Raw genomic sequence first — 112,753 nt, 5'->3', positions numbered from 1 at the left:
GGCTGGCGCAGCCGGCCAGGGCCAGTACGCACAGGGCAATCGAGGGATATCTCATGGCGTTCATCCTGTGCGGCCTCTCAGAGATTTTCGTACAGCCACTTGGGCATGTAGTACTTGCGCTTGTTGAACACGCTGCCGATCAATCGCGCGCCGGCCTGGGTCAGGCGCTGGCTGGCGGCCTGGGCCACCTCCCAGCGGGTCTCCTCGGCGCACACGACCAGGATCACGCCGTCGACCAAGGTACCGATCACCAGGCTGTCGGCGCTGGCGTAGATGGCTTCGCCGTCGATCACCACGAAACGGTACTGGTTGCTCAGCTGGTTCAGCAGTACGCGCAATTGCTCGTGGTCGAGGCGGTCGCGGCCGCGCTTCCAGGTGCCCACCGGGAGCACGTCGAACGGCTGGTCGGACAGGCGCACGATGCAGTCCTGGGCCAGCGGCGGGGTGTCCTGGTTGAACAGCAGGTCGCTGTAGCCGCGCAGCTTGGCCAGGCCAAGCTGTTGGCTGAGGCCGCCGGGGCTGAGGCTGGCATCGATCAGCAGCACGTTGCCCGCACTCATGAGGGCCAGCTGGCTGGCGAAGGCCAGGGCGCTGGTGCTGGTGCCGCTGCCGGTGTTGGCCGCGGTCAGCAGCAGGGTGCGCTGGTCGAGGTCGAGCACGGTGGCGGTCAGGTTGGTCTCGCTTGGGGTAGCGATCGTCAGGCTTCTTGAGGATGAACCGTCCATCTCAGCTTGCTCCGTGGCCAGTGAAGACTTTGAACGGGGTCTTGAGCAGGATCTTCAGGTCCAGCATCAGGCTCTGTTCGTTGATGTAACTCAGGTCCAGCTCCACCCGTTGGTCGAAGTCGATGTTGCTGCGCCCGGAGATCTGCCACAGGCCGGTCATGCCCGGGTAGATCGACAGCCGCGCCAGGTGGTTGTCGTGGTAGCGGTAGGCGTTGAATGAAGTGGGGCGCGGGCCGACTAGGCGCATATCGCCGGTGACCACGTTGATCAGGTTGGGCAGCTCGTCCAGGCTGCTTCTGCGCAACCAGCCGCCGACCGAGGTGATGCGCGGATCCTTGTCGATCTTGAAGTCGATGGCATCGGCGCCGTGCTTGTTCAGGTGGCGCACCGAATCCTTCAACGCCTCGGCGTTCGCCACCATCGTGCGGAACTTGAACATGCCGAAGGCGCGGCCGCGGTAGCCGGTGCGCTTCTGCACGAAGAACACCGGGCCTGGACTGGACTGCTTGATCAGCAGCGCCAGCACCAGGAACAGCGGCGACAGCAGCAGCAGCAAGGTCAGCGCGGCCAGGCAGGACAGCACGCGGTTGGTGCGCGAAAGGGTCCAGGGGCGACCACCGACGCGGCCGGTGATCCAGCCGCGGCCCTGCATGTGGATGGCGGCATCAATGCGCTGCCGGTGCGCCGGGTCCATGCGTTTGTCCTGGTACAGCGCCTGCAGTTGCGCGCTCTTGGGTTGTCCTGTCATACCGCCCTCCGTTGATCTGGCTGCTCACCCGTGGGCGCCGCTTCGCTGGCGGCGGGCGAGTAGTAGCTCTTGAACCAGGCGACGAAGCGCCTGAGCCCCTCATCGAGGCCTATCTGTGGGGTGAATCCGGTGACCCTGGCCAGGGCGCTGGCATCGGCGCAGGTGGCCAGGACATCGCCTGGTTGCAGCGGCAGCAGTTCGATCACCGCGTTGCGCTGCAGGTGTTTCTCCAGCAGCGCCAGGTAGTCGAGCAGCTCCACCGGACGCTGCCCGCCGATGTTGTACAGCCGCCACGGCGCGTGGCTGCTGGCCGGATCCGGGGTTAGCGCATTCCACTGCGGGTCGGCGACCGGGGGCAGGGGGATCAGCCGCACCAGGCTCTCGACGATGTCGTCGATATAGGTGAAATCGCGCTGGTGGCGGCCATGGTTGAACAGCTGGATCGGCCTGCCCTCGCTGATCGCCCGGGCGAACTGCATCGGCGACATGTCCGGGCGGCCCCAGGGGCCATACACGGTAAAGAAGCGCAGGCCGCTGCAGGGAATGCCGTACAGGTGGCTGTAGCTGTGGGCCATGGCCTCGTTGGCCTTCTTGGTGGCGGCATACAGCGACAGCGGGTGGTCTACGGCGTCTTCGACCCGATACGGCGTTTGCTGATTGGCGCCGTACACCGAACTGGACGAGGCGTACAGCAGGTGCTGGACCGGATGCCGGCGGCAGCCTTCGAGCACGTTGAGGAAACCGGCCAGGTTGCTGTCCAGGTAAGCCTGCGGGTTCTGCAGCGAGTAGCGCACACCGGCCTGGGCGGCCAGGTGCACGACGACGTCCGGACGTTCGCTGGCGAACAGCCGGGCCATGCCGTCGCGGTCGCCCAGGTCCAGGCAGTGCAGCGGGAAATCGCCCGCTGTCTGGCGTACCCAGTGCACGCGGGCATGCTTGAGCGACGGCTCGTAGTAGTCGTTGAAGTTGTCCAGCCCCACCACCTGATGCCCCTCGAGCAACAGCTGGCGGCAGGTATGGGCGCCGATGAAACCGGCCGCGCCGGTGACCAGCACTTTCATGGCGCATCCGCCTGCGGGCTGACCTGGCGCAGGCCGATGCCGCTGTAGTGCAGGCCGTGGGCCGCCACCTGTTCAGGGTTGTACAGGTTGCGGCCATCGACGATCACCCGCGCGCGCAGCTTGCTGGCCAGCATCGAGAAGTCCACTACTCGGAAGTTTTTCCACTCGGTGCAGATCACCAGGGCGTCGGCGTCCTGCAAGGTGTCGTCGCGGGTGGCGCACAGTTGCAGGTCGTCGCGGTAGCCGTACAGGCGCCGGCATTCGTCCATGGCTTCGGGGTCATAGGCGCGCACCGTGGCGCCTTCGGCCCACAGCGCTTCCATCAGGTAGCGGCTGGGCGCTTCGCGCATGTCGTCGGTGTTGGGTTTGAAGGCAAGCCCCCACAGGGCGATGGACTTGCCCGCCAGGCCGTCGAGGCGCTGCTTGAGCTTGGCGAAGAGGATGCGCCGCTGCTGGTCGTTGACCTCGCTGACACTCTGCAGCAGGCGCAGCGGCATGCCGCTGTGCGCGGCGGTGTGCAGCAGGGCCTTGATGTCCTTGGGGAAGCACGAACCGCCAAAGCCGCAGCCGGGGTAGATGAAGTGGTAGCCGATGCGCGGGTCGGAACCGATGCCGCGGCGTACCGCCTCGATATCGGCGCCCAGGTGTTCGCTGAGGTTGGCCAGCTCGTTCATGAAGCTGATGCGGGTGGCGAGCATGGCGTTGGCGGCGTACTTGGTCAGTTCGGCGCTGCGGTTGTCCATGAACATCAGTTTTTCGTGGTTGCGGCAGAACGGCGCGTACAGTTCGGCCAGCTGGTCATGGGCGACCTCGTCGAGGGTACCGACGATGATGCGGTCCGGGCGCATGCAATCGGCCAGGGCGCTGCCTTCCTTGAGAAACTCGGGGTTGGACACCACGCGTACTTGCAACTGACCCTTGCCCAGGCGCTGCAACTCGTCGCGGGCCAGGGCCATGACCTGGTCGGCGGTGCCCACCGGCACGGTGGACTTGATGATCAGGGTATGGTCGGTTTCCATCAGCGCGGCGATCTGCCGGGTGACGTTGAGCACATGGGTCAGGTCGGCCGAACCGTCCTCGTCGGGCGGGGTGCCCACGGCGATGAAGATCAGCTCGGCATGGCTGACGGCGTCGCTGGCCTGGGTGCTGAACAGCAGGCGACCTTCCTTGATGTTGTCCTCGAGCAAGTCCGACAGGCCCGGCTCGCTGATCGGCGGCACACCCTGGCGTAACTGGTTGATCTTGTGGGTATCGACATCCACGCACAGTACCCGGTGACCTACGTCCGCCAGTGCTGCTGCCTGTACCAGTCCGACATAACCGGTGCCAAAAACGCTCACGTCCATGCGCGGTGCCTCGAATGGATGAGTAAGGGAGATGAAACAGTGGTGTGAATTGGGTATAGCTCAGCCCGGTGGAATTGCGTCAAAGCAATGGCATGTTTCGTCGCATTTACAGAGTCAAACGCAACGGGCCTTCTGCCACCAACCCGTTTCCAATCCGTGTGTTAGCGAACATAGCTAGTGGCAATTGGCCGTTCGGCGAGCCGATGAACGGTGCAATGCAGCGAAATAAGCGGGCTGCGGACGATAGAGATAATCAACAATAGCTTGCGGCCTGTGCCAGATTCCGGTGTCGGTATGTCGTCGGAAATTTGACTTTTTTGCGTTGTGGTTTGTTTCACAGGTGCTACGGTTTGAGAAGAATTCCATGACCGGAGTGGCCGAAACATGCGCGGATGGGTCAAGCTTTTGCTGCTGCTGGTTTACCTGGCCAGTTTTCATGGCTATTACCGTGAGCGCATAGAAGCCTTGGGTATTGGCGTGCCGCTGGTCCTTTACCTGGGTATGTTTGCGGTATTGGCAGTGGCGCTTGTGCTGACGGCGTTCACGCGTGCGGGGGGGCTGCGCTGGGCGCTGGCCCTGATGTTCACGGTCAGCGCGATCTTTCTCGACGCTTATAACCGCATCACCGATTCGTACCTGACCTATAGCGCCTTCGTGTCCATGGTCTACGCCGGCGGTTTCGTCCAGGAGGCGCTGCAGCAATATCATTACGCCATAACCCTCGCTGCGGCACGGGCGCTGCTGTTGCTGCTGGGCATCGGCCTGCATCCTGGGCCGACGCCGAAGTTGCCGCGCCTGTTGCCACCGTTGGCACCGCTGCTGGGGTTGCTGGCGCTGGTCGCCATCCTGTTTGTGCGGGCCGGCGAGGGCGCCCGCGGGCTGCCGGTGATGTACACGCCGCTGGCCTACCTGAGCCTGTTCACCTACGAGACCTTGCACGACCATGTCGGGCCACGTCAGCCCGTGACCCTTGCCCAATCAGGCCCGGCGATGGCGCGGGACATCGTGCTGCTGATCGACGAGAGCATCTCGGGCAACTACCTGGACCTGAACACCCCGGCCGGGGTCACCAGCCATCTGGCCCAGGCCCAACCCGGCGTGCAAATCGTCAATTTCGGTTACGCCGCGTCCATTGCCAACTGCAGCGCCGACACCAATGTCACCCTGCGCTATGGCGGCACCCGCGCCGACTACCTGCGCATCAACTCGACCCAGCCGTCGATCTGGCAGTACGCCAAGCGCGCGGGCCTGGAGACGGTCTACATCGACGGCCAGCGCACCGGCGGCAACCTGCAGAATCTGATGACCGAAACCGAGAAGCGCGATATCGACCAGTTCATCCAGTTCGACGACACCCCCGTGGTGCAGCGCGACATGGCGGCGCTGGAGCGGCTGGTGGCGCTGCTCAAGGATGGCAAGCCGCACCTGATCGTGGTGAACAAGGTCGGCGCCCACTTCCCGGTGCACGACAAATATCCAGACGACTTCCTCAAATACCAGCCCGCGTTGCCCCGGGGCCACTACGTCGATATTGCCGACACTGGCACCCGCGACGGTTTCGATGGCCGCCCGCAAGACTGGGTGCTGTACCGCAATGCCTACCAGAACACCGTGCTGTGGAGCGTCGGTGAGTTCTTCCGCCGGCTATTCGCCGAGGCCGACCTCAGCCAGGCCGTGGTGCTGTACACCTCCGACCATGGCCAGGACCTGCATGAACGCGGTAACCCGGGGCTGAACACTCATTGCGACAGCGACCCGGTGCCCGAGGAGGGCCTGGTGCCGCTGGTAGTGATCCAGGGGCAGGGCCTCAGGACACTGGATTGGGAAGGCAACCTGGCGGTGAACCGTAACGCCTCCAGCCACTACAACGTGTTCCCCACAATGCTCAAGCTGATGGGCTACGACGACAAGGCGGTCAGCGCGCTCTACGGGCAGTCGCTGGACATGCCGACCGACGACCCGTTCACCTTCAACGTGCGTTTCAATGCGCGGCTGGGGGCCAAGCCGGATTTCCGTCATATCGACCTGGGGCAGGTGGTCACGCCCGCCAGTGTCCTGGCGGGGCAACCGATGCCGGTAGGCAAGGCTGACTAGGATCAGAAGTCGATGCTGGCGGACACCTGCACGGTGCGTGGCGCACCCAGCCCCAGGCTGGTGAGCAGCGGCATGCCCCAGTAGGCCTTGTTGGTCACGTTCTCCACCGTGCCACGCAAGGTTACCGGGTGGTCGGCCACCTGCAGCCGGTAGCGGGCACCGACGTCGTAGATGGTGTAGCCGGGAATCGACTGGCTGTTGTCGCTGCTGATGTACTGTTTCGACACGGCGTTGGCGTTGGCGGTGAGGGTCAGGCCATCGAGCAGTGGGGTGTCCCACTCCACGCCCAGCTTGCCCTGCAGTTTCGGCTGGCCGGTAGCGGTCTTGCCTTCATCCGAACCGCTTGCCGCCTTGGTCACCTTGGGGTCAAGCCGAGCCACGCCGCCCATCAGGCGCACATCCGGCATCGGTGTACCGAAGAAGCTCCACTCGAGCCCGCGGTTGCGCTGTTCGCCGCCGAAGGAGAACACTCTGGTTACCGGGTCGGTGAAGCTGCTGGGGCGTTCGATCTGGTACAGGCTCAGGGTGTGGGCGAAGTCGCCGAGGTCGAGCTTGACGCCGACTTCCTTCTGCTTGGACTTGTAGGGGGCGAAGACCTCGCCGCGATTGGCCGTGTTGAACGGCGCGATGGCGCCCTTGCTCAGGCCCTCGATGTAGTTGGCGTACAGCGACACCTCGTCGGTGACCTTGACCAGCACTGCCGCCGCTGGGGTCGTGGCGCTCTCGTTGTATCGCGTGGTGTGCGCGCCGCTGCTGACGTCGAAGCTGTCGGTCAGCACCTGCTGGCGACGCACGCCCAAGGTGAGCTGCAGGCGCTCGTCGAGGAAGGATAGGGTGTCGGCCAGGCCGTAGCTGCTCAGGCGCGATTCGGTGTGGGAGATGGGGGGGTAGCTCCTGGCGGCCTCGGGGCCCCAGACCGGGTGGTAGATATTGTTGATCCACTCGGCGCCCGGGATGTCACGCCGACCATAGTCGCGTTGCTTATCCGAATAGTGCGTGGCGTTGAGCGACCACTGATGACCCACGCCGAAGGTGTCGAAATGGCCGCGCAGACCGGCTTCGCCCGAGGTCTTCTTCAGGTCGATCTTCAACTGGCCCATGCGCGTCTCCATGTCCCCGGCGGTGTTGAACACCTCGGCGAGCATGGTGCCACTGTAGGCATAGTCGGTCTTGCTGGTGCCTGCCGCGACATAGGCCATGAGGTTGTCGTTGAGGTCATATTCGCCGCGCACGATCACGCCCTTGTCGCGGGTCTGTACGAAACCCCAGTCCGGGTTGAGCAAGGTCTCGGACTTCGGCGGCCTGGGCACCGGCACGCCTGCGGCCAGGCCGATGCCGCGGTTCTGGCCCCTGACCCGGTCCTCGCTTTCGTACAGGTCGGCCGACAGGCGCGCGCGCTCGCCACGCCAGTCCAGGCCCAGGGCATTGAGCTCGGCCTTCATGCGCTGGTGGTCGGTGGCGGTATCGCCGTCGCGGTAGACGCTGTTGAAGCGCACGCCGAACTGTTGCTCCTCGCCGAAGCGACGGCCGACGTCCAGGTGCCCGCCGAACTGTGCGTCCGACATGTAGGTGCCGGTGATCCGTGTCAGCGGTTCGGCGCCCGCGCGCTTGGGCACCAGGTTGATGCTGCCGGCCACCGAACCGCCAGGCGGCATGCCGTTGAGCAGGGCGGACGGGCCCTTGAGCACCTCGATGCGCTCGAACATCTCCGGCGAGATCCGGTAGTAGGGCGCCATGCCGTACAGGCCGCCGATGCTCACGTCGCTGATGTTGGAGTTGAAGCCGCGGATCGAGTAGTTCTCGCTGTAGGTGCCCTTGAGGCCGTTGCTGAACACCGACGGGTCGGTCGCGGCGATCACGTCGGTGATGGTCTGGGCCTGGGTGTCCTCGATGTATTTCTCGGTGTAGCTGATGGTGCTGAACGGCGTCTCCATGAAGTCCTTGTTGCCCAGCAGCCCGACCCGGCCACCCGAGGCCACCTGGCCACCGGCGTAGACCGGCGGCAACGCACTGGGGGCGTCGCGGCTGCCTTCGACCATGGTTTCGGACAGTTCCAGGCTGCCGGTGGGCTGGCCGTGGTGGGGCTTTTCCACTTCCTCAGTCTGCGCCGCAGTTACGCCCATGGCGGTACCGCCCAAGCCGAGCAGCAAGGTCATATGCACAGCGGCGAAAGTGCGATTGAAGTCGAAGTGAGGCACAGCCGACTGCTGCGCCGGGCTGACACGTTGTTGCGACATGCTGGAGTCCTTTCGATTCGCAAGTGAGTGAAGGCATTCACTAGGATTCCGAATCAGAAGGGAAAAACCTCAATGCAAATGATATTCAATAAAATTTGTCACTGTTAAAACTGTTAGGTGCATGTGCATCGAGATGTAGCTAGCCTCTAGAAAATTCGGCTCGCCTCCGAGGAGCCCGCTATCGACTTGGCTCGATTATCCGGGAAGTTAAGAGATGACCAACGAACTGGTGAAGTGTGATTCGAACAACTCGACGTCTGGCGTCGAGCAAACCAGGGCGTTTACTCCGTTTGGGGCCAGCCAGTGGATCGATGGGCCGTTGTTGGCGTTCACCGGGCAACTATGGGACCGCAGTACAGACTTCTACTTGCTGGGGAATGGTCGGCGAGCCTACGATCCGAACCTCATGCGCTTCACCAGTCCGGATCAGCAGAGCCCTTTTGGCAAGGGGGGGATCAATACTTATGCCTATTGCTTGGGTGATCCGGTCAACCGCCTGGACCCAAGTGGTGAGGTCAGTCTCAAGAAAGCCGCCAAGATGGTTTTCCTGATCGCATCGACTGGCAAGGATGCCCTGACCGGCAAAGGTCCAGCAAAAATGATCAAGCGTGCCGCCAAGTGGGGGATGATCGCCGGGGAATTACTGCAAATGCCCCATGTTACTGTCGATGTGGGGCGAGGGTTGGCAGATTTTAGCGCTGGCATCGCTCTGGCGGTAACGGCCTATGGTCTGGGCAGCTTCTATTACAAGCGTTGGGTTGAAGACGATGCTGTCTTCTCTCCATTCGTAGGGCCGCTGCTGCTCGAAACTCCGGAAAAGTCCGAGTCGCCGATAGTGCGGATGGAGGGGGTCCGCCGCGAGCTGTTATTCGACTGAAAGCTGGAGTGGATGCAGCGTGCGAAAGCTCTGCGCCTCCTCCACCAACCAGTCATGTACCGCCCGCGCCCCAGGTTGGCTCAATCCGCCCGGTGGATACAGCAGCACATAACGCTTGTGGTTGGCAATCGGCACCCCGAACGGCACGATCAGCGCGCCGCGTTCCAGTTCGTCGTTGAGCAGGGTGCGCCGGGCGATGGCCACGCCGACCCCGGCGATGGCGGCCTCGATGGTCAGGTGGTTGCGGTTGAAGGTATGTCCGCGGCGTACGTCCAGCCCGCCGGCACCGATGCCGTCGAGGTAGAACTCCCACTCGGCGTATTCCGAGCTGCCGCGCCAGGCGGTGATGTCATGCAGCAGCGGGTAGTGGGCCAGGCCGGCCGGGCCGTGCAGGGGCGGGCGGCCGCGCAGCAGGGCAGGCGAGCACACCGGGAAGATCTGCTCGTCGAGCAGAGGCGTGGAGAGCATGCCCGGATAGCTGCCATCGTTGAGATCGATGGCCAGGTCGAAGTCTTCCGGGTGCAGCGCCTGGTTACTGTCCTCGGCCACCAGGCGCAGCTCAATGTCCGGATAGCGTTGCTGGAAACGCGGCAGGCGCGGGGTCAGCCACTTGGCCAGGAACGAGGGGATCGAGCGCAGGCGCAAGGTACCGCGGATCTCTCCGGCGTCCAGGCGCAGCAGCTCGGCCTCGATGCTGCCGTAGGCTTCGGCCACGGTCTGCGCCAGGCGCTGGCCTTCGGCGGACAACTCGACGCCGCGAGCACGGCGCAGGAACAGGCGAAAGCCCAGGCGCTCCTCGAGCTGGCGCATCTGCTGGCTGACTGCTCCGGGAGTGATGTGCAGCTCTTCGGCGCAGCGGGTGAACGACAGATGTCGCGCCGCACAGGAGAACACGTGCAGCCAGACGAACACCTGGCCATTGAGTGGGCCTTTCATTGTTTAGTCCTGCTAAAGGCTTGTGTAGGAAGTTTCGTTGGTCAAGCTGGCCTGAGCGCGGCAGTATCGCGCAACTTGGCAATACCGCTCAAATTTTCCGGAGAGCCGTGGCGTGTCGCAGATCGCCGTCACGGTCAGGCATTAGCATGGCTATCAGTGTTTTCGACCTTTTCAAGATTGGCATCGGCCCATCCAGCTCCCACACCGTCGGCCCCATGCGCGCCGCGGCGACCTTTGCCCAGGCTCTGCGCGAGCGCGGCTTGCTGGCCGAGGTTCGCCGGGTCGAGGTACGCCTTTATGGCTCGCTGTCGGCCACGGGGGTCGGGCACGCCACCGACCGTGCCTGCCTGTTGGGGCTGATGGGCCAGTGGCCGGACCGGATCGACCCGCACAGCATCGAGCCGCGTATCGACCAGCTGATGCAGGAGCACTGCCTGATGCTCGACGGCAGTCATCCGATCGACTTCCAGTACAGCCGCGACATGCGCCTGTTGGACGAGAGCCTGGCCTACCATCCCAATGCGATGACCCTGGCAAGCTTCGACGGGCAGGGCAGCCAGTTCAGCCAGACCTACTATTCGGTGGGCGGAGGCTTCATCGTCGAACAAGCTGAAATCGATGCGCCTTCGAGCGACGAAGGCCTGGTCGAGCTGCCTTACGAATTTTCCAGCGGTGCCGAACTGCTGGCCCTGTGCAAGGCCCACAATCTCAGCGTCAGCCAGCTGATGCTGGCCAACGAGTGCGCCTGGCGTCCGGAAAGCGAGGTCCGCGAAGGCCTGTTGAAGATCTGGGCGGCGATGGGCGAATGCGTCGACAACGGCCTGCGCAACGAAGGCATCCTGCCGGGTGGGCTCAAGGTCAAGCGCCGGGCGGCGCGCCTGCACCGCAGCCTGCAGGAGGTCGGCAAGCCGAACGTGATCGGCTCGACCCTCAGCGCCATGGAGTGGGTCAACCTGTTCGCCCTGGCGGTGAACGAAGAGAACGCCGCCGGCGGGCGCATGGTCACCGCGCCCACCAACGGTGCCGCCGGCATCATCCCGGCGGTGCTGCACTACTACATGAAGTTCAACCCCGGTGCCTGTGACGACGACGTGGTGGCGTTTCTTCTGGCGGCGGCCGCAGTGGGCATTTTGTGCAAGAAGAACGCTTCGATTTCCGGCGCCGAAGTCGGTTGCCAGGGTGAAGTGGGCTCGGCCTGCTCGATGGCTGCCGCAGGGCTCGCCGAGGTGCTTGGCGCGACCCCGCCGCAGCTGGAAAACGCTGCAGAGATTGCGCTGGAGCACAACCTCGGGCTGACCTGCGACCCCGTGGGTGGCCTGGTGCAGATCCCGTGCATCGAGCGCAATGCGATTGCCGCGGTGAAGGCCATCAACGCCGTGCAGATGGCCTTGCGTGGCGACGGCGAGCATTTCATCTCCCTCGACCGGGTGATCCGCACCATGCGCGATACCGGCGCGGACATGCACGCCAACTACAAGGAAACCTCCCGCGGCGGCCTGGCCGTCGCGTTCGTCGAGTGCTGAGAAACAGGCTCCCGCGAAGTGCCCCGCAAACCTGATTGAACCTGCAACACCTGCTGTACCTGCGACAAAAACAACTACAAGGCGATACCCATGACTGATGTACAAAGCACCACGAGCGTTCGTGCGGATTCGGCTGCCCCGGCTGCGGCCAGTGGCTCGACCACCTGGAACCGCCACGACACCACCTGGGCCCTGGGCCTGTATGGCACGGCGATCGGCGCCGGCACCCTGTTCCTGCCGATCAACGCCGGGGTCGGGGGCTTCTGGCCGTTGCTGATCCTGGCATTGCTGGCCTTCCCCATGACCTTCTTCGCCCACCGCGCCCTGACGCGCTTCGTGCTGTCCGGGCGCAAAGGCGGCAACGAGGACATCACCGAAGTGGTGGAGGAGCATTTCGGCGTGGGCGCCGGCAAGCTCATCACCTTGCTGTACTTCTTCGCCATCTTCCCGATCCTGCTGGTCTACAGCGTGGCATTGACCAATACCCTGACCAGCTTCTTCGAGCACCAACTGCACATCGGTGCGCCGCCCCGAGCACTGTTGGCGTTGCTGCTGATCTGCGGCTTGATGATCGTGGTGCGCTGCGGCCAGCAGATCATCGTCAAGGCCATGAGCGTGCTGGTGTATCCCTTCGTCGCCTCGTTGCTGCTGCTGGCGCTGAGCCTGATCCCCAACTGGAACGGCGCCTTCTTCGCCCAGGCCAACGAGGGCATCAGCGCCTCGAAGCTGCTGCTGACTCTATGGCTGGCGATTCCGGTGATGGTGTTCTCGTTCAACCATTCGCCGATCATCTCGGCCTTCGCCGTCGACCAGAAGCACCGCTATGGCAATGATGCCGACCGCAAGAGTGGCCGGACCCTGGCCACGGCCCATGTGATGATGGTGCTGACGGTGATGTTCTTCTGCTTCAGCTGCGTGCTGGCCCTGAGCCCGGCGGACCTGGCCGCGGCCAAGGCGCAGAACATCTCGATCCTGTCGTACCTGGCCAACCACTTCCAGACCCCGGTGATCGCCTTCGTCGCGCCACTGATCGCGCTGGTGGCTATCACCAAGTCCTTCCTCGGCCACTACATCGGAGCCAGCGAAGGCTTCCAGGGCATGATCGTCAAGAGCCTGCGCGGGCGCGGCAAGACATGGCCGGCCAAGCGCCTGGAGCGCGCCACCGCGTTGTTCATGCTGGTGACCTGCTGGGCGGTGGCCACCCTCAACCCAAGCATCCTCGGGCTGATCGAGAGCCTTGGTGGGCCGGTGATCGCCTGCCTGCTGTTCCTGATGCCGATGTACGCGGTACAGAAGGTGCCGGCGTTGCGCCAGTACTCGGGCAAGCTGTCGAATGTGTTCGTGGTGCTGATCGGCTTGATCACGCTGTCGGCGATCGCCTACAGCTTCATGGCCTGACCAATGAACGCGGGGCAAGCCCGCTCCCACGTGAAAGCGTGGGGAGGACTTGCCCCGCGGACCGCTCAGGTCAGACGCTTTCCAGGTGCCTGATCGCGGCCTTCAGGCGCTCCGCTGGTCGCGGTTGATCCTGGTGGGTGATGTCCGGCGCCTTGCGCACGCGGCCATGCTGGTCGACCCAATGGCCGTTGATGAAGTAGCGGTAGCTGGCAGTGCCGACATTCCAGCCCTGGTCGAGCAGACCCTGCAGGTGGAAGGTCTGGGCAATCTGGCTGAGCGGGCCGCTAGGGCTGCCATCCAGATGCAGGACGATCGACGGGCTACCCGCGGGCGCGAACGGCAGCTCGCTGTAGCCGCCCCACACCTTGGCGTGGAACACCTGAACCGGATGCGTGGTCTGGATGATGGAAGCCCTGCCGGTGACCTTCTTCTGCACGGTATTCACCAGCAGGTCGAGGGTCAGGATCGGTGCGCCGAGCAGCCCGTTGCTGACGTTCAGGCGGGTATGAAAAAGTCCGAAGGACATGCTGATTCTCCTTGTCTGCTCAGGCTTTCTTGGCGGCCTTGGCGGCCGGGCTTTTGGTCGAGGCAAGAGCTTGGTCCAGGGTTTTGCCCACGGCACCGCTGGCCAGATGCTTGAGTTGCGCGACATCACCGGTGGCGATCACTGCCTCCAGGGTGGCGTTGTGCAGTTCGGTGGTCAGGTCGACGTTCGCCAGCGTCTGGATGCGCTTGAGCTCCAGCACGACAGGTACGTTGTCCACTTCGATCCAGCGCTGGCCGTTGTTGTAGCGGTAGCTGGCCGTACCTTTCTGCCAGTCCTGGTCGAGCAGCGCACGCAGTTCGAACTGCTCCGGCGAGTTGGCGTGTGGTCCGCCATGGTTGCCACGTACCGTCAGCAGGATCTTGCCTTCGCTTGGCGGCTGCACGGTGAGGTAGCTGTAGGTGCCCCAGACATCCAGCGCCAGCTCCAGCGGTGGGTTGGTGGTCTGGGTGATCAGCGCGTGGCCGTTGACGCTGCGGTCTGGCGTGTAGACCAGCAGGTCGACTTGCAGGCGCGGGGCACCTGGCGCGTTGGTACCAATGAGGTAGGACACCGGGAAAAGACCTTCCGACGGTGCGAGCAGCGATTCAGACATGATTGCCTCCATTGCATTCGATGAATGACATACCGATAACCACGACTGGCGCAGGCGGGCGAAGAGGCGGAGGAAGTGGGAGACCGGGCGGGGAGAACAGGCTTGCCCGGTGCGAGCGGCTGTTGGCAGCCGGCTTGTGCAGCCATCCCTGGTACGCGGTGCCGCCTGCCTGGCAGCCCGCTTGAGTTAAGCAGGCCGGCCAGGCAGTGATGGCCTTTTTACAGTACGTCCGACGAGTGGTCGCGCATTGACCGAATGGTCACTTACTTCGCTTTCTGCTGCAGGGCCACGAAGCTGCGGCGCATGTCGCTGGCCCAGCCGTCGAGCACCGGCTTGACGTCGTTCAGGGTCAGCTGCGTGGTGTCGTTCTCCAGGTCCTTGCCACTGCCCTTGCGCACCACCTGGGCCAGCACGTTCTGGCTGGTGCCATCGAGGAAGGCCGCCTCCACGGCGATGTCCACGGCCTGGTCGCGGCCACCGGCGGCGGTGTTGACAGCCGCGGCGACCAAGGCGATGGGGATCACTTCATAGGGCTTGAGGCCCTCGGTGCTGGTGGAGACCGCGGTGATCGCCGGGCGCACAACGATGGTATTCGGCCCGGGCTCCTTGACCAGGGTGAGCACACTGCCGAGTTCGCGGCGCATCGCTTCGTTGAAGTAGCGGGTGATCTCTTGCAGGGTCTGCGCCGAGATCACGTTGGTCGGTTGCGGCTTGGGGTAGAACTGGCTCGGTTCGATGAACACCTTGGTGTACTGGCTGGCCTTCACGTCCGGGTCGATCCAGCGCATCACCGGCGCGCCGGAGACGCTTTCGGCCGGCTTCAGGCGGCTGTAGTCCTTGAGAAACCCGGAATAGTCCTTGGGGTCGACACGGTTGCTGGAGCAGGCAACCAGGGCCAGCAGAGCAGCGCACAGCAGGGTGGTGCGAGGCAGGTGCTTCATGATGACAAGGTCCATGAGGGAAGGGGCCAGAACAACGCTAGCAGGTGGTGGGCCGAAGGCCAGCGTTCGGGTGCCGACGATTGCCGTTTCCCACCGACCAACCTGATTGAGCTGACTATCCATTCATCACTGATAGTGGAAAAGTGTGCCCTTTACGGGTATGTTTCGGGTGCCGATCATGGATGTCTACAAGCGTAGGGAGTTTGCCCGCTGGCAAGCCAGGGAGTGCTTGCCGGACCACCTGCTCTGCCGGGCAGTTGCGGAAATGCGGAGCGGGCTGGTTGATGCAAGTCTTGGCGGTCTGTTGTTCAAGCAGCGTATTGCAGGCCTGTGCAGTGGTAAGCGGGGTGGTTATCGGATGCTCCTGACGGCTCGTATAGGCGATCGATATGTGTTCCTGCATGGATTCGCCAAAAGCGACCTGGCCAATGTCACGCCGGCCGAGCAAAAGGCCCTGCAGTTTACCGGCAAGGTTTTTCTGGAATTGTCACCCCGCGCTCTGGCCAAGGCATTGGGCTGCGGAGTATTGATGGAGGTCCATTGTGACCAGCAAACTCATTGAGTCATTGCGTGCCGACCTGTCGGCTCTGGAGCAGGCAGGCGCTGTCGGCAAGGTTACGCTGAGGGACTTCGAGGCGATCTGCCCGGCTCCGGTGCGAGCGTTCACTGCCCAGGACATCCGCCACCTGCGTGAAGCCCTTAACTTCAGCCAGCCGGTGTTCGCCCTGCACCTGCACACCAGCGCATCGACAGTACGCAAATGGGAGCAGGGCGAAACACGCCCGGCCGGGCCGGCCTTGAAGCTGCTGAATATCATTGCCGACAAGGGGCTGCAGGCCATCCTTTGACGGTGGGTCGTCAGCCCAGCGCCTCGCGCAAGCGATACCATAGCATCCCCAGTGCCAGCAGCGGCGAGCGCAGTGCCTTGCCGCCGGGGAAGGTCAGGTGCGGCACCGCGCGGAACACATCGAAGCCATGGCTTTGCTCGGTGGCAATGGCTTCGGCGAGCAGTTTCGCTGTCCAGTGGGTGACGTTCAAACCATGCCCGGAGTAGCCCTGGGCATAGAACACGTTGGGGTGTTGGCTGAGCCGGCCTACCTGGGGGAAGCGGTTGGCGGTGATGCCGATCATGCCGCCCCACTGGTAGTCCAGGCGCACCTCGGCCAGTTGCGGGAACACCTTGAGTACCTTGGGCCGCATGTAGGCGCCGATGTCCTTGGGGTCGCGCCCGGAATAGTGGCAGGCGCCACCGAACAGCAGGCGGTTGTCGGCGGTCAGGCGGTAGTAGTCCAGGCCCACTTTCTGGTCGCACAGCGCCATCTGCTGCGGGATCAGCGTACGCGCCAGGCCTTCAGGCAGTGGTTCGGTCGCCACCACGTAGCTGCCGGCCGGCAGCACCTTGCCACTCAAGCGTGGCTCCAGTTCGTCGAGGTGGGCGTTGCAGCCGAGTACCAGGCTCTGCGCGCGCACCTTGCCGCGGGCGGTGTGCAGGATCACCGTACTGCCATGTTCGATGCGCAGTACCGAGCTTTGCTCGAAGATGCGCACCCCCAGGCCATGAGCGGCGTGGGCTTCGCCCTGGACCAGGTCGAGCGGGTGCAGATGGCCCGAGCCCATGTCGACCAGGCCGCCGGCGTACAGGTCGCTGGCGACGATCTCGTGCATGCGCTCGGGGCCGACCAGGCGGGTCTCATGCGGGTAGCCCAGTGTGGCGAGGTCGCATTGCTCGTCCTCGAATGCGGCGAACTGGGCGGGGGTGTTGGCCAGCTCGCAGAACCCCCAGCGCAGGTCGCAGTCGATGCCATATTGCGCGATACGGCGGGCGACCAGGGCCACCGAATCGATCCCGGCCTGCTTGAGGTAGCGCACGCCGTCCTGGCCGACATGGCGGGCAAAGCCCGAGACGTCATGGCCGATGCCGCGGATCAGTTGCCCGCCGTTGCGCCCGCTGGCGCCCCAGCCAATACGGCGGGCCTCCAGCAGGATCACCGAGAGGCCGCGTTCGGCCAGTTCCAGGGCCGCGTTGACTCCGGTCAGGCCACCGCCGACCACGCAGACATCGGCCTGCAGGTCCTGGTCGAGCACGGGGTAGGTCGCCGCCTGGCGCGCCGAGGCGGCGTAGTAGGAGGCAGTGTGTTCAGTCATGTGAGGCATGGGTGTGCTCGGCTCAGCGGTTGGACTTGATCTTGCTCCAGGAGCGGGTCATCTGCCGCAGGATCGGCGGGCTCTGCATGGACGAGACATACAGTTTGTCCAGCACCTCCTGCGGCGGGTAGATCTCGGGGTTGTCGACCAGCGCCGGGTCCATGTCGGCCTTGGCGTCGGGGTTGGCGTTGGCATAGCCGACCGTGGCACTGACCTTGGCGATCACCTTGGGGTCGAGCAGGTAGTTGATGAAGGCCAGGGCCTGCTCGGGGTTCTTGGCGTCCTTGGGGATGGCCAGCAGGTCGAACCACAGGTTGCTGCCTTCCTTGGGAATGCTGTAGGCGACCTTGACGCCGTTGCCGGCCTCTTCGGCGCGGTGCGCGGCCTGCAGTACGTCGCCGGAGTAGCCGAAGGCGATGCAGACATCACCATTGGCCAAGTCCGAAACGTACTTGGAGGAATGGAAGTAGGTGATGTACGGGCGCAGCTCCAGCAGGCGGTCCTCGGCCTTCTTGTAGTCATCGGCCTTCTCGCTGCGCGGGTTCATGCCCAGGTAGTTGAGCATGGCGGGGTAGAGCTCGTCGGGCGAGTCCATGAACGCCACGCCGCACTGCTTGAGCTTCTTCAGGTTCTCGGCTTCGAACAGTACGGCCCAGGAGTCGATCCTGTCGATGCCCAGCACCGCCTTGACCTTGTCGACGTTGTAGCCGATGCCGTTGGTGCCCCAGAGGTACGGTACGGCGTACTGGTTGCCCGGGTCGTTCTGCTCCAGTTGCTTGAGCAGTTTCGGGTCCAGGTGCCGCCAGTTCGGCAGCTTGCTGCGGTCCAGCGGCAGGAACGCGCCGGCCTGAGCCTGGCGCGCGAGGAAATGGTTGGAGGGCACGACCACGTCGTAGCCGGTGCGCCCGGCCAGCAGCTTGCCCTCCAGGGTTTCGTTGGAGTCGAACACGTCATAGACCACCTTGATCCCGCTGCTGGCCTGGAAGTCGGCCAGGGTGGTGTCACCGATGTAGTCGGTCCAGTTGTAGACGCTCACCGTCGGCTGGGCCTGGACGGCCGCGCCGAACAGCAGGGCGAAGGTTGCGGGGATCAAAGCTTGCGGATGACGCATGTCGACACCTCGTTGGTCTTGTTCTTCGAGTTCGGTGGTGTAGGGGCTGCTTTGCAGCCCATCGCCGGCAAGCCGGCTCCCACAGGCATCTTGGTTCTGCCGTGGGATCTGGCCTGCCAGAAAGCGGATCAGACGCTCAACAGCAGGAACTCGCGCTCCCACGAACTGATCACGCGCTTGAAGTTTTCATGCTCGGCACGCTTGACCGCGACGTAGCCCTGGACGAACTGCTGGCCGAGGTACTGCTGCACCTTTTCGCAGTCTTCCATGTGCTGCAGCGCGTCCTCGATGGTGATCGGCAGGCGCAGGTTGCGCCGCTCATAGGCGCGGCCCTGTACCGGGGCGCTGGGTTCGAGTTTCTCGACCATGCCGATGTAACCGCACAGCAGGCTCGCGGCGATGGCCAGGTAGGGGTTGGCGTCGGCGCCCGGCAGGCGGTTCTCCACGCGCATCGCTTCGGGGCTCGACGTTGGCACGCGCAGGCCGGCGGTACGGTTTTCCTCACCCCATTCGACGTTCACCGGCGCCGAGGTGTCAGGCAGGAAGCGGCGGAACGAGTTGACGTTCGGCGCGAACATCGGCAACAGCTTGGGGATGTACTTCTGCAGGCCGCCGATATGATGCAGGAACAGCTCGCTCATGCTGCCGTCGTCATTGGCGAAGATCGGCTTGCCAGTGGCGATGTCGACCACGCTCTGGTGCAGGTGCATGGCGCTGCCCGGTTCATCGGTGATCGGCTTGGCCATGAAGGTGGCGGTGACGTTGTGCTTGAGCGCCGCCTCGCGCATCGTGCGCTTGAATACGGTGATCTGGTCGGCCAGGTCCAGGGCGTCGCCGTGGCGGAAGTTGATCTCCATCTGCGCCGGGCCGTCTTCATGGATCAGCGTGTCGAGGTCCAGGCCCTGGATTTCGCACCAGTCGTAGACGTCCTCGAACAGCGGGTCGAATTCGTTGGCGGCATCGATGGAAAACGACTGACGGCCACTTTCGGCGCGGCCCGAGCGGCCCAGCGGCACCTGCAGCGGCAGGTCCGGGTCCTCGCAGCGCTGGGTGAGGTAGAACTCCATCTCCGGCGCGACGATCGGCTGCCAGCCCTTGTCGGCGTACAGCTTGAGCACCTTCTTGAGTACGTTGCGCGGCGACAGCTCGATGGGGTTGCCTTGTTTGTCGAAGGTGTCGTGGATGACGATCGCGGTCGGTTCGATGGCCCAGGGGATCTGGTACACCGCCGTGGGGTCGGGGCGGCAGACCATGTCGATGTCGGCGGCGTCGAGCAGGCTGTAGTAGATGTCGTCGTCGACATAGTCGCCGGTGACGGTCTGCAGCAGCACGCTCTCGGGCAGGCGCATGCCGCGCTCGTGGAGGAACTTGGCGGTCGGGGCGATCTTGCCGCGGGCGATGCCGGTCAGGTCGCTGATCACGCATTCGACTTCGGTGATCCGGTGTTCTTTCAGCCAGGTGGACAGCTGATCGAAGGGGGCGTTCATACAAACCTCTTGGTTGGGTAGTTGTGGTGGGACGCAAGGCGTTCAGTGCCGAGGGGCACTTCCCACAGGTGACGCTGAGGACTATCTTGGTCGCTGCCCACCAAGGCGATCTATCCACTTTCTTCGGCAACGAATGCACCAAAAGAGTGCAACTAGGACAGCGCGTGACAACGCCAACCGCCTTGCAGGTCCAGGATTACCGCACCACCGATGTGACCGAACAGACCCGCGTCACCCCTGGCTGGCAGCAGCAATACCGGCAGATGTCGCCCGGGCATTTCAACGGCCAGCTGCGCTGGCTGGGCCTCGATGGCGTGGAGGTCTACGAGGAGCGCCTGAACACCCGGGTCGAGCAGTTCTTTCGCGCGCCCAGCGGCGCCCTGGCGTTCTGCTTCGACCGCAGTGAAAACAGCCTCTATTTGCTCAATGAAGACAGCCGCAATATCTGGATCACCCCGGAGAACTATCAGGAAGTGGCGGTGGTGTTCGAGCAGCCGTTTTTGGCCAGCCACGGCCTCGACCTGGAACGCCTGCGCGGTCTGTTCATGGTGCCGCTGACCTGCCAGCAGAACGCTTTGTTCGGCAACTGGCTTAGCGCCACGCTCACGCAACTGGGGCAGGCCGATTGCCCGCTGGAGGGCGGGGCGCTGGGCGAGCAGTTGCTGGAGGACTGCCTGTTCATCCTCGACAACGCCGGCCAGCGCCTGCAGGGCGAGGCGCTGGGGCGGCGCGACGAGGAGCGGGCGATCATGCGCCGGGTCAGCGAGTGGGCCGCCGACTGCCCCGACGAAACCCTAAACCTGCTGCAACTGGCCAAGGTCGCCGGGGTTTCCGTGCGTCAATTGCAGCAAGCCTTCAAGGGTTTCACCAACCTGCCACCGGCGCATTGGTTGCGCCTGCGTCGCCTGAACGGCGCGCGGCGCGATCTGCTGGCGGGTGACGCGACCGTGGCCGAAGTGGCGATGCGCTGGTCGTTCTGGCACCTGGGACGGTTTTCCGAAAGTTACCGGCAGCTGTTTCGCGAACTGCCGAGCGAAACGCTCAAGCGGCGGCGGGCAAGCTAGGGTCTGTAGCAAATGTGTCTGCGCGAAGGCCAGACAAGGCGAAACGGGGTGAGGAAGCGGAATGTACTGGCGTACATGACCGAGCCCCGCTTCAACGCAGTATGGGCGAGTGCAGATACATTTGGTGCAGAGCCTAGGACAGTGCGGCAAAGCTTGCTAGGGTCTGTATGAAAAGTCTTGAGACGAAGGTCAGGCAAGGCGAAAACAGCCGAGGAACGGTCGGAGTCGCGCTCGACTTTACGGGTTGTAAATGAGCATTCCGAGGCTGTTTTCAACGCAGCATCACCGAGTATCAAGGCTTTTCATACAGAGCCTAGTGTGCCTGCCGCAGTTTTTCGGAGGACCGGTATGGACACCGCGCAGACGCCCCGTTTCACCTACCAGAAAGTCCACCGCTACCTGAGCGCCTGGCTCGACGCCCGCGCACCGGAGCTGGCGCATCGGTTGCCCTCGCTGCGCGATGTTGCCCGGCACTTGAACGTCTCGCTGTCGTCCAGCAAACAGGCATTCGCCCTGCTCGAAGCCCAGGGGCGGATCCAGGCACGCCCCAAGGTCGGTTACTTCAGCGTGGCCGGGGCAGCCTCGTCGCGGCTGCCGCCTGCGCTCAGCCTGATCGACCGTCTGTATGCCAGCGCCCGGCAACCGGGGATGCTGGCCCTGAGCAGCGACTCACCGACCATGCTGGCGTCCCTGGAGGGACCGTTGCTGAGTGTCGAGCGCGAGTTGCTGCGCCAGCTGCCCCGTGCCGACGCACCACCATTCGCACCTTTTGGCGAACCGGCGCTGCGCGAGGCCCTGGCCCGCTGCTACAGCCGCGGCGTGGATGATCACTGGCAGGCCGACCAAGTGTTCGTCGGCGCCGATTGGCGCAGCGTGTTCGAGCTTGCGCTGCGCACACTGTTGCCACGGGGCGCCTGGGTACTGGTCGAGTCGCCTTGCTCCTGGCTGGTCCTGCGGCTGCTGCAGGCGGCGGGGATGCAGATCGTCGAGGCACCACTTGGCGCGGACGGTCGTTTCGATCTGCAGGCCGTGGCGCGAGTATTCAGCGAAAAGCCGATCAGGGCGGCGGTACTGTCCTCGACCGTCAACATACCCCAGGGCGGCGCGATGCCGATCCAGGATAAGCAGCATCTGTGCGCCTTGCTGGCCGAGCACCAGGCGTGGCTGATCGAAAACGACAGTTATGGCGCGCTGTGCGAGGCTGCGGCGGGCCAGCGATACCGTGACCATGCCGACCCGGAACGTTTGCTGGTGCTGGCCGGTTTCGACAAGTGCATCGGCGCGGAGGCACCGTTCGGTTACCTGTTGTGCCGTGGCGCGGCGTCGAGCCTGGCCCAAGCCTTTCTTGCCCAGGGTTTTCGCCTGCCGAGCTATCGGCAACAGGCCGTTGCCCGATTGCTGAGTACCGGAAGCCTGGCCCGGCACCAGGGCCAGCTGATCCGGCACCTGGCACGCAGCCGTCAGCGCATGGCGCAGTTGCTTGAGCGTCACGCCGCTGACTGCCTGCGCCTGACGATGCCCGTGGCGGGCGCCACGTTCTGGCTGCAGGCGGTGCGCCCGGTAGACATGCAGGCCGTGTGCAAGCAGTTGCTGGATCAGGGCGTGGTGATCGTGCCGGGGGCGTTGTTCAGCCAGGCCGGGTTCTGGCGCGACCATCTGCGGCTGAGCTTTACCGTCGATTGGCAGCTGGACATCGAAGCTGCGCTGGTCAAGTTGGCCCGGGCGATCCGTCAGGCACCTCAGCTGCCGTAGCAATGCTCGCGTTCAGGGAATTCACCCTGACGCACTTCATTGGCATAGCGGGCGCAGGCTAAGCGGATGACTGTCGCCACGTCGGCGTACTGCTTGACGAACTTCGCCTTGCGCGGCCCGCTCAGCCCGAGCAGATCCTCGGTGACCAGGATCTGGCCATCGCAGGCCGGGGAGGCGCCGATACCGATGCAAGGCTGCCGACTTTCTTCGCTGATACGTCGGGCCAGTGGCTCGGCCACGCCCTCGAGCAGCAGGCTGAAGGCGCCGGCGGCCAGGTTGGCGCGCGCATCGGCATGGATGGTGGCGGCGCTTTCCTCGGTCAGCCCTTGTGCCTTGTAGCCGCCCAGGACATTGACGAACTGCGGCATCAAGCCGACGTGGGCCATCACCGGAATACCCCGCTCGACCAGAAACGCCACCGTGGCGGCCAGTATGCGGTTGCTTTCCAGCTTCACCGCGTCGCATCCGGTTTCGGCCAGCACCCTGGCGCAGCTGCGCAGTGCCTGTTCAGGGGACTCCTGGTAACTGCCGAAAGGCATGTCGGCGATCACGCAGGCGTGCTGGGTGCAGTCGACCACGGCACGGGTGTGGCTGATGGTTTCGTCCAGCCGCATGGCCAAGGTTGAGCGCCGTCCATAGGCGACCATGGCGGTCGAGTCGCCCACCAGGATGAAGTCCATCAACGGGTCGATCAGGCGAGCGATCGGCGTGCTGTAGGCGGTGAGGGCGACGATCTTCTGCCGGCCCTTCATGGCGGCCAGTTCAGGGACGGTCAGGCGACGGGTGTCGGGTTGCAGGCTCATGGGTACCTCCGGTTCGCTAGGGAGGTGCTCGATTATTCGTGTATGGGAAGGGGATTCAAGATACAGGATCGGGCCGATTTGCAGCCCAGTTGCGCATGGCCAGGCGGCAACGTCAGGTGCGGGGCGGCTGGAGCCGCTCCCGCAGCGGTGGTATCGGGGCGCGGGGATCAGTTGCGATCCAGCCACACCGTCTGGGCATTGGTGAACTCGCGCACGCCGAAGTGTGACAGCTCACGGCCAAAGCCACTTTTCTTCACGCCACCGAACGCCACGCGGGGGTCGGATGCGCAGTAGCCGTTGATGAACACGCCGCCGGTGTCCAGCGCAGCGGTCATGCGCTCGGCCAAGGCATAGTCGGCGGTGTAGATGGTTGCCGCCAAGCCGAATTCGCTGTCGTTGGCCAGCGCCACGGCGTGGTCGGCGTCGCGGGCGCTGATGATCGCCGCCACCGGCCCGAACAGCTCCTGTTTGAACGCGGTCATGTCCGGGGTGACGTTGGCGAATACCGTCGGCTCGTAGAAGTTGGCCGCGCCCTCGACCTTTTTGCCCCCCAGCAGCAGGGTGGCGCCTTCGGCGAGGGTCGCCTGGACCTGGCCGTCGAGTTCATCGCGCAGGTCGTAGCGCGCCATCGGGCCGATGTAGGTGGCGTCGTCCAGCGGATTGCCGACGGTCAGCGCACGGGTGGCCTCGACGAACTTGTGGGTGAACGCCTCGACAATGCTTTCTTCTACAATCAGGCGCTTGGCCGCGGCGCAGACCTGGCCGGTGTTCTGGTAGCGGCCGATCACGGCGGCCTTCACCGCGGCATCGAGGTCGGCATCGGCCAGTACGATGAACGGATCGGAGCCGCCCAGCTCCAGCACGCACTTCTTCAGCGCCGCACCGGCTTGCGCGCCGATGGCCATGCCGGCGCGCACGCTGCCGGTCAGGGTGATGGCGGCGATGCGCGGGTCGTTGATGGCGCGGGTGACGCCCTCTGGGGTGACATTGAGCACTTCGAACACGCCCTCAGGCAGGCCGGCGCGTTTGAACAGGTCGGCCAGCAGGTAGGCGCTACCCATCACGTTGGGCGCGTGCTTGAGCACGTAGGTGTTGCCCGCCAGCAGCGCCGGCACCGCGCCGCGCAGCACCTGCCAGACTGGGAAGTTCCACGGCATCACGGCGAGGATCGGGCCAAGCGGGCGGTATTCGATACGGGCCTTTTCGATCTGGGTCGGCTCCGGCGCGAGCATGGCCGGGCCGTGTTCGGCGTACCACTGGCACAGGCCGACACACTTGCTGACTTCACCGCGGGCCTGGCTGATCGGCTTGCCGATCTCGCGGGCGATCATCTGCGCGAAGGCCTCGGCGTTGGCCTGCAGGGCCTGCCCGAGCGCGACCAGGTACTCGCTGCGCTGGCCCAGCGACACTTTGCGCCACTGGCTGTAGCCGGCCTTGGCGCGTTGCAGCGCCGCGTCCAGTGCGGCGTCGGTGTCGAAGGCGTAATGGCCGATCCGTTCGCCGCTGTAGGGGTCGACGGAGATGGCGTGGGTCAGGCTGCTGATCTCGCTCATGGCAGGGCTCTCATTGTTCTGATGGGGTGAGCGCAGACTAGTGGTGGCGCGCTTTAATGAAAACTGAATAATAATGAGCGAAACATTCACGTTTGGAGAATGACTGTGGATCTGGTGCAACTCGAGATGTTCAAGGCCGTGGCCGAGCACGGCAGCATCAGCGCCGCCGCCCAGCAGATCCATCGGGTGCCGTCGAACCTGACCACCCGTATCAAGCAGCTTGAGGAGGACCTGGGCGTCGAGCTGTTCATCCGTGAGAAGAGCCGCCTGCGCCTGTCGCCGGCCGGCTGGAACTTCCTCGAGTACACCCGGCGCATCCTCGATCTGGTACACGAGGCGCGGCTGACCGTGGCGGGGGAGGACCCCCAGGGCACTTTTGCCCTGGGTTCGCTGGAAAGCACCGCCGCGGTGCGCATCCCGGCCTTGCTGGCGGCCTACAACCAGCGCTACCCGAAGGTCGACCTGGATCTGTCCACCGGGCCGTCGGGGACCATGCTCGAAGGGGTGTTGTCCGGGCGCCTGGTGGCGGCTTTCGTCGATGGACCGGTGCTGCACCCGACGCTGGAAGGCATGCCGGTGTTCGAGGAAGAGATGATGGTCATCGCACCGCTCAACCACCCGCCCGTGACCCGTGCCCGGGACGTCAACGGCTCGAGCATCTACGCTTTTCGCGCCAACTGCTCGTACCGCCACCATTTCGAAAGCTGGTTCGTCCATGACCAGGCGGTGCCGGGCAAGATCCACGAGATGGAGTCGTACCATGGCATGCTCGCCTGTGTCAGCGCAGGCGCAGGCCTGGCGATGATGCCGCGCAGCATGCTCGAAAACATGCCGGGGTGCAGCACGGTCAGCGCCTGGCCGATGGCCGAGGATTTTCGCTACTTGAAGACCTGGCTAGTGTGGCGACGGGGGACGGTGTCGCGCAGCTTGAGCATGTTCATCAAGTTGCTGGAGGAGCGTCGTGAGCTGCCCTTGTCTTGAGGGCAACGCCTCGCGGACTAACGGTGCGTCAACGGGCGAACCCGAGCCCCGGAAAACCCTCCAAATTGTGTAGACCATCCCACCTGGGAGGAATGCACCATGCGCACTCACCATTACGGCCTTTGCGCCGCGCTGTTGCTGGCATTGGCCATGCCTTGGAACCTTGCAGCGGCCACCGACCTGAATACCCCCATCGATCCGCAGGGCGTGCAATTGCAGCCCCAGGAACAGAACGGCATCCGTTACCTGCAGGGCGGTATCGGCCAGGCTGAAGCCGATGCCCTGCGCCGCACACCCGGCTACGACCTGCACATCACCCTCTCGACCGGTGCCGAAGGCAAGTTCCAGAGTGGTGCCACGGTGGATATCCAATCAGCCCAGGGCCAGTCGGTACTGACATTGCAGGACGTCGGTCCGTTGATCTTCGTGCAATTGCCCCCAGGGCACTACCGCGTGGTCGGCAATGCCGAGGGCCAGACGGTGCAGCAGCAGGTGACGGTGGACGGCAAGGCGCCGGCGCGGGTTGATCTCAACTGGCGGTAAGTTTCCTGTCGCGGGGCGAGCGACGCACAGGCAGCGCCGATTGCTGGGTGAACACGAGGAAGCGGAATACGACTGAACCAATGGCGAGCACCCAATGTCCTTTAGCCAATAGTGGCAAATCACTTTCCACTATCAGTACATTCTGGCAATAATCAAAGAAGTATTACCGCTTGTAACCTTACATAGTCTGGGGTTGCCAATGCAGGAAGAACGAGGGGCGTAGCCTCCATTGACGCAGGGACGCGCATTTCGCGGCCCTGCCCGTGAAGACCATCAGGAGAAAGTCATTGATGAAAACCCGTCTCGCCACAACGTTGGCCGCTGCAGTGCTGGCGTTCGCCGGCGTTAACCTGGCCCAGGCTGCGCAGGTGTCCGCTGCCGTGGGTGCTACTGGCCAGGGCGACATGACCTACCGCATCGGCCTGTCCTTCGACTGGGACAAGAAATGGCTTGAAAGCGACACCGGTCATCTGACCGGATACTGGGATGCGGCCTACACCTACTGGGAAGGCGGCGAGGCCAGTGGGGCCCACTCGATGTCGATCAGCCCGGTGTTCGTCTATGAATTCAGTGGCTTTACCTACACCCCCTTCATCGAGGCGGGTATCGGCCTGGCGGCGTTCTCCAAGACCGACGTGGGCGACCAGCGCCTGGGCTCGTCGGTGAACTTCGAGGACAGGATCGGTTTCGGCCTGAAACTGCCGGCGGAGCAGAAGGTCGGCATCCGCGCCATGCACTACTCCAATGCCGGGCTGAAGCAGCCTAACGACGGGATCGAGTCGTACTCGCTGTTCTACAGCAAGGCGTTCTGAGTCCACGCAAGCTACCGATCGAGGGGCAGGTCTGCTCCCGCATTGCGGGAGTGGCCTTGCCCCTCGATGGCATTCAGCGCACCGCCTTGATCGCCAGCACATTACACAGCGGATGCTCCAGCACATGCGCCGTGGTGCCGCCGAGAAACGCCTGCAACGCATCGTGTCGGTGATTGCCCATGACGATCACATCTACCCGGTGCGCGGCGATGTATTGGGTGATCGCCTTGACTGCCGGCCCTTCGAGGAAGTGGCGGCGTTCGAGGTCGATCTGGTAGTGATCGCCCAGACGGTTGAATGCCGTGCGCTGGGCCGTGCGCACGCTGGTATCGAAGCCGGGCATGGTCACGGTACCGGCGCCGAAGTCGGCGATATGGGTCCTGGCCGCATCGCACACATGCAACAGGTGCAGTTCGGCGTTGCACTGCAGGGCCAGGGCGTGGGCGCTGCGGATTACCGCGTCGTCCAGGTGCTCGCCGGCGCCATGGCTGTTGAGATCGACAGCGGCGGCGATCTGTCGGGGCAGGGGCAGGCGGATGTCGCTGACCAGGTGCACCGCCACCGGGCTGTCCTTGAGCAGTTGCCAGTCCAGCGGGGTGACCAGCAGGCGCTTGAGGATGGGTTCGTGCTGCACGTCCTTGACCATCAGGTCGCAGCCCAGCCGCTCGACCTGCTCCAGCACGCTGCCCAGCGGATCACGGGTCAGCAGCAGTTCGGTAGAGACATCCAGGCCGGCATTGCGCAGTTGCTCGGCTTCGTCGGCCAGCCATTGGCGGTTGTCGTCGAGCAGGCGCTCGCGTTCGCGGCTGTCGCTCATCAGGCCGAAGGTGTCGACATCGTCGACGAAGACATTGAGGTCCAGCAGGGCCCCGCTGGACTCGGCCAGAGCCGCTGCGCGCTGCAAGGCAGGCGTATGGCGCATCTGCGGGCCGAGCATGACCAACAATCGCTTGAACTGGCTCATCTCACACCTCCACGTGTGGCAGCCCCCTGTTCAGTCTAGACCCGCCGCCGGTGAAGTCTGTTGGAGCGACGACGGGTCATGCCTCAGTGCGGCGCGCGCGGGATGGTCTTGAGCAGGTCTTCGGGGCTGATGTGCCCGACCACCTGGGCCACCGCGCTGCCTGGTGTCGGCAGGTCGATGATATGGCTCTTCATCTTGCCGATCACATGCATCTCGCAAGGCTTGCAGTCGAACTTCAGGGTAAGCACTTCATCGCCCTGGATCAGCTGCATCGGCGCCACCTTGGTGCGCACGCCGGTCACGCCCTTGGCCTGCTTGGGGCACAGGTTGAAGGAGAAGCGCAGGCAGTGCTTGGTGATCATCACCGGCACCTCGCCGTGTTCTTCATGAGCCTCGTAGGCCGCGTCGATCAACTGCACGCCGTGGCGGTGGTAGAAGTCGCGGGCCTTCTGGTTGTAGACGTTGGCCAGGAACGACAGGTGCGACTCGGGGTACACCGGCGGTGGCGTGGTCTCGGCCTTGCGCCCGCCACGCGGGTGGGCCTTGACCCGTGCTGCGGTCAGCGCCTCGATGGCCTCACGGCGCAGGGCCTTGAGCTGCGAGTTGGGAATGAAGAACGCCTGGGGCGCATCGAGCTCGATGGCATCGGCGTGGTACATCGTGGTGCCCAACTGGCCGAGCAGGTCGTGCAGCTGGTCGAGCGCCTGTTCCGGCTTGTTGGCGGCGCCGAACGGGCCGTCCAGGGCGACCTGCACGCTGACGCCTTCCTCGCTGCTGAGGGTCAGCATCAGGCGCTGCTCACGCAGTACGGCATGCCATTCGACACCCACCCGGCGCTCGGACGACGTGCGTTGCAGCGCCTGTTGCCAGTTGTGGTCGAGGTTGCGCGAAAGCGGATGGTTGGGGCGTAGCTTGTACAGGCCCTCGGGCATCTCGTTGGGCTCGACGCGGTAGCGGTAGCGCTTCTGGCCGTCCTCCTCGGATTCACTTTTCAGCTCGGCGATGTTGGCGCGGAAGCCCACCACCTCGCGTTTGACCAGTACATTGAGGCCGTCGCCGTTGGTCAGCGGCACCTCGGTGGTCACCAGCAGGTCGCGCTTGCCGACTTTCTCGACTACGCCCACCGGCAGGCCAGTGAAGGTTGGGGAGTCGAAGGCACCGATGTCGATCTTGCGGTCGCTGACGAAGTAGTCGGTGCTGCCGCGGTGGAAGGTCTTGTCCGGATCCGGCACGAAGAAGTGCTCGGTGCGGCCACTGGAGGCGCGAGCCAGTTCGGGGCGGTCCTCGAGGATGGCGTCGAGCTCTTTGCGGTAGTGGGCGGTGATGTTCTTCACATAGCCCATGTCCTTGTAACGGCCCTCGATCTTGAACGAGCGCACGCCGGCATCGACCAGGTCGCGCAGGTTGGCGGTCTGGTTGTTGTCCTTCATCGACAGCAGGTGCTTTTCGAAGGCTACCACGCGGCCCTGGTCGTCCTTGAGGGTGTATGGCAGGCGGCAGGCCTGGGAGCAGTCGCCGCGATTCGCACTGCGCCCGGTCTGGGCGTGGGAGATGTTGCATTGGCCGGAGAAAGCCACGCACAGCGCGCCATGGATGAAGAACTCGATGGCCGCGTCGGTCTCTGCTGCGATGCTGCGGATCTGTTGCAGGTTGAGCTCGCGGGCCAGCACCAGCTGGGAGAAGCCGGCCTGGTCGAGGAACTTGGCCCGCTCCAGGGTGCGGATATCTGTCTGGGTGCTGGCATGCAGCTCAATCGGCGGGATATCCAGCTCCATCACCCCCAGGTCCTGCACGATCAGCGCGTCGACACCGGCGTCGTACAGCTGGTGGATCAGCTTGCGTGCTGGCTCCAGTTCGTTGTCGTGGAGGATGGTATTGATGGTGGTGAACACGCGGGCATGGTAGCGCCGGGCGAACTCGACCAGCTCGGCGATTTCGCTGACCTCGTTGCAGGCGTTGTGGCGTGCGCCGAAGCTCGGGCCGCCGATGTAGATGGCGTCGGCGCCGTGCAGGATCGCCTCGCGGGCGATGCTCACGTCACGGGCAGGGCTGAGCAGTTCCAGGTGGTGCTTTGGAAGGGACATGTCGTTATAGGTTCGGGCTGTCACGGTAAGGCGGGCATTGTAGCGGTGAATCGGGGCGGGGGCATCCATAACCGATGAACTTGCCCAAACGGTGATAGAAGGCCTGGTATTTTTGTCAGTTATGTATGCGGCGCGGTGGTGTTAGCGTCGGGTCCAATATCTTTCTGCAAGAGGTTGTGAGATGACTTCCAGCCGTTTGGCCGTGATCGACCAGCAGCGATCAGTGCTGGGGAGCTCCAGCCTGCCCAGGGCTTATGCGCCGTATGGGGCCGTTTCCGATAAGCGCGGGGCTCTGTTGGCCTATTGCGGCCAGCCCCGCGATTCGTTGACGGGCCATTATCACCTGGGCAACGGGTATCGGACCTTCAATCCATTGCTGATGCGGTTCAACTCGCCTGATCGGTTGAGTCCGTTTGGGGCGGGGGGGATCAATGCTTTTGCGTACTGTCAGGGTGATCCGATCAACTTCCATGATTCCCGGGGTACTGAGAGGACTTTTGTCAGATCACTCCTGGCCACGGCGGCCTCTGCAGTAGGCACGGCTGGTGCGAACGAGGCACCCCATCATTTCAAACAGTTATGGGACATGTCCGTCTACTCGGGAAATCGGAAAATACTGATAGACAACCAGCTTGAAGGGCTGGCGGGTCAACCTGTGACATTCATGCAGAGGGCTACCCATGTTGTTGGAGCGCTGACTAGTACAACTTCAGCTGTTGTTGGATGGGGGGCAGGCCTATATCTAGGCGCCACGGAGGAGGGCGGTGGTCATTGGGCTACGGAGTTGGGCCTGCTTGGCGCGGTCGTCGGTGCCGCTTCGATTTCCAAGATTTCTGACATGCTCTCATCTAGCCAAGAGGTCAATTTTGGCGCCAAGGCAAAGGCGTTGCAGGTTGATATCAACGATATGTACCAAGAGAAAAGGGTGCGAGCTCAGACGTCACCTATGGGCCAGGTGGCAATTGGTGTTGGTGAGACGCTTAATGCGGCATTGCGCGATGGACCACAAGAAAGCAGCGTTTGATGAAGGACCGTCATCATAGGGCCGCGCCATAGGCGGCCCATGAGCAGATCTCAGCCCTTGGCCGCCATCGCCGTCACTTCCACACGCATCCCCTCGAACGCCAGCGAAGCCACGCCCACCGCCGCACGCACCGGCCACGGCTTTTTGAAGAACCGCTGGTACACCTCGTTGAACGCCGCCCGATCGGCCATGTCGGTCAGGTAGATGGTCAGGTGCAACACCCGGTCCATCGAGCTGCCGGCACGCTCCAGGGCAACTTTCAAAGCCTGCAGGGTGCACTCGCACTGGGTGGTGATATCGCCCAGCTCGAGGCTGCCGTCGGCCTGCACGGGAATCTGGGTGCTGACCAGGATGCCGTTGTATTCGGCAACGTCTGAGGAGATCGAGTCGGCGTCCGGGTCGGGGGTGTAGATGATGTCGCTGTGTGCCATGGGTTTTCGCCTTGCAACGGAAGGAAACCGCCAAGCCTACGCGAGCGTGCAGGGCAGGTCGAGGCAGGGCGGTCGGTCGAGGGCATTTGAAATACCTGGCCGGGACCGGCAGAATCGCGCCCCACCCGGCCACAGGCGTCGGGCCCTGGTCGTGAAAAGAGGCTTGCGTTGAACGAACACACATTGTCCATGCGCCTGGAGCGCGTGGCAGCCCATGTGCCGGCGGGTGCGCGACTGGCCGATATCGGCTCGGACCATGGCTACCTGCCGGTGGCGCTGGCGCGTCGGGGCGCGATTGTCGCGGCCGTGGCCGGTGAAGTGGCGCTGACGCCGTACCAGGCCGCGCAGCGCACCGTGCGCGACAACGGCCTGGAAGACCGCATCACCGTGCGCCATGCCAGTGGCCTGGCAGCCATCGAGCCACATGATGGCATCACCGCAGTCAGTATCTGCGGCATGGGTGGCGAGACCATTCGCGACATCCTCGAGGCCGGCAAGCAGCACCTGGGCGGACATGAGCGGTTGGTCCTGCAACCCAACGGCGGTGAACAGGCGCTGCGCCAGTGGCTGATGGACAATGGTTATCGGATCGTCTGCGAGGAAGTGCTGCGGGAAAACCGTTTCGACTATGAAGTCATCGTCGCCGAACGTGCCGAGTCGGTCAGCTACAGCGCCGAGCAGCTGTACTTCGGCCCGCTGCTGATGCAGGCACGCAGCCCGGCGTTCCTGTTCAAGTGGCAACGCATGCTGCGCCAGAAACACCAGACCCTGGCCAACTTCGCCCGGGCGCGCCAGCCGGTGCCCGAGGACAAGGTGCGCGACATTACCCGTCAGGCGCAGTGGATTACCCAGTTACTGGCGTGAAGCACCTCACTTTGGGTTGACCACGCCGGCTGGCACTTTCATCACCAGCGCGGCACCTAGCACGATGGCCACGGCCAGTACCTGCAAGGCCAGGCCAGGGCTGGCGGTGCTGTCGCGCATCCAGCCGATCAGGTAGGGCGCGGCGAACGAGGCGATACTGCCGAACGAGCTGATCATGGCGATACCGGCGGCCTGGGCGCCGCCCGCCAGGAAGGCCGGCGGCAGTTGCCAGAACATCGGCAGCGCCGCGCTGGCGCCCATACCCGCGACCACCAGCCCACTCATCACCAGCAAGGCGTTGTCCGGCGCCCATCCGGCCAGGGCGATGCCGGCGGCGGCCATCAGCAACGGCCCGCACAGGTGCCAGCGGCGTTCGCGGTGACGGTCGGACGAGCGTCCGCAGCCGAGCATGAACAGACAACCGGCCAGATAAGGGATGGCGCTGAGCAGGCCGACCTGGCCATCGCTGCCGATGCCGGCGCCGTGGATCAGGCTGGGCATCCAGAAGGCCAGGGTGTTGACTGCCAGCATCACCGCGAAATAGATCGCCACCAGCAACCAGACATGGGCGTCGCCCAGCAGCCCGCGCATCGAGTCGATCGGCTTGTGCCGTTCCTCGCGGGCCATTTCCTCGTGCATTGCATGCTTCTGATCGGCGGTGAGCCAAGCCACCTGCTCGAAGTTGTCCGGCAGGGCCTTGAGCACCATCAGCCCGAGCAGCACCACCGGCAGCCCCTCGATCAGGAACATCCACTGCCAGCCCCTCATGCCGCCCTGATCGTGAAACGCCTGCAGGATGCCGCCGGACAATGGCCCGCCGACCACTCCGGCCAAGGGCACGGCGATGGCGAACAACGCCGTGATCTGGGCGCGGCGCCGGGCTGGATACCAGCGATTGAGCACCACGAGGATGCCGGGGAAGAAACCGGCCTCGGCCACTCCCAGGAGAAAGCGCAAGGCATAGAAGCCGGCTGCCTCCTGCACCCACATCATGGCGGTGGACAACAGCCCCCAGGTCACCATCAGGGTGGCGATCCAGCGTCGCGGGCCGACCCGCTCCAGGGCCAGGTTGCTGGGCACGCCAAACAGCGCGTAGGCGATGAAGAACAGGCCGGCGCCCAGGCCGTAGACGGTATCGGAAAAGCCCAGGTCGGCGCTCATCTGCATCTTGGCGAAGCCGATGTTGATGCGGTCCAGGTGGGCGAACAGGTAGCACACCAGCAGCAGCGGCATCAGCCGCCAGGTGATGCGGGCGGACGTAGCATGTGCCGGCGCGGCGGCGGGGGTATCGAGCGTATTCATGGTCCGGGACGTTCTTGTTGTTGTCCCGGCAGATCATGCGGCGCCGCGTCAGGCGGGCAAATGCACTTTCAGCAAGATGGCTGGTATTTTTGCCATGGGGTTACAGCTGCGAGCAGTTGCCCATCTGGCGGTAGTCGACTTCGCGGGTCTGGCCCTGGTGGTCGACGTAGACCATGTGCGCGGTACCGACCTGGCAATCGGCGTCGTTGCTGGCCGGAGTAATCGAAATGACCTTGGCGATGTCCAGCGGCATGCCGTATTCGTAGGTGCTGGGGCTGTTGTCGGCAAAGGCGCCGAACGAGGCGAGGGTGGCGCTGAGGGCGAGCAGGGCAATCGAACGTTTCATGACAGGTACCTCATATTTTTGCGGATAGCTAATGATCCATTCATTTGTGTTTCACAATAAATGGGCTATCCCGTGATAGATTCCTGCCTTTCATGTATGAATGAGGGTGCCCGCCCATGGACATGCTGCATGCGATGCGAACCTTCGCCCGGGTAGTGGAGTGTGGCAGTTTCGCCGGGGCGGCCCAGGCCTTGGATATTTCCGCCGCGCAGGTGTCGCGGATCGTCGCCGAGCTCGAGAACCAGTTGCAGACCCGCCTGCTGCACCGCACCACCCGGCGCCTGCGCATGAGCGAGGCGGGCGAGCGCTTTCTCGAGCGCACCCGGCAGATCATGCTGCTTACCGAAGAGGCCGTGGACGAGGCCCGTGGGGCCCACCTCACGCCCCGTGGCCGCCTGCGCTTTCACTGCACCCATGGCCTGGGGCTGTTGATGATGCCGCTGGTGGCGCGCTACAACGCGACCTGCCCGGAAGTGGTAATGGAGCTGACCCTGTCGCAGCGCAACCCCGACCCGCTGGCCGAGGGGCACGACGTGGTGATCACCATCGGCCAGGGGCTGCCGGACTCGCAGCTGATCGCCATCCCGCTGGGCAGCATCCACAGCATCCTGTGCGCCTCCCCGGATTACCTTGCCCGCCACGGCGTACCCGAGCGCCCCGAGGACTTGCACGGGCACGTCTGCCTGCGCACCGTCGACCCGCTGTTCGAGGAGGACTGGTCGTTCGAAGGCCACCCCGACAATTGCGTGATCGTGCCTCAGGACACCTTCCTCACCAACGTCGCAGACGCCATGCTCAAGGCCACCGAACTGGGCATGGGGGTGGGCTTGCTGCCGTACTACTCGGCGAGCCAGGCCATGCAGGAAGGGCGCCTGTGCCGGTTGCTGGCGCCGCATCGGCTGCGCCAGCGCGAGATCTATGCGATCTATCCGTCACGGCATTACTTGGACGCCAAGGTGCGTACCTGGCTGGACTTTCTCAAGGAGCAGCTGCCGTTGTTGTTCGCCGAGCACCAGCGAGTGGTGGACGAGCCCCGGTACTGGCGCTGAAATCCGCGCGTTTCGCGGGTCACCGGCTGTCCTGATCCTCGGCGCTGCCACCAGAGGCCCCGGCGCCGCTGCCGGTGGCTTCCCCCGTGTTATTGGAGCCACCGGCAGCGCCGTCGGCAGCATCGGAATTAGTCCCGGTGTCACTGCTGTCATTGTCGTTGCTACTGCCCGGGGTATTTACGCTGCTGCCTTCACCGGCGGTCTTGCCTTGCTCGGAAGTGTGCTCTTTGTGCGTGCCGCTCCCGTTCATGTCGGTGGCCGCGAGGGCGAGGGGGGCGGTGCTGCCCAGCATCAGGGCCAGCAGCAAGGCGAGGGTACGTGGATTGACCATGATGAATCTCCTGTCGGATGACTGTCATGGTTGGGCTGCCACGATGGCTCCAAGGTGCCCGTCAAGCGACGGGCGGTCCTTGGCATCAGGCGTCAGTGGGCGTCAGGACGAGGCGCCTGTTGGCCGGGCATGGCATCCATCGCCTCCAGCGTCGGATGCTCCTGCGCCGCGTGCATCAGGTCCTCGGTCACCCGCAGTTCCGCGCCGGTTGGCGAGAAGGTCGCTGTGGGCGCGAACGGCGCCGGGTGCTCCGGTGCCGGGCGCTTGCCGCGACGCCATAAGAAGAAGCCGACCATGGCCAGGTTGATCACGGCGAAGGCCCAGAACAGGCCGACTTCGCCGTAGGCGGTCATCATCGGCGAAATGGCCAGCGGGGCCATGGCCGAGCCCAGCGAGTTGATCAGCAGCAGCCCCTGGATCATCGGCACCAACGCGTCGGCCGGGGCGCGGTCGGCGGCGCTGCTGACGGCCACCGGGTACAGCGCGAACACACCGCCACCGAGCAGGAACAGCAAGGCCGGCAGCAGCACGGTGTCGGCTGGCAGCAGCACGAACAGCAGCGACAGCACGGTGCACAGGGCGGCCAGGGCGATCAGCACGTCCTGGCGGTCCTTGCGGTCGGACCAGCGCCCGACTGGGTATTGCAACAGCATGGCGCCGAGGATCACCCAGGCCATCATGTCGCCGATCTCGCCAACGTCCAGGCCGATGCGTTGCAGGTACAGCGGTAGCAAGGCGTAGATCCCGGCGATGGCGACCCCCGAGCCGAAACAGCCGACCAGCCCGGTCGGCGCCACGCCCAGCAGCTGCCGGGGCTTGAGCGGCTCGACCTGATCCAGCAGCGGCGATACCCGTGGCAGGATCACGATCGGCAGCACCGACAGTGTGGCGAGCATGCCGGCGACCATGAACGGCGCGGTCTCGCCCCACCCGGTAACCTCGCCCAGGGCGGCCTGGGCGATCACCCCGGCGCCATAGAAGGCGATCATGTACAGCGCCAGCAGGCGCCCTCGGATCTTCGCGTCACCGGCCAGCAGCAGCCAGCTCTCGATCACCAGGAACACGCCGACCGCCGCCCAGCCGTTGATCAGCCGCAGCACGAACCACCAGGTGGTGTCGTAGAACAAGCCCTGGAGCAGGATGGTTGCGCCGATCAAGGCAGCGAAGCTGCTGTAGGCGCGGATGTGACCGATGCGCAGGATCAGCCGGTCGTTGAAGATCGCGCCCAGGGTCAGGCCGATGAAGTAGGCCGAGGACACCACGCCGATCATGGTCGCCGACTCGCCGGCGGCGCCAAGGCGCAGGGTGGTCAGGGAAGACAGCACGCCATTGCCCAGGGCAATGATGAACAGGCCGAGCAGGGGTGCCAGCGCCATCGCCAGCAAACGCACAGACATAGTTACCTCAAGGTTGGAAAGAGCTCAGATGCGCCTTTTCGGCTGCACGTGCCGAACAGCGACGTACAGTGCGGCCTGGGCGGGATGCGAGCTTGGCAAGAGTCAACCGCGGGGCCTGTTGGGTGAAGGCCGGGCGGGGCGGTTGAGCCTGTGGCACATGCGCGATGTGTGAGGCACGGACGCGGTCTTTGCGGGGGCTTGCCACCGGTTGGGGCGACGGGCGAAAAGGAGGCGGGATTTTAAGGCCTGTACAGGATTTGCCAAGAGGGAAAAGGCTGCGACGAGAGGCCGCAGGGGTCAGGCTGCCTTGCGCGCGATCAGCAGCAGCGATTGCGGCACCTGGCTCTGCGGATGTTGCGGCTCCTGCAGTTCGACCAGGTTGAAGCCCGCCAGCTCCAGTGCCTTCAGCCAGCTGCCGAGGGTGCGGAAGTACCATGGCATCGGGCGCCAGTCGCCGGCGAAGCCGACGAATGACTCCTCGCGCCAGCCATCCTGGTAGTAGCCGGCGGCTGCCGTCCAGGGGTGCAGGGTCTGGATCAGCAGCGTGCCGGCGGGCCGCAGCAGATCTCGCATGGCCGTAAGCAGGGGAATGATGTCTTGCTGCAGCAGGGCGAAGTTGGCGCAGATCAGGTCATGATCGTGGCCGATGTCCGGCACGCCTGCGATCACCTGTTCATAGCTGGCCAGGTGGACCTGCGCCGACCCTGCTTCCCGTGCGGCGGCGACCAGGGTCGCATCGCCATCTACCCCGACCGCATCGATGCCCCTTGCGGCCAGGGCACGGAGCAGCCAACCCTCACCGCAGCCCAGATCCAGCACCCGATCAGGCTGGCGACCGAGCACGGCCAGGAGTACCGCCTGGTCGGTGACCTGGCGGCGGGACTCGATGGCGCCGGAGCGTACGGCCTCGATCCAGGCCTGGGCGTTGTGGTGCCAACTGTCCAGCAGTGGGTCGGTGACCATGGTAGTGCTCGGGGCCTAGGGTGGCGGGTGGCTCTAGTATGGTGTTTTGCAAATACTAGTCTAGGCCAGTCTTGTGCGCGTGCCCCTTTGCTCTGCACACTGGCGCCTCTGGGAAGGAGCATGGCATGGCACTTGCTAAAGCGGATTTCACCACGCGCTTGCTGGTTGATGCGGGTATCGGCCCCGGCATGCGCGTGCTCGATGTCGGTTGCGGCAGTGGCGACGTGAGCTGGCTGCTGGCCGGCCTGGTAGGCGACGACGGCGCGGTGGTGGGTATCGACCGGGCGGCTGCTGCCCTGGAGATCGCGCGCCAGCGTGGAAGCCGCAAAGGGGCGGCGGTACCTGAGTTCGTGGCTGCCGAACTATGTGCGCTGCCCGCAACACTGGGGTTGTTTGACGCCATTGTCGGGCGACGGGTGTTGATGTACCAGGCGGACCCGGTGAAGGTGTTGCGCGCGTTGGTCCGACCCCTGCTACCTGGCGGGCTGATGATCTTCCAGGAGCACGATGGCAGCCTGGCCCCGGCCAGCCAGGCGTCATTCCCGTTGCACCACAAGGCCCAGCAATGGTTGAGGCGCATGCTTGCCCATGAGGGAGCGGACCTGCAGATCGGCTTCAACCTGCACCGTGTGTTCAGCGAGGCGGGGCTGATGGTCGAGGACCTGCGTGCCGAATGCCTGGTGCAGACGCCCGACAACGCGTATCCGCTGGGCGAGATCATCCGCGCTTGCCTGCCGCGGATCATCGCCCATGGCGTGGCCACGGCGCGCCAGGTGGGCATCGACACGCTGCAGGCGCGGTTGGATACCGAGCGTCGACAGTCGCAGGCTATCTACATCGGCGATGTGGCCTTCGGTATTTGCGCGCGCAAGCGTTCAATCATGTAGTGACCTTGCGTGAGGCGTCAGTGGCTGTTGAGTGGTACAGCTTTTGTAATAGTTTTGCGCTATCAGAAAATTCTGCTTCGATTGTAGGATCCTCGTCCCTAATTGTTATCAAGGTCCCTATGAGCACCTTCGCGGAGCCCCCCAGTCCCTGGCCGTCCCGGCCTTCCCTCCCTCGTCCTCGTGACGCATCCCCTGTGAGTACCCGCTAATGGAATGGCTAGCCGACCCCACGGCCTGGCTGGGCCTGTTGACGCTTATCGTCCTCGAGCTGGTGCTGGGTATCGACAACCTGGTGTTCATCGCCATCCTTGCCGACAAGCTGCCGCCGCACCAGCGCGACCGCGCACGGGTGATCGGCCTGTCGTTGGCGCTGATCATGCGTCTTGGCCTGCTGGCCAGCATCTCGTGGATGGTGACCCTAACCGCGCCGCTGATCGAGGTGTTCGGCAAGACCTTCTCCGGCCGTGACCTGATCATGCTGTTCGGTGGTGTGTTCCTGTTGTTCAAGGCCACCATGGAACTGCACGAACGCCTCGAGGGCCATGTTGCCCAAAGCGGCGCCGTGACCCGCCATGCCGCGTTCTGGCCGATCGTGGCGCAGATCGTCGTGCTGGATGCGGTGTTCTCACTGGATGCGGTGATCACGGCCGTGGGCATGGTCGAACATTTGTCGGTGATGATGATCGCGGTGATCTTCTCCATCGGCATCATGATCGTCGCCAGTAAACCGCTGACCCGTTTCGTCAACGCCCACCCAACAGTGATCATGCTGTGCCTGGGCTTCCTGATGATGATCGGCTTCAGCCTTACTGCCGAAGGCCTGGGCTTCCATATCCCCAAAGGCTACCTGTACGCGGCCATTGGCTTCTCGTTGCTGATCGAGCTGTTCAACCAGTTGGCCCGTGCCCGCCGCAAGCGCAGCGTGCAGCAGCACCGGCCGCTGCGTGAGCGTACCGCACATGCCGTGCTGCGCCTGATGGGCGGGCGCCGGGTGGCGGCTGACGAGGTGGGCGAGGAAATCGCCGACCTGGTCGAGGGGGGCGAAGAACAGGTGGTGTTCGACCGCCGTGAGCGGGTGATGATCAGTGGTGTGCTGAACCTGGCCGAGCGGCCGATCCGCACGGTGATGACGGCACGGGCCAAGGTCGATGCCATCGACCTGTCGCAGCCGGCCGAAACCATCACCCAGGCGCTGGTCAACTCGCCGTACTCGCGCCTGCCGCTGATCCGTGACGGTCGCATCGAGGAACCGCTGGGCTTCGTGCACAAGAAGGAGCTGCTCAAGGAACTGCTGTCCGGCAGCCAGCCCGACCTGGAAGCCCTGGCCCGTGCGCCGCTGAACCTGCTGGAGAGCTTCAGCATCCTTAACGCCTTGGAGCAGATGCGCGGGCAGTCGACGCACATCGCCTTCGTGGTCAACGAGTTCGGTGACTTTACCGGTGTGTTGACCATGACCGATATTCTCGAGTCGATTGCCGGCGAACTGCCGGACGCAAGCGAGGTGGAGGGGCCAGGTGTGATCGAGGAGGCGGACGGTTTTGTGGTCAGCGGTGCCTTGAACCTGGCCCAGGTCCAGGCGCGCACCGGCTTTGCCGCCCGTGCCACCGAGGACTACCAGACCCTGGCGGGCTTGGTGATGAGCTTGCTGGACCGCTTGCCGGTGGTGGGTGATCACCTGGCCTGGAATGGCTGGACCATGACCGTGGTGGCGGTGGAGGAGCGCCGGGTCCGCCAGGTACGCCTTACACCGAACGCCGACGCTGGCGCAGCAGGTGCTTGAAGCCCTCGAGCACCAGTACCAGCACTGCGGCCCAGATCGGCAGGTAGGTCAGCCACTGGTCGGGGCCGATGGTCTCGCCCAGTAGCAGGGCCACGCCTACCAGCAACACCGGCTCGACGTAGCTGAGCAGGCCGAACAGGCTGAACGGCAGCAGGCGGCTGGCCAGCACGTAGGCGATCAGGGCGCAGGCGCTGATCGCCCCGAGCAGTGGGATCAGGCCGTACAGGCCTGGATGCTCGGCCAGATCGGTTGCCGACAGCGGGCCCTGGATGACGAAGTACAAGGCCCAGGGTAGTAACAAGCACATGTCGCACCACAGGCCGCCCAGGTGGTCGGTGCGGCAACGCCGCCGCAGGACGAAGTAGATCGGGTAGCCAATCATCACCAGCAGGGTTTCCCAGGCAAAACTGCCGTGCTGGTACAGCTCGTGGCCAACCCCCAGCGCGGCAAAGCTCACCGCGACCTTCTGCAGGCGCGACAGGCGCTCGCCATAGACCACGCGCCCGGTCAGCACCATGGCCAGCGGCAACAGGAAGTAGCCCATCGATACCTCCAGGCTGCGCCCGTGCAGCGGCGCCCAGAGGAACAGCCACAACTGCACGCCCATCAACCACGAGGTGCCGACCATGCCGAGCAACAGCAGCGGCGTGCGACGCACCCGCCCGAGCAGCTCGCCGACTCGCTTCCAGTCCCTGGATGCCAGCATGAACAGCGTCAGGCAGGGCAGGGTCAGCAGGGTCCGCCAGCCGAAGATCTCCTCGCCGTCCAGGGGCTTGAGGAAGGAGGTATAGAAATACATCACGGCGAACAGACAGGACGCCATGACCGACGAAATAATGCCTTTTGACACGAATGCCTCGGAAAACGGGAAGTGAGCGGGTGGATCAGCCGCGCATGATCTCAGGGGTACCGCCTTGCGGCAACTGCGGGCTGCCCGGGCGGGCGGCCAGGGCCAGCAGCAGCTCGCTGGCGGGCATCGGGCGGGCGAACAGGTAACCCTGCTGGAAGTCCACGCCATGGCGCGCCAGGTAGTCGCGCTGCACCTCGGTTTCCACGCCCTCGGCGACGATGCCCAGGTCCAGCTTGGCCGACAGCTCGATGATGGTATCGAGAATGTGTTGCGACAGGGCGTCACCGCCGATCATCGCGACGAAGCTCTGGTCGATCTTCAGGTAGTCGACGTTGAACTGGCGCAGGTAATTGAGGCTGGATTGGCCGGTGCCGAAGTCGTCCAGGGCGATCATCACGCCCATGGCGTGCAATTTCTCGAACAGGTCAAGGGTGACCGGAGTCGGTTCGATCAGCTTGCGCTCGGTCAACTCCAGGGTCAGTACCACCCGCCCGGGCGGGAAGTGCTGGAGGAAGGTCTGGCAGTCGTCGAGCAGGCCCAGGTCGCGACAGTGGTCGGCGGTGATGTTGATGCCGATGTGAAAACCGTCCTCGAGCAACGCCGCATGCGGTGCCAGGGCCTGGGCCGTGTGCAGCATCAAGCCGCGGGTCATGGCGACGATCTGGCCGCTGTGCTCGGCGTAGGGGATGAACAGGTCGGGGCGCACCAGCCCTTCGCGGGGGTGCTGCCAGCGCATCAGCACCTCGACCCCGGCCCAACGGTAGTCGTCCTTGCGCACCACCGGCTGGAAGTACGGCAGGAACTCGCCGGCCTCCAATGCCCTGGACAGTTCGGCACGGGGCGAACTGGCGCGGCGGATCTGCCAGCGACAGGCGCTACCGGCCGCCGCCCCAAGCACCAGCAGCAGACTCAACAGCGCAGGATAGCGTGAACGCATCAGCTCGCCGGGCTTGTCGGGGCCAAAGCCGCCGTGCACGCTGAACGGGTAGTGTGTGGAAGAGAACGTCACCGGCGCGCTGGCTGCAACTGGCGGCGTGCCGGCCCGCACCCGGCCGTCGGCGCCCATCCAGTGGTTGCCGACCTGCACTTGCAACTGGCCGTCTTTACCGATCAGGCGCAGGGCCGTGAGCAGGTGGCGGCCATCGACCGTGGCGATCGCCCCCTTGTCGCCCTGGCTGGCGCGGTAGGCCAGCAGCGGTTGGCCTGGTGTGACGGAGTTGCCGTCCATCAGCCACAATTGACCGTCGGTGTAGTTGCTGGCGTCGACCGGTTCGTCGAAATCACCAAACAACGAGGTGCAATACAGGGTGTCACGATCGAACAGGTTGGTGGAGCGCACGAAAGCATTGCGCGTGACTTCTATGCGCAACGCCAATTGCGCCTGTTCGCAGGGCTGGCCGGCCTTGGGCAGCAGGTGGTGTGTCGTGCTGGACAAGCTGTCGAGTACCGCCTCTATATGGACCACCACTTCGCGAGCCGTGACACGACTGTCGGCATCCAGCTCCTGGTCGATCTGCCAGCGCATCACCACCAGCCCGCACAGTAGCGGCAAGACACCGATCAGCCAGGGCAGCAGCGCGCGCCAGCTCCAGCGAGCAGGGCGTTTGGTGGTCAAGGGCATGCGCAGGTGAACCTTCTGCGAGGTGGTAGGTGATGCAGAGAATAGCCGTTTGTCGGAGCAACCTGCGAACTAAAGCGCGACAAACAAATTTACGCAATGTAGAATCGGTTTACGAATACAACAATAAGGTTCTCCGCCTCCCGGGGAATCAAGCCCGCCGAGAATGGGTCCATATGACATACCATGGGTTCAAGCTGATCATTGGTGACTTCCTGGCCCGCAGCGTGCGCGGGATCCCGTGCTCACCACCACGCCATCTCCACATCGAAAGCCTGTAATCAACCGTTTTTCGCTGCAGATGAGGAAAAGAACATGGCAGATATCTTCGAAAACCCGATGGGCCTGGAAGGCTTCGAATTCATCGAGCTCGCCTCGCCGACCCCCGGCGTGCTGGAGCCGGTATTCCAGATTCTCGGTTTCACCAAGGTGGCTACCCACCGCTCCAAGGATGTGCACCTGTATCGCCAGGGTGGCATCAACCTGATCCTGAACAATGAGCCCAATAGCATTGCCTCGTACTTCGCTGCCGAGCATGGTCCATCGGTATGCGGCATGGCCTTCCGCGTTCGCAACGCTCATGAAGCCTACGCCCGAGCCCTGGAGTTGGGTGCCCAGCCGGTGGAAATCGAGACCGGCCCGATGGAACTGCGCCTGCCGGCGATCAAGGGTATTGGCGGCGCGCCCCTGTACCTGATCGACCGCTACGAAGAGGGCAGTTCGATCTACGACATCGACTTCAAGTTCATCGAAGGCGTGGATCGCAACCCGGTCGGTGCGGGCCTGAAGATCATCGACCACCTTACCCATAACGTCTATCGCGGGCGCATGGCCTACTGGGCCGGCTTCTACGAGAAACTGTTCAACTTCCGCGAAATCCGTTACTTCGACATCAAGGGCGAGTACACCGGCCTGACCTCCAAGGCCATGACCGCGCCGGACGGCATGATCCGCATCCCGCTCAACGAGGAATCGTCCAAAGGGGCGGGGCAGATCGAAGAGTTCCTGATGCAGTTCAACGGCGAGGGCATCCAGCATGTCGCCTTCCTCACCGACGACCTGCTCAAGACGTGGGATGCGCTGAAGGGCTTCGGCATGCGCTTCATGACCGCGCCGCCGCAGACCTACTACGAGATGCTCGAGGAGCGCCTGCCAGGGCATGGCGAGCCGGTCGACCAGCTGCAGGCCCGCGGCATCTTGCTGGACGGTGCCTCCGAGGCCGGCGACAAACGCCTGCTGCTGCAGATCTTCTCGGAGACCCTGCTGGGCCCGGTGTTCTTCGAGTTCATCCAGCGCAAGGGGGATGACGGCTTCGGTGAAGGCAACTTCAAGGCGCTGTTCGAGTCGATCGAGCGTGACCAGGTGCGTCGTGGCGTGTTGAGCGTCGAGTAATCGGTCGAGCACACACTCGCGGGGCAAGCCCGCTCCCGCGCCGGAAGGTGACGGGAGCGGGCTTGCCCCGCGCTGCGTTGTGGCGAACGTTTACTGCTGCCTGCTCAGGTAGCCGATCACCGCCTGGGCTACCTCGGTGCTGGAAGCCGGATTCTGTCCGGTGATCAAGCTGCCGTCCTCCACCACATAAGCCGCCCACGGGTCGTCTGCCTTGCTGTACTCGCCACCGCGAGCGACCAGTTCGTTCTCGGTGAGGAACGGCACCACCTTGTCCAGCTCAGCCAGTTTTTCCTCGGTATTGGAAAAGCCGGTAACCTTGCGCCCCTTGAGCAGCAAGCTGTTGTCGCTGAGCTTGATATTGAGCAGGCCCACCACCCCATGGCACACCGCGGCGACCGCGCCGCCGTGCTCATGGATGCGCCGTGCCAGCTCCTGCAATGGCTGATTGTCGGGAAAGTCCCACATCACCCCGTGGCCACCGGTGTAGTAGATCGCGCTGTACTGGTCGGCCTTGACCTGGCCAGGGCTCAAGGTGGCGCCAAGGCGGTTCATGAACGCTTTGTCGTTGTACCATTGCCAGTCCAGGTCAGGCGCCATCTGCAGGCTGTGCGGGTCGATCGGTACATAGCCGCCCGCCGGGCTGACATAGTCGACGGTAAAACCCGCTTTTTGCACTGCGTCGACAAAGTGCACGGCCTCGCCCAGCCACAATCCTGTGGCGCGCTTGATATCGGGATACTTGGCGGTATTGGTCAGCACGACCAGGAGCTTCTTGTTCATGTGCGCATGCCCGTCGAATCCATGGGAAAACGTTTGGCCAGCAAGATCAAAAGCCATTTGAGCATAGCCCCCGCCACGCAATGCGCCATGGGCACGGGCGCTGTGCTAGGCTGCTGCAAAAGTGGACGCACTACCGGGAGACGCCATGGAACAGGACACTTCCAGATTTATGCAAGCCGCCATCGACGAGGCCCGCAAGGGGCTCGAGGAAGGCGGCATTCCGATCGGCTCGGTACTGGTGCACGAGGGCAGGATCATCGGCCGTGGCCACAATCGCCGCGTGCAGCAGGGCAGCGCCATCCTGCATGGTGAAATGGATGCATTGGAAAATGCCGGCCGACAGCCGGCCCGGGTTTACCAGCAGGCCACCCTCTATACCACCTTGTCGCCCTGTGCCATGTGCAGTGGCGCAATCCTGCTGTATGGCATCAAGCATGTGATTATAGGCGAGAACTTCACTTTCATGGGCGAAGAACAGTTGCTCGGCGACCGGGGCGTGCGTCTGGAGGTGCATGACGATGAAACCTGCAAGGCGCTGATGCGCCAGTTCATCGAAGCCAACCCAGAACTGTGGAACGAAGATATTGGCCACTGACCTGACCGCCCGGGGCGCAGAGGTCCAGGTCATTCATCTGGCACCGCCATCATCCTCTCTGGTCGAGGAGGGCATGCCCATCGCCGGCTTTGACTGGAGCGCGACGCCGTTGGGGGCGTTGACCTCCTGGCCGCCCACCCTGCGCATCGCCGTCGACATGGTATTGATGTCACCGTTTCCCTGTGCGTTGGTCTGGGGGCCCGCCCTGACAGTCATACACAACGACGCCTACCAGGCCCTGCTGGGCGGCGTTGTCGACCATCAGGGACGTGCCTTCGACGCGCTCTGGGAGCATTCCTGGGAGAGCATGGGGGCAACCGTCTTCAAGGTGTTGCAGGGGCAGGGTAGTCTGATCGAGGACGCCCCATTGTCGGTGCATAGAGAGGGTAACGCTGCGACGGCGTGGGTCACTGGCTGCTTTTCGCCCATCCGCGACGATCAGGGTGTGGTTGCCGGGTTCCTCCACGCGCTGATCGAGACCACTGGCAGTGTCGGGGCCAGCCACGAATGGCGCGAGCTGGCGCAGTCGTTCGAAGCCCGCCTGACGCAGTACCTGGCCGATCCAGATCATACCTGGCAGTTGTCGCCTGATGTGATGCTGATGCTTGAGGCCGATCTAAGCGTACGCACAGCCAACCCTGCCTGGCATCGGCTTCTGGGCTGGGGGGAGGCAACGCAGTTGCAAGTGGCTCTGCCCGAGCTGTTCCATCCCGCGGACCGTACCGAAGCGCAGCTGGCGCTGATGGCGCTTGTACAGGGCCGCACCGCGCCGCCCTTCGAGGGGCGGGTTCGCCATAGCGACGGCCATTACTGCTGGTTCCGCTGGACTGGCAGCGCCAACCAGGCATTGCCGACACTGGTGGGGAGGGACATCACCGAGGACCGCAATGCGGTCCAGCGCCTGGCCGAGGCGGCGGTGCGTGACAGCCAGCGCATGGAGGGCGTTGTAAAGGTGGCGGGGGGGCTGGCGCACGAAATGAACAACGTATTGTCCGGCGTCGGCAGCAGCCTGGAACTGCTCGAACGACGCCTCGCCCAAGGGCGGATGGAGCGCGTGGACGATTATGTGCGGATGGCCCGCGAATGCGCCCAGCGAGCCATCGGCCTGACCCAGAACCTGCTGGCCTTTGCCCGTAGCCAACCCTTGTCACCCAACCCACTGAACATCAACCACCTGCTGCAGGACGCGGAGCCGATGCTGCGCCAGACCCTGGGCGCCGAGATGTGCCTGAACATGCAGCTGGATGTGGCGCCCTGGCCATTGCAGGTCGACCCGGATACGTTACGTAACGCCCTTTTGCATCTGTGCAGCAACGCCCGCGATGCCTGCCTGGGCAAGGGCAACCTGACGATCCGCACTGCCAACGAACGACTGGCGATGCCCAGCGAGGGGGAGGCAGCCTTGCCGCCGGGGGACTATGTCACGCTGCAGATCGAGGACGACGGCCAAGGCATGAGTCGCGAGGACCTGGCAAGGGTATTTGAACCGTTCTTCACCACCAAGTCCCTGGGGCAGGGGGTGGGCCTGGGGCTGCCCATGGTGCATGGCTTCGTGCAGCAGTCGGGCGGTCAGATGTGGATCGAGTCGACGATCGACCAAGGTGCCCGGGTCGTGATGATGTTTCCGCGCTACCAGGGGATGTTGCCGGAGAGACCTGCTCGGGATGTACTGCCGCGACAGGTCCGGGGTGAACGGTTGTTGCTGGTCGATGATGAAGAAAACCTGCGCGGCCTGATGAAGGAGGCGCTGGTCGATTGCGGCTTCGAGGTGTGTGATGTGCCCGATGCCAACAGCGCGCTGGGGCAGTTCAGGCATGCAGGGCCGTTTGATCTGGTGATCACCGATATCGGTCTGCCGGGGGGCTTCAGCGGCCGCCAGGTGGCCAAGGCGCTGCGCATGATCGAGCCCGAGCAGAAGATCCTGTTCATCACTGGCTTCACCGCCGATCCGGTGGAGCAGGCCCTGCTCGACCAGCCGGGCACGGCATTGATGTTCAAGCCGTTCTCGCTGCAGAAGCTGGTGGTGCAGATTCAGCACATGCTGCAGGCCTGAGGCCGGTGATCACAGCCCCTGCTGCAGGAAAGGGTCGTCCGGGTTCTGCCGTTCCAGCTCGGCGAGCAGTACCTGGACATTCTGCAGTTGGCCGGTTTCCTTCCAGTACTCGATCAGCAGTACCCGCACCCGGCGATTGGCCGGCTGGCGGTTGAGCACGGTCTCCAACTGCTTTTGCGCGGCATCGAGCTGTTCCAGCTGGTGCAGGGTGATGGCCAGAGTGTAGCGATAATCGTTGTTTTCCGGCTCCAGCTCGACAGCCCGCGAGAGGGCGAGCAGGGCGTATTCCTGCTGCTCATGGCGGGTCAGCCACAGGCCCAGTTCGTATTGCAGGAACGCGGAGTCCGGGCGTAGCGCCAGGGCCTTGGCGAGCACCTCGCGGGAGGCGTCGTGCTGGCCCTGTTGCTCCAGCAGGCGGACCTGGGTGGCCAGGGCGTCCAGGCCTTCAGGGGTGACGGCCAGGCTGCGCCGCAGGGCCCTGGAGGCTGCTTCGTAGGCTTGTTCATGCATGTATAGCCGGGCCAGGTGCAGCTGGGCGGCAGCGTCGTCGGGCTGTTGTTCCAGGGTCTGCTCGTACTGCTCCAGGGTATCCTGCAAGGGGCCGAAGTACAGGCCGATGGCGTCGGGGTCGAGACCTAGCAGGGCGTCCACCGCGGCGAAGCGCACGCTTTGCTCGTCATCTTCCAGCAATGGGCCCAGCACCAGGCTGCGCTGGGCGGCCGGCAGCAGCCGGCGGATGCTGGTGATGGCGGCGCGGCGTACCAATGGGTCGGCGTGCTCGAGGTCCTGGCTGGCCAGTTTCAACGCCTGTGGCGAGGGGTAGTTGGGTAGTTCGGCATGCAGCGCGGCGCGGCGGATGGGCGGCAGGTCGTCACGCTGCAACTGCTGGTACAGCACGCGCGCGGCGCCCGGCAGGCCATCGTGTGCCTGGCGCAGGGCCTTGGCGTAGCTGTGGGGCGGCAGGCTGGGCGGTGCGGGTTGGCGGTCACGCCACAGGTAACCGATCGACGCGGGCAGCACGAGTAACAGCAGCAGGGCGATCAGGAGAGGGCGACGTCTGGGCATCTCGCGGTCCGGGGTGGCAGTACGGCAGAGCTTGGGGCAGGCAGGTGGCAAATGCAACGACCAGGGTGCGATCCTGGGGCCATGCCGCGTCGCAAAAACCGTGTGCTGCGGGTTCGGTCTTGCACACCTGCAGGGTCTCCTTGCACATCGGTGATGTTCCTCGTGGCGCTCTGCGGGTATCCTCGCCTGAGCCTTTCCTGAACTGTCCTGATCTCCAAGGAGCTGCACGCTGTGTTCAAACATGTCGATGCCTATGCCGGCGACCCGATCCTCTCGCTGATGGAAACCTTCAAGGCCGACCCGCGCGCCGCCAAGGTCAACCTGAGTATCGGCCTGTACTACGACGAAGCCGGCGTGGTGCCGCAGCTGGCGGCGGTGGCCGAGGTGGAGAAACGCCTGGCCGGCCAGCCCCATGAAGCCTCGTTGTACCTGCCGATGGAAGGCCTGGCCGCTTACCGCCAGGCGATCCAGGCGTTGCTGTTCGGCGCCGAGCACCCGGCCGTCGCCGCTGGCCGCGTGGCCACCGTGCAGACCGTCGGCGGCTCCGGCGCGCTGAAAGTCGGTGCCGACTTCCTCAAGCGCTACTTCCCAGGCTCCGAGGTATGGGTGAGCAACCCGACCTGGGACAACCACCGGGCAATCTTCGAAGGTGCAGGCTTCAAGGTGCACACCTACCCGTACTTCGACCCGGACACCCGTGGAGTCGACTTCGCCGGCATGCTGGCCAGCCTGCAGGCCTTGCCGCAGAACAGCGTGGTCCTGCTGCATCCGTGCTGCCACAACCCCACCGGCGTTGACCTGGACCAGCAGCAGTGGCAACAGGTGGTCGAAGTGGTCAAGGCGCGCCAGTTGATCCCGTTCCTCGATATCGCCTACCAGGGCTTTGGCGAAGGGCTGGTCGAAGACGCCTATGCGATCCGCGAAATGGCCCGTGCCGGCGTACCTTGCCTGGTCAGCAACTCGTTCTCGAAGATCTTCTCGCTGTACGGCGAGCGGGTAGGAGGCTTGTCGGTGGTCTGCGACGATGCCGCCACCGCTTCCAGCGTGCTTGGGCAGCTCAAGGCCACCGTGCGCCGCAACTACTCCAGCCCACCCGCTTTCGGCGCCCAGCTGGTGGCCGGCGTGCTGGGTGACGCTGCGCTCAATGCGCAATGGGCTGCGGAAGTGGAGGTGATGCGCAAGCGTATCCTCGATATGCGCCAGGGCCTGGTCGACCTGCTCGGCGAGCTGCTGCCAGGTCAGGACTTCCAGTTCTTCCTGCGCCAGCGCGGCATGTTCAGCTATACCGGCTTCAGCGTCGAACAGGTGCGCCGTCTGCGTGACGAATTCGGCGTCTACCTGATCGACAGCGGCCGGGTGTGCATGTCCGGCCTGCGCCCGGCCAACCTGCGCCAGGTGGCCGAGGCGTTTGCCGCCGTTCAGCGGTAACCTGCCTGGGGCCGCTTTGCGGCCCTTTCGCCGGTGCCGGCTCCCACCCTTATCGCCTGCATTGCCTCTTTGAGCCCCTCTGAGGGCCGGCTTGCGGTGGCGACAAACCGCGGCGAAAGAGCTGCGTAGCCCCATCCAGCACAACCTGCTTGTAAAGACAAGTGCAACCGTCCCTCGGGCGGGGCTTCCCCAAGTGCAACCTTTGCATGCACAATCGCGCCCCTCTTCCCCGGTTGAGTTGGGCGAATCGTCTATTTCGCCATTCTCAGCCTGTTGCAGTCTTGCGAGTGGAGCGTCACCCGGAATGAATGAGCAGGCCCCAAGCGTTGAACAACGCTTTGTAGAATCGACCCCCGCCACCCTTGGCAGTTGGTCGCGTCAAGACACCACCTGGATGCTGGGCCTGTTCGGCACGGCCATCGGCGCCGGAACCCTGTTCCTGCCCATCAACGCCGGCCTTGGCGGTTTCTGGCCGCTACTGGTCCTGGCCTTGCTGGCCTTCCCCATGACCTACTTCGCCCACCGCGGGCTGACCCGTTTCGTACTCTCGGGCAGCAAGGGCGGCGATATCACCGACGTGGTCGAGGAGCATTTCGGCATCACCGCCGGCGCGCTGATCACCGTCCTGTACTTCTTCGCCATCTTCCCGATCCTGCTGATCTACAGCGTGGCGCTGACCAACACCGTCAGCAGCTTCATGGAGCACCAGCTGCATATCGCGCCGCCGCCGCGGGCGATCCTGTCGTTCGTGCTGATCCTCGGCCTGCTGGCCATCGTGCGTTGCGGCGAACAGGCCACGGTCAAGGTCATGAGCCTGCTGGTGTATCCGTTCATCGTCGCCCTGGCGCTGCTGGCCCTGTACCTGGTGCCGCACTGGACCGGCGGTATCCTCGACACCGCCACCCAGGTGCCGTCCGGCTCGGCCTTCCTGCACACCGTGTGGCTGGCCATTCCGGTGATGGTGTTCTCGTTCAACCATTCGCCGATCATCTCGGCCTTTGCCGTTGATCAGAAGCGCCGCTACGCCGAGCACGCCGACGAGCGCAGCGGCCAGATCCTGCGCGGTGCCCATCTGCTGATGGTACTGATGGTGCTGTTCTTCGTGTTCAGCTGCGTGCTGACCTTGAGCAGCGCCCAGTTGGCTGAAGCCAAGGCGCAGAACCTGTCGATCCTGTCCTACCTGGCCAACCACTTCGAGCAGCCGGCCATCGCCTTCGCCGCGCCGCTGATCGCCTTCATCGCCATCGCCAAGTCGTTCCTGGGCCACTACATCGGTGCCAGCGAAGGCCTCAAGGGCATGATCGTCAAGACCGGCATGCGCCCGGGCGCCAAGGCTCTGGACCGCATCGTCGCCGCGCTGATGCTGGTGGTGTGCTGGATCGTCGCCACGCTCAACCCGAGCATCCTGGGCATGATCGAATCCCTCGGCGGTCCGATCATTGCAGTACTGCTGTTCCTGATGCCGATGTACGCCATCCGCCGCGTGCCGTCGATGCGCAAGTACAGTGGTGCGCTGTCCAACGTGTTCGTGGTGGTGGTCGGCCTGGTGGCCTTGACCTCGGTGGTGTACGGCCTGCTGGCCTGAATGCTCGCCATGTAGGAAAAGCGCCCGGGCCGACGCCAGTCGCCCGGGCGTTTGTCTACAGGAATCGCCCGAACGTAGGACAATTTCATCTTTGCCCATAGGCACTTGCGCTGCTTCATGGTTAACTCTGGATCCTTTTCAAACCCCCGCATAAGGATTTCCGCCATGGCTCAAGTGACTCTCAAAGGCAACCCGGTTCAGGTCAGCGGTGAACTGCCGAAGCAAGGCGCCGCGGCACCTGCCTTCTCCCTGGTCGCTGGCGATCTGTCGAACAAGTCGCTTGCCGACTTTGCCGGCAAGCGCAAGGTGTTGAATATCTTCCCAAGCGTCGACACCCCGACCTGCGCCACCTCGGTGCGCAAGTTCAACGCCCAGGCCAATGACGTGGCCAACACCGTGGTGCTGTGCATCTCCGCCGACCTGCCGTTCGCCCAGGCGCGCTTCTGCGGTGCTGAAGGCCTGGAGAACGTGAAGAACCTGTCGACCCTGCGTGGCCGCGAGTTCCTGGAAAACTACGGCGTGGCCATCGCCGATGGTCCGCTGGCCGGCCTGGCCGCCCGCGCCGTGGTGGTGCTTGACGAAAACGACAAGGTGCTGCACAGCGAGCTGGTGGGCGAAATCGCCGACGAGCCGAACTACGAGGCGGCGCTGGCTGTCTTGAAGTAAGTGTTCGCCGGCTTGCCGGCGAACCAGGTAACACCCGGTAACGGCCTGGACCCTGTTCCAGGCCGTTTTCATTTAAAGTTCACGCCTTTGCCAACGTCAGCCGAAGGTAAAGCACTGGTAAAGCCCCTTTGCTAAAACGATGCCAGTGCTTATCGTTCACGCTCTCCACGCCGTCATTCTCTGAACAAGGTTCGTTCGACCCATGCAAGCCTCCAATTCCCGTTCCCCTCGTCGCTGGCTGTTCGGCCTGCTGATCCTGCTGCTGGTGGCCCTGCTGGCCTGGTGGCTGTGGCCCGCAACGACCGCCCATAAAGAGGGTGAAGGGCATCGCCCGGGCAAAGGCATGGGTGGGCGGCCGGGTTTCGGCGCCTCCACCGAAGCGGTGCCGGTGCGCGTCGAGCCTGCGCGGGTGGGTGACTTCCCGCTGTACTACAAGGCCCTTGGCACCGTGACCGCGACCAACACGGTCAATGTGCGCAGCCGGGTGGCTGGCGAGCTGGTGAAGATTCATTTCAAGGAGGGCCAGCAGGTCAAGGCCGGCGACCTGCTCGCCGAGATCGACCCGCGCAGCTACCGTATCGCCCTGCAGCAGGCCGAAGGCACCTTGGCGCAGAACCAGGCTCAACTGAAGAACGCCCAGGTCGACCTGGCTCGTTATAAAGGCCTGTATGCCGAAGACAGCATCGCCAAGCAGACCCTGGACACCGCCGAGGCACAGGTCGGGCAATTCCAAGGGCTGGTCAAGACCAACCAGGCGCAGGTCAACGACGCGCGCCTGAACCTGGAGTTCACCCAGATCCGTGCGCCGATCAGCGGTCGCCTGGGCCTGCGCCAGCTGGACGTGGGCAACCTGGTCGCCGCCAACGACACCACGGCGCTGGTGGTCATCACCCAGACCGAGCCGATCAGTGTCGCCTTCACGTTGCCGGAAACCCAGCTCGACACCGTGCTCGCCCGCTACCGCAGTGGCGCCAGCCTGCCGGTGGAAGCCTGGGATCGTGGCGATCAGAAGCTGCAGTCCACCGGCGTGCTGGGCAGCCTCGACAACCAGATCGACACCGCCACCGGCACCCTGAAGTTCAAGGGCACCTTCCAGAACGCCGACCATGCCCTGTTCCCCAACCAGTTCGTCAATGTGCGCCTGCTGGCCGACACCCTGAAGCAGGTGGTACTGGCCCCGGCCGCGGCCATCCAGTTCGGCAATGACGGCACCTTCGCCTATGTGGTCAACGCCGAGAGCACGATCAACATCCGCCCGCTCAAGGTCGGTGCCAGCGATGGTGAGAACAGTGTGATCGTCGAGGGCCTGGCCGCCGGTGACCGCCTGGTGCTGGAAGGCACCGACCGCCTGCGCGAAGGCTCCAAGGTCGAGGTGGTCGAAGACAGCTCGCAAGTGCCGACCACCCCCGGCCAGCATCTGCAGGGGCAGGGCGCCAAGGGCTCGGCGCAGGCCGGTGAACCAGGCTCCAAGGCGGGCGCATGAACCTCTCGCGCCTGTTCATCCTGCGGCCGGTCGCCACCACGCTGAGCATGCTGGCCATCGTCCTGGCCGGCCTGATCGCCTACAAACTGCTGCCGGTGGCGGCCTTGCCCCAGGTCGATTACCCGACCATCCGCGTCATGACCCTGTACCCCGGCGCCAGCCCCCAGGTCATGACCAGCGCCGTCACCGCACCTCTGGAGCGTCAGTTCGGGCAGATGCCGGGCCTCGAGCAGATGGCCTCGACCAGCTCCGGCGGCGCCTCGGTGCTGACCCTGCGCTTCAACCTCGACATGAACATGGATGTCGCCGAACAGCAGGTACAGGCCGCGATCAACGCCGCCAGCAACCTGCTGCCCAGCGACCTGCCGGCGCCGCCGGTGTACAACAAGGTCAACCCGGCCGACACACCGGTACTGACCCTGGCCATTTCCTCCAAGACCATGCCACTGCCCAAGCTCAACGACCTGGTCGATACCCGCGTGGCGCAGAAGATCGCGCAGATCAGCGGCGTCGGCATGGTCAGTATCGCCGGTGGCCAGCGCCAGGCCGTGCGGATCAAGGTCAACGTCGACGCGCTGGCCGCCAACGGCCTCAACCTGGACGACGTGCGCACCCTGATCGGCGCCTCCAACGTCAACCAGCCCAAGGGCAACTTCGACGGCCCGACCCGGGTGTCGATGCTCGACGCCAACGACCAGCTGCGCTCGCCGGCCGAATACGCCAATCTCATCCTCAAGTACAACAATGGCGCGCCGCTGCGCCTGAAGGACGTCGCCGAGATCGTCGACGGCGCCGAGAACGAGCGCCTGGCCGCCTGGGCCAACCAGAACGAGGCGGTGCTGCTGAACATCCAGCGCCAGCCCGGCGCCAACGTCATCGAGGTAGTCGACCGGATCAAGGAACTGCTGCCGTCGATCACCGACAACCTGCCGGCGGGCCTGGACGTCAGCGTCCTCACCGACCGTACCCAGACCATCCGCGCCGCCGTGCGCGACGTGCAGCACGAGTTGCTGTTCGCCATTGCCCTGGTGGTGATGGTGACCTTCCTGTTCCTGCGCCGGGTCTCGGCCACGATCATCCCGTCGATCGCCGTGCCGCTGTCGCTGATCGGCACCTTCGGGGTGATGTACCTGGCCGGCTTCTCGGTCAATAATCTCACGCTGATGGCCCTGACCATCGCCACCGGTTTCGTGGTGGACGATGCCATTGTCATGCTGGAGAACATCTCCCGGCACATAGAAGAGGGCGAGACACCGCTGCAGGCCGCGCTCAAGGGCGCGAAACAGATCGGTTTCACCCTGATCTCGCTGACCTTCTCGCTGATCGCGGTACTGATTCCGCTGCTGTTCATGGCCGACGTGGTCGGGCGGCTGTTCCGCGAGTTCGCCATCACCCTGGCGGTGGCCATCCTGATTTCCCTGGTGGTGTCACTGACCTTGACGCCGATGATGTGCGCCCGGCTGCTCAAGCGCGAGCCCGAGGAGGAGGAGCAGGGCCGCTTCTACCGTGCCAGCGGCGCCTGGATCGACTGGCTGATCAAGCACTACGCCAGTGCCCTGACCTGGGTACTCAAGCGCCAGCCGTTGACGCTGCTGGTGGCCGTGGCAACCCTGGCGCTGACCGTTGTGCTCTACCTGATGGTGCCCAAGGGCTTCTTCCCGGCCCAGGACACCGGGGTCATCCAGGGGATTTCCGAGGCGCCGCAGTCGACCTCGTTCGCCGCCATGAGTCAACGCCAGCAGGCCCTGACCGAGGTGATCCTGCAGGACCCGGCGGTGCAGAGCCTGTCTTCGTACATCGGTGTGGATGGTGACAACGCCACCCTCAACAGCGGCCGTTTGCTGATCAACCTCAAGCCCCATGGCGAGCGCGACGTGACGGCAGCCGAGGTGATCAGCAGGTTGCAGCCGCAGCTCGACAAACTGGTCGGCATCCGCCTGTTCATGCAGCCGGTGCAGGACCTGAGCATCGAAGATCGGGTCAGCCGCACCCAGTACCAGTTCAGCCTCAGCTCCCCGGATGCCGACATGCTCGCCGAGTGGAGCGGCAAGCTGGTGCAGGCACTGAAGGACCGCCCGGAGCTGCAGGACGTGGCCAGCGATCTGCAGGACAAGGGCCTGCAGGTGTACCTGGTGATCGACCGCGACATGGCCAGCCGCCTCGGCATCACCGTGGCGCAGATCACCAACGCCCTGTACGACGCCTTCGGCCAGCGGCAGATCTCGACCATCTACACCCAGGCCAGCCAGTACCGCGTGGTGCTGCAGTCGCAGACCGCGGCCAGCCTCGGCCCGCAGGCCCTGGAAGCGGTCCACGTCAAGGCCGCCGACGGCGGCCAGGTGCGCCTGTCGGCCCTGGCGCGCATCGAGCAGCGCCAGGCCCAGCTGGCCATCTCGCACATCGGCCAGTTCCCGGCGGTGATGATGTCGTTCAACCTGGCCCATGGCGCGTCCCTGGGCGAGGCGGTCAAGGTGATCGAGCAGGTGCAGCAGGACATCGGCATGCCGATCGGCGTGCAGACCCGTTTCCAGGGCGCCGCCGAGGCGTTCCAGGCTTCGCTTTCGAGTACCTTGCTGCTGATCCTTGCCGCCGTGGTGACCATGTACATCGTGCTCGGCGTGCTCTACGAGAGCTACATCCACCCGGTGACCATCCTCTCGACGTTGCCTTCGGCGGCGGTAGGGGCGTTGCTTGCGCTGCTGCTGAGCGGCAACGACCTGGGCATGATCGCCATTATCGGCATCATCCTGCTGATCGGCATCGTCAAGAAGAACGCGATCATGATGATCGACTTCGCCCTCGAGGCCGAGCGTCATCAGGGCATGAGCCCGAATGATGCGATCTACCAGGCTGCGCTGCTGCGCTTCCGGCCGATCCTGATGACCACCCTGGCTGCGCTGTTCGGCGCGGTGCCGCTGATGCTCGCCACTGGTTCCGGCGCCGAGCTGCGCCAGCCGCTAGGTCTGGTGATGGTCGGCGGCCTGTTGGTGAGTCAGGTGCTGACCCTATTCACCACGCCGGTCATCTACTTGTACTTTGACCGCCTGGCACGTCGCTGGCGCCCGGTTGACGATGCGCGGCAGGCCGAAGCATGAACCTGTCAGGACCCTTCATCCGCCGGCCAGTGGCCACCATGCTGCTGAGCCTGGCGATCATGCTGCTGGGCGGAGTGAGTTTCGGCCTGCTGCCGGTGTCGCCACTGCCGCAGATGGATTTCCCGGTGATCGTGGTGCAGGCCAGCCTGCCTGGGGCCAGCCCCGAGGTCATGGCGTCCACCGTGGCCACGCCGCTGGAGCGCAAGCTCGGCGCCATTGCCGGCGTCACTACCCTGACCAGCAGTTCCAACCAGGGCTCGACCCGGGTGATCATCGGCTTCGAGCTGGGCCGCGACATCGATGGCGCGGCACGCGAGGTGCAGGCAGCGATCAACGCCACTCGCAACCTGCTGCCCAGCGGCATGCGCAGCATGCCCACCTACAAGAAGATCAACCCGTCCCAGGCGCCGATCATGGTGCTGTCACTGACCTCGCAGGTGCTGTCCAAGGGCAAGCTGTACGACCTGGCCGACACCATCCTGTCCCAGAGCCTGTCGCAGGTCAGCGGGGTTGGGGAAGTGCAGATCGGCGGCAGTTCGCTGCCGGCGGTGCGCATCGAGCTCGAGCCGCAGTTGCTCAACCAGTACGGCCTGTCCCTGGACGATGTGCGCACCGCCGTGGCCAATGCCAACCAGCGCCGGCCCATGGGCTTCGTCGAGGACAGCGAACGTAACTGGCAGGTACGCGCCAACGACCAGCTGGAGCAGGCCGAGGACTACAAACCCATCGTCATCCGCCAGCAGAATGGCTCGATCCTGCGCCTGTCGGACGTGGCCAAGGTCAGCGATGGCGTGGAGAACCGCTACAACAGCGGCTTCTTCAACGACGAGAGCGCGGTGCTGCTGGTGGTCAACCGCCAGACCAACGCCAACATCATCCAGACCGTCGAGCAGATCAAGGCCGAGCTGCCGGCGTTGCAGTCGCTGCTGCCGGCCAGCGTCAAGCTCAACGTGGCCATGGACCGCTCGCCGGTGATCAAGGCCACCCTGAAGGAGGCCGAGCACACCTTGCTGATCGCCGTGGTGCTGGTGATCCTGGTGGTCTACCTGTTCCTCGGCAACTTCCGCGCCTCGCTGATTCCGAGCCTGGCGGTGCCAGTGTCGCTGGTGGGCACCTTCGCGGTCATGTACCTGTGCGGATTCTCGCTGAACAACCTGTCGCTGATGGCGCTGATCCTTGCCACCGGCCTGGTGGTGGACGATGCCATCGTGGTGCTGGAGAACATCTCCCGGCATATCGAGAAGGGCGAGAGCCCGATGCGGGCCGCCTACAAGGGCGCGCAGGAGGTCGGTTTCACCCTGCTGTCGATGAACGTCTCGCTGGTGGCGGTGTTCGTCTCCATCCTGTTCATGGGCGGGATCGTGCGCGGGTTGTTCAAGGAGTTCTCGATCACCCTGGCGGCGGCGATCATCGTCTCGCTGGTGGTGTCGCTGACGCTGACGCCGATGCTCTGCTCGCGCTGGCTCAAGGTCCATGGCCCGCATCAGCAGACCCGCCTGCAACGCTGGAGCGACCGTATCCACCAGCGCATGGTCGCCGGCTACGACAAGAGCCTGGGCTGGGCGCTGCGCCACAGGCGCCTGACCCTGCTCAGCCTGCTGGCCACCATCGTGCTCAACATCGCGTTGTACGTGGTGGTACCCAAGACCCTGATGCCGCAGCAGGACACCGGCCAGCTGCAAGGCTTCATTCGTGGCGACGACGGCCTGTCGTTCACGGTGATGCAGCCGAAGATGGAAATCTACCGCCGCGCCCTGCTCGCGGACCCGGCGGTGGAAAGTGTCGCCGGCTTCATCGGCGGCAACAGCGGTACCAACAACGCCTTCGTGCTGGTGCGCCTGAAGCCGATCGCCGAGCGCAAGGAAAACGCGCAGAAGGTCATCGATCGTCTGCGCAAGGACCTGCCGAAGATCCCCGGCGGGCGCCTGTACCTGATGGCCGACCAGGACCTGCAACTCGGTGGCGGCGGCCGCGACCAGACCACCTCGCAGTACCTCTACACCCTGCAGAGCGGCGACCTGGCTGCTTTGCGCGAGTGGTTCCCCAAGGTCACCGCCGAACTGCGCAAGTTGCCCGAGCTGACCGCCATCGACGCCCACGACGGCGCCGGCACCCAGCAGGTGACCCTGGTGGTCGACCGTGACCAGGCCAAGCGCCTGGGCATCGACATGGACATGGTCACCGCGGTGCTCAACAACGCCTACAGCCAGCGGCAGATCTCGACCATCTACGACAGCCTCAACCAGTACCAGGTGGTGCTGGAGATCAACCCGAAATACGCCTGGGACCCGAGCACCCTGGAGCAGGTGCAGGTGATCACCGCCGACGGCGCCCGGGTGCCGCTGTCCACCTTCGCCCGCTACGAGAACAGCCTGGCCAACGACCGCGTCAGCCACGAAGGGCAGTTCGCCTCCGAAGATATCTCGTTCGATGTCGCCGAAGGCTACAGCCCCGACCAGGCCCTGGCCGCGCTGGAGCGGGCGGTGGCCAAGCTTGGCCTGCCCGAATCGGTGATCGCCAAGCTCGGTGGCGATGCCGACGCCTTCACCAAGACCGCCGAAGGCCAACCGTTCATGATCCTCGGTGCCCTGGTGCTGGTGTACCTGGTGCTGGGCATCCTCTACGAGAGCTACATCCACCCGCTGACGATCCTTTCCACACTGCCCTCGGCCGGGGTCGGCGCCTTGCTGGCGCTGTACCTGACCGGTGGCGAATTCAGCCTGATCTCGCTGCTGGGGCTATTTCTGCTGATCGGCGTGGTGAAGAAGAACGCCATCCTGATGATCGACCTGGCCCTGCAGTTGGAGCGCCATGAAGGCCTGTCGCCGGAGGAGTCGATCCGCCGTGCCTGCCTGCTGCGCCTGCGGCCGATCCTGATGACCACCCTGGCCGCGATCCTCGGCGCGCTGCCGCTGCTGCTCAGCCGCGCCGAGGGCGCCGAGATGCGCCAGCCGCTGGGCCTGACCATCATCGGCGGCCTGGTCTTCAGCCAGATCCTCACCCTCTACACCACGCCTGTGGTCTACCTGTACCTCGATCGCCTGCGCCACCGGTTCAACCGCTGGCGCGGCGTGCGCACCGACGCTGCCCTGGATACCCCGCTATGAACTTTGCCCACACCCGAATCCATCGTGCCCTCAGGCTGCTGACCCAAGGGCGTGGCTCGCGCCTGGTCAGCGCCGGGTTGTGCGTGGCCATGCTCAGCGCCTGTACCTTGAGCCCGGACTATCACCGCCCGGAGATCAGCACCCCGGCGCAGTTCAAGCAGGCCCAGGGCTGGACCCAGGCCAACCCGTCCGATGCCATCGCCCGCGGGGCGTGGTGGGAGCTGTATGGCGACAAACAGCTCGATGCCCTGGTGGAAGAGCTCAACCGCAGCAACCAGACGGTGGCGCAGTACGAGGCGCAGTACCGCCAGGCCCAGGCACTGGTGCGCAGCAGCCGCGCCGCGCTGTTCCCCTCATTGAACCTCACCGCTGGCAAGAACCGTTCGGCCCAGGGCACCGGGAGCTCCAGCTCGAGCCTGTCGAACAACAGCAGCGGCATCCGCAACACCTACAACGCGCAACTCGGCGTGAGCTGGGAGATCGACCTGTGGGGCAAGCTGCGTGAAGCCATGAACGCCAACGAGGCCAGTGCCGAGGCCAGCCTCGCCGATATGGCGGCCATTCGCCTGAGCCAGCAGTCCGAACTGGTGCAGAACTACCTGCAACTGCGGGTGATCGACGCGCAGAAACGCTTGCTCGAGGCCACGGTAGCGGCCTATGAGCGGTCGTTGAAGATGAACGAGAACCAGTACCGCGCCGGGGTTGCCGGGCCGGATGCCGTAGCCCAGGCGCGTACCCAGCTCAAGAGCACCCAGGCCGACCTGATCGACCTGGCCTGGCAGCGCGCGCAGTACGAGAACGCCATTGCCGTGTTGATGGGCAAGGCACCGGCCGACTTCGCCCTGGCGGCGACCCGCGACATTCCGGCGTTGCCGCAGGTGCCGGTGTCGCTACCGTCGCAGTTGCTCGAGCGCAGGCCCGACATCGCCTCGGCCGAGCGCAAGGTCATGGCGGCCAACTCCAATATCGGCGTCTCCCGGGCAGCGTACTTCCCCGACCTGTCCCTGAGCATGAACGGCGGGTACTCCAGTAGCAGTTTCAACAACTGGATCGAGCTGCCCAACCGCTACTGGTCCGTCGGCCCGCAGTTGGCGTTGACGCTGTTCGATGCCGGCAAGCGCAGCGCCGAGGTGGACCGCACCGTGGCGGTGTACGACCAGACCGTGGCGCAGTACCGGCAGACGGTGCTGGATGGCTTCAAGGAGGTGGAGAACTACCTGGTGCAGCTCAAGGTGTACGGCGACGAAGCCGTTGTCCGGCAGGAAGCGCTCGAGGCGGCGCGGGAGTCGTTGCGCTTGACCGAGAACCAGTACAAGGCCGGGTTGATCGGTTACCTGGACGTGGTGAACGTGCAGACCACGGCGCTGAGCAGTGAACGCAGCGTGTTGACGCTGTTGCAGGGGCGGCTGGTGGCGAGCGTGCAGTTGATCGCGGCGCTGGGCGGTGGCTGGGATGCCCGGACGGAGTTGGCCGAGCAGTGACCTGCTGTTGGCGACTTTGCCCGTGACGCTGTACCGCATCACAGTTCGCCACATGGCACGTGGCGTTCGGCCATTTCTCGTGCAAACTGTGTAAGGCCACATCGTCGGTGGCGTAATCCATTGCACGAGGAGCGCCATGAGCGGACGTTGTCTGGGCCTGTCTGTGTGGTTGTCGTGCCTGCTGGCCGTGGTTCCACTGCGCGGCTTTGCCGCGGACAACTGCCAGCACCTCACCGCCACCGGCAACCCGGAGTACCCACCTTATCTCTGGCGCGACCCGCATAACCCCGCGCAACTGATCGGCGCCAATGCCGACTTGCTGAAGCAGGTGGCCAAGGACCTCGGCCTGGTGGTGGATGTGATGTATGTCGGGCCGTGGTCCAGGGCGCAGGAAGAAGTGAGCAGCGGGCGCATCGACATGCTGGCCGGCTACTTTCGCACCCAGGCGCGCGAACTGCTGACCGACTTCATCAGCCCGCCATTCCTGTTCAATTCCAGCGTGGTCTGGGTGCGCAAGGGTGAAGGCTTCGCCTACAGCGACTGGTCCGACCTGAAAGGGCGACGTGGCGGGACGCTGGTCAACAACAGCCATGGCCAGGCATTCGACGACTACGCCCGGGCGCAGCTCGACCTCGAAGCGGTGCCCAGCGTTACCCAGGCCTTCCAGAAGCTGCTGCTCAAGCGCAGCGACTACGTGATCTTCGAGCAGTACCCCGGCATGGCCCTGGCGCGCGCGCTGGGCAAGGAAAAGGAACTGGAGGTACTTGAGCCGCCGGTGTCCAGCGAAGGGCTGTACCTGGCGCTATCGCACAAGTCGGGTTGCAACCAGCCGGCGCTGCGCGAAGCGCTGGCGCGCAAGATGCGGGAGCTGGTGGCGGGGCCCTTGCCCGAGCAACTGGTGGCCGAGAACCTGGAGCGCTGGCAGCGTCAGCAGGCCGGCAAGTGAAGCGATTGCGTCATTAGTCGGCACCCTGTCCGATGCCTTTGATCTAAGGCCACGTTCTCTTGGGCCTATGCTGTTGTGGCGAAACCCCATCCTTGTTTTCTCGCGAAGGTATTCTCATGAGCCAGCCTACTGTCGTGCTTGTACACGGTTTTTGGGGCGGGGCCGCCCACTGGGGAAAGGTGATCGTCGAGCTGGCGCGCAAGGGCATCAAAGACGTGCGCGCCGTGGAGCTGCCTCTGACGTCCTTGGCCGACGATGCCGAGCGCACCCGCAAGATGGTGGCGCAGGCGCCAGGCGAGGTGCTGCTGGTAGGGCACTCTTACGGTGGGGCGGTAATCACCGAGGCCGGCAACGCCGCGAACGTGAAGGGCCTGGTCTTTATCGCGGCCTTTGCCCCAGACGCGGGTGAAAGCCCTGGTGGGCTGACACAGCAGCATCCACCCATCGCGGTAGCGAACCTTGCGCCGGACAGCGATGGCTATCTGTGGATCAAGGCCGACAAGTTCCACGAAAGCTTTTGCCAGGATCTGTCGGTGGATGAGGCATGGGTCATGGCGGTGACGCAGAAGGCGCCGCTGGCGAGTACCTTCGGTGACACCATCAGCGACCCGGCCTGGAAGCACAGGCCCTCGTGGTATCAGATTTCCAGCCAGGACCACATGATCGCCCCGCTCAATCAGCAAATGATGGCCGCGCGCCTGCAGGCGCGCAAAGTCATTACCTTGGATGCCAGCCACGCGTCACTGGCTTCGCGGGCAGGTGAGGTGGCCGCGCTGATCGAAGAAGCGTTAGGGTAGTTCAGCTCTTGCACTTGGCCACGACGACCTGGCAGGTCCGAGGCGTGCCCCCGGACCTGCCGGCATAGCGCATGCAACTGTCCAGCGACTTCCTGCTCGCCATGGCCAGTGTCGGACCGAATGCCAGGCCACCTTCGCCGCTGCTGGGCAGCGCCTTGGCATAGCAGTTGGAGCCTTGGGCGGCGTAGCGGGTGCTAGCGTGCTTGTTCGAACAACCGGTCGAAAAGGACAGGGTGATGGCGAGCAGGGCGAGCGGCACTGCATGCCTGGGCAGGGTGGCCATTGCAGGCTCCGGGAACGGCGTGGTGGTGTGTTGAGCTTAGCCGGAGTCGCTTCGCTTGGCTTGGTGTTTCTCATGGTCAGGGATCTGCAGGAGATGCCTGATCAATGGGTTTGCCCGCGATCAACGCCATGAGCAGAAGCAAACGACAAGTGGCAATATGCCTTCAGCTACTCGCGCAAAGGCTCTAACCCCTTCACTGCGGGGTTTGCGAGCGGCTTTTGGATCCATCGAGAAGCGCGAAAACCCCGTGCGTTTCAGCAAAGCTTGAGTACAATCATCGGCTTTTCCCGGGCCTCCCCGGTTCGTTCCTGGACGTGCGAATGCTGATCGGTAGCTACTCCTCCTCGCTGGTATTGATCTCGCTGTGCGTGGCCATCCTTGCCTCTTACACGGCCCTGGACCTGACCGGGCGTATCGCCACGGCCAAGGGCAGGGCGGTGTACCTGTGGATGGGCGGCGGGGCATTGGCCATGGGGATTGGCATCTGGTCGATGCACTTCATCGGCATGCTGGCGTTCAGCCTGCCCATCGAGCTGGGTTACGACACTGCGCTGACTGGCCTGTCGCTGTTGATCGCGGTGGCTTCGTCGGGCTTCGCCCTGTGGCTGGTGAGCCAGCCTAAACTACCGTGGCTGCAACTGGCCTTCGGTGCCTTGATCATGGGCACCGGCATCGCCTGCATGCACTACATGGGCATGGCCGCACTGCGCATGCAGCCGGGCATCGACTACGACCCGACGCTGTTCAGCGCCTCCCTGGCCATTGCGGTGGGCGCTTCTGCGGCGGCGCTATGGATAGCCTTCCGTCTGCGCCAGCACACGCCCTACGTACGGCAGATCCGTGGCGTGGCGGCGGTGGTGATGGGGGTCGCCATCGTCGGCATGCACTACACCGGCATGGCGGCGGCCAACTTCCCGGCGGGCAGCTTCTGCGGCGCACTGGCCACGGGGCTCGCGGGCGACGGCCTGGATTACCTGGTGCTGATCACCACCCTGGCAGTGCTGGCGGTGGCCTTGCTGACTTCGGTGCTTGACGCTCGGCTGGAGGCGCGCACGGCGGAATTGGCGCGCTCGCTGACCCTGGCCAACCAGGAACTGACCCAGCTGGCCCTGCATGACACCCTGACCGGGCTGCCCAACCGCACGCTGCTGGCCGACCGTATCGACCAGGCCGTCGGCCGCGTGGCGGAGCAGGGCGGCTGCTTCGCGCTGATGTTTATCGACCTCGACGGCTTCAAGCCCGTCAACGATGCCTTCGGCCACCATGTTGGCGACCTGCTGCTCAAGGCAGTGGCGGCGCGTTTGCGCGGCCACCTGCACAGCCAGGACACCCTGGCGCGCATCGGCGGCGACGAATTCGTGCTGCTGGTGGAGCTGGACGAGCCGGACGACGCCATGAATGTCGCGGCCAAGCAGGTCAACCTGATGGCCAGGCCGTTCCGTGTGGCCGAACACGACCTGCAGCTGTCGGCGAGCTTGGGCATCGTGCTGTATCCCGGCAATGGCCTGGACCAGCACGAACTGCTGCGCAACGCCGACGCCGCCATGTACCACGCCAAGAGCGCCGGCAAGAACGGCTACAGCTTCTTCGATGCGTCCATGAACAGTAACGCGCGCCAGCAGCTGCAACTGCTGCAGGACCTGCGCACGGCCCTGGAGCACGGCCAGTTCCGCCTGCACTACCAGCCCAAGTTCGACGCCGTGCAGCGCCTGCCCATTGGTGCCGAGGCCTTGCTGCGCTGGGAGCACCCGCAACATGGGTTGATGCTGCCGGACCGTTTCATCGGCCTGGCGGAAAAGACCGGGCTGATCATCCCGATCGGCGAGTGGGTGCTGGGTGAAGCCTGCCGGCAGATGCGCCAGTGGCTGGATCAAGGTAATGAAGGGTGGCGGATCGCGGTCAACCTGTCGGCCATTCAGTTCTGCCACGCCGGGCTGGTCGACAGTGTGGCGAGGGCGCTGGATGTAAATGACCTGCCAGCCAATCGCCTGACCCTGGAAATCACCGAGACCACCGCCATGCGCGACGCCGACGCCAGCCTGCACGTACTGCAGCGCCTGTCGGACATGGGCGTGGACCTGTCCATTGATGATTTCGGCACCGGCTACTCAAGCCTGATGTACCTCAAGCGCCTGCCGGCCAACGAACTGAAGATCGACCGTGGTTTTGTGCGGGACCTGGAGCAGGACAGCGATGATGCGGCGATCGTCTCGGCCATCGTCGCCCTGGGCCAGGCACTGGGTCTGCGCATTGTCGCCGAAGGCGTGGAAACCGACCGCCAGCAGGACTTCCTCACCCGCCTGGGTTGCGATTCGCTGCAGGGTTATCTGCTCGGCCAGCCGGTGCCGCCGGAGCAGTTCATGGCAGGGCTCCAGGCGCTCAAGGCACGCCAGGCCCAGGTAGGCTAGACCACGCTGCGCAAAGGGCTGGCAAGCAGGTCGAAGGTTTCCATCTCGGCCTCCACGGCCTCGATGATGCGCTCGACATCGGCGGCGTGCATGATGGTTGCGCAGGGGATGCCGGCAATGGCCAGCAGGGTTTCGCCGGTGGCACGGTCGAACAGCCGGGCGACCATGCTGCGCGGGGCATCCATGCTGGCTTCGAAACCCAACGGATGAAAATGCCAACGCATCACCTGGCAGGCGTTGGGGAACGTCATCTTGTTCATGCCAGCCTCCTTGTTCGTGAACGTGGTGATTGCAAAGCGGTAACAGCCTGGGCCGTCCTGGCCGTCAGGACTCTAACCTTAGCACCTGCCATGGCAGTATTCGCTGGAAAATATGGCAGATGTACTAATGCATGACGGCGGTCACAGTCCTGTCACGATGAACGGTGGGCGCGTAGGGCCAGGCAAACGTTTTCCCCGCGGGCCTGCGCCTGGCAGCCAGCAGCGCTCTGCTATGTTTACCGTCAGCGCTTTTCGGACCAGCGGTGCCGGCCGGCAGACAGGGAGACAGTCATGCGGTATTCCACGCTCACCCAACGCATCGCCGGTCACGCAGCCGCGGCCTGGGATATTCACTACCAGGCCCTTGAGCAGCGCCGCCAGGGGCGCGAGATCTTCCTGCTGTCGGTGGGCGATCCAGACTTCGACACGCCAGCCCCGGTGGTCGAGGCCGCCATTGCCAGCCTGCGTCGGGGCGAAACCCATTACAGCGATGTGCGCGGCAGCCTCGCCCTGCGCCAGGCGGTGGCGCGCCACAGCCAGCAGGCCATTGACGCCGAGCGGGTGGTGGTGACCGCCGGGGCTCAGTGCGGGCTGTTCGCGACCTTCCAGTGCCTGTTCGAGGCCGATGACGAGGTGATCGTCGCCGAGCCCATGTACGTCACCTACCACACGGTATTCGGTGCCTGCGCCGCGCGCGCCGTGCAGGTGCCGGTGCGGCCGGAGCAGGGGTTCCGCCTGGACCCATCGGCCGTGGCCCGGGCGATCACGCCGCGTACTCGCGGGCTTCTGCTCAACAGCCCGCACAACCCCACGGGGGCGGCAATCGGCCTGACCGATCTGAAGTGCTTGGCGCGCTTGTGCCAGGAACACGACCTGTGGCTGATCTGCGACGATGTCTACCAGTCACTGCTGTACGACGGCGAGGCATCGAATCCGCTGGGCTTGCCGGGCATGGCCGAGCGCTGCGTGTCGATCGGCAGCCTGTCCAAGTCCCACGCCATGAGTGGCTGGCGCGTCGGCTGGGTGATCGGGCCGCCGCAGTTCGCCCGGCACCTCGGCAACCTGGTGATGAGCATGCTGTTCGGCCTGCCGGAGTTCGTCATGCAGGCGGCCTGCGTGGCTCTGGATCAGGCTGGAGATGAGGTGCGGCGCATGCGCGAGGTGTACCGGGCGCGGCGCGACCGGGTGTGCGCTTCGCTTGAGGATTGCCCCGGCATCCATGCGCATCAGCCTGCCGGGGGCATGTTCGTGATGCTCGATATACGTGGCACCGGGCTCAGCGCCCAGGCGTTCGCCCAGCGTCTGTTGAGCGAAGAGGGCGTGGCACTGTTGCCGGGTGATGGTTTCGGGCCCAGCGCAGCAGGGCATGTGCGGCTGGGATTGGTGCTCGAGGCGCAGGTGCTGGCACAGGTATGCCAGCGCATCCGCAACTGTGCTTCACGCGCCCTGGCCGAGCAGCCCGGCCGCGATATTGATGGTGAAGCCCAGGATCGCCGTATTGAACACGAAGCCTACCAGTGAATGGGCCAGCACCACCCGACGCATGGCCCGTCCGCCGACGCCGATGTCGGAGGTCTGCACGGCGACATTGATGGTGAACGAGAAGTAGTGAAAGTCCCAGTAGTCCGGGTTGCGCTCGCCATCGGCAAAGCGCAGCGGGGGCTCATGGCGGTCACCGGTGTAGAACAGCCGGGCATAGTGCAGGCTGAAGATGCAGCCGATCAACAACCAGGAACCAGCCACCGTCAGCCCGGTGTACAGGTAGTGCAAGGCCAGGGCACTGCCTTCCAGGCCGCGGCTGGACACCAGTTGCAGGGTGACAGCCGCCAGGCTGGCGATGGCCGAGACGCACACGGTGATCAGTACCAGGCCGGCGTTTTCATCTTCGATGCGGGCGACCTTGCGCACCCGCTCGGCATTGGCCCGCAGGCTCAGCCACAGGACCATGGCCAGGTAAAGCCAGACGCCGATGTTCCAGCCGACGAGGATATGCTGCACGGTATCGCCGGCGGGGATCAGCCAGCCGCCGAGCAGGCCGGCCAGGGTGGCGATACTCAGGCGTGGGTGAGTGCGGGTGAGGTGGTGGAAGGCCATGCGGTCCCTTGGCGGTTGAACGTGACTTCAACTGTAGACCAGATGCGGCCCTGTCGCGGGGCAAGCCCGCTAGCCCGGCATGCCGTCCACCCGCGCACGCAACAGGATCGGCAGGTAGTGCCAGAGGAACAGCAGCAGCGCCGCGCTGCCGAACAATACCGACAACCCCAGCCCCAGCGGCGTGAACGGCGCCACGATCACGCGGGCCAGTGCCGCCAGCTGGATCAGCGCGAATGCCCAACTCATGCTGCGGGGTACCTGAAGAGGGCGCCCGGTATGCCCCAGGCTGACCCGCGCCATCATCGCCACGATCAGCCCGGTCATGGCGCCGACCGTCAGCGCATGGGCGGCCAGGCTAGGGTTGATCGGCACCCCGGCATGCCACAGCGCCAACCCCAGGCAGGCGGGAATCAGCCAGGCATAGGCCAGGTGCAGCGACCACAGTAACGGCACATGCCACAGACCACGGTCGTGCCACAGTACCAGGCGTATACCATGCAGCACGGCCAGGGCGGCGAACAGCACGGCCATCAGGGGGTGTGATGCATCGTTGAGCCCCAGCACATAGGTCAGCGGCAGCGCCACGCTGCCCAGCAGGCAGGCGCGGTCCAGCCAGGGCCGGGCCGGTGCCGGGCTCATGTTGCCCAGGCCGCGGCGGGTGAAGAACGGGATGACCCGGCCGCCGATCACGCTCATCATCGCCGCCACCAGCCACAGCCCGGCCAGCACGCCTCGCCGTTGCCACAGCGGGTCGTCGCGCAGCCAGCCTGCAAGGGTCAGCCACTGGCAAGCCGCGATGAGCAATACCAGGCCGATGATGGGGTAGTTGTTGCGCAGCCGACGCTGGATGATCGGCCGCGCCAGGGCCAGCGCCACCAGGGGCAGGAACGCGCCCTCTATCAGCACCAGTAGCCAGGCGGGCAAGGGCAGGAACCAACTTGCCCGGCCCAGCAGCCAGAGCAGGAACAGCCCCTGCAGCGGTCGGCCACTGAGACCCGGGATGCCACTCCAGTTCTGCACCGCCGTGAGCAGGAAGCCAGCAACGATGGCCACAGCGAAGCCAAACAGCATTTCGTGGCGGTGCCAGGCGAGCATGCCGCCGGCCGGCTCGAGCGCGTAAGCGCCGACCAGCACGCCGGCCCACAGCAGCAGGGCAACCAGGGCGAACAGACTGCCGCCGAGGAAGAAGGGTCGAAAACCCAGGGCCCAGAGGGCCTGACGGGGGCGGGTGGTGATCGGCTGGACGAGCATGGCGAGGACCTTGGTTCGATCGAAACGGTTGAATGGGGTACCATCACGAACCATGCCAGCGTTCAAAAGCCTTGAATATCAAGGTGATGGCACTTTTGAAGTCATTATGACCCCATTTCTATGTTGTCATTTTGACCTTTGTCATGGTTGAAATGACTCGCTTTGCGCCGCCTTGCCTCGATCGCCAGGGCGGCTTGCTACAGGATCCCCGTTGTGACCGACCTCCTGCGCAATCCGCTGCTGCAGTACCTCGCCCGGTTGGCCCCGTCCAGCCAGCTGACCATGCGCTACATCCTGCAGGACGCCGCCGACCGCCTGGGGTTTGCCGACTGCGATATCGCCGAGGTGCCCTGGCACCGCCTGGAACCCGGCCATGTGATCGCCCTGGTCGCTGCGCTGCGCGCCGATGGCTATGCGCCCAACACGTCGTCGTTGTACGTCAATGCCGTGCGTGGAGTGATGAACGAGGCCTGGCGCCAGGGTTTGATCGAGCACGAACAGTTGTTGATGATCCGCGAGGTCAAGCCAGCGGGCGGTAGCCGCCTGCCGCCGGGACGCAACCTGCGGCGCAGCCTGATCCGCGAGCTGATGGACGTGTGCGCCGCCGACCCGCGTCCTCAGGGTGTGCGTGACGCGGCCATCCTGGCGTTGCTCTACGGCACCGGGATGCGCAAATCGGAATCGGTCGATGTGAACCTTGACCAGGTGGATTTCCAGGAGCGCAGCGTGCAAGTGCTGGCCAAGGGCAACCGTCAGCTGGTCAAGTACGCCCCGGCCTGGGCCTTCGACAAGCTGCAGGCCTGGCTCGACCTGCGCCGCCAGCACCTGCCGGCCGGCGAGCGCGACGACAGTTTCCTGTTCAATCGCATCCGCCGTGGCAGCCACATCACCCGCGCGCGCATCACCAAGCACGCGATCTACTACATCGCCCGCCAGCGCGGGGCGCAGGTGGGGGCGAAGATCATGCCGCATGATTTTCGCCGGGCATTCATCACCCGGGTGATCGAGGAGCACGACCTGTCGATCGCGCAGAAGCTGGCGCACCACGCCAATATCCAGACCACGGCCGGGTATGACCGACGGGACGACAACGAGCGGCGCAGGGCGGTGGAGCGGTTCGACTACTGAACCGCTGCATTTTCTTGCGAGCATCAGTGAATGCTCGATGCCAGCTCGAAAATTGGCATGTACATCAGAATCACGATCAGCCCGATCAGCAGGCCGATAAAGGTCATCAACAACGGCTCGAACAATTTCACGAACCACTCTACCCAGCGCCCGATCTCCTGGTCGTGGAAGTCGGCACAACGCTCAAGCATCTCACCCAGGTTGCCCGATTGTTCGCCGGCGCGCAGCAGGCGTAGCGAGACGGGGGTCACCAGCTGGCCGGCCTGCAGCGCATCGGATAACGGCAGGCCCTCGGCGACCCGTTGACTGGCCTGCTCCAGGCCCTCGGCCGCGGTGCTGCCCAGCAGGCCGCGGGCCATGCCCAGTGCGGTGAGGATGGGGATGCCCCCTTGCAGCAAAATCCCCAGTGACCGGTAGAAGCGCGCCAGCTCATACATCATCAGGCGCTGGTGCAGCGCGGGCAGTCGGCGCAGCAGGCGGCCGGCGCCACGGCGCACGGCCGGGTGGCGACGCAGGGCGACCAGGGTGCCGACGCCGACAAACGTGCCCAGCCCCAGGGGTAGTTGCTGGGCATGCAGGAACAGACCGATCTGCATCAGCACCCGCGACAGCCACGGCAGTTCGCTGCCCATGCCCTCGAACACCAGGCTGAAGCGGGGCACCACGTACCCCAGCAGGAACAGCACCACGCCGCCGCCCACCAGCAACAGCAGCAGCGGGTAGACCGAGGCACCGACCAGCTTCTGGCGGACCAGATCCAACCGCTGGCGATAGCTGATGTAGCGGGTGAGGGCGTCGCCCAATGCGCCGGTGCGTTCGCTGGACTGCACCAGGGCCACGTACAGGGTGGGGAACACCCGCGGCTGCAGGGCCAGGGCCTGGGACAGCGAGCGCCCCTCATAGAGTTGGCGCACCAGTTGCTCCAAGGTCTTGCGCGTGGCGCCGCCCGGGGCTTTCTCGGCCAGGCTCTCGAGGGCGTCGATCAGCGGCAGGCCGGCGCCGAGCAAGGTGGTCAGCTCCTGGCTGAACAGCATCAGATCGAACGCCGCCACGCGTCGTCGCAGGGCCAGGCCCTGGCTGCGCACGCTGAGCACGCGCAGCCCCTGGTCCTCGGCCTGGCGCCGGGCCTGGTCGCTGTCCTCGGCCTCCACCTGCAATTGCACCACGCCCTGGCTTCCCAGGGCCTTGAGCTGATAGCGCATGGCCGGGGCCCTCATTGCCAACTGGTGATCTCGGCGTTTTCGCCGTCACCACCGGGTTGGCCGTCCTTGCCCATCGACAGCAGGTCGTACTCGCCGCCGTTCTCGCCGGGCTGCTTGTAGATGTAGGGGCGGCCCCAAGGGTCCTGTGGCACGGCCTTCTGCAGGTAGGGGCCCGACCAGCGCGCTTCGCCACCTGGCGCGACCACCAGGGCCTGCAGGCCCTGCTCGCTGCTGGGGTAGTGGCCTACCTCCAGGCGATAGAGGTCCAGTGCCTTGCCCAGCCCCTCGATCTGCGCCCGGGCCACCTTGGCCTCGGAGCGGCCCAGCTGGCTGAAGTACTTGGGCGCGACGATGCCGGCCAACAGGCCCAGCACCACCAGCACCACCAACAGTTCGAGCAGGGTGAAGCCGCGTTGGGTACGGATGCTGCGTTGCATGGTGAAACCCTCCGGTGCATTTACCCCTGCCATGCAACAGCCGTGCACGTCTGCTTCGGGCCCTTGCGCCATGGGCCGCAGCAGGCGGCACGCGGCTTGCGTCGCAGTCGAAAAGCCCGGGTTAACGGGGCATCTCCCCCACATCGGGGGCCACGCTTGGGTTATTTGCGGCGGGAGGCGAACGACATGCGAGGACTGATCCTGGGGTTGGTGGCGGGGCTGATGGCATTCGCCGCCCAGGCCGACATCTATGTCTCGAGCGATGGCAAGGGCGGCTTCGTGCTGTCCAACGTGCACCGGCCGGGCCGGCATTACGACCGGGTCATCAGCGAACGCCCGACAGCGGGCGGGCCGGTCAATGCGCAACTGATCACCGGGCGACCCTACGCCGACCTGGTGGCGGCCGCGGCGTTGGCCCACGGTGTGCCCCCGGCGTTGCTGCACGCGTTGATCAAGGCCGAGTCCGGCTACAACCCCAAGGCGCGCTCGGCCAAGGGCGCGGCGGGGTTGATGCAACTGATGCCGGACACGGCGAAAGAGATGGGCGTCAAGGATGTACTCGATCCACAGGCCAACGTGCAGGGAGGGGCGCGCTACCTCAAGCGCATGCTCACGCTGTTCGACAACGACATCACGTTGGCCGTGGCGGCCTACAACGCGGGGCCTGAGGCGGTTCTCAGCCGTGGACGGGTGGTGCCGCCGTTCGCCGAGACCCTGCGCTACGTGCCGAATGTGTTGCGCGACTATCGCCTGCTGCGCGGGCTGGCTGGGGATGCGCCGCTTTGAGCGGCGAGGTGTTCTCCGTGATCCTTGCAGCGCCTGTAAGGGTTGCGGTGAGCACCTGGCGGCCCTCACGCGCTCAATAGCCTCACCTCACCCATGCTTTCCCCAACTCTGGGCTATAACCTGTAGAGGTGCCCAGCCGCGGAGCCCGCCATGGACCTCGCCCCCCGTCCCGACACATTGCTGCCCGCCGAAATCGGCCAGGCGCGCAAGCCGTTCGACCTGCTGCGCTGGTACGCCTGGGTCAGCCTGGCGATCATCCTGTCGGTGGGGGTTGGCCTGGGCCTGATCTCAAGCCGCTTCATCATTGACGAGAGCGTCGAGCGCGATGCCTTGCTCACCGCCCAGTTCATCACCTCCATCGCCGACGCCGAAGTGCGCCATGTCTCGATTCCCAACGTGCGGACCATGGGTGAGCTGCTTGATCCGCGCACCGACCATGCCTTGCCCGATGTCGACCCTGAGGCCAGGCGCCGGGCCCGTGGCGAGTTCCTCGACCATATCGCGCACCTGCCGGACATGCTCCTGGCCAACATCTACGCCCCTGATCGCACGGTGATCTGGTCGAGCAACCCGGCGCTGATCGGCAAGCTGATCGAATCGGACGACGACCTCGACCGGGCATTCGAGTACAAGATGCGGGTGTCGGCCAGCTACCACAACTTCGAGCAGGCGCGCAGCGAGCAGAAGTTCGTCACCCCGCCCGAGCAGCTATTCATCGAGAACTACATCCCCTTGTTCGACGCCGACGGCGAAAACGTCATGGCGATGGTCGAGATCTACAAGGAACCCCATGATCTGATCGTGCGTATCGAGCACGGCCTGCTGCTGATCTGGCTGGCCATCGCCGCGGGTGCCGGCCTGGTGTATGTCGGTCTGTACGGCATCATGCGCCGCGCCGCCCGGCTGGTGGCGGTGCAGCAGAAGCGGCTGATCGGCAACGAAACCTTCGTGGCCCTGGGCGAGGTGTCGTCGGCGGTGGCCCACAGCCTGCGCAACCCGCTGGCCAGCATCCGCTCCAGCGCCGAGCTGGCCCAGGCCTTCGACGATGGCCCGGCGCAGAAGAACATCAGCGACATCATCAGCCAGGTCGACCGCATGTCGCAGTGGGTGCGTGAGCTGCTGCAATCGCTGCGCCCGCTTGGCGATGAAGCCGTGGCGGTGGATGTAGCCCAGAGCCTGCGCGACAGCTTGCAGGCGTTTGCCCACGCGCTGGAGCGCGGCGGCGTGCGGTTGCTGCTGCCTGAGCTGCCAAGCGTGCAGGTGCTGGGCCAGCCGGCGCTGCTCGGGCAAATCTTCAGCAGCCTGATCGCCAACGCCCTGGAGTCGATGGAGGCCGGTGGCGAGCTGCGTGTTGAAGTGGTGCGCAATGATCGGCGTAATCTGAGCCTGCGGCTCTCGGATACCGGCAAGGGCATGAACGAGCAACAGCAGCGCATGGCCTTCCGGCCATTCTTCACTACCAAGCAAGGCGGCGTGGGCGTGGGGCTGATGCTGGTGAAAAGGATCATGGAGCGCTTCGGCGGCTCGGTGCGGTTGAGCAGTCGTGAGGGGGCAGGGACCCGGGTACTGCTGAATTTTCGGGTGGCATCAACTTAACCTTAAGCTATAGATATTGAGTCCAATACACTGATTTATAAGGAAATTATCAAAAATGGGTGACCGTTACCCAAAAGTGGGGAATTATCCAACAAGCAAGATTAATAATGATCTTCAACATAATGATTTATAAAGAAAAATCATAAATTCAAGTTGCTGGCTGGTTTTTTGCTAGACCTCTCGCAAGCCTGCGCTGACACCTTCAGCAAAGGTTCGATGGAATCACTTTGCTACCACCGGTAGCAGAGCAGCATGCCGGTGAACCTCATCGGCGTTCAGGTGGGAACGACGCGATGCAGACGCTCGAAAACGGTGCCCCCGACAAGGCCGCGCCTCCCGCCAGCGGGTTGGCAACGCCGCTGCACGAGTTCAACCTGCTGCGCTGGTTCTCGCTGGTCAGCCTGCTGATCATCGCCTCGGTGGCCGGTGGATTGGGCTATGTGTCGACACGTTTCGTGGTGCGCGACAGCGTCGAGCGCGATGCCATGCTCACCGCCCAGTTCATCCAGGCCATGGCCCAGGCCGAGGTGCGGCACTCGCAGCTGCCGCCGGGCATCACCATGGGCGAGTTGCTCGATCCGCGCCTCGACCAGCAGCACCTGCAGTTCACTCCGCAGTTGGCCGAGTCGACCCGGGTGGAGTTCCTCGACCACGTCGAGCACCTGCCCGACACCTTGCTGGCCAATGTCTATGCCCGCGACCGCACGGTGGTGTGGTCGACCAACCCGCACCTGATCGGCAAGCGCATCGATGAAGATGACGATCTGGAACGCGCCTTCCGCTCGCGCAAGTCGGTGTCGGCCAGCTATCACAAGGCCGACGAGGACCGCGAAGAGCAGAAGTTCCAGCGCGAGCCCCGGCACCTGTTCATCGAGAACTACATCCCGCTGTTCGACAGCCAGGGCGAGCAGGTGCTGGCGATGGTCGAGATCTACAAGGAGCCGCATGACCTGGTGCGGCGCATCCATCGCGGTTATGTGCTGATCTGGGCTTCCACCCTGGTCGGAGGGGCGTTGATCTACTTCGGCCTGTTCTGGATCGTGCGCCGCGCCGCCAGCCTGCTGCATCACCAGCAAGACCGCCTGGTGGCCAGCGAGACCTATGTGGCCCTGGGCGAGATGTCCTCGGCGGTGGCTCACAGTTTGCGCAACCCATTGGCCAATATCCGCTCCAGCGCAGAACTGGCCCAGGACATCGCCAGCCCGGCGGCGCAGAAGAACATCGGTGACATCATCACCCAGGTCGATCGCATGTCGCGCTGGGTCCGCGACTTGCTGGTATCGCTGCGCCCGACCAGCGACGAAGCCGAGTCGGTCGACCTGGTGGCGGCCGTCGAGGATGCGCGGCAGGCCTTCGCTCCGCAGATCGAGCGCAACAACGTGCGCTTCGCCTTCGTCGGGCCTGCGACGCAATGGGTGGCCAGCCAACCGTTGCAACTGACGCAGATCCTAAACAGCCTGTTTGCCAACGCCCTGGAGGCCATGCCCCAAGGCGGCGAGCTGCGCGCCGAGGTGCGCCAGCTGGAGGGGCAGCAGGCGCAACTGCAGCTCAGCGATACCGGGAAGGGCATGAGCGAGCAGCAGCGGCGCATGGTGTTCAAGCCGTTCTTCACCACCAAACAAGGCGGCCTGGGTGTTGGCCTGGCCCTGGTCAAAAGGATCATGGAACGCTTTGGCGGCGCGGTCGAACTGACCAGCCGCGAAGAGGAAGGAACCCGCGTCAGCCTGACTTTCAATATTGCAGCGGGAGAGGACCATGGAGCACAGCATCCTGGTGGTCGAGGATGATGAAATCCTTGCCGACAACATTCGCACCTACCTGAGCCTCAAAGGGTTCGAGGTCACGGTGTGCCACAGCGCGGAACTGGCGCTGGAGCAGATCAAGCGCGCCCGGCCTGACGCCGTGCTGACCGACAATTCGCTGCCCGGCATGAGCGGCCACGACCTGTTGCGCTCGCTGGTAGCCCAGGCGCCGGAGCTCAAAGTGATCATGATGACCGGCTACGGCAACGTCGAAGACGCCGTGCTGGCCATGAAGGAGGGCGCGTTCCACTACCTCACCAAGCCGGTAGTGCTGGCCGAGCTCAAGCTGATGCTGGACAAGGCCCTGGCCGCCGAACGCATGGAGCGCACGCTGTCGTTCTACCAGGAACGGGAGGCGCAGAAGTCCGGTTTGCAGGCATTGATCGGCGAGTCGCCGGCCATGCTAGAGCTCAAGCACACCTTGCAGCAGCTGCTCGATGCCGAACGGCGCATGGCCAGCGGCGACCTGCCGCCGGTGTTGGTCGAGGGCGAGACCGGTACCGGCAAGGAGCTGGTGGCGCGCGCCCTGCATTTCGACGGCAGCCGGGCCAAGGGGCCGTTCATCGAGTTCAACTGCGCCTCGATTCCCGCCCACCTGCTGGAGGCCGAACTGTTCGGCCACGAAAAAGGCGCGTTCACCGATGCCAAGGAGCGTCGCGTGGGCCTGGTCGAGGCGGCTGACGGCGGCACCCTGTTCCTCGACGAGATCGGCGAGATGGACCTGGTGCTGCAGGCCAAGCTGCTCAAACTGCTGGAGGACCGCACCATCCGCCGCATCGGCGCGGTCAAGGAGCGCAAGGTCGACCTGCGGGTGATCAGCGCCACCAACTGCAACCTGGAGCGGATGGTCCAGCAGGGCAAGTTCCGCCGCGACCTGTTCTTCCGCCTGCGCATCATCGCCCTCAAGGTGCCGCGCCTGTTTGCCCGTGGCCAGGACATCCTGCGCCTGGCCCGGCACTTCCTGGCCCACCACGGGCGGCGCTATGGCAAGCCCAACCTGCGCTTCTCGGCCGAGGCCGAGGCGCTGATGCTGGGTTACAGCTGGCCGGGCAATGTGCGCGAACTGCGCAACATGCTCGAGCAGACGGTGTTGCTGGCGCCCAGCGAAGTGATCGGCGCCCACCAGCTGAACCTGTGCATGACCCTGGTCGACGAACCGCTGGCACAGCCGGCGCAGGTGCTGGCATTCGAGGCGCCGCGCCACGAGCCCCCGGCAGCGGCAAGCTTGCCGGACATGGAGCGCGATATGGTCTGTCGTACCCTGGACCGCACCGACTGGAACGTTACCAAGTCGGCACGGTTGCTGGGATTGTCGAGGGACATGCTGCGCTACAAGATCGAGAAACTCGGGTTGATCCGGCCGGACAAGCGGCAGTGGTGAGCGGGCATGCTAATGGCCTGTCAGTTTCGCGTCTTTGGGGCTGCCATGCAGCCCATCGCCGGCAAACCGACGATGGGCTTGACTGGCTGCCAGGCCAGGATTTTGCTACAGCGCTGAGTAAAGCCCGCTTCCACAAAGCTCAGGGCTTGCCGCCGTTGCCTGACCCTGCGCCATCACGCCCCATCCCCTCCGAGCCGCTGTCCCCCATCCCCGGCAGATCACGATCATCGTTCTGCTCGGCTGGCGGGCTGTCCGGGTCATTGCCTTTGATCCGCGGGTCGGTATCCCGTGGCATGGGCTTTTCGATCGGGTTGAGGGTGCTGTCCACGCCGGGCTTGGGCGCCGGATTGTGCGGGTCGTCAGGGTAGGTGGCGCCGGTACCGGCGGCGAAGGCCAGGGGCGAGGCGAGCAGGGCGGCAAGCAGGAAGGAACGGTTCATGCGGGCAAGCTCCTTTGCGATGACAAGAAGTCGGCCCCGCCTGCGCAGGGCCTCGTTCTCATATGGGCCATGGCCCCATCAGCAAGGTGCCATCACGGCGACCAACGGTCACACCACCATCGACAGCAGCATGATGAAGATGATGCCGACCACCGAGAGGATGGTTTCCATCATGCTCCAGGTCTTGAACGTCTCGGCCACGGTCATGTTGAAGTACTGCTTGACCAGCCAGAAGCCGGCGTCGTTGACGTGGGACAGGATCAGCGAGCCGGCGCCGGTGGCCAGCACCAGCAGTTCGCGGTTGACGCCCGGCACCAGGTCGATCACCGGGGCGACGATGCCGGCGCCGGTGATGGTGGCCACCGTGGCGGAGCCGGTGGCGATGCGGATCACCGCTGCCACCAGCCAGGCCAGCATGATCGGCGAAATCTCGGCCTGCACCGCCATCTGCCCGATCACGTTGCCCACGCCGGTGTCGACCAGCATCTGCTTGAAGCCACCGCCAGCACCGACGATCAGCACGATGGCGGCGGTGGGGGCCAGGCTCTGGTCGAGCATCTTCATGATCTGCTGGCGGTTGAAGCCACGGGCCGAACCGAAGGTGTAGAAGGCCAGCAGCAGTGCGGCGAGCAGGGCGGTGATCGGGTGGCCGATCAGGTCCATCCACTGACGCACGATGTGCTCGGCCGGTAGCACCACGTCGGCGAAGGTCTTGAGCAGCATCAGCACCACCGGCAGCAGCACGGTGATCAGGGTCACGCTGAAGCTGGGCAGGTTCTGCTGGTTCGACTCGCGGGCGATCTGGTCCATCAGCTCCTGGGAGGGGTTGCCCGGGATGTAGCGCGAAATGAAATTACCGAACAGGGGGCCGGCAATCACCGCCGTGGGCAGGGCCACCAGCAGGCCATAGAAGATGGTCTTGCCGATGTCAGCGTGGAAAATGCCGATCGCCAGCAGCGGGCCCGGGTGCGGCGGTACCAGGCCGTGCACCACCGAAAGGCCCGCCAGCAGCGGGATGCCGATCTTCACCAGCGACACGCCGGAGCGGCGGGCGACGATGAACACCAGCGGGATCAGCAGCACGAAGCCGATCTCGAAGAACAGCGGGATGCCCACCAGGAAGGCCGCGAACATCATCGCCCAGTGCACCTTCTGCTTGCCGAAGGCGCGGATCAGGGTCTGGGCGATCTGGTCCGCGCCGCCGGAGTCGGCCATCAGCTTGCCGAGCATGGTGCCCAGGGCCAGGACGATGCCGACGAAGCCGAGCACGCCGCCGAAGCCGTCCTGGAACGACTTCATCACCTTGGCCACCGGCATGCCGGAGGTCAGGCCGAGAAAGCCCGCGGCTATGGTGAGGGCGACGAAGGGATGGACCTTGAAATGGGTGATCAGCAGGATGAGCCCGACGATGGTGACCAGCGCGTCGAGTAGCAGGAAGGTATCGGTAGCCAGTCCGAACATGGTTCGTGAACCTCGGTCTTTTCGTTGTTGTTTTGGTATCGCGTGTCTTGCGGTAATCAGCCTTGAGAGGCCTGGAGACAGCGCTGTCTTTGGTGAGCCGGAAAAACCGCCGGGTCAGGCAGTCCGCGCCAGCGCCTGCTCACCGCAAGGCTTTAGCCACTGATGCACGTCCTCGGCCAGCGTGGGCAGCGGGCGGGTGGCGTCCAGGGCCAGGGTCAGGGGCTCTGCGTGCGGCGGCTCGAGCGCTGCGAACTGGCTGTCGATCAGGCTGGCCGGCATGAAGTGACCGGGGCGGGCCAGTACGCGTTTCTCGGCTTCCTGCGGGGTCAGCTCGAGGAACACGAAGCACAACTCGGGCACGGCCAGGCGCAGGGTGTCCCGATAGCGGCGCTTGAGGGCCGAGCAAGTGAGGATCGGGCGTTCACCGGCGGCGAGGGTGGCCTGCAGCTCTTCGCCCAGGCGCACCAGCCAACCGGCACGGTCGTCGTCGTTCAGGGGAATGCCGGCGCTCATCTTGGCGATGTTGGCGGCGGGGTGGAAGGCATCGCCTTCGATCAGGCGGCCGCCGCTGCGGGTGGCAATGGCAGCGCCGACGCTGCTTTTACCGCAGCCGGCCACGCCCATGACCACGATCGCGGACAGGGAAGGGTTCATCTGTACCTCCTGCTGGGTGAGATAGCGCTGTCTCGGTCGGGACGAGCCGAACACCATGCACCACCCTCCCGGGTGTTATTGATCTTGTCTTTGGCAGTATGGACGCTGAACGCATGCCTGCTACCAAGATTGCATTGCCTGCATCCAGAGACAGCGCTACCTTAGTGACCGTTCCCCATTCCTGCAAGTAGTAAAATTACAATACTCATGTCCCGTACTGGCTCGCGTACTACCGGTCGTCCCACCCTGGCGGAAGTCGCCAGGCTTTCCGGGGTTTCCCCGATCACCGCCTCCCGCGCCCTGCGGGGCGTCAGCACGGTCGCGCCGGAGCTGGCGCAGAAGGTCATGGCCGCGGCGTCGAGCCTCGGCTATGTCGCCAACCCGGCCGCCCGTGCCTTGGCGTCGGCGCGCAGCCAGTCGGTGGTGGTGTTGATCCCCTCATTGTCCAACCAACTGTTCATCGACACCCTCGAGGCCATTCACGAGGTGATGCGCCCCCGTGGCCTGGAAGTGCTCATTGGCAACTATCACTACGATGTCGCCGAGGAAGAGAACCTCATCCGCAACTACCTGGCCTACCAGCCGTGCGGCGTGCTGCTCACCGGCTTCGAGCGCAGCGAGGCCTCGCGGCAGATGCTGGCCGCGAGCCAGGTGCCGTGCGTGCACATGATGGAGCTGGGCGGCGAGGGCGATGCCTTGTCGGTAGGGTTCTCCCAGCACGCGGCCGGGCGCGCCGCGGCGCGGCACCTGATCGAGCGTGGCCGCCGACGCCTGGGGTTCATCGCCGCGCAGCTCGACCCTCGGGTGATGCAGCGCGCCGAAGGTTTCCGTCAGGCCCTCGCCGAGGCCGGTCTGCAAGCCCCCGAGCTTGAAGTGCTCGACCCACAACCTTCGTCCATCGGCCTGGGCGGCACGCTGTTCAGCCGCCTGCTGGCCAAGGCGCCGGATGTCGACGGCATCTTCTTCTGCAACGACGACCTGGCCCAGGGCGCGGTGCTGCAGGCCCTGCGTGAAGGCATCGAAGTGCCGCGCCGGGTGGCGATGGTCGGTTTCAACGACCTGCCGGCCTCGGCGCACATGGTTCCGCGTCTGACCTCGATCCGCACCCCGCGCGCGGCGGTCGGGCGCGGCGCAGCGCAGGCGCTGCTGGCGTTGCTCGATGGCAAGCGGGTGGCTACCGGTCAGCAGGACTTGGGCTTCGAGCTGATGGTCAGGGAGAGCTCCTAGCACGCTTGGCTGGGGACGTTCATTGATGGGATTGGCCTGTTATTTTTACCAGTTTCGTCCTTCTTGCAGGCCGGTCATCCTTTCCGGAGACAGGGAGAGGACCAATGATGGCAGAAACTTGTTTATTACAGGTGGACTACAGCGGTACTGTCACCTACGCCCACACCAACTCAGGCGATGTGGGCCTGGCATATAGCGTCTACGGCCTGGATGCCGCATCTTTGATTCGCGCACCTTACTTGAGGTTCAACGGCCAATGCCTTGAATTGGCTTTTGGTTACTATCTGCTGGGAAAAGGCTACCGGGGATACCATCCGGTGCTCATGCGTTTCAACTCGCCGGACAGCTACTGCCCATTTGGTCCCGGTGGATTGAACGCTTACACATACTGCGCTGGCGACCCAGTTAATCGCTCAGACCCATCCGGACATGTGGGGCGCACCAAGTCAGCGGTTAACAAACTGTTCAGACAGAAAGCAGACAATGGCAAACCGACCCTTTCAGGCTTTCGACGCCTGTTGGAGGAGGGCGAGCGACGGCCCGCATTCTCTGCCGGGGTACTTGCGATACCTAGCGCTCCTGTCATGGATGATTCAAGTTGGCGCGGCTCGCAAACATTAATTGCATCCGACTACACACTCAGCGCGCCGCCGGTAGCTGAATTTGTCAGGCGTGGTTCGAGCGCTTCACAGGAATCGGAGCACGTACCTTCTGCTCCCCCCGTGAGCGAGTTTGTGCGGCGAGCCTCGTTGGTATCGATTATCTCGAACTACTTACCCTCAGCTCCGATGTCCGAAGGCCCTCCAGATCAAGTGCGGGAGGCGCCTGTGGCGGTTCACCCACACGCCTCAACAAGGACTGCGCTGATCTTGATCGCAGGGCTTGGACAACAAGTGAGAGAGGCTGATTGAACCTGCCTGCGTAAAACGGATAGCACCCTGCACGATTCGGATACCTCCACCCAGGGACATAACCTGACCCGGCTTGAACAATAACGATCGAGGCTCTGGCCATGTCCCTGGGATTCGTCTATCTCACGATGGCTGCTCTGCCACGTTCTCCAGTGCTTGCCCGCGGCTGACCCACCAGCCGAACCCAGCCGCGGTGAAGAACATGATCAGGCTGTAGATCGCCGCCGGCACCGCCATGGTCGCGTTGTTCAGCAGCGACGGGCTCAGGGCCAGCGCGATGGCCAGGGTGCCGTTGTGGATGCCGATCTCCATGCCGATGGCGATCGCCTGGCGTTTCGGGATGTTCAACAGGCGTGGCACCCAGTAACCCACGCCAAGGCTGAGCAGGTTGAACAGCAACGCGGCGCCACCGACGATCGGCGCGTACTCGACCACGGTCTGCCAGTCCTTGGCCAGGGCCAGGACGATGGTGAAGGCCAGGAACAGCGCCGCGACGATCTTCATCGGCTTCTGCATGCGCGCGGCGAAGCGCGGCGCCCAGTGACGGATCAGCATGCCCAGGGCCACCGGCAGCAGGACGATGGCGAACACCTGCATGACCTTGGCGAATTGCAGGGGGATGGCCTGGTCCGATGCCATGAACCACATCAGCGACAGGTTCACCAGCAGCGGCATGGTGAGGATGGCGATCAGCGAGTTGACCGCGGTGAGGGTGATGTTCAGCGCCACATCGCCGTGGGCCAGGTGGCTGAACAGGTTGGCCGTGGTGCCGCCGGGCGAGGCGGCCAGCAGCATCAGGCCCACCGCCAGCGCCGACTCGAGGCCAAGGCCGTTGGCGATCAGGAAGCACACCAGCGGCAGCAGCAGGATCTGGCAGGCCAGGCCGATCACCACCGGCTTGGGGTACTTCACCACCCGGGCGAAGTCGGCGAGGGTCAGCGACAGGCCCAGGCCGAGCATGATGATGCCCAGGGCCAGCGGCAGGAGGGCGGTGAGCAAGGGGGAGGCGGTCATCGGCGGTCTCTCGGGCGAAGGATCCCGAGGAGTATAGGTGGGTGCGCAATGATAGCTATCGTGTCTGGACGATCTTGGTAACCGTTTGTTACTGGCCTGGTGACGCCATGTCGCGTTGCGATGCCGGGCCTGTGGCAGTAGCATTCGCGCTTTTGCCGAGGATTAGCCCGTCATGCCGTTCCAGCAAGGTCTGCTTGCCACCCCGGTGCCGGCCCACGCCCGTCACCTGTTCTTTGCCCTCGATTCCCTGGAGGCGCTGCCCGCTGCACTGGACCAGCTGTTGCCGCAGGTCGATGGCCACAGCCTGATCCTGGCCGTCGGCGCTCCGCTGGCCAAGGCCCTGGGCCGTGAGGTGCCGGGCTTGCGCAGTTTCCCGCAACTGGACGCGGTGGTGGAGAACCCGGCGACCCAGCACGCCCTGTGGCTGTGGCTGCGCGGTGCCGAGCGCGGCGAGCTGTTCCTGCGCGCCCAGGCCTTGCAGCAGGCGCTGGCGCCGGCCCTGCGCCTGGTCGACAGCGTCGACGGCTTCCTGCACCGCGGCGGCCATGACCTGACCGGCTACGAAGACGGCACCGAGAACCCGGTGGACGCAGACGCCGTCGCCGCCGCCATCGTGCCGGGCGACATCCCCGGCCTGTCGGGTTCGAGCTTCGCCGCCTTCCAGCTGTGGAAGCACGACCTGGGCTACTTCAAGTCGCTGCCCCAGGCCGAGCAGGACAACATCATCGGTCGCCGCCTGAGCGACAACGAAGAGCTCGACGACGCGCCCGAGTCGGCCCACGTCAAGCGCACCGCCCAGGAGAGCTTCGCGCCCGAGGCGTTCGTGGTGCGGCGCTCGGTGGCCTGGACCGATGAACGTGGCGCGGGCCTGGCGTTCGTCGCCCTGGGCTTCTCGCTGGACGCCTTCGAGGTGCAGCTGCGGCGCATGAGCGGGCTGGAGGATGGCGTGGTCGATGGCCTGTACCGCTTCAGCCGGCCGCTGAGCGGCGGCTATTACTGGTGCCCGCCGCTGGGTGAGCAGGGCGCAGACCTGCGCCTGTTGCTGGGCTGACAGGCCCTCATCGCGGGGCAAGCCTGCTTCCACGCCTCGGGCCTGATGCCCGTCGGCGTGGGCTTGCCCCGCGATGACTCAGAACGGCACCGCCACCGTCAGTTGGCTGTAGACGTTGGTCCCGCTGCCCACCTGGTTGCCGCCATTGCTTTCATCCTTGCGCGGCTTGAACAACCCCAGCAGCGGGGTGACGATCAGGTGCTCGTTGACCGCCCATTCCACATACAGGTCCAGCTCCTGCGCATCGAGGTTCAAGGTGTCGCGGCTACGCACCGTGTCGAAGTCGAAGAACAGCGCGCCGAGGGTCAGATTGTCCCGTGGCGTGGCCTTCAGGCCGACATGGTGGATGCCGCTGTTGGTGTTGAATGGCCCGGCGTAGTTGCCGGCGACCTCGCCCTGGATCCAGGTGCCATAGCCGCTGGAAAGCCCTGTGAACAGCAGGTCCCAGCCTGCGGAGTAGCGGGTGTAGCGGTAGGTCAGCTGCGGCGCCCAAGGGGTGTCGGCGAAGGTGTAGGCCGCTTCGCCGTACCAGGCCGTCTCATTCCCCCCGCGCTTGTCCTGCCAGGCATATTCGAAGGCCAGCCGAGTGTTTGCCAGGCCCGCACTGCCTTCGCCCCGCACGCTGTATACATCCATGCCTTCGCGGGCCTTCTGGAACTCGCTGGCCCACTGGTCGGCCACGTCGATGCCGTGGATATAGGTCAGGCCCAGGGTACCCAGGTCGTGGGTGTAGTCCAGGGTGCCGGCCGCCAGCTCGGTTTCGGCCTGGGCGCGGTTGTCGGACTTGAGCCACAGCACCCTGCCATGCAGCCCCTCCTGGCCGCCCAGGCGCAGCACCGCAGTGCGGTCGAAGGCGTGGCGCGCGCCCAGATAGAAGCCGCCGCCACGGTTGAGCTGGCCGTCGGCCGGGCCCTTGCCGAGGTTGGGACCGTCGTCGTTGATCAGGAAGCCGCTGCCCAGGCGGATCACCTGGCGGCCGCCGGACAGGTCCACGCCATCCTTGCCCAGCAACGGGAACAGGTCGCCCGAGCGCCAGCCCAGGTAGGCGTCCTCGATCTTGGTGGTGCGTTCGGAGCCGTCCTGGTTGCCGCCGGCGTCGCCGTCGCCCCAGGCGCCTGAGCTGACCCAGTTGAGGGCGCCATACAGGCTGCCGTTGCCGGCCAGGCCCTGGTCGCCGCTGAGGCCGTACTTGATGAAACCTTCGCGCCAGGTCGAGCCACCGGGGGTGCCGTCGTAGTTGTGGCGGCTGTTGAACATGCCCCAGACCGCGAGCAGATCGGCGTTCAGGTGGCTGTCGTCGTCAGCGTACAGCTCGTAGGCCGGGCTGGCCTGGCCATGGACCAGCAGGGTCAGTGCCGTGGCCATTGCGGTGCGACGTGGAGTGAGACGCATGGATCGATCCTCGTTTTTTGTGTGCGGTCTTGAGTGCCGCGTTGTTGTGGAGGCAGTGTCGGAAGGCGACGGGCTATTAGCGCGTGGAACGCTGGCGGTGGTCTTGCCCGTGGCTGCCAGCGCTCTTGCATGTCGCCGCCATCACAGGCTCGCGGCGGTCTCCGGCAGGGTGGCACCGCCGTCGACCACAAGGGTCTGGCCGGTGATGTAGCGGGCGGCGTCGGAGGCCAGGAACAGCATCGCGGCAGCGATATCGGTGGGTTCTCCCAGTCGTCCCAAGGGCACGCCGGCGGCGATCCGGGCGTTCAGCCCGGTATCGCCGAGGTTGCCCATGGCCGGGGTGCGCACCATCCCCGGTTCCACGCCGTTGCATTGAACTGCGCCAGTTCCAGTGCGGCGTTGCGGATGAAGCCGTTGACCCCGGCCTTGGACGCGGCGTAATGGCTCAGGCCCGGATAGGCCACCCGCGGGCCGGTCACCGAGGAGGTGGCCAGCACGCAGCCGCCACCTTGGCGGCGGAACAGCGGCAAGGCGCCTTGGGTGAGCCAGAACAACGCCCCCAGGTTCACCGCCAGGGTCCGTTGCAGCAGCGCCGGGTCGATCTCGGCGAACGTGGTAAGCGGGAAGTACGCGGCGTTGTGCACCAGCACATCCAGGCGTTCCAGCTTGGCTAGCAAGGTGTCGATCGCAACGGGGTCGGCCAGGTCCAGCGTTTCCTCCCGCATTTCGTGACCCAGGACCGCAGCACCAGGCTGCCACGCCGCTCGCGCAGCAACGGCAGGCACGCCCGGGCGGTGTGGAAGGCGCTGTCGAGGTTGCTGCGCAGAGCCTCGCGCCAGGCGCTGTCGCTGGTCTGCTCGGAGGCGCCCAGGCCGTGGCCGCCGGCGCAGGCAATAACCGCGTCGAGGCCGTCGAAGCGCGCGCGTACCTGCTCGATGAACCCCGTCCAGTTGGCACTGTCCGCGGCATCGCCGGCCAGCACCAGGCCATCGCACTGCCGCGCGACGCGCTCCAGCGCCTCACGGCGGCGGCCCACCAGTGCCACCTGCCAGCCCTGGCGGGCCAGGCGCAGGGCGCAGGCTTCTCCGATGCCGCTGCCGGCCCCGGTGACCAGCACGCTGCGGTTCACTGCGCATGCTCCGTGCGGTTGAGCACTCGGCAATGGGATGACACCGGGAAGTTGGCCAGCGCATCGAAGCCGCCGCCCTGGTAGCCGAAGATCTTGCCGTCGCTGCGGTGCCGCGTCAGGTCGATCATCACCAGGCCCAGGGTGGGCACGATCTTCTCGCACCAGACGAACAGGTACAGCTGCTCGGCGATCTTGTAGTAGTACGCCCGGTCGGTGTCGCACAGGCCTTGCTCGACACCCTTCAGGCATTGCCAGCTGTAGTAGTCGGCATTCAGGTAGACGTGCTCGTATTCCTCGGTGGGGCTGTAGCGGTAGTGGTTGCGCAGGCCCACCAGTTCGGTGGTCGGCGCGTGGGGGCAGGCACCGGCCTGCCAGGGGTGGTCGAGGCTGCCGTGCAGGAAGCTGGCTTCGACGCCGGTCAGTGCTTCGCCGGCCAGGGCCAGGGTGTACAGGCCGCGCTGGGTGCGGGCCTGGTCGGGCAGGCGGCCGAGCACGGCGGTGAAGGCCTGCGCCAAGGTGTCGAGCACCAGTGACACCGACCAGGCCTGGCCGGCCTCGTGCTTGATGAAGTCGACCAGGTAGATACCGGGGCGCACCGAAGTGGCTCGGTAGTCGGCGCTGCCGCTGCTGTGGCCGTCCGCCGCGTGCCAGTGCAGGCGCTCGCTATCGAAGCGGTGCTCGATGATCCAGCCATTGGCGAAGTGCAGGGTGAGCGAGCGCCCGGACAGATCGGCCAGTTGCGGCAGGATGAAGGCCTCAGGTGCGAAGCCTTCGGCAAGGGCGCCCACGGTGATCCAGTCGGTTTGCTTCGGCATGTCGTTGACTCCTGTGTTGGGATGCTGCCCGGCATTTACGCGGTAGAACGCCGCCAGCGACGCCGGCACCTGCTGACTGAAGGCCTGCAGGCAGTAGTGGCCCAGGTCGTGGTTGGCGCTGGTCATGGTCAGTAGCGGATCATCACCGACTTCAGTTCGGTGAAGTCGTCGATGAAGGCCGAGCCGAACTCGCGGCCGATACCCGAGGCCTTGATGCCGCCGAACGGCACCGCCGGGTCGAGCAGGGTGTGCATGTTGACCCACAGGGTGCCGGCCTGGATTTCCGGGATCAGGCGCATGGCCTTGCCCAGGTCGTTGGTCCACAGGCTCGCGCTCAGGCCGTAGGGCGAGGCGTTCATCAGGTGGATCAGTTCGTCCTCGTGGTCATAGGGCAGAAAGGTCGCCACCGGGCCGAAGGTTTCCTGGTTGAGCAGAGTGTCGCCCGCGCTGTTGGCGAGAATGACAGTGGGCTCGACGAAGCATCCCGGGCCTTCGCCGATGCGGCCGCCATGGACGATGCGGTTACCCTCGGAGCGGGCGGTGGCGAACAGCTCGCCGAGCTTCTGCTGGTGCGGCTTGTTGGCTACAGGGCCGAACTGGGTGGCTTCGTCCAGGGGCGAGCCTATCTTCAGTTGGCCCAGGCGCTGGGACAGCGCGTCGAGCAACGGGTCAAGGCGTGAGCGATGCACGTAGAAGCGCTCGCCGGCGGCGCAGATCTGCCCGGAATGCAGGAAACCGGCCTCGATGATGCCGTCCACCGCCTTGTCGACGGCGACATCGGGCAGGAACGCCACGGCGTTCTTGCCGCCCAGTTCCAGGGTCGCCCGGGTCAGCCGGGCGCCCATGGCCGCCTGGCCGACGGCGATGCCGGTGGGCACGGAGCCGGTGAACGACACCTTGTCGGTGCCGGGGTGTTCGACCAGCGCCTTGCCCACCAGGCCACCACCGGTCAGCACGTTGAGGGCGCCCGGTGGCAGGCCGGCCTCGCTGGCCAGTTCGGCGATGCGCAGCAGGGTCAGCGGGGTGAATTCGCTGGGCTTGAGTACGATGCTGCAGCCGGTGGTCAGGGCCGAGGCCAGCTTCCACAGGGCGATCATGGTGGCGAAGTTCCACGGCACGATGCCCACCACCACCCCCACCGGCTCGCGCAGGGTAAAGGCGCTGTAGCGCTCGCCGGCGAAGGAGGGCAGCGACGGGGTGATGGTCTGGCCGGTGATCTTGGTGGCCCATCCAGCGTAATAGCGCAGGAAGTGCGCGGCCTGCTCCACCTCGAAGGCGCGGGCGATGCCGATCAGCTTGCCCGATTGCAGGGTTTCCAGTTGCGCCAACTCCTCGCGGTTGGCCTCCAGCAGGTCGGCCAGGCGCAACAGCACCGCGGCGCGGGTGGCGGGGCTGGTGCGCGACCAGTTGGCAAACCCCTGACGGGACGATTCGACGGCGCACTCGACATCGGCCAGGTTGGCGTCGGCGACCTGGGTGATGGCTTCGCCGTTGGCCGGGTTGTGCACGGTGATGCGGGCGCTGGATTGGCTGGGCACCGTTTCGCCGTGGATGTACAGGCCGTGGTCACGGGCGAGGAAGGCGCTGACGCTGGGGAGGAGGGGGATATCGCTCATGACAGGACTCCGGATGGGCCACAGCGGCCCGATTTGCGCAGGTTAGAGCGCGGCAAACCGGCGTTCTTGTCTGCCCATGCCAGCCACCATGACCTAGCCTGCCAGGCCCATGAAAAGTGCAATCCGAGGTGCGGAAGTTGCATTTTCCGGCCTGCCCACGGCTCCCATACTGACCCGGCATTCATCAGCGAACGCCCGCTTCCAGGCACTGTTCGCCAGGGTCCAATAACAATGAGCCAGACTATGAAAAAGCCAAACTCCCTGCTCGAAGACCTCAAGCCCCTGTTGCCGGCCATCGCCGCCCGCGCCGACCAGGCCGAGCGCGAGCGCAGCGTGCCCGCCGAAAACATCGCCGCGCTCAAGGCCATCGGCCTGCACAAGGCATTCCTGCCCAAACATTACGGCGGCCTGGAAATCAGCCTGCCGCAGTTCGCCGAATGCATCGCCGCGCTGGCCGGCGCCTGTGCCAGCACCGCCTGGGCGATGAGCCTGCTGTGCACCCACAGCCACCAGCTGGCGATGTTCCCGGCACGCCTGCAGGACGAGATCTGGGGCCACGATCCGGACGCCACCGCCAGTAGCAGCATCGCCCCGTTCGGGCGTACCGAAGAGGTCGAGGGCGGCGTGCTGTTCAGTGGCGAGATGGGCTGGAGCAGCGGCTGCGATCATGCCGAGTGGGCGATCATGGGCTTTCGCCGGAGCAACCCCGAAGGCGACCAGGACTACTGCTTCGCTGTGCTGCCGCGCAGCGACTACCAGATCCGCGACGACTGGTTCGCCGCCGGCATGCGCGCCAGTGGCAGCCGCACGTTGATCGTCGAGCGCGCCTTCGTGCCCGAACACCGCATCCAGAAGGCCCGGGACATGATGGAGGGGCAGTCGGCGGGCTTCGGGCTGTATCCGGACAGCACGATCTACTTCAACCCGTACCGGCCGTACTTTGCCAGCGGCTTCTCCACGGTCAGCCTGGGCATCGCCGAGCGCACGCTCGAGGTCTTCAGGGACAAGACCCGCAACCGCGTGCGCGCCTACACCGGCGCCGCCGTCGGCGCGGCCACCCCGGCGCTGATGCGCCTGGCCGAGTCCACCCACCAGGTCGCTGCGGCGCGCGCGCTGCTGGAAAAGAGCTGGGAGCAGATCGCCGAGTACAGCGCCCGCCACCAGTACCCGACCCGCACGGAGCTGGCCTACTGGCGCACCAACCAGGGCTATGCGGTCAAGCTGTGCATCCAGGCCGTGGATCGGCTGATGGAGGCGGCCGGCGGTGGCGCCTGGTTCGACGGCAACGAGCTGCAGCGGCTGTTCCGCGATGCGCACATGACCGGGGCGCATGCCTATACCGACTATGACGTCTGCGCGCAGATCCTGGGGCGGGAGCTGATGGGGCTGGAGCCGGATCCGGCGATGACCTGAGCTGCAACCGATGAACATGGCTGGAGCACTGTGAGAGCGACCCAGCCAGCCCATAACAATGATGGAGCCTTGCATGTCCATTCCCTTCGATAGCCGCGCCTTCCGCCGCGCCCTGGGCAACTTCGCCACCGGCGTTACCGTGATCACTGCCACCGACCCTTCGGGGCGCAAGGTCGGGGTCACCGCCAACAGCTTCAACTCGGTGTCTCTCGAGCCGCCGCTGGTGCTCTGGAGCATCGACAAGCGTTCCAGCAGCCATGCGGTGTTCGAGGCCGCCGGGCACTTTGCCGTGAATGTGCTGGCGGCCGACCAGGTCGACCTGTCCAACACCTTCGCCCGCCCCAGCGAAGACCGCTTCGCCGGTATCGAGCACGAGACCGGCGAAGGCGGCGCGCCCTTGCTGCCAGGCTGCGCGGCGCGTTTTCGCTGCGAGAAGTTCCAGCAGATCGACGGCGGTGATCACTGGATTCTCATTGGCCGGGTGCTAGCCTTCGACGACCTCGGGGGGGCGCCGCTGCTCTATCACCAAGGCGCCTATTCCAGGGTCCTGCCGCATGAGCTGATGGATCGATGCGCGCAGGGGTAACTGCGTCGAGGTGTTCGACGCCAGTGTTGCAGTGCCTGTGAGATCGAGCGCCGCCCGCGCGGCGCTCGATCTCAAGAGCGCTGCAAGGCTATCGTCTGGCACCTGGCAACACGGATCAAGGTCGGCGGCAGGCAGTGGCAAGACCTGCCTGGGTGGAGGCCGCAAAGTGGTGGGGAAGTCCCGGTGCATGCCAGCACTTGCGGCGCGCCGGGTAAGCGGTCATCTTTCTCTCGTCCACCCAGGGCCCACCCATGACAACCAATAATAAGCTCACCGAGCACCTGAACCGCGGCAGCGTCGGCTTCCCCACCGCGCTTGCCAGCACCGTCGGCCTGATCATGGCCAGCCCGGTGATCCTCACCGCGACCATGGGCTTCGGTATCGGCGGCAGCGCCTTCGCCGTGGCCATGCTGATCGCCGCAGTGATGATGCTGGCGCAATCGACCACCTTCGCCGAGGCGGCGGCGATCCTGCCCACCACCGGCTCCGTCTACGACTACATCAACTGCGGCCTGGGCCGATTTTTCGCCATCACCGGTACCCTGTCGGCGTACCTGATCGTGCATGTGTTCGCTGGCACCGCCGAGACCATCCTTTCCGGGGTCATGGCCCTGGTGAACTTCGAACACCTCAATACCCTGGCCGAATCGGCCGGTGGTTCCTGGCTGCTGGGGGTGGGCTTCGTGCTGGTGTTCGGCGTGCTCAACGCCTTTGGCGTAAGCGCCTTCGGCCGCGCCGAGGTGGTGCTGACCTTCGGCATGTGGACCACGCTGATGGTGTTCGGCGTGCTCGGCCTGATCGCAGCGCCCGCCGTCGAGCTGGAAGGGCCGTTCGGCGTGTCGCTGGTCGGCACCGACCTGATGACCATCCTGTCGCTGGTGGGCATGGCCATGTTCATGTTCGTCGGTTGCGAATTCGTCACTCCCTTGGCCCCGGAGCTGCGCCGGTCGGCCTGGGTAATGCCCAAGGCCATGGCGCTGGGGTTGTTCGGCGTGGCCAGTTGCATGTTCATCTACGGCGCGGCGATGAAGCGGCAGGTGGAAAACGTGGTGCTCGATGCAGCAAGCGGCGTGCACCTGCTGGACACCCCCATGGCCATCCCGCGTTTCGCCGAGCAGGTGATGGGCGATATCGGCCCGGTGTGGCTGGGCATCGGCTTCCTCTTCGCCGGCGCCGCCACCATCAACACGCTGATGGCCGGGGTGCCGCGGATTCTCTACGGCATGGCCGTGGATGGGGCATTGCCCAAGGTGTTCACCTACCTGCACCCGCGCTTCAAGACCCCGCTGCTGTGCATCCTGGTGGTGGCGCTGATCCCGTGCCTGCATGCCTGGTACCTGGGCGGCAACACCGACAACATCCTGCACCTGGTGCTGGCGGCGGTATGCGCCTGGAGTACCGCGTACCTGCTGGTGACCCTGTCGGTGGTGATCCTGCGCATCCGTCGCCCGGACCTGCCGCGGGCCTATCGCTCGCCGCTGTTCCCGCTGCCGCAGATCGTCTCCAGCATCGGCATCCTGCTGGGCATGTGGTTCATCACCCCGCCGGGCATGAACCCGGCCGATGTCTATGTGCCGTTCGCCGTGATGCTTGGCGCCGCCGCCGTCTACGCGCTGTTCTGGACGTTGTGCGTGCAGAAGGTCAACCCGTTCCGGCCGGCCAGGGTCGAGGATGTGCTGGAGAAGGAGTTCGCCGCCGAGCCTGGTCAACCTCATAGCGAGCAGGTGCGCCATGTCGGCAAGCTGGCTTGAGCGCCTGAGCGGGCCACGTGCTCCGGCCGGGTATCGGCCCGGGGCTACCCTGGCGCGTCTGGGGCGCAATCTCGGATTGGCGGATTTGCCAGCCGCGGCATCCTTCGCCTACCGCAAGGATGGTCCGCGTATCGAGGTGCGTGAGCGCACCGAAAGCCACCTGTTGATGCATCTGGTCATGTGCGAGTTCATCCTGCGCGTGCCAGCCAGTGGCCAGGGCACGCTTCGCGCCGAACTGCACCACACCGGTATGCTGCGGCGCAGCGGACTGGGCTGCCGCCTGCGGGGCGGCGACCCGCTATTGTTCGAGGCGCTCGAGGCGCGCCTCGCAACGCTGCAGGCCAGCCTGATGCCCCTGGACTTCCAGCGCCTGGCCATCGAATGCCGCGACGGCCAGTGGCAGGTGATCCTGGAGCACATGGGCGCCAGCGAAGTGGTCAACCGGATGCCGGCCTTGCGTCGCTACATCCCCCTCTCAACCGAACAGCGCCACCATCTCTGGCTGGCGTTCGACGCGCTGGCGTGCGCCCTGCGCGACCTCTGACTCCAACTCATCTCTGTAGGAGCGGCTTTAGCCGCGATCACCCGCAAAGCGAGTGCCAGGCACCGCGATACCTGCATCGCGGCTGAAGCCGCTCCTACAAGAGAAGACGGTTGTACCTTTATTGATAACATGTTAACAATTACCTCCATAACAACAACCGTTGCTGTGGAGGTCGCAATGCCCATGCCCCAGCCCGTTTCAGTGCACAGCCCAAGCCCGGCCCAGGACGGCCTGGAGCGCTGGACGACGGCCATGCAGAAAGTCTGCGGCCAGTTCCAGACCGAACTTGCCTTCAACCGCTCGCTGTTCATCGGCGAGATATCGACCTACAACCGCGCCGGCCTGGCCCTGGCCAATCTGCGCACCAATGCCGGCAATATCCGCCGCCTGGGCGACAACCCCGACCGCGACGACGACCAGCATTGCTTTCTGGTCAGCCAGCGCATGGGCTACTCGCAAATCACCCAGGGCGGCGCGAGTATCCAGCTTTCGCCAGGCGAGCTGCTGTTGATGGATTCGGTGGGCCCGTGCGAGATCACTCCGTTCGGCCTGATCGAGCATGTTTCGCTGTCACTGTCCCGCGAGCAGGTGCGCAAGCATCTTGCGAAGCAGGGCGCGACCTTCGGCAAGATCTCCTCGACCAACGCCTGCGGGCGCATGCTGCACCTGCTGATGGACCAGCTGTGCCGTGAAGGCGACGAGGCCGGGGCAACCCAGGGTGAGGCGCTGCAGGCGGCGTTCATCGCTCTGCTGGAGCCGGGCTTCGAGCGCGGTGATGACAACCCCGGCTCGGTGGCCGGGCTCGGCGGCGTCAGCCTGCGGGGCTATGTGCAGAAGGTCATCGACGAGTCGCTGGGCCAGCCGGGGTTGACCCCGGCAAACCTGGCCGAGCGCCTGAGCATTTCGGTACGCCACCTGTACCGGTTGTTCGAGGAGGAGGGTGACAGCGTGTGCCGCTACATCCAGCGCTCGCGGCTCAAGCGCAGCGCCGATGATCTGTCCAACCCGTTCCTCAAGCGCGAGTCGATTACCTCGATCGCCTACAAGTGGGGCTTCACCGACTCGGCGCATTTCAGCCGGGCGTTCAAGAAGCAGTTCGAGCAGTCGCCGAAGGATTTCAGGGCCATGGCGTTGACGGCAGGGCGCTAAAAGCATCGCCGGCAAGCCGGCTTCCACAGGGCTATGCGTCCTCTGTGGAAGCCGGCTTGCCGGCGAAGCGGTCGCGAGGATGTAATCAGGCTAGCGCAAGGTAATGCTTCACAAAGGTCTCACTCAGCACCTCCCACAGCACCGGCGTGCCCTTGGTCACGAACCAGGCATCACCCGCTTTGTAGCGCGTCACCTGCCCGGTGGATTCATCGGTCAGCTGAATCTCGCCGGTCACGATCACCGCCTGCTCGCTGAACGGATAGACCATGCGGAACTTGCCCTGGGTGGTGCCGAAGTAGGCGCTGCTGACCGGGTCGGTCGGGGCGCCGTGGGTCATCTTGCCGTAGCACTTGACCTCGCCTTCGAGGATGGTCGAGCCGAGGTCGGCAACGGTGCCCCAGGCGTCGAGTTCGGACAGCTGCACACCCTGGCGGACGGCGGTGAGGGTCATGGTGGTTCTCCTGGTTTTTGTTCAAAAAGAATCAACGGCGGCCGTTGAAGAAGCCCGACAGCTGATGCACGGTCTTGCCGGCGGTCAGCAGCAGTGGGCGGATATGGTCCTTGCCGAGGATGCGCGCATGCTTGACCGAACTGATCAGGTCGTAGCGGGCCGAGCCTTCGCTCATGCCTTCGGCGAGGATCTTGCAGATGATGTGGCTAGGGGTGACGCCGAATCCCGAGTAGCCCTGCACGTAGAAGGCGTTGGGGCGGTTGCTCAGTGTGCCGATCTGCGGGAACAAGTTGGCGCTGGTGGCCATCGGTCCGCCCCAGGCCAGGTCGATGCGCACGTCCTTGAGGTAGGGGAAGATCTTCAGCATCAGGTTGCGGTTCCAGGCCTTGAGGTCCTTGGGAATATGCTCCACGAACGGCGTGGCGGCACCGAACAGCAGGCGGTTCTCGCGAGTGACGCGGTAGTAGTCGATCACCGGGCGGATATCGCTGTAGGCGCCGCGGATCGGGCTGATGCGCTGGATGAGCTCGTCCGATAGTGGCTCGGTCATCAACTGGAAGGCATAGGTGTTGACGGTGCGCGCATGCAGTTCGGGTTCGAGCTTGTTGAGGAAGCTGTCGCAGGCCCACAGCAGCTTGCTGGCCTTGACCGAGCCGCGCCCGGTGCGCACGGTGATGCGCTCGCCGTAGTGCACTTCCAGGGCCGGGCTGTGCTCGAAGATCCGGGCACCATGGCCGACCAGGGCCTGGGCCTCGCCAAGCAGTAGGTTTAGTGAGTGCACGTGGCCCCCGCCCATGTGCAGCAAGGCGCTGCTGTAGGCATCGGAGCCGATGATCTGCCTGACCTCCGAACCGCCGAGGAAGCGGACCTCGTCCCTGCCGTTGATGGCCTTGAAGTCCTTCTCCCAGGCGCGCAGGGTCTTTTCCTGGCGGGCGTTGAAGCCCATGTAGCCGTAGCCGTGGCAGAAGTCGGCGTCGATCTGGTAGCGGGCGATGCGCGCCTTGATGATGCCGGCGCCCAGCTCGCTGATCTCGAAGATCTCGCGCAGGCCTTTGTCGCCCACGCTGCTCTTGATCTTCTCCAGGTCGTGGCCGATGCCGGCCATGATCTGCCCGCCGTTGCGTCCGGTGCCGCCGAAGCCCAGGTAGCGGGCCTCGAGCACGACGACATTGGTGATACCTTGCTCGGCCAGTTCCAGGGCGGTGTTGATGCCCGAGAAGCCGCCGCCGATCACTACGACATCGGCTTCGATGTCGCTTTCCAGGGTGGGGAAGCTGAGGTTGTACTTCTTGGTGGCGGTGTAGTACGTCGGCGTTTCGATGTTGATCATGGCGCAGCCTGGACAGTTGGAATTGTTGGAAAGCAGGGCTTGCACAAGCGCTGGCGGTTACAGGTATTGAGCACCTAACGATAGGTAGGTGTCTTGCCTGGGACTGCCAGGGTTTTGCTTCAGGCTGCCACGTTGTCCATCGAGTCCAACACCGTAGGCATACGGCGGCAGCATGACCTCCACAGGGGAAGTGGTGATCATGCATCTCATGAATATGTTAAGTAAATGACCTTCTGTGGTTGCTTTCCTTTAGGCGCGGCACAGGGCGCTTACTTGAAATCCCACTGCATCTGCGTGGCGATGCTCACACCGCTGGACGACCTGACACAAACGTCCAGGTAGTCGGTAAAGCGTGGCGGCATGGCAATGCCTTCTTCCAGCAGGCGGCTGTTGTCGAACAGGTAGTTCAGGTCGGCAAAGCCGCTGTACAGGCGCAAGGCACGCAGCACCAGCCGTGGGTTGGCCGGGCCGATACGGGTTTCGAAATGGCTGGCGAGCGATTTGAGGTCGTCCGCCTCGACCTTGCGATAGCGCTCGCCCACCGGCTCCGCGCCATTGGCCAAGGCGAAGGCCTGGTCGATCTCGGCGAAGGTGCAGGCCGAATGATGGCCGGCGGAGATATGGTAGAGGTCATGGCCCAGGCGGGGCTTGAGCACCAGGCCGATCAACGCCTCGGCGCAATAGTCCACCGGGATCACGTCGATCTGCTCGTCCAGGCCGCAGGTGAAGCTTTCCAGGGCGAAGCCCATGCGGAACACCCAGAAGATGCTGCCCGAGGCCTGGCAGCCGAGGCTGCGGTGGCCGACCACGATGGATGGCCGCGCCACCACCAGCGGCAGGCTGGGCAGCTCTTCACGCATGCGCCGTTCGATCTCCGCCTTCGAGGCGGTGTAGTCCACCAGTTGCTGCGCGGCCTCGGGGAACTCCCACGATTCGCTGATCGGTGACTCGCGCTGCGGGCCGCAGCACATGGCGGTGCCGACGTGGAGGAAACGCTTGAGACGGCTTGAGCGGCTCAGCACCTGGGCAAAGGCGTAGGTGCCCTCGACGTTTACCGGCCAGATATTGGGGTTCTTCGAGAACGAGGCCACGGCGGCGCAGTTGATCACCCGGTCGACCTGCATCAGGCGCGGGGTCTCGCGAGCCAGCCAGGCGGTGTCGAGGAAGTCGCCGCAGAGGATCTGCGCTTCGCTCAGGGCCTGGCCCTGGCTGTCGTCTACACCGTGCTGGCGCAGGTTGTGGCGCAGGCGTTGCAGGCCCTGCGCCGGGTTCTCGGCGCGAACGAGGAAGCACAGGGCCTCGGCATGCCCTTCGGCGATCATCTGGGCGGCGACGGCGCCACCGAGAAAACCTGTGGCACCGGTCAGCAGAATACGCTCCTGGGCTGGACACGGGAGGGTGGGCGTATGAATGGCGGGGGTGTTCATAGGTTTCCTCGGCAAGTAATTTGCCAGTGCTTCATTCTTTGGAATGGGTGGGAAAGTTACGTGAAAAGTTTGCTCGTGCGACTAATTCAAGTCCGGAGCTATTGGGTTTTTGATAAACATGGCGCGAGCCGATATCACCTCGGTAAGCGCGTCGTTTGGGAATCATGGCCCTGCACCGCGCAGGCAGATAGCGGCGAAGAGCAGGGCGGCTAGCCATTGTCTGGCGGGGCGATGGTTATTTCAATTAACTGTTGGCGCAGTTATGCAGGTTTTTGGTGAAACAATTTTAATGGGCTATGAGCAGGTGTAAGCAGCTGTATCGAATGTGTAAATATATTTAAATTGCACACGGTTAATTTTTTTATCACTTCAATTGTTCGGGCACTTCCCAGATCCCTCCATCACCGATGACATAGACCCGCTGATCCGCTTCCGGCTGCAGCGTCATCGCGCCGGTGAAGCTGCCGAACGACGGCAACAAGGTCAGGTGCTCGCCGACCATGAAACAGGGCAGGCGCACCTGTTGGCGGCCACGGCCGCGCAGGCGGTACGCCGGATGCACATGGCCCGCCAGTACATGCCGCTGCGGGTGCGCGCAGGGCTCGTGGTGCAGGGCGAACGGGCCGAGCGGCAGCGGCTCGGCCACCACCTCGATGCCCAGCCCAGCCGGCGGATCACCGGCCTGTCGGTCATGGTTGCCACGCACCAGGGTGATGGGCAGCGCCGCATGGCGGGCGCGCCACTCGGCAAGCGCTGCCAGGGTTCGCGGGGTCCTGCCTTTGGCGCTGTGCAGGAAGTCGCCGAGAAATACCAGGTGCTGGCAGGCAAAGCGCTGCAGCAGGGCATCCAGGCGTTGCAGGTTGCAGGCGGTGGTGCCACTGGGCACCGGCTGGCCCAGTGCCCGGTAGCCGGCGGCCTTGCCCAGATGCAGGTCGGCGATCAGCAGGGTCCGCCGCTCTGGCCACCACAGGGCTTTTTCCGCCAGCAGGCAGAGTTCGGTGCCGGCCACCTTTACGCTGATGTGCGAAGGAAGGGTGCTGGCCATGGCCTCAGGACCGCTGCCTGGCCGGGCGTGGCCGGCCGTCCTTGCTGCGCCTGGCCTTGCGCGCGCGGTCAGGTTCACGCGTGTCATCCTCGACCATCAGCGTGGTCAACGCCGCAGGCTCCTGTGCCCCGGCACCTGCGGCCTGCTCCAGGTCGCTGACCATGCGCCGGATCCGGTCGGCGAGTTTTTCCGAGCTGAGGCTCTCGCGAAAGCGCTCGACCATCAGCGGAAAGGCGAACGGTGTGGCGCGCCTGATGGTCCGCAGTTGCAGCGGCAGAGGCTGCAAGCGCTGCAGGGTCTGGCGCAGGCGTTGCACATCCAGTTCCTGGCTCAGCACCTCCTGGCGGGCCTGGGTCAGCAGCAGGTTGTCCGGGTCGTGCTGCCTGAACACATCGAAGTACAGCCCGCTGGAGGCCTGCAACTGGCGCGCGCTCTTCGGTGCACCGGGGTAGCCCGTGAACACCAGCCCGGCGATCCGGGCGATCTCGCGAAAGCGCCGGCGCGCCAGTTCGCCGGCATTGAGGCTGGCAAGCACCTCGGGTAGCAAGTCATGGCTGTCGAACAGCGCCGGGGTCAGGGCGCCGGCATAGTCGATGGCGCTGGCGCATAGCAGCTCCAGGCCGTAGTCGTTGACCGCGATGGAGAAACTCAGCGGTGTATCCCGGGCCAGGCGCCAAGCCAGCAGGCTGGCCAGGCCCAGGTGCACCGAGCGCCCGGCGAAGGGATAGAGAAACAGGTGCCAGCCCTCGCGGGACTTCAGGGTCTCGGCCAGCAGGACATTTTTGCCAGGCAGCGCCGACCAGGCTTTCTGCACCTCCAGCAACGGGCGCAGCAGGCGCATTTCCGGGCCTTGGAAGACACCCTGGTCCGCCGCGTCCAGTTCGGCCAGCATCGCCTCGGCCAGTTCGCCCGAGAGCGGCATGCGCCCGCCGTTCCAGCGCGGGATGGCGGCCTTGCGGTCGCTGGCGCGGCGCACGTAGACGGTCATGTCGCGCACTTCCACCAGCTCAAGCGTGCGGCCAGCGAACAGGAAGTGGTCGCCTGGGCGCAGGCGGGCGATGAAGCCTTCCTCGACGCTGCCCAGCGATCCGCTGCCGCCGCGGGCCCAGAACTTCACGGTCAGGCTGGCATCGCTGACCAGGGTGCCGATGCTCATGCGGTGACGGCGTGCCAGGCGTGCGTCGGGCACCCGCCAGCGGCCTTCGGCGTCCGGCTCGGCGCGGCGGAAATCGGGGTAGGCCGTGAGCGAGAGACCGCCGTGGCGGATGAACGCCAGGGCCCATGCCCATTGCGTGTCGCTCAGGTCGCGGTACGACCAGGCGCTGCGCACTTCGGCGAGCATGTCCTGGGCCTCAAAGCCATCGCCGAGGGCCATGCTCACCAAGTGCTGGACCAGCACATCCAGTGGCCGCTCGGGGGCCTGGCGCGCCTCGACCTTGCCCTGGGCCACCGCCCTGCGTGCCGCCGCCGCCTCCAGCAGCTCCAGGCTGTGAGTCGGTACCAGCGTGGCACGCGAGGGCCGGCCCGGGGCGTGGCCGGAGCGCCCGGCGCGCTGCATCAGGCGTGCCACCCCCTTGGCCGAACCGACCTGCAGCACGCGCTCCACGGGCAGGAAGTCCACGCCAAGGTCCAGGCTTGAGGTGCACACCACCGCCTTCAGCTGGCCTTTCCTCAAGGTCAGCTCCACCCAGTCGCGCACCTCACGTGACAGCGAGCCATGGTGCAGTGCCAGCAGCCCGGCCCAGTCGGGCCGCGCCTGCAGCAGTGCCTGGTACCAGGTCTCCGCCTGCGAGCGGGTGTTGGTGAACACCAGCGTGGTGGCGCTGCCCTCCAGTTGGTCGACGACTTGCCCGAGCATGCGCAGGCCCAGGTGTCCGGCCCAAGGGAAGCGTTCGATGGCGGCCGGCAGCAAGGTGTCGATGCGCAGGTCCTTGGCGTCATGCCCCTGCACCAGGCGGCCCGCCGGCATCAGCACTTGCCGGGCATGCTCCAGGTTGCCCAGCGTGGCCGAAAGCGCCCAGACCATAAGCGACGGCTGCCAGCAGCGCAGGCGGGCGAGGGCCAGTTGCAACTGCACGCCCCGTTTGTTGCCGAGCAACTCGTGCCATTCGTCCACCACCAGCATGCGCAGGCCGGCGAACGCCTCGCGTGCATTGGCCTGGGTCAACAACAGGGTCAGGCTTTCCGGTGTGGTGACCAGGGCGCTGGGCAGGCGCCGTGCCTGGCGGGCGCGTTCGGCGCTGCCGGTGTCACCGGTGCGCAGGCCGATGCTCCAGGCGATCCCCAGGTCATCCAGGGGGGCCTGCAGCGCCCTGGCCGTATCGGTGGCCAGGGCACGCATGGGGGTGATCCACAGCACGGTCAGCGGCGCCATGGCAGGCTTGCCGCGACCTGCTGACGAGGGCAGGGAGGTACACTGCCCGGCGAAACGATCCAGCGCGGCGAACCACACCGCATAGGTCTTGCCGGCGCCGGTGGCGGCGTGCAGCAGCCCCGACTCGCCGTCGGCCACGGCTTGCCAGACGGCCTTCTGGAAGCTGAACGGCTTCCAGCCGCGCTCGGCGAACCAGCGGCTGGAAGGCTGGCGGCGCTTGACCATCACAGCAGCCCCTGCAAGGTGGCCAGCGTGTCAGCCTGTTCGATGGTCTTGTCGGTGCGCCAGCGCAACATGCGTGGGAAACGCACCGCGATGCCGCTCTTGTGGCGCTTGGACAGGGCGATGCCTTCGAAGCCCAGTTCGAACACCAGGGTCGGCGTGACGCTGCGTACCGGGCCGAACTTGTCCACCGTGGTCCTGCGCACGATGGCGTCGACCTTGCGCATCTCTTCGTCGGTGAGGCCAGAGTAGGCCTTGGCGAAGGGCACCAGCACCCGTTCGCCCGGCGCGCTGTCGTCCCATACCGCGAAGGTGTAGTCGCTGTACAGGCTGGCGCGCCGGCCATGGCCGCGCTGGGCATAGATCAGCACCGCATCGATGCTGAACGGGTCGATCTTCCATTTCCACCACAGGCCCAGGTCACGGGTACGGCCCACGCCGTACAGCGAGTCGCGGCGCTTGAGCATCATGCCCTCGACACCCAGCTGGCGCGAGGCCTCGCGCTGGCGGGCGAGCGCCTGCCAGTCGTCGCCGGTCACGCGCGGCGACAGGCGCAGGCGGGCATCGCCGATGCTATCGACCAGCGCCTCGAGCTGTTCCCGACGCTGGTCCTGGCTGCGGCTGCGCCAGTCTTCGCCTTGCCACTCCAGCAGGTCGTAGGCCAGCAGCGCCGCCGGCAACTCGTCCAGCAGCCTCTTGCCCAAGGTCTTGCGCCCGATGCGTTGTTGCAGCAGGGCGAACGGCTGGACGCCGAATGTCTGTTCGCCGCTGTCGGATGGCGCCTTCCAGATCACCAGCTCACCATCGAGCACGGTGCCGTCTGGCAGGGCGGCGGCCAGGCGGGCGAGCTCTGGGAAGCGCTCGGTGATCAGCTCCTCGCCCCGCGACCACAGCCAGGCACGCCCATCGCGTTTCACCAGTTGGGCGCGGATGCCGTCCCACTTCCATTCCACCAGCCACTCCTGGGGCGGGCCGAGCACCGCGTCGAAACGCTCGAGCGGCTCCTGTAGCGGGTGCGCCAAGAAAAACGGGTAGGGCTGGCCACCGCGCTGGGCATGTTCCTCGGCGGACTCCTGGGCGATCAACGCCAGGTAGCGCTGGGGCGTCGGCTGGTGCGCAAGGTCGGTGTAGCCGACCATGCGCTGCGCGACACGCTTGGCGTCGACCCCGGCCAACGCGGCCAGGGCGCGGGTCACCAGCAGTTTCGAGACGCCGACGCGAAAGCCACCGGTGAGCAGCTTGAGACTGACCATCAGGCTTTGCCGGTCGAGCCGCGCCCACAGCGCCTGCAAGCGCGGCGCGAGTTCCTCGGGGGGCAGGCCGCGCAGCGGCAGCAGTTGCTCCAGCCACCACTGCAAACTTTCATCCGCGACCTGGGTGGACTCTGGCAGCAACAGCGAAAGGGTTTCGGCGAAGTCGCCGACGGCCTGGTAGCTCTCCTCGAACAACCACTCGGGCAGGCCGCACAGGCGAATCGCCAGGTCGCGCAGCACACGGGTCGGCACCACCTGGCGGGGGCGCCCGCCAGCGAGGAAGTACACCGCCCACGCGGCATCGGCAGGTGGCGCGGCAGCCAGGTAGTCTTGCAGCGCGGCGAGCTTGGCATTGCTCGAGGTAGTGGCGTCGAGCCGGGCGTAGAGTTCGGCGAAGGCTCTCATCAGGTAGTCGGCTCCAGGCTGTCGTCTTCCTCGCCGTACTCGGTCTGGAAGGCTCGGGCATCCAGGCCGCGCTCGGTCAGGTAGCGAACCAGCACGTTGACCTGGCCGTGAGTGACCATCACCCGCTCGGCGCCGCTCTGCTCGATGGCCCAGAGCAGGCCAGGCCAGTCGGCGTGGTCGGAGAGCACGAAGCCCCGGTCGACGCCGCGCCGACGGCGCGCCCCGCGCAGCAGCATCCAGCCGCTGGCAAAGGCATCGCTGTAGTCGCCGAAGCGGCGCATCCAGGTGCTGCCCCCCGCCGAGGGCGGGGCGAGGACCAGCGCCTGGCGCAGCAATGGGTCGCCCTTGCTGGTCGCCGTGGCGGGCAGAGTTTCCGGCAGGCGCACACCGGCGGCGCGGTAGACCTCGTTCAGCGGCTCCACCGCGCCGTGCACCAGCACCGGGCCAATGTTGGCATTGATGCCGTGGAGAATCCGCTGGGCCTTGCCGAAGGCGTAGGCGAACAGCACGCTCGGACGCCCGGCGGCGGCATTGGCGCGCCACCATGCGTCGATGTCGGCGAAAATGCAGGCCTGGGCTTGCCAACGGTAGATTGGCAGGCCGAAGGTCGATTCGCTGATGAAGGTGTGGCAGTGCACCGGTTCGAAGGCTTCGCAGGTGCCGTCCGGCTCGACCTTGTAGTCGCCAGAGGCGACCCACACCTCGCCGCGGTATGCCAGGCGCACCTGGGCCGAGCCGAGCACATGGCCGGCGGGGTGAAAGCTCAGGGTCACGCCGTGGTGCGCAAGCGGCGTGCCATAGGGCAGGGTCTGCAGGTCGATGTCCTCGCCCAGCCGCGCGCGCAGTATCCCGGCGCCGGGCGCCGCGGCGAGGTAGTGGCGATTGCCGCGCCGGGCATGGTCACCGTGAGCGTGGGTGATCACTGCCCGATCGACCGGCCGCCAGGGGTCGATGTAGAAATCACCGGGTGGGCAATACAGCCCTTCGGGGCGCGCGACGATCAGCTCCATGGCTCACCTTGGCCTGGGGGTTAACAGCTCAGAGCGTCGGCAGGCGCATCAGGTTCATAGTTCGTTGCAGGCAATGCACGTGCTGCCACCGTTCATCGTCTCTGTCGAACACCTCGGGCGGGCGTGGCTCAACCGGAGGCAATGCCCATTCTCGATAACCGACGAGGTCTGCCATGAATGCCATCGAATTGCTGGAGCAAGACCACAAGCACGTGAAGAAGCTGCTCGACGAGCTGGCGGCCACCACCGAGCGCGCGGTAAAGAAACGTGGCGAGTTGCTGGCGCGTATCGAGCAGGAGCTGAAGATCCACACCGAGCTCGAAGAGCGCATCCTCTATCCGGCCATCAAGCAGGCCGGGGGCCGAGAGGAGGCAAAGATGTACCACGAGGCCAAGGAGGAGCACCGCACGGTCGATTCGCTGGTCCTGCCCGACCTGCTGGGTACCGCCACCGACACCGTCGAGTTCGCAGGGCGGGTCAAGGTGATGAAGGAATTGCTCGAGCACCATATCGAGGAAGAGGAGGGCGAGCTGTTCCCGACCGCGAGGAAATTGCTCGGTAAACAGGCGCTGGAAGACATGGGGCAAGCCATGCAGGCGCAGAAGAAGCTGCTCGGGGCCGCGCAATCCGCGGCCTGAAGCGGCGTCAGCCGGCGGCAGGGTTCACTCCTGACGGATGATCGAGACCTTGCCGTTGCGCTCGACGATGGCAAACTTGATCTGCTCGACCCGTTCGATGCCTTGGCTGTCCCTGGCCGATTCGAGGATGTCGTCTTCGGTCAGGCGCGCCCGACGCATGCGGCCATGGAGGAAGCGACCATGCTCGACAACCAGGGTCGCGTGACCGTCGAGCAGCCTGGCCAGGCGCCGCGAGTTGAGCTTGGCCAGTGACAGACCGACGTCGAGCACGATGAGCGTGGCGATTACCAGCATGGCGTTGGTAAACGAAAAGTCATCTCAGGCGCGCTCGCCGCGCAGCCAGCGTTGGTGGTAATGGGCCAGCCGGGCAAGGCCGAACAGCGCGGCCTGGCGCATCACCTCGGGGCGTTCGCCAAAGAAGCGCTGGGTGCAGGTGAACACCGCCAGCGGTTCGCCGGCGAAGGCCCAGGCGAAACACAGAGTGCCCGGGGATACGCCGGCTTCGGGGGAGGGGCCGGCGACTCCGGTGGTGGCGATGGCGACACTGGCCTGGCTATCGCGCAGGGCGCCGCGAGCCATTTCCCAGGCCACTGCCTCGCTGGTCAAGCCGAATCGTTCGATGGTCTGCGGATCGACCCCGAGCAGCCGCTGCTTGGCCTCGGGAGAGTAGACCACGTAGCCGCTCTCCAGCACCTCGCCGGTGCCGGGCTCCTCGGCCAGCAACGCGACCATGGCACCGGCGGTGCAGGACTCAGCGGTGGTCAGCAACAGGTGATGCTGCTTGAGGTAGTCGAGGGCGGCGCGCACCGGGTCCTGTCGCATCGTAGTCAACTCACGGGTCTGTTGAGCGATGGACGCTCGCGCCTGTGGTATGGTTCAGCGCCACTGCGCGGCGCCCGTTCATCCCGTGCACAGGATCCGCGCTGAACTTTGCCGACGTCCGGGGCTTCCTCTGTTCAAGGTTGTCGTGTCCATCTCGGACAGGCGCCTGGAAGAGGAGGGTAGGTCATGAGTGACCCCGTGACGTACTTCTGGATCGCCGTGTTGGCGATCATCTTGCTGGTCGACCTGTGGGCGATCGTCAGCGTGTTTCGCAGCGACAAGTCCGATGGCGTGAAGGTCTTGTGGTCGCTGCTGCTGGTGGTGTTCCCCGTGGTCGGGCTGGCCATCTGGGGTGTCGCCGGGCCGAGGCATCAAGCGTGGCACGGGACCGACTTCACCCGAACACAGCAAAGGCTAGGAGAAACGCATGAAACAGCAGGATGATCGTCGCCCGCGCGTACCTGCGGGCGAAGCCGAGCGCGACAACGACGCCCATCGGCCAGACGGCTCCACCGGCACCCGGCATGACTCGACGGCGCAGAAGGCCGCGCGCGGCAAGGGCCGGCGCCAGGGCTGAGCGCCGGCCCGGCCTGTCAGCTACGGAAGAAGGTGAGCAGGTCCTGGTTGATCACATCGGCGTGGGTGGTGGGCATGCCATGGGGGTAGCCCTTGTAGGTCTTCAGGGTGCCCTTGGGCAGCAACTTGGCCGACAGTGGCCCCGAATTGTCGTAAGGCACGATCTGGTCGTCGTCGCCATGCATGACCAGCACCGGCACCGTCACCTTTTTAAGGGACTCGGTGAAATCAGTCTGGGAGAACGCGACGATGCCGTCGTAGTGCGCCTGGGCGCCGCCCATCATGCCCTGGCGCCACCAGTTGAGGATCACGCCCTGGTCCGCCTTGGCGCCGGGACGGTTGTAGCCGTAGAACGGCCCCGCCGGGATATCGTGGTAGAACTGCGCGCGGTTGGCCTTGAGCTGGGCCTGAAGGTCGTCGAACAGCGACTTGGGCAGGCCACCGGGGTTGCTGGCGGTCTGCACCATCAGCGGCGGCACGGCGGCGATAATGGCGGCCTTGGGCACCTTGTCCTCGGGATGGCGGGCCATGTAGTGGATCACCTCGCCACCGCCGGTGGAGTGCCCGACATGAATCGCCCCCTCGACACCCAGGTGCTTGACCACCGCCGCCACGTCGTCGGCGTAGTGGTCCATGTCGTGGCCGTCCCAGACCTGGCTCGAACGGCCATGGCCACGGCGGTCATGGGCGACCACGCGGTAGCCTTCGGCGACGAAGAACAGCAGTTGCGCGTCCCAGTCGTCGGCGCTGAGCGGCCAGCCGTGATGGAAGAAGATCACCTGGGCGTCCCGCGGGCCCCAGTCCTTGTAGAAGATCTCGAGTCCTTCCGGGGTTGTGACGTATGCCATTTCGCGTCTCCTGATTCTTGGGTGAGGAGCTAGTGAAGGCGGGCAAGTGAGCGTTCACTGGCCACCGGACAACTCTAGGATTAAAGTGCACTTCAAGGTCAATGCAATTGCAAAGGTGCTGCATGAGAATAGGAGAGCTGGCCAAGCTCACGGGCCTGGCCCCGTCGCGTATCCGCTTCTACGAGGCCAGTGGGCTGATCAGCTCGGTCGAGCGCAAGGCCAATGGCTATCGCGACTACGACGCCGATGCCGTATGGGTGCTGGAGATGATCACCAACGCCCAGGCTGCCGGGTTCTCGCTGGAGGAGATCCGCCAGTTGCTGCCGGCCAAGGCCAAGGGCTGGCAGCACGATGAACTGCTCGGTGGGCTCAGGCGCAAGGTCGAGGAAATCGAACGCCTGCAGGCGCGCCTGGCACGCAACAAGGCGCAGTTGTTGCTGGTGATCGAAGGAATCGAGAGCAAGCCCGAAGGCATGCAGTGCGTGGACAATTCGCAGCGGGTGCTGGAGCGGCTGCGTGAGGAAATGGCCCAGGAACACGCGCGGGTCGCGGACCTGTAGCAGCGCCGCTGCCACAGGGGGCCTGCATCGTTTCAGTCAAGCGCCGCCAATGGCTTGGGCGCATACAGCGCGCTCTGGAACTCGGGCACATACTCGTACTTGACCATCCGCCCCAGCTGCAGATCACGGATATAGCGCGACAGTTCGCCATCACCCAGCACCAGTTCCACTGAATCAGCCTTCATGCTGGATGCATGGCTGACCTGCCGCGAGGTGGCGTAGCCGTAGGCCAACCGGCTCTGGTGGTCGAGGTTGGTGAAACTGTTGGTCACAAGGTCTGGCTCGTGGGACAACCCGTCGAGCTTCCTGGCCCTGAACACCACGTCCACCTCGCCGCTTCGCGCATCGCCGATGGTGTAGGTTACCGCCTGGGCGTCCTCGCGCCGGTCGATCCCGGTCAGCCACTTGGGCAGGTTGTAGCCCACCACGCCGCGCACCCGTGCAAGCTCGGTGTTGACCGGCAGCTTGAGCACATAGCCCCAGAAATCCTTGGCCATCGACTGCCCGACCAGAGAGAAGGGCCCGAGGTTCGCCTTGCCGGGCCTGTTGGTAATGATCGACACGGCCACCTCGTTGTAGCTGTCGTTGTCGCAATAGTCGTAGGTGTAGGCGGTGAACGCCACCAGGCCGCGCCCAGGCCATACCTGCAGGGGCTGCACCTGTTCCAGCACCGCGGCGGGTATCAACGCCCGCAGGCGTTCGAGATCGGCGGTGTAGACGGCGGTGACACGGCTGTTGCGGTAGTAGAAGTTTGGCGAGTACGACTCGAAACCCATGTCGACCCGAGTCTTCTCCAGGCCCTTGAACCAGCTCAGGTCAATGTCCGGCGCCTCGGCCTGGATCACTGGCAGCGGCGGGTTGGAGCGGTAACGGTCGTACAGCCCGCCCTTGAGCACGGGTACCGGGTGCCCGGCGATGTCGATCTGCGTTGTGGTGGCGTGCTCAGGGAGGCCATTGGCGGCGTGGGTGACGGGTATCAGCAGGGCGCCGGCCAGGGCGGTGGCGGTTCCGAGTTTCACGGTGCTGTATCTCCAGGGTAGATGATGTCGGGGCTGCGTGATCACCCTAACGTTCAACCCAACTTGAGAGTCAATGGCGAAATTTTTGCCGGTTCAGGGCTTGACCTTAAAGTTGACTTTAAAGCTAACGTCTGCGGCACCTACTTGTTGAGGTATTGCCGATGGACGTGTTCTCCCCCCTGACCCTGCCCAATGGCGCGGTCATCCCCAACCGCATTGCCAAGGCCGCCATGGAAGAAAACATGGCCGACGCCAACCATGCGCCCTCCGACCGACTGATGCGCTTGTACAAGGCTTGGGCGCAGGGTGGCGCCGGCCTGCTCATCAGCGGCAACGTCATGGTCGACAAACGCGCCATGACCGGCCCCGGCGGCGTGGTGCTGGAGGATGACCGGCACCTGGCGCGTTTTCGCCAGTGGGCCGCCATCGGCCGCTCGAAGGGTGCGCAGTTCTGGTTGCAGATCAACCACCCCGGCCGGCAGATGCCTGCGAGCCTGGGCCAGGAAACCTGGGGCCCGTCGGCGGTGGCGCTGGACCTGGGCAGCATGTCCAGGCATTTTTCCACCCCGCGGGCGATGACCCACGAAGTAATCGAAGATGTGATCCGCCGTTTTGCCAACACCGCGCGGCTGGGGGAGCAGGCGGGTTTCAGTGGGGTGGAAATCCACGCGGCCCATGGCTACCTGCTCAGCCAGTTCCTTTCGCCCCTGAGCAACCAGCGTACCGACCAGTGGGGCGGCGCCTTGGAAAATCGCGCGCGACTGCTGCTCGAGGTGGTCAAGGCGGTGCGTGCAGTGGTGTCCCCCGGCTTCGCCGTGGCCGTCAAGCTCAACTCGGCGGACTTCCAGCGCGGCGGCTTCAGCGCAGACGATGCGCGGCAGGTGGTGGCCCTGCTCAATGAGCTGGCGGTCGACCTGGTGGAGTTGTCCGGTGGCAGCTACGAAGCCCCGGCGATGCAGGGCCAGGCCAGGGATGGCCGCACGCTGGCGCGGGAGGCGTACTTCCTCGACTTCGCCCGGGACATCCGCACGGTGGCGAAGATGCCGGTGATGGTCACCGGCGGCATCCGCCGCCGACCGGTCGCCGAGCAGGTGGTGCACAGCGGGGTCGAGATGGTCGGTATCGGTACCGCGCTGGCCATCGCGCCGGCCTTGCCCCGTGACTGGCAAGCGGGGGAGGAGGCGGTGCCGGAACTGCGCCCGATCACCTGGAAGAACAAGGCGTTGGCCTCGCTGGGCAATATGGCGATGGTCAAGTTCCAGTTGCGCAGGCTGAGCGAAGCCAAGGCGCCCGATCCGCAGGTGGCGCCCTGGTGGGCGCTGCTGCGCCAGCAATGGAGCGACGCCGCCCGGGCCAGGCAATATCGGCGGCACATGGCGCGGCAGTGAAGCCAAGGAGATGTGATAATGGCCGGGCTATCACAAGAGGCACACCATGCTGACCATCTCCAACAACGTGCAGGTACCGGATGCCGAGATCGAGCTGAGCTATATTCGCGCGCAGGGCGCCGGCGGCCAGAACGTCAACAAGGTCTCCAGCGCCGTGCACCTGCGCTTCGACATCGCGGCCTCGTCGCTGCCCGCCTTCTACAAGGAGCGACTGCTGGCATTGCGTGACAGCCGCATCACTGCTGACGGCGTGCTGATCATCAAGGCCCAGCAGTTCCGCACCCAGGAACAGAACCGCATCGACGCCCTGGAGCGTCTGGCCGAACTGATCATCGGCGCCGGCAAGGTCGAGAAGAAGCGCCGGCCGACCAAGCCAACCCTCGGTTCAAAGACCCGCCGCCTCGACTCGAAGTCCAAGCGCGGCACGATCAAGGCGGGGCGCGGCAAGGTGGACTTCTGAGCTTGGCCAGGCCACCTATGCCTGCCTGTAGCATTCATGAATAAAAAACAGGATTGAAATTACCAATTGCACTGATGAGCAGGATCAATTTAGGGATCGGTCACGGGCTACTTACCCTTTTCGAGGCGCATCAAGACGCCTGAAAGAACCTTTAGGAGTACCCCATGATCCCTTTGCTCAAGCTGTTCCAACCCGGTCGCCTGCTGGTGGTGAGCAGTCTCGCCGCCAGTCTGCTGTCACTGTCCGTGCAGGCCGCGACCCTGACCCGTGATAACGGCGCGCCGGTGGGCGACAACCAGAACTCGCAGACTGCCGGCCCCAACGGCTCGGTGCTGCTACAGGACGTGCAACTGCTGCAGAAGCTGCAGCGTTTCGACCGTGAACGCATCCCCGAGCGCGTGGTGCACGCACGTGGCACCGGCGCCCATGGCCAGTTCACCGCCAGTGCCGACATCAGCGACCTGAGCATGGCCAAGGTGTTCCGCCCCGGCGAGAAGACCCCGGTGTTCGTGCGCTTCTCCTCGGTGGTGCACGGCAATCACTCGCCGGAAACCCTGCGTGACCCGCGCGGCTTCGCCACCAAGTTCTACACCGCCGACGGCAACTGGGATCTGGTCGGCAACAACTTCCCGACCTTCTTCATCCGCGACGCGATCAAGTTCCCGGACATGGTTCACGCCTTCAAGCCCGACCCACGGAGCAACCTCGATGACGACTCGCGTCGCTTCGATTTCTTCTCCCATGTACCGGAAGCTACCCGCACCCTGACCCTGCTGTACTCCAACGAAGGCACGCCGGCCAGTTACCGTGAGATGGACGGCAACAGCGTGCACGCCTACAAGCTGGTCAACGCCAAGGGCCAGGTGCACTACGTGAAGTTCCACTGGAAGAGCCTGCAAGGGCAGAAGAACCTCGACCCGAAACAGGTCGCCCAGGTCCAGGGCCGCGACTACAGCCACATGACCCACGATCTGGTCAGCGCGATCAACCAGGGCAAGCTGCCGAAATGGGACCTGTACATCCAGGTGCTCAAGCCCGAGGAGTTGGCCAAGTTCGACTTCGACCCGCTGGACGCGACCAAGATCTGGCCCGACGTGCCGGAGCGCAAGATTGGCCAGATGGTGCTCGACCGTAACGTCGACAACTTCTTCCAGGAGACCGAGCAGGTGGCCATGGCGCCGTCGAACCTGGTACCGGGTATCGAACCGTCCGAGGACCGCCTGCTCCAGGGACGGTTGTTCGCCTACGCCGATACCCAGATGTACCGGGTTGGCGCCAATGGCCTGAGCCTGCCGGTGAACCGCCCGCGTGCCGAGGTCAACACCGTCAACCAGGATGGCGCGATGAACGCCGGGCACACCGACAGCGGCGTGAACTACCAGCCGAGCCGTCGCCAGCTGCGTGATGAGCAGGCCGACGCCCGTTATGTGCAGACCCCGCTGAACGGCAGCACCCAGCAGGCGAGGATTCAGCGCGAGCAGAACTTCAAGCAGGCGGGCGAGCTGT

The 112,753-nt window shown here is 64.9% G+C and carries 98 protein-coding genes and 5 pseudogenes (2 of these 103 only partly in view); 50 read left to right on the top strand and 53 right to left on the bottom strand.

The features are described from left to right. The 5 genes in view from DFS21_RS11950 to DFS21_RS11930 are tightly spaced (at most 22 nt apart) and all read right to left on the bottom strand, a layout consistent with a single transcriptional unit that may run on beyond the window. A protein-coding gene (locus tag DFS21_RS11950; RefSeq protein ID WP_102682285.1) for a polysaccharide biosynthesis/export family protein crosses the window boundary here: on the bottom strand, positions 1–55 show its start. It extends 965 nt beyond the left edge of the window; the window shows 55 of its 1,020 coding nt (coding positions 1–55); the start codon lies at positions 53–55; its stop codon lies off the left edge, out of view. 22 nt (positions 56–77) lie between these two features. Beyond that, a complete protein-coding gene (locus DFS21_RS11945; RefSeq protein WP_102682284.1) occupies positions 78–725 on the bottom strand; it encodes a CpsD/CapB family tyrosine-protein kinase in 648 nt (215 codons plus the stop codon). Position 726: 1 nt separating this feature from the next. After that, entirely contained in the window at positions 727–1,473 is a 747-nt protein-coding gene (locus DFS21_RS11940) for a sugar transferase (protein ID WP_046855782.1), read from the bottom strand. Continuing rightward, a complete protein-coding gene (locus tag DFS21_RS11935) occupies positions 1,470–2,534 on the bottom strand; it encodes an NAD-dependent epimerase (protein WP_110699324.1) in 1,065 nt (354 codons plus the stop codon). Before DFS21_RS11935 ends, DFS21_RS11940 begins: the two co-directional genes overlap by 4 nt. Next, positions 2,531–3,880 (bottom strand): UDP-glucose/GDP-mannose dehydrogenase family protein, encoded by a 1,350-nt coding sequence (locus DFS21_RS11930; protein ID WP_110699322.1) that lies wholly within the window; start codon positions 3,878–3,880, stop codon positions 2,531–2,533. The genes DFS21_RS11935 and DFS21_RS11930 overlap by 4 nt, the downstream gene beginning before the upstream one ends. Before the next feature lie 384 nt (positions 3,881–4,264). Between DFS21_RS11930 and DFS21_RS11925 the strand changes: the two genes are divergently transcribed. Further along, positions 4,265–5,974, top strand: a complete 1,710-nt coding sequence (locus DFS21_RS11925; protein ID WP_111532367.1) for a sulfatase-like hydrolase/transferase — start codon at positions 4,265–4,267, stop codon at positions 5,972–5,974. A gap of 2 nt (positions 5,975–5,976) precedes the next feature. On the opposite strand, the gene DFS21_RS11920 is transcribed toward DFS21_RS11925, so the two are convergent. Beyond that, the gene (locus tag DFS21_RS11920; protein ID WP_111532366.1) at positions 5,977–8,211 is read right to left on the bottom strand and encodes a TonB-dependent siderophore receptor; all 2,235 of its coding nucleotides are present in this window, start codon (positions 8,209–8,211) and stop codon (positions 5,977–5,979) included. A 214-nt stretch (positions 8,212–8,425) separates the two neighbouring features. Between DFS21_RS11920 and DFS21_RS27260 the strand changes: the two genes are divergently transcribed. Beyond that, entirely contained in the window at positions 8,426–9,088 is a 663-nt protein-coding gene (locus tag DFS21_RS27260) for an RHS repeat-associated core domain-containing protein (RefSeq protein WP_110699315.1), read from the top strand. Here DFS21_RS27260 and DFS21_RS11910 read toward each other — a convergent pair. After that, positions 9,077–10,024: a LysR substrate-binding domain-containing protein gene (locus DFS21_RS11910; protein WP_110699313.1), complete on the bottom strand. Its 948-nt coding sequence runs from the start codon at positions 10,022–10,024 to the stop codon at positions 9,077–9,079. The genes DFS21_RS27260 and DFS21_RS11910 overlap by 12 nt on opposite strands. 146 nt (positions 10,025–10,170) lie before the next feature. On the opposite strand from DFS21_RS11910, the gene DFS21_RS11905 reads away from it, so the two are divergent. Both DFS21_RS11905 and DFS21_RS11900 read left to right on the top strand, forming a co-directional pair. Further along, complete coding sequence (locus DFS21_RS11905) at positions 10,171–11,547, top strand: L-serine ammonia-lyase (protein WP_111532365.1); 1,377 nt, start codon at positions 10,171–10,173, stop codon at positions 11,545–11,547. A gap of 90 nt (positions 11,548–11,637) precedes the next feature. Beyond that, positions 11,638–12,945 (top strand): serine/threonine transporter, encoded by a 1,308-nt coding sequence (locus DFS21_RS11900; protein WP_110699309.1) that lies wholly within the window; start codon positions 11,638–11,640, stop codon positions 12,943–12,945. Positions 12,946–13,015: 70 nt separating this feature from the next. On the opposite strand, the gene DFS21_RS11895 is transcribed toward DFS21_RS11900, so the two are convergent. The 3 genes from DFS21_RS11895 to DFS21_RS11885 form a co-directional block, all read right to left on the bottom strand. After that, positions 13,016–13,471: a DUF1842 domain-containing protein gene (locus tag DFS21_RS11895; protein ID WP_102682276.1), complete on the bottom strand. Its 456-nt coding sequence runs from the start codon at positions 13,469–13,471 to the stop codon at positions 13,016–13,018. A gap of 19 nt (positions 13,472–13,490) precedes the next feature. Next, positions 13,491–14,084 (bottom strand): DUF1842 domain-containing protein, encoded by a 594-nt coding sequence (locus DFS21_RS11890; protein ID WP_111532364.1) that lies wholly within the window; start codon positions 14,082–14,084, stop codon positions 13,491–13,493. A gap of 263 nt (positions 14,085–14,347) precedes the next feature. Then, the gene (locus DFS21_RS11885) at positions 14,348–15,025 is read right to left on the bottom strand and encodes a DUF3313 domain-containing protein (RefSeq protein ID WP_110699305.1); all 678 of its coding nucleotides are present in this window, start codon (positions 15,023–15,025) and stop codon (positions 14,348–14,350) included. 178 nt (positions 15,026–15,203) lie between these two features. Between DFS21_RS11885 and DFS21_RS11880 the strand changes: the two genes are divergently transcribed. Together DFS21_RS11880 and DFS21_RS11875 are read left to right on the top strand one after the other, a co-directional pair. Further along, positions 15,204–15,587: a type II toxin-antitoxin system RelE/ParE family toxin gene (locus DFS21_RS11880; RefSeq protein WP_178082016.1), complete on the top strand. Its 384-nt coding sequence runs from the start codon at positions 15,204–15,206 to the stop codon at positions 15,585–15,587. Then, positions 15,568–15,873 carry a DNA-binding transcriptional regulator gene (locus DFS21_RS11875; RefSeq protein WP_046855774.1) on the top strand — a complete coding sequence of 102 codons (306 nt, stop codon included), beginning with the start codon at positions 15,568–15,570 and terminating at the stop codon, positions 15,871–15,873. Before DFS21_RS11880 ends, DFS21_RS11875 begins: the two co-directional genes overlap by 20 nt. Positions 15,874–15,883: 10 nt before the next feature. Here the strand turns inward: DFS21_RS11875 and DFS21_RS11870 are convergent, their stop codons facing one another. From DFS21_RS11870 to DFS21_RS11860, 3 genes are all read right to left on the bottom strand, one after another. After that, the gene (locus tag DFS21_RS11870; protein WP_111532363.1) at positions 15,884–17,179 is read right to left on the bottom strand and encodes an FAD-binding oxidoreductase; all 1,296 of its coding nucleotides are present in this window, start codon (positions 17,177–17,179) and stop codon (positions 15,884–15,886) included. A 13-nt stretch (positions 17,180–17,192) separates the two neighbouring features. Beyond that, positions 17,193–18,281 carry a polyamine ABC transporter substrate-binding protein gene (locus DFS21_RS11865; protein ID WP_111532362.1) on the bottom strand — a complete coding sequence of 363 codons (1,089 nt, stop codon included), beginning with the start codon at positions 18,279–18,281 and terminating at the stop codon, positions 17,193–17,195. A gap of 128 nt (positions 18,282–18,409) precedes the next feature. After that, entirely contained in the window at positions 18,410–19,768 is a 1,359-nt protein-coding gene (locus tag DFS21_RS11860; protein WP_028689491.1) for a glutamine synthetase family protein, read from the bottom strand. A gap of 164 nt (positions 19,769–19,932) precedes the next feature. Here DFS21_RS11860 and DFS21_RS11855 point away from each other — a divergent pair, with 164 nt between their 5' ends. Further along, positions 19,933–20,832 carry a helix-turn-helix domain-containing protein gene (locus DFS21_RS11855; protein WP_110699300.1) on the top strand — a complete coding sequence of 300 codons (900 nt, stop codon included), beginning with the start codon at positions 19,933–19,935 and terminating at the stop codon, positions 20,830–20,832. 348 nt (positions 20,833–21,180) lie between these two features. Then, complete coding sequence (locus DFS21_RS11850) at positions 21,181–22,584, top strand: PLP-dependent aminotransferase family protein (protein ID WP_110699298.1); 1,404 nt, start codon at positions 21,181–21,183, stop codon at positions 22,582–22,584. On the opposite strand, the gene panB is transcribed toward DFS21_RS11850, so the two are convergent. Further along, the gene (gene panB, locus DFS21_RS11845; RefSeq protein WP_110699296.1) at positions 22,572–23,387 is read right to left on the bottom strand and encodes a 3-methyl-2-oxobutanoate hydroxymethyltransferase; all 816 of its coding nucleotides are present in this window, start codon (positions 23,385–23,387) and stop codon (positions 22,572–22,574) included. The genes DFS21_RS11850 and panB overlap by 13 nt on opposite strands. Before the next feature lie 167 nt (positions 23,388–23,554). Continuing rightward, complete coding sequence (locus DFS21_RS11840; protein WP_110699293.1) at positions 23,555–24,940, bottom strand: aldehyde dehydrogenase family protein; 1,386 nt, start codon at positions 24,938–24,940, stop codon at positions 23,555–23,557. Positions 24,941–25,045: 105 nt separating this feature from the next. Here DFS21_RS11840 and DFS21_RS11835 point away from each other — a divergent pair, with 105 nt between their 5' ends. The 3 genes from DFS21_RS11835 (at position 25,046) to DFS21_RS11825 (ending at position 27,276) form a co-directional block, all read left to right on the top strand. Then, positions 25,046–25,921: a LysR family transcriptional regulator gene (locus DFS21_RS11835; protein WP_111532461.1), complete on the top strand. Its 876-nt coding sequence runs from the start codon at positions 25,046–25,048 to the stop codon at positions 25,919–25,921. A 99-nt stretch (positions 25,922–26,020) separates the two neighbouring features. Further along, positions 26,021–26,464 carry a carboxypeptidase regulatory-like domain-containing protein gene (locus DFS21_RS11830; protein WP_110699291.1) on the top strand — a complete coding sequence of 148 codons (444 nt, stop codon included), beginning with the start codon at positions 26,021–26,023 and terminating at the stop codon, positions 26,462–26,464. Between the two features lie 290 nt (positions 26,465–26,754). Then, positions 26,755–27,276 carry an acyloxyacyl hydrolase gene (locus DFS21_RS11825; RefSeq protein WP_111532361.1) on the top strand — a complete coding sequence of 174 codons (522 nt, stop codon included), beginning with the start codon at positions 26,755–26,757 and terminating at the stop codon, positions 27,274–27,276. Positions 27,277–27,349: 73 nt separating this feature from the next. Here the strand turns inward: DFS21_RS11825 and DFS21_RS11820 are convergent, their stop codons facing one another. Both DFS21_RS11820 and DFS21_RS11815 read right to left on the bottom strand, forming a co-directional pair. Beyond that, a complete protein-coding gene (locus DFS21_RS11820; protein WP_110699287.1) occupies positions 27,350–28,240 on the bottom strand; it encodes a universal stress protein in 891 nt (296 codons plus the stop codon). 83 nt (positions 28,241–28,323) lie between these two features. Beyond that, positions 28,324–30,324, bottom strand: a complete 2,001-nt coding sequence (locus tag DFS21_RS11815) for a U32 family peptidase (RefSeq protein ID WP_110699719.1) — start codon at positions 30,322–30,324, stop codon at positions 28,324–28,326. Between the two features lie 181 nt (positions 30,325–30,505). Between DFS21_RS11815 and DFS21_RS11810 the strand changes: the two genes are divergently transcribed. Beyond that, complete coding sequence (locus tag DFS21_RS11810) at positions 30,506–31,348, top strand: RHS repeat-associated core domain-containing protein (RefSeq protein WP_110699285.1); 843 nt, start codon at positions 30,506–30,508, stop codon at positions 31,346–31,348. A gap of 50 nt (positions 31,349–31,398) precedes the next feature. Here the strand turns inward: DFS21_RS11810 and DFS21_RS11805 are convergent, their stop codons facing one another. After that, complete coding sequence (locus tag DFS21_RS11805) at positions 31,399–31,779, bottom strand: RidA family protein (RefSeq protein WP_046855763.1); 381 nt, start codon at positions 31,777–31,779, stop codon at positions 31,399–31,401. Positions 31,780–31,947: 168 nt separating this feature from the next. Here DFS21_RS11805 and DFS21_RS11800 point away from each other — a divergent pair, with 168 nt between their 5' ends. Then, entirely contained in the window at positions 31,948–32,643 is a 696-nt protein-coding gene (locus DFS21_RS11800) for a tRNA (adenine(22)-N(1))-methyltransferase TrmK (RefSeq protein WP_305888033.1), read from the top strand. Between the two features lie 6 nt (positions 32,644–32,649). Here DFS21_RS11800 and DFS21_RS11795 read toward each other — a convergent pair whose 3' ends face one another. Then, entirely contained in the window at positions 32,650–33,945 is a 1,296-nt protein-coding gene (locus tag DFS21_RS11795; protein ID WP_111532360.1) for an MFS transporter, read from the bottom strand. A gap of 100 nt (positions 33,946–34,045) precedes the next feature. After that, positions 34,046–34,291 (bottom strand): DUF2790 domain-containing protein, encoded by a 246-nt coding sequence (locus tag DFS21_RS11790; protein WP_046855760.1) that lies wholly within the window; start codon positions 34,289–34,291, stop codon positions 34,046–34,048. A gap of 116 nt (positions 34,292–34,407) precedes the next feature. Here DFS21_RS11790 and DFS21_RS11785 point away from each other — a divergent pair, with 116 nt between their 5' ends. Further along, positions 34,408–35,340 (top strand): LysR family transcriptional regulator, encoded by a 933-nt coding sequence (locus DFS21_RS11785; RefSeq protein WP_046855759.1) that lies wholly within the window; start codon positions 34,408–34,410, stop codon positions 35,338–35,340. Between the two features lie 19 nt (positions 35,341–35,359). Here the strand turns inward: DFS21_RS11785 and DFS21_RS11780 are convergent, their stop codons facing one another. The 3 genes from DFS21_RS11780 to DFS21_RS11770 form a co-directional block, all read right to left on the bottom strand. After that, a complete protein-coding gene (locus DFS21_RS11780; RefSeq protein WP_110699279.1) occupies positions 35,360–35,671 on the bottom strand; it encodes a hypothetical protein in 312 nt (103 codons plus the stop codon). A 92-nt stretch (positions 35,672–35,763) separates the two neighbouring features. Next, positions 35,764–37,068, bottom strand: coding sequence for an MFS transporter (locus tag DFS21_RS11775; RefSeq protein ID WP_110699277.1), 1,305 nt, complete (start codon positions 37,066–37,068; stop codon positions 35,764–35,766). 297 nt (positions 37,069–37,365) lie between these two features. Further along, positions 37,366–38,031, bottom strand: coding sequence for a bifunctional 2-polyprenyl-6-hydroxyphenol methylase/3-demethylubiquinol 3-O-methyltransferase UbiG (locus tag DFS21_RS11770; RefSeq protein ID WP_111532359.1), 666 nt, complete (start codon positions 38,029–38,031; stop codon positions 37,366–37,368). A 125-nt stretch (positions 38,032–38,156) separates the two neighbouring features. Here DFS21_RS11770 and DFS21_RS11765 point away from each other — a divergent pair, with 125 nt between their 5' ends. Both DFS21_RS11765 and DFS21_RS11760 read left to right on the top strand, forming a co-directional pair. Then, positions 38,157–38,918, top strand: coding sequence for a methyltransferase domain-containing protein (locus tag DFS21_RS11765; RefSeq protein ID WP_111532358.1), 762 nt, complete (start codon positions 38,157–38,159; stop codon positions 38,916–38,918). A 208-nt stretch (positions 38,919–39,126) separates the two neighbouring features. Continuing rightward, the gene (locus DFS21_RS11760; RefSeq protein WP_111532357.1) at positions 39,127–40,698 is read left to right on the top strand and encodes a TerC family protein; all 1,572 of its coding nucleotides are present in this window, start codon (positions 39,127–39,129) and stop codon (positions 40,696–40,698) included. On the opposite strand, the gene rarD is transcribed toward DFS21_RS11760, so the two are convergent. Together rarD and DFS21_RS11750 are read right to left on the bottom strand one after the other, a co-directional pair. Beyond that, positions 40,661–41,548, bottom strand: a complete 888-nt coding sequence (rarD, locus tag DFS21_RS11755) for an EamA family transporter RarD (RefSeq protein ID WP_110699269.1) — start codon at positions 41,546–41,548, stop codon at positions 40,661–40,663. The genes DFS21_RS11760 and rarD overlap by 38 nt on opposite strands. 34 nt (positions 41,549–41,582) lie before the next feature. Then, positions 41,583–43,169, bottom strand: coding sequence for a cyclic diguanylate phosphodiesterase (locus DFS21_RS11750; RefSeq protein ID WP_110699267.1), 1,587 nt, complete (start codon positions 43,167–43,169; stop codon positions 41,583–41,585). A 312-nt stretch (positions 43,170–43,481) separates the two neighbouring features. Between DFS21_RS11750 and hppD the strand changes: the two genes are divergently transcribed. Continuing rightward, a complete protein-coding gene (gene hppD / locus DFS21_RS11745; protein ID WP_110699265.1) occupies positions 43,482–44,558 on the top strand; it encodes a 4-hydroxyphenylpyruvate dioxygenase in 1,077 nt (358 codons plus the stop codon). Between the two features lie 90 nt (positions 44,559–44,648). On the opposite strand, the gene DFS21_RS11740 is transcribed toward hppD, so the two are convergent. Beyond that, the gene (locus DFS21_RS11740; RefSeq protein ID WP_110699263.1) at positions 44,649–45,338 is read right to left on the bottom strand and encodes a type 1 glutamine amidotransferase domain-containing protein; all 690 of its coding nucleotides are present in this window, start codon (positions 45,336–45,338) and stop codon (positions 44,649–44,651) included. 145 nt (positions 45,339–45,483) lie between these two features. Between DFS21_RS11740 and DFS21_RS11735 the strand changes: the two genes are divergently transcribed. Together DFS21_RS11735 and DFS21_RS11730 are read left to right on the top strand one after the other, a co-directional pair. Beyond that, on the top strand, positions 45,484–45,933 hold the full coding sequence (locus DFS21_RS11735) for a nucleoside deaminase (RefSeq protein WP_110699261.1): 450 nt from the start codon (positions 45,484–45,486) through the stop codon (positions 45,931–45,933). Positions 45,934–46,006: 73 nt separating this feature from the next. Continuing rightward, positions 46,007–47,986, top strand: a complete 1,980-nt coding sequence (locus DFS21_RS11730; protein ID WP_110699259.1) for a PAS domain-containing sensor histidine kinase — start codon at positions 46,007–46,009, stop codon at positions 47,984–47,986. A gap of 9 nt (positions 47,987–47,995) precedes the next feature. On the opposite strand, the gene DFS21_RS11725 is transcribed toward DFS21_RS11730, so the two are convergent. Beyond that, positions 47,996–49,051 (bottom strand): HEAT repeat domain-containing protein, encoded by a 1,056-nt coding sequence (locus tag DFS21_RS11725; RefSeq protein WP_111532356.1) that lies wholly within the window; start codon positions 49,049–49,051, stop codon positions 47,996–47,998. A 231-nt stretch (positions 49,052–49,282) separates the two neighbouring features. On the opposite strand from DFS21_RS11725, the gene DFS21_RS11720 reads away from it, so the two are divergent. From DFS21_RS11720 to DFS21_RS11680, 9 genes are all read left to right on the top strand, one after another. Further along, positions 49,283–50,479 carry an amino acid aminotransferase gene (locus DFS21_RS11720; RefSeq protein WP_110699255.1) on the top strand — a complete coding sequence of 399 codons (1,197 nt, stop codon included), beginning with the start codon at positions 49,283–49,285 and terminating at the stop codon, positions 50,477–50,479. Positions 50,480–50,783: 304 nt separating this feature from the next. Continuing rightward, entirely contained in the window at positions 50,784–52,064 is a 1,281-nt protein-coding gene (locus DFS21_RS11715; protein ID WP_110699253.1) for a serine/threonine transporter, read from the top strand. A 165-nt stretch (positions 52,065–52,229) separates the two neighbouring features. Beyond that, the gene (gene tpx, locus DFS21_RS11710; RefSeq protein ID WP_028692156.1) at positions 52,230–52,730 is read left to right on the top strand and encodes a thiol peroxidase; all 501 of its coding nucleotides are present in this window, start codon (positions 52,230–52,232) and stop codon (positions 52,728–52,730) included. Between the two features lie 202 nt (positions 52,731–52,932). Continuing rightward, entirely contained in the window at positions 52,933–54,213 is a 1,281-nt protein-coding gene (locus DFS21_RS11705) for an MdtA/MuxA family multidrug efflux RND transporter periplasmic adaptor subunit (RefSeq protein WP_110699251.1), read from the top strand. Further along, positions 54,210–57,308 (top strand): MdtB/MuxB family multidrug efflux RND transporter permease subunit, encoded by a 3,099-nt coding sequence (locus DFS21_RS11700; RefSeq protein ID WP_111532355.1) that lies wholly within the window; start codon positions 54,210–54,212, stop codon positions 57,306–57,308. The genes DFS21_RS11705 and DFS21_RS11700 overlap by 4 nt, the downstream gene beginning before the upstream one ends. Beyond that, the gene (locus DFS21_RS11695; protein ID WP_111532354.1) at positions 57,305–60,415 is read left to right on the top strand and encodes a multidrug efflux RND transporter permease subunit; all 3,111 of its coding nucleotides are present in this window, start codon (positions 57,305–57,307) and stop codon (positions 60,413–60,415) included. The genes DFS21_RS11700 and DFS21_RS11695 overlap by 4 nt, the downstream gene beginning before the upstream one ends. Further along, positions 60,412–61,896: an efflux transporter outer membrane subunit gene (locus DFS21_RS11690; protein WP_110699245.1), complete on the top strand. Its 1,485-nt coding sequence runs from the start codon at positions 60,412–60,414 to the stop codon at positions 61,894–61,896. Before DFS21_RS11695 ends, DFS21_RS11690 begins: the two co-directional genes overlap by 4 nt. Before the next feature lie 136 nt (positions 61,897–62,032). Continuing rightward, positions 62,033–62,842, top strand: a complete 810-nt coding sequence (locus tag DFS21_RS11685) for an ABC transporter substrate-binding protein (RefSeq protein WP_110699243.1) — start codon at positions 62,033–62,035, stop codon at positions 62,840–62,842. 116 nt (positions 62,843–62,958) lie between these two features. Further along, positions 62,959–63,639: an alpha/beta hydrolase gene (locus DFS21_RS11680; RefSeq protein ID WP_110699241.1), complete on the top strand. Its 681-nt coding sequence runs from the start codon at positions 62,959–62,961 to the stop codon at positions 63,637–63,639. Position 63,640: 1 nt separating this feature from the next. On the opposite strand, the gene DFS21_RS11675 is transcribed toward DFS21_RS11680, so the two are convergent. Next, positions 63,641–63,922, bottom strand: a complete 282-nt coding sequence (locus DFS21_RS11675) for a hypothetical protein (protein ID WP_046855739.1) — start codon at positions 63,920–63,922, stop codon at positions 63,641–63,643. A 320-nt stretch (positions 63,923–64,242) separates the two neighbouring features. On the opposite strand from DFS21_RS11675, the gene DFS21_RS11670 reads away from it, so the two are divergent. Next, on the top strand, positions 64,243–66,330 hold the full coding sequence (locus DFS21_RS11670) for a bifunctional diguanylate cyclase/phosphodiesterase (RefSeq protein WP_110699239.1): 2,088 nt from the start codon (positions 64,243–64,245) through the stop codon (positions 66,328–66,330). Here DFS21_RS11670 and DFS21_RS11665 read toward each other — a convergent pair. After that, positions 66,327–66,590 carry a DUF1652 domain-containing protein gene (locus DFS21_RS11665; RefSeq protein ID WP_110699237.1) on the bottom strand — a complete coding sequence of 88 codons (264 nt, stop codon included), beginning with the start codon at positions 66,588–66,590 and terminating at the stop codon, positions 66,327–66,329. The two genes, DFS21_RS11670 and DFS21_RS11665, sit on opposite strands and share 4 nt — an antisense overlap. A 291-nt stretch (positions 66,591–66,881) precedes the next feature. Between DFS21_RS11665 and DFS21_RS11660 the strand changes: the two genes are divergently transcribed. Beyond that, on the top strand, positions 66,882–68,111 hold the full coding sequence (locus tag DFS21_RS11660) for a pyridoxal phosphate-dependent aminotransferase (protein WP_110699235.1): 1,230 nt from the start codon (positions 66,882–66,884) through the stop codon (positions 68,109–68,111). Here the strand turns inward: DFS21_RS11660 and DFS21_RS11655 are convergent. Together DFS21_RS11655 and DFS21_RS11650 are read right to left on the bottom strand one after the other, a co-directional pair. After that, positions 68,028–68,684 carry a DUF1345 domain-containing protein gene (locus DFS21_RS11655; RefSeq protein ID WP_102683921.1) on the bottom strand — a complete coding sequence of 219 codons (657 nt, stop codon included), beginning with the start codon at positions 68,682–68,684 and terminating at the stop codon, positions 68,028–68,030. The two genes, DFS21_RS11660 and DFS21_RS11655, sit on opposite strands and share 84 nt — an antisense overlap. A gap of 69 nt (positions 68,685–68,753) precedes the next feature. Next, the gene (locus tag DFS21_RS11650) at positions 68,754–69,935 is read right to left on the bottom strand and encodes an NnrS family protein (RefSeq protein WP_110699717.1); all 1,182 of its coding nucleotides are present in this window, start codon (positions 69,933–69,935) and stop codon (positions 68,754–68,756) included. A gap of 213 nt (positions 69,936–70,148) precedes the next feature. Between DFS21_RS11650 and xerC the strand changes: the two genes are divergently transcribed. Continuing rightward, on the top strand, positions 70,149–71,063 hold the full coding sequence (gene xerC / locus DFS21_RS11645; protein WP_110699233.1) for a tyrosine recombinase XerC: 915 nt from the start codon (positions 70,149–70,151) through the stop codon (positions 71,061–71,063). Positions 71,064–71,086: 23 nt separating this feature from the next. On the opposite strand, the gene DFS21_RS11640 is transcribed toward xerC, so the two are convergent. Further along, complete coding sequence (locus DFS21_RS11640) at positions 71,087–72,265, bottom strand: type II secretion system F family protein (RefSeq protein WP_110699231.1); 1,179 nt, start codon at positions 72,263–72,265, stop codon at positions 71,087–71,089. 11 nt (positions 72,266–72,276) lie between these two features. Next, the gene (gene gspG / locus DFS21_RS11635; RefSeq protein WP_038706070.1) at positions 72,277–72,702 is read right to left on the bottom strand and encodes a type II secretion system major pseudopilin GspG; all 426 of its coding nucleotides are present in this window, start codon (positions 72,700–72,702) and stop codon (positions 72,277–72,279) included. Between the two features lie 186 nt (positions 72,703–72,888). Here gspG and DFS21_RS11630 point away from each other — a divergent pair, with 186 nt between their 5' ends. The 4 genes from DFS21_RS11630 to DFS21_RS11615 all read left to right on the top strand — a co-directional run bounded on the left by DFS21_RS11630 (position 72,889) and on the right by DFS21_RS11615 (position 78,267). After that, on the top strand, positions 72,889–73,488 hold the full coding sequence (locus DFS21_RS11630) for a lytic transglycosylase domain-containing protein (protein WP_110699229.1): 600 nt from the start codon (positions 72,889–72,891) through the stop codon (positions 73,486–73,488). Positions 73,489–73,638: 150 nt separating this feature from the next. Continuing rightward, positions 73,639–75,084 (top strand): ATP-binding protein, encoded by a 1,446-nt coding sequence (locus DFS21_RS11625; RefSeq protein ID WP_110699227.1) that lies wholly within the window; start codon positions 73,639–73,641, stop codon positions 75,082–75,084. 293 nt (positions 75,085–75,377) lie between these two features. Continuing rightward, complete coding sequence (locus DFS21_RS11620; protein ID WP_110699225.1) at positions 75,378–76,871, top strand: sensor histidine kinase; 1,494 nt, start codon at positions 75,378–75,380, stop codon at positions 76,869–76,871. Then, complete coding sequence (locus tag DFS21_RS11615) at positions 76,840–78,267, top strand: sigma-54 dependent transcriptional regulator (protein WP_111532353.1); 1,428 nt, start codon at positions 76,840–76,842, stop codon at positions 78,265–78,267. Before DFS21_RS11620 ends, DFS21_RS11615 begins: the two co-directional genes overlap by 32 nt. A 139-nt stretch (positions 78,268–78,406) precedes the next feature. Here the strand turns inward: DFS21_RS11615 and DFS21_RS11610 are convergent, their stop codons facing one another. From DFS21_RS11610 to DFS21_RS11600, 3 genes are all read right to left on the bottom strand, one after another. Then, positions 78,407–78,706, bottom strand: a complete 300-nt coding sequence (locus DFS21_RS11610) for a hypothetical protein (protein WP_110699221.1) — start codon at positions 78,704–78,706, stop codon at positions 78,407–78,409. Between the two features lie 108 nt (positions 78,707–78,814). Continuing rightward, positions 78,815–80,167: a GntP family permease gene (locus tag DFS21_RS11605; protein ID WP_038706074.1), complete on the bottom strand. Its 1,353-nt coding sequence runs from the start codon at positions 80,165–80,167 to the stop codon at positions 78,815–78,817. Positions 80,168–80,281: 114 nt separating this feature from the next. Continuing rightward, a complete protein-coding gene (locus DFS21_RS11600) occupies positions 80,282–80,821 on the bottom strand; it encodes a gluconokinase (protein ID WP_102685267.1) in 540 nt (179 codons plus the stop codon). Positions 80,822–81,028: 207 nt separating this feature from the next. Between DFS21_RS11600 and DFS21_RS11595 the strand changes: the two genes are divergently transcribed. Together DFS21_RS11595 and DFS21_RS26905 are read left to right on the top strand one after the other, a co-directional pair. Beyond that, positions 81,029–82,048: a LacI family DNA-binding transcriptional regulator gene (locus DFS21_RS11595; protein ID WP_038706075.1), complete on the top strand. Its 1,020-nt coding sequence runs from the start codon at positions 81,029–81,031 to the stop codon at positions 82,046–82,048. 104 nt (positions 82,049–82,152) lie between these two features. Continuing rightward, positions 82,153–82,488, top strand: a pseudogene (locus tag DFS21_RS26905) (RHS repeat-associated core domain-containing protein); the annotation flags it as partial. Positions 82,489–83,082: 594 nt separating this feature from the next. Here the strand turns inward: DFS21_RS26905 and DFS21_RS11585 are convergent. Beyond that, complete coding sequence (locus tag DFS21_RS11585) at positions 83,083–83,973, bottom strand: bile acid:sodium symporter family protein (protein ID WP_110699219.1); 891 nt, start codon at positions 83,971–83,973, stop codon at positions 83,083–83,085. Positions 83,974–84,145: 172 nt separating this feature from the next. Here DFS21_RS11585 and DFS21_RS11580 point away from each other — a divergent pair, with 172 nt between their 5' ends. Beyond that, positions 84,146–85,024, top strand: coding sequence for a Dyp-type peroxidase (locus DFS21_RS11580; protein ID WP_046855724.1), 879 nt, complete (start codon positions 84,146–84,148; stop codon positions 85,022–85,024). A gap of 78 nt (positions 85,025–85,102) precedes the next feature. Here DFS21_RS11580 and DFS21_RS11575 read toward each other — a convergent pair whose 3' ends face one another. From DFS21_RS11575 to DFS21_RS11555, 5 genes and pseudogenes are all read right to left on the bottom strand, one after another. Continuing rightward, positions 85,103–86,389, bottom strand: a complete 1,287-nt coding sequence (locus DFS21_RS11575) for an alginate export family protein (RefSeq protein WP_256591373.1) — start codon at positions 86,387–86,389, stop codon at positions 85,103–85,105. Positions 86,390–86,557: 168 nt separating this feature from the next. Continuing rightward, positions 86,558–87,126 (bottom strand): annotated as a pseudogene (locus tag DFS21_RS11570) (SDR family oxidoreductase); the annotation flags it as partial. Continuing rightward, positions 87,087–87,533, bottom strand: coding sequence for an SDR family oxidoreductase (locus tag DFS21_RS11565; protein WP_256591372.1), 447 nt, complete (start codon positions 87,531–87,533; stop codon positions 87,087–87,089). The pseudogene DFS21_RS11570 and the gene DFS21_RS11565, both read right to left, overlap by 40 nt. An 8-nt stretch (positions 87,534–87,541) precedes the next feature. Further along, the gene (locus tag DFS21_RS11560) at positions 87,542–88,360 is read right to left on the bottom strand and encodes a molybdenum cofactor biosynthesis F family protein (RefSeq protein WP_110699715.1); all 819 of its coding nucleotides are present in this window, start codon (positions 88,358–88,360) and stop codon (positions 87,542–87,544) included. A gap of 128 nt (positions 88,361–88,488) precedes the next feature. Beyond that, positions 88,489–89,976: an aldehyde dehydrogenase family protein gene (locus tag DFS21_RS11555; RefSeq protein ID WP_111532351.1), complete on the bottom strand. Its 1,488-nt coding sequence runs from the start codon at positions 89,974–89,976 to the stop codon at positions 88,489–88,491. A gap of 243 nt (positions 89,977–90,219) precedes the next feature. On the opposite strand from DFS21_RS11555, the gene DFS21_RS11550 reads away from it, so the two are divergent. The 5 genes and pseudogenes from DFS21_RS11550 (at position 90,220) to feaR (ending at position 95,419) form a co-directional block, all read left to right on the top strand. Then, positions 90,220–91,389: a p-hydroxyphenylacetate 3-hydroxylase oxygenase component gene (locus DFS21_RS11550; protein ID WP_111532350.1), complete on the top strand. Its 1,170-nt coding sequence runs from the start codon at positions 90,220–90,222 to the stop codon at positions 91,387–91,389. Between the two features lie 73 nt (positions 91,390–91,462). Continuing rightward, positions 91,463–91,972, top strand: a pseudogene (locus DFS21_RS11545) (flavin reductase family protein); the annotation flags it as partial. 254 nt (positions 91,973–92,226) lie between these two features. Next, entirely contained in the window at positions 92,227–93,726 is a 1,500-nt protein-coding gene (locus DFS21_RS11540; protein WP_111532349.1) for an APC family permease, read from the top strand. Further along, positions 93,707–94,270 (top strand): DUF3156 family protein, encoded by a 564-nt coding sequence (locus DFS21_RS11535; protein ID WP_111532348.1) that lies wholly within the window; start codon positions 93,707–93,709, stop codon positions 94,268–94,270. The genes DFS21_RS11540 and DFS21_RS11535 overlap by 20 nt, the downstream gene beginning before the upstream one ends. Positions 94,271–94,447: 177 nt before the next feature. Next, positions 94,448–95,419 (top strand): transcriptional regulator FeaR, encoded by a 972-nt coding sequence (gene feaR, locus DFS21_RS11530; protein ID WP_256591338.1) that lies wholly within the window; start codon positions 94,448–94,450, stop codon positions 95,417–95,419. A gap of 85 nt (positions 95,420–95,504) precedes the next feature. On the opposite strand, the gene DFS21_RS11525 is transcribed toward feaR, so the two are convergent. The 7 genes from DFS21_RS11525 to DFS21_RS11495 form a co-directional block, all read right to left on the bottom strand. After that, positions 95,505–95,870 carry a cupin domain-containing protein gene (locus tag DFS21_RS11525; RefSeq protein WP_023631207.1) on the bottom strand — a complete coding sequence of 122 codons (366 nt, stop codon included), beginning with the start codon at positions 95,868–95,870 and terminating at the stop codon, positions 95,505–95,507. A 31-nt stretch (positions 95,871–95,901) separates the two neighbouring features. Continuing rightward, positions 95,902–97,200, bottom strand: a complete 1,299-nt coding sequence (locus DFS21_RS11520; RefSeq protein ID WP_111532347.1) for an FAD-binding oxidoreductase — start codon at positions 97,198–97,200, stop codon at positions 95,902–95,904. Positions 97,201–97,469: 269 nt separating this feature from the next. After that, complete coding sequence (gene cprA / locus DFS21_RS11515) at positions 97,470–98,627, bottom strand: cationic peptide resistance protein CprA (protein WP_110699203.1); 1,158 nt, start codon at positions 98,625–98,627, stop codon at positions 97,470–97,472. 364 nt (positions 98,628–98,991) lie between these two features. Continuing rightward, positions 98,992–99,672, bottom strand: coding sequence for a ligase-associated DNA damage response endonuclease PdeM (gene pdeM / locus DFS21_RS11510; protein ID WP_111532346.1), 681 nt, complete (start codon positions 99,670–99,672; stop codon positions 98,992–98,994). Between the two features lie 4 nt (positions 99,673–99,676). After that, positions 99,677–102,271, bottom strand: a complete 2,595-nt coding sequence (locus DFS21_RS11505) for a ligase-associated DNA damage response DEXH box helicase (protein ID WP_111532345.1) — start codon at positions 102,269–102,271, stop codon at positions 99,677–99,679. Then, complete coding sequence (locus DFS21_RS11500) at positions 102,271–103,926, bottom strand: ATP-dependent DNA ligase (RefSeq protein ID WP_110699197.1); 1,656 nt, start codon at positions 103,924–103,926, stop codon at positions 102,271–102,273. Before DFS21_RS11500 ends, DFS21_RS11505 begins: the two co-directional genes overlap by 1 nt. After that, a complete protein-coding gene (locus tag DFS21_RS11495; RefSeq protein WP_111532344.1) occupies positions 103,926–104,936 on the bottom strand; it encodes a ligase-associated DNA damage response exonuclease in 1,011 nt (336 codons plus the stop codon). Before DFS21_RS11495 ends, DFS21_RS11500 begins: the two co-directional genes overlap by 1 nt. 173 nt (positions 104,937–105,109) lie before the next feature. On the opposite strand from DFS21_RS11495, the gene DFS21_RS11490 reads away from it, so the two are divergent. Then, complete coding sequence (locus DFS21_RS11490; protein WP_110699193.1) at positions 105,110–105,574, top strand: hemerythrin domain-containing protein; 465 nt, start codon at positions 105,110–105,112, stop codon at positions 105,572–105,574. 24 nt (positions 105,575–105,598) lie between these two features. Here the strand turns inward: DFS21_RS11490 and DFS21_RS11485 are convergent. Both DFS21_RS11485 and DFS21_RS11480 read right to left on the bottom strand, forming a co-directional pair. After that, a pseudogene (locus tag DFS21_RS11485) lies at positions 105,599–105,892 on the bottom strand (DUF421 domain-containing protein); the annotation flags it as partial. Continuing rightward, complete coding sequence (locus tag DFS21_RS11480; protein ID WP_110699191.1) at positions 105,893–106,396, bottom strand: CinA family protein; 504 nt, start codon at positions 106,394–106,396, stop codon at positions 105,893–105,895. Between the two features lie 186 nt (positions 106,397–106,582). Here DFS21_RS11480 and DFS21_RS11475 point away from each other — a divergent pair. Next, positions 106,583–106,814, top strand: a pseudogene (locus tag DFS21_RS11475) (PLD nuclease N-terminal domain-containing protein). Between the two features lie 9 nt (positions 106,815–106,823). Beyond that, positions 106,824–106,973, top strand: a complete 150-nt coding sequence (locus DFS21_RS26740) for a hypothetical protein (RefSeq protein ID WP_178082014.1) — start codon at positions 106,824–106,826, stop codon at positions 106,971–106,973. A 16-nt stretch (positions 106,974–106,989) separates the two neighbouring features. Here the strand turns inward: DFS21_RS26740 and DFS21_RS11470 are convergent, their stop codons facing one another. Beyond that, the gene (locus DFS21_RS11470) at positions 106,990–107,820 is read right to left on the bottom strand and encodes an alpha/beta fold hydrolase (protein ID WP_111532343.1); all 831 of its coding nucleotides are present in this window, start codon (positions 107,818–107,820) and stop codon (positions 106,990–106,992) included. A 122-nt stretch (positions 107,821–107,942) separates the two neighbouring features. On the opposite strand from DFS21_RS11470, the gene DFS21_RS11465 reads away from it, so the two are divergent. Further along, positions 107,943–108,380 carry a MerR family transcriptional regulator gene (locus tag DFS21_RS11465; RefSeq protein WP_110699187.1) on the top strand — a complete coding sequence of 146 codons (438 nt, stop codon included), beginning with the start codon at positions 107,943–107,945 and terminating at the stop codon, positions 108,378–108,380. A gap of 32 nt (positions 108,381–108,412) precedes the next feature. Here the strand turns inward: DFS21_RS11465 and DFS21_RS11460 are convergent, their stop codons facing one another. Beyond that, complete coding sequence (locus tag DFS21_RS11460) at positions 108,413–109,363, bottom strand: acetoacetate decarboxylase (ADC) (protein WP_371926830.1); 951 nt, start codon at positions 109,361–109,363, stop codon at positions 108,413–108,415. Positions 109,364–109,560: 197 nt separating this feature from the next. Between DFS21_RS11460 and DFS21_RS11455 the strand changes: the two genes are divergently transcribed. From DFS21_RS11455 to katB, 3 genes are all read left to right on the top strand, one after another. Further along, entirely contained in the window at positions 109,561–110,787 is a 1,227-nt protein-coding gene (locus DFS21_RS11455) for an NADH:flavin oxidoreductase/NADH oxidase family protein (protein WP_111532342.1), read from the top strand. A gap of 46 nt (positions 110,788–110,833) precedes the next feature. Then, positions 110,834–111,247: an alternative ribosome rescue aminoacyl-tRNA hydrolase ArfB gene (arfB, locus tag DFS21_RS11450; protein WP_110699183.1), complete on the top strand. Its 414-nt coding sequence runs from the start codon at positions 110,834–110,836 to the stop codon at positions 111,245–111,247. A 164-nt stretch (positions 111,248–111,411) separates the two neighbouring features. Continuing rightward, positions 111,412–112,753, top strand: the 5' portion of a protein-coding gene (gene katB / locus DFS21_RS11445) for a catalase KatB (RefSeq protein WP_110699181.1). 200 nt of this gene lie beyond the right edge of the window; only the first 1,342 of its 1,542 coding nucleotides appear in the window; its start codon is at positions 111,412–111,414; its stop codon lies beyond the right edge, outside the window.

The organism is Pseudomonas sp. 2848 (assembly GCF_003253945.1).
Classification (GTDB): Bacteria; Pseudomonadota; Gammaproteobacteria; order Pseudomonadales; family Pseudomonadaceae; genus Aquipseudomonas.
This window is presented reverse-complemented; position numbering and strand designations above follow the sequence as displayed.

What these genes read in the sequence shown, in the direction of transcription:
- DFS21_RS11455 (WP_111532342.1), top strand. Translation starts at nt 109,561, where the DNA reads ATGGACGTGTTCTCCCCCCTGACCCTGCCCAATGGCGCGGTCATCCCC.
- DFS21_RS11930 (WP_110699322.1), bottom strand. Translation starts at nt 3,880, where the DNA reads ATGGACGTGAGCGTTTTTGGCACCGGTTATGTCGGACTGGTACAGGCA.
- DFS21_RS11910 (WP_110699313.1), bottom strand. Translation starts at nt 10,024, where the DNA reads ATGAAAGGCCCACTCAATGGCCAGGTGTTCGTCTGGCTGCACGTGTTC.
- DFS21_RS11470 (WP_111532343.1), bottom strand. Translation starts at nt 107,820, where the DNA reads ATGGCATACGTCACAACCCCGGAAGGACTCGAGATCTTCTACAAGGAC.
- DFS21_RS11585 (WP_110699219.1), bottom strand. Translation starts at nt 83,973, where the DNA reads ATGACCGCCTCCCCCTTGCTCACCGCCCTCCTGCCGCTGGCCCTGGGC.
- DFS21_RS11605 (WP_038706074.1), bottom strand. Translation starts at nt 80,167, where the DNA reads ATGTTCGGACTGGCTACCGATACCTTCCTGCTACTCGACGCGCTGGTC.
- DFS21_RS11785 (WP_046855759.1), top strand. Translation starts at nt 34,408, where the DNA reads ATGGACATGCTGCATGCGATGCGAACCTTCGCCCGGGTAGTGGAGTGT.
- DFS21_RS11730 (WP_110699259.1), top strand. Translation starts at nt 46,007, where the DNA reads ATGCCCATCGCCGGCTTTGACTGGAGCGCGACGCCGTTGGGGGCGTTG.
- DFS21_RS11770 (WP_111532359.1), bottom strand. Translation starts at nt 38,031, where the DNA reads ATGGTCACCGACCCACTGCTGGACAGTTGGCACCACAACGCCCAGGCC.
- DFS21_RS11945 (WP_102682284.1), bottom strand. Translation starts at nt 725, where the DNA reads ATGGACGGTTCATCCTCAAGAAGCCTGACGATCGCTACCCCAAGCGAG.
- DFS21_RS11825 (WP_111532361.1), top strand. Translation starts at nt 26,755, where the DNA reads ATGAAAACCCGTCTCGCCACAACGTTGGCCGCTGCAGTGCTGGCGTTC.
- DFS21_RS11500 (WP_110699197.1), bottom strand. Translation starts at nt 103,926, where the DNA reads ATGAGAGCCTTCGCCGAACTCTACGCCCGGCTCGACGCCACTACCTCG.
- DFS21_RS11725 (WP_111532356.1), bottom strand. Translation starts at nt 49,051, where the DNA reads ATGCCCAGACGTCGCCCTCTCCTGATCGCCCTGCTGCTGTTACTCGTG.
- DFS21_RS11465 (WP_110699187.1), top strand. Translation starts at nt 107,943, where the DNA reads ATGAGAATAGGAGAGCTGGCCAAGCTCACGGGCCTGGCCCCGTCGCGT.
- DFS21_RS11885 (WP_110699305.1), bottom strand. Translation starts at nt 15,025, where the DNA reads ATGAAGCACCTGCCTCGCACCACCCTGCTGTGCGCTGCTCTGCTGGCC.
- DFS21_RS11615 (WP_111532353.1), top strand. Translation starts at nt 76,840, where the DNA reads ATGGAGCACAGCATCCTGGTGGTCGAGGATGATGAAATCCTTGCCGAC.
- DFS21_RS11580 (WP_046855724.1), top strand. Translation starts at nt 84,146, where the DNA reads ATGCCGTTCCAGCAAGGTCTGCTTGCCACCCCGGTGCCGGCCCACGCC.
- DFS21_RS11695 (WP_111532354.1), top strand. Translation starts at nt 57,305, where the DNA reads ATGAACCTGTCAGGACCCTTCATCCGCCGGCCAGTGGCCACCATGCTG.
- DFS21_RS11810 (WP_110699285.1), top strand. Translation starts at nt 30,506, where the DNA reads ATGACTTCCAGCCGTTTGGCCGTGATCGACCAGCAGCGATCAGTGCTG.
- DFS21_RS11550 (WP_111532350.1), top strand. Translation starts at nt 90,220, where the DNA reads ATGAAAAAGCCAAACTCCCTGCTCGAAGACCTCAAGCCCCTGTTGCCG.
- DFS21_RS11660 (WP_110699235.1), top strand. Translation starts at nt 66,882, where the DNA reads ATGCGGTATTCCACGCTCACCCAACGCATCGCCGGTCACGCAGCCGCG.
- DFS21_RS11700 (WP_111532355.1), top strand. Translation starts at nt 54,210, where the DNA reads ATGAACCTCTCGCGCCTGTTCATCCTGCGGCCGGTCGCCACCACGCTG.
- DFS21_RS11850 (WP_110699298.1), top strand. Translation starts at nt 21,181, where the DNA reads ATGGACACCGCGCAGACGCCCCGTTTCACCTACCAGAAAGTCCACCGC.
- DFS21_RS11480 (WP_110699191.1), bottom strand. Translation starts at nt 106,396, where the DNA reads ATGCGACAGGACCCGGTGCGCGCCGCCCTCGACTACCTCAAGCAGCAT.
- DFS21_RS11640 (WP_110699231.1), bottom strand. Translation starts at nt 72,265, where the DNA reads ATGCGCTATCAGCTCAAGGCCCTGGGAAGCCAGGGCGTGGTGCAATTG.
- DFS21_RS11610 (WP_110699221.1), bottom strand. Translation starts at nt 78,706, where the DNA reads ATGAACCGTTCCTTCCTGCTTGCCGCCCTGCTCGCCTCGCCCCTGGCC.
- DFS21_RS11690 (WP_110699245.1), top strand. Translation starts at nt 60,412, where the DNA reads ATGAACTTTGCCCACACCCGAATCCATCGTGCCCTCAGGCTGCTGACC.
- DFS21_RS11495 (WP_111532344.1), bottom strand. Translation starts at nt 104,936, where the DNA reads ATGGAGCTGATCGTCGCGCGCCCCGAAGGGCTGTATTGCCCACCCGGT.
- DFS21_RS11650 (WP_110699717.1), bottom strand. Translation starts at nt 69,935, where the DNA reads ATGCTCGTCCAGCCGATCACCACCCGCCCCCGTCAGGCCCTCTGGGCC.
- DFS21_RS11520 (WP_111532347.1), bottom strand. Translation starts at nt 97,200, where the DNA reads ATGATCAACATCGAAACGCCGACGTACTACACCGCCACCAAGAAGTAC.
- DFS21_RS11600 (WP_102685267.1), bottom strand. Translation starts at nt 80,821, where the DNA reads ATGAACCCTTCCCTGTCCGCGATCGTGGTCATGGGCGTGGCCGGCTGC.
- DFS21_RS11535 (WP_111532348.1), top strand. Translation starts at nt 93,707, where the DNA reads ATGTCGGCAAGCTGGCTTGAGCGCCTGAGCGGGCCACGTGCTCCGGCC.
- DFS21_RS11555 (WP_111532351.1), bottom strand. Translation starts at nt 89,976, where the DNA reads ATGAGCGATATCCCCCTCCTCCCCAGCGTCAGCGCCTTCCTCGCCCGT.
- DFS21_RS11705 (WP_110699251.1), top strand. Translation starts at nt 52,933, where the DNA reads ATGCAAGCCTCCAATTCCCGTTCCCCTCGTCGCTGGCTGTTCGGCCTG.
- DFS21_RS11795 (WP_111532360.1), bottom strand. Translation starts at nt 33,945, where the DNA reads ATGAATACGCTCGATACCCCCGCCGCCGCGCCGGCACATGCTACGTCC.
- DFS21_RS11780 (WP_110699279.1), bottom strand. Translation starts at nt 35,671, where the DNA reads ATGGTCAATCCACGTACCCTCGCCTTGCTGCTGGCCCTGATGCTGGGC.
- panB (WP_110699296.1), bottom strand. Translation starts at nt 23,387, where the DNA reads ATGAGCCTGCAACCCGACACCCGTCGCCTGACCGTCCCTGAACTGGCC.
- DFS21_RS27260 (WP_110699315.1), top strand. Translation starts at nt 8,426, where the DNA reads ATGACCAACGAACTGGTGAAGTGTGATTCGAACAACTCGACGTCTGGC.
- DFS21_RS11790 (WP_046855760.1), bottom strand. Translation starts at nt 34,291, where the DNA reads ATGAAACGTTCGATTGCCCTGCTCGCCCTCAGCGCCACCCTCGCCTCG.
- feaR (WP_256591338.1), top strand. Translation starts at nt 94,448, where the DNA reads ATGCCCATGCCCCAGCCCGTTTCAGTGCACAGCCCAAGCCCGGCCCAG.
- DFS21_RS11900 (WP_110699309.1), top strand. Translation starts at nt 11,638, where the DNA reads ATGACTGATGTACAAAGCACCACGAGCGTTCGTGCGGATTCGGCTGCC.
- DFS21_RS11865 (WP_111532362.1), bottom strand. Translation starts at nt 18,281, where the DNA reads ATGCGTCATCCGCAAGCTTTGATCCCCGCAACCTTCGCCCTGCTGTTC.
- DFS21_RS11840 (WP_110699293.1), bottom strand. Translation starts at nt 24,940, where the DNA reads ATGAGCGAGATCAGCAGCCTGACCCACGCCATCTCCGTCGACCCCTAC.
- DFS21_RS11715 (WP_110699253.1), top strand. Translation starts at nt 50,784, where the DNA reads ATGAATGAGCAGGCCCCAAGCGTTGAACAACGCTTTGTAGAATCGACC.
- DFS21_RS11805 (WP_046855763.1), bottom strand. Translation starts at nt 31,779, where the DNA reads ATGGCACACAGCGACATCATCTACACCCCCGACCCGGACGCCGACTCG.
- tpx (WP_028692156.1), top strand. Translation starts at nt 52,230, where the DNA reads ATGGCTCAAGTGACTCTCAAAGGCAACCCGGTTCAGGTCAGCGGTGAA.
- DFS21_RS11920 (WP_111532366.1), bottom strand. Translation starts at nt 8,211, where the DNA reads ATGTCGCAACAACGTGTCAGCCCGGCGCAGCAGTCGGCTGTGCCTCAC.
- DFS21_RS11595 (WP_038706075.1), top strand. Translation starts at nt 81,029, where the DNA reads ATGTCCCGTACTGGCTCGCGTACTACCGGTCGTCCCACCCTGGCGGAA.
- DFS21_RS11620 (WP_110699225.1), top strand. Translation starts at nt 75,378, where the DNA reads ATGCAGACGCTCGAAAACGGTGCCCCCGACAAGGCCGCGCCTCCCGCC.
- DFS21_RS11665 (WP_110699237.1), bottom strand. Translation starts at nt 66,590, where the DNA reads ATGAACAAGATGACGTTCCCCAACGCCTGCCAGGTGATGCGTTGGCAT.
- arfB (WP_110699183.1), top strand. Translation starts at nt 110,834, where the DNA reads ATGCTGACCATCTCCAACAACGTGCAGGTACCGGATGCCGAGATCGAG.
- gspG (WP_038706070.1), bottom strand. Translation starts at nt 72,702, where the DNA reads ATGCAACGCAGCATCCGTACCCAACGCGGCTTCACCCTGCTCGAACTG.
- DFS21_RS11625 (WP_110699227.1), top strand. Translation starts at nt 73,639, where the DNA reads ATGGACCTCGCCCCCCGTCCCGACACATTGCTGCCCGCCGAAATCGGC.
- DFS21_RS11890 (WP_111532364.1), bottom strand. Translation starts at nt 14,084, where the DNA reads ATGTCTGAATCGCTGCTCGCACCGTCGGAAGGTCTTTTCCCGGTGTCC.
- DFS21_RS11655 (WP_102683921.1), bottom strand. Translation starts at nt 68,684, where the DNA reads ATGGCCTTCCACCACCTCACCCGCACTCACCCACGCCTGAGTATCGCC.
- DFS21_RS11815 (WP_110699719.1), bottom strand. Translation starts at nt 30,324, where the DNA reads ATGTCCCTTCCAAAGCACCACCTGGAACTGCTCAGCCCTGCCCGTGAC.
- cprA (WP_110699203.1), bottom strand. Translation starts at nt 98,627, where the DNA reads ATGAACACCCCCGCCATTCATACGCCCACCCTCCCGTGTCCAGCCCAG.
- DFS21_RS11880 (WP_178082016.1), top strand. Translation starts at nt 15,204, where the DNA reads ATGGATGTCTACAAGCGTAGGGAGTTTGCCCGCTGGCAAGCCAGGGAG.
- DFS21_RS11630 (WP_110699229.1), top strand. Translation starts at nt 72,889, where the DNA reads ATGCGAGGACTGATCCTGGGGTTGGTGGCGGGGCTGATGGCATTCGCC.
- DFS21_RS11685 (WP_110699243.1), top strand. Translation starts at nt 62,033, where the DNA reads ATGAGCGGACGTTGTCTGGGCCTGTCTGTGTGGTTGTCGTGCCTGCTG.
- DFS21_RS11860 (WP_028689491.1), bottom strand. Translation starts at nt 19,768, where the DNA reads ATGAACGCCCCCTTCGATCAGCTGTCCACCTGGCTGAAAGAACACCGG.
- DFS21_RS11830 (WP_110699291.1), top strand. Translation starts at nt 26,021, where the DNA reads ATGCGCACTCACCATTACGGCCTTTGCGCCGCGCTGTTGCTGGCATTG.
- DFS21_RS11680 (WP_110699241.1), top strand. Translation starts at nt 62,959, where the DNA reads ATGAGCCAGCCTACTGTCGTGCTTGTACACGGTTTTTGGGGCGGGGCC.
- pdeM (WP_111532346.1), bottom strand. Translation starts at nt 99,672, where the DNA reads ATGGCCAGCACCCTTCCTTCGCACATCAGCGTAAAGGTGGCCGGCACC.
- DFS21_RS11940 (WP_046855782.1), bottom strand. Translation starts at nt 1,473, where the DNA reads ATGACAGGACAACCCAAGAGCGCGCAACTGCAGGCGCTGTACCAGGAC.
- DFS21_RS11505 (WP_111532345.1), bottom strand. Translation starts at nt 102,271, where the DNA reads ATGGTCAAGCGCCGCCAGCCTTCCAGCCGCTGGTTCGCCGAGCGCGGC.
- DFS21_RS11905 (WP_111532365.1), top strand. Translation starts at nt 10,171, where the DNA reads ATGGCTATCAGTGTTTTCGACCTTTTCAAGATTGGCATCGGCCCATCC.
- DFS21_RS11740 (WP_110699263.1), bottom strand. Translation starts at nt 45,338, where the DNA reads ATGAACAAGAAGCTCCTGGTCGTGCTGACCAATACCGCCAAGTATCCC.
- DFS21_RS11525 (WP_023631207.1), bottom strand. Translation starts at nt 95,870, where the DNA reads ATGACCCTCACCGCCGTCCGCCAGGGTGTGCAGCTGTCCGAACTCGAC.
- DFS21_RS11870 (WP_111532363.1), bottom strand. Translation starts at nt 17,179, where the DNA reads ATGCCTCACATGACTGAACACACTGCCTCCTACTACGCCGCCTCGGCG.
- DFS21_RS11775 (WP_110699277.1), bottom strand. Translation starts at nt 37,068, where the DNA reads ATGTCTGTGCGTTTGCTGGCGATGGCGCTGGCACCCCTGCTCGGCCTG.
- DFS21_RS11735 (WP_110699261.1), top strand. Translation starts at nt 45,484, where the DNA reads ATGGAACAGGACACTTCCAGATTTATGCAAGCCGCCATCGACGAGGCC.
- hppD (WP_110699265.1), top strand. Translation starts at nt 43,482, where the DNA reads ATGGCAGATATCTTCGAAAACCCGATGGGCCTGGAAGGCTTCGAATTC.
- DFS21_RS11490 (WP_110699193.1), top strand. Translation starts at nt 105,110, where the DNA reads ATGAATGCCATCGAATTGCTGGAGCAAGACCACAAGCACGTGAAGAAG.
- DFS21_RS11935 (WP_110699324.1), bottom strand. Translation starts at nt 2,534, where the DNA reads ATGAAAGTGCTGGTCACCGGCGCGGCCGGTTTCATCGGCGCCCATACC.
- DFS21_RS11750 (WP_110699267.1), bottom strand. Translation starts at nt 43,169, where the DNA reads ATGCCCTTGACCACCAAACGCCCTGCTCGCTGGAGCTGGCGCGCGCTG.
- DFS21_RS11670 (WP_110699239.1), top strand. Translation starts at nt 64,243, where the DNA reads ATGCTGATCGGTAGCTACTCCTCCTCGCTGGTATTGATCTCGCTGTGC.
- DFS21_RS11820 (WP_110699287.1), bottom strand. Translation starts at nt 28,240, where the DNA reads ATGAGCCAGTTCAAGCGATTGTTGGTCATGCTCGGCCCGCAGATGCGC.
- DFS21_RS11575 (WP_256591373.1), bottom strand. Translation starts at nt 86,389, where the DNA reads ATGGCCACGGCACTGACCCTGCTGGTCCATGGCCAGGCCAGCCCGGCC.
- DFS21_RS26740 (WP_178082014.1), top strand. Translation starts at nt 106,824, where the DNA reads ATGAAACAGCAGGATGATCGTCGCCCGCGCGTACCTGCGGGCGAAGCC.
- DFS21_RS11925 (WP_111532367.1), top strand. Translation starts at nt 4,265, where the DNA reads ATGCGCGGATGGGTCAAGCTTTTGCTGCTGCTGGTTTACCTGGCCAGT.
- DFS21_RS11540 (WP_111532349.1), top strand. Translation starts at nt 92,227, where the DNA reads ATGACAACCAATAATAAGCTCACCGAGCACCTGAACCGCGGCAGCGTC.
- DFS21_RS11560 (WP_110699715.1), bottom strand. Translation starts at nt 88,360, where the DNA reads ATGCCGAAGCAAACCGACTGGATCACCGTGGGCGCCCTTGCCGAAGGC.
- DFS21_RS11895 (WP_102682276.1), bottom strand. Translation starts at nt 13,471, where the DNA reads ATGTCCTTCGGACTTTTTCATACCCGCCTGAACGTCAGCAACGGGCTG.
- DFS21_RS11765 (WP_111532358.1), top strand. Translation starts at nt 38,157, where the DNA reads ATGGCACTTGCTAAAGCGGATTTCACCACGCGCTTGCTGGTTGATGCG.
- DFS21_RS11675 (WP_046855739.1), bottom strand. Translation starts at nt 63,922, where the DNA reads ATGGCCACCCTGCCCAGGCATGCAGTGCCGCTCGCCCTGCTCGCCATC.
- DFS21_RS11760 (WP_111532357.1), top strand. Translation starts at nt 39,127, where the DNA reads ATGGAATGGCTAGCCGACCCCACGGCCTGGCTGGGCCTGTTGACGCTT.